This window comes from Flavobacterium luteolum (assembly GCF_027111275.1).
GTDB lineage: Bacteria > Bacteroidota > Bacteroidia > Flavobacteriales > Flavobacteriaceae > Flavobacterium > Flavobacterium luteolum.
In genome coordinates, this window is the sequence record NZ_CP114286.1 from 5,233,141 (window position 1) to 5,348,483 (window position 115,343).

A 115,343-nucleotide genomic window follows, 5' to 3' on the forward strand; every position below is an offset into this window, starting at 1 on the left:
TTTGTTTTTATTGCTATAAATGTTAACACCTGCATCCCAAGTCCATCCATTATAATTGTCTAGAATTACGCCATTAAGACTTAACTCCCAACCTTTATTCTGAGTTGATCCTACATTACCTACATACGAACTAACTCCAGAAGTTACAGGAAGATTAACGCTCAACAAAAGATCTTTTGTATCTGTAGTATAATACTCAGCTGTTCCCGAAAGCCTATTATTGAAAAGAGAAAAATCTAGTCCGAAATTTGAAGTGATAGAATATTCCCATCCTAAATTAGGATTAGGAAGAGTCGAAACATAATAACCAGTTGCATTGCTTGCTCCAAAATTGTAAGGCCTTGTACTTAAATAACCTAATGTTGCATAAGGTGCCACGGATTGATTTGAAGTCTGACCATATCCTCCTCTAAGTTTTAAAGCATTTACCCACTTTACATTCTTCATAAAAGACTCTTTACTAATATTCCAACCTGCTGAAAATGCTGGATAAGTATGCCACTGATTAGAAGGCGCAAGACGAGAAGAAGCATCAGAACGTACTGTTGCGCTAATCATGTAGCGATCTGCATACGAATACATTGCACGAGCCATATACGAAATAAGACCACTTTGAGTATAAGTCTGATTGCCATTATTTATAGTAATATCATCATTATCACCTGTAGAAGTTTGACCCAAATTAAAATACTGAAAACTATCTCCTGCTATATTTCTTCTTGAAATTAAAGAACTGTTGTACGTATCTTGTGCTGACGAATACATCGCCAATGCATTTATTTTATGTTTTTCAGAAAATGTACGATCATACGTCAGCATTGTTTCAACTGTCCAGCTTGTAGACTGCGAGTTTCCAATAGATGCCACATTTGGATTGTCTGGATTAGCATTAAAAACTCCGATTCCTGTATAAGTACCAGAATTGCTGGTTCTGTAGTTTCCTCCTAGATTCACTCGAGCTTTCAAACCTTCAACAGCTGGTATTTTAAGTTCACCGTAAATAGAATTGTAAGAACCGAAAGCTTTGTTTGTATCGGCCCACTTATCTCCTAGATTTCTCATACTTTCTTTGGTATAAACCCAGTTTTCGTCTTGAGGCATTTTTACGGTTCTTTTTAGCGAACCGTCTTCATTATAAGGATTTGCAATTGGCGACATACTTAAAACTCCGTACATTCCTAAACTAGCACCATCTGTTATACTATAATTATTATTAGAAGAAAAACCAATTTTGAAAATGCCAATTTCCTGATCTAAAGCTGCACGAATAGAATATCTGTTATATTCTGATCCTGGTATTACAGCTTGGTCTTTATAGTAATTAACCCCAACATTATAATTACCATTTTCTGTTCCTCCTGTAACTGCAATATCATGATTAGTTACAATTCCTGTTCTATAAAATAAATCTTGCCAGTCTGTGTTCACATCATCAGCTTCATCTATTCCGTTTACAAGATTTTTACCTGCCAATTTTCGAAATTCAACATATTTAGGTCCTTCCATCATAGGGTACTTAACAGCGGTTTTATATCCTGTATAAGTATTATAGGCAATAGATGTTCTTTGTCCTTTCGTTCCTCTGTTGCTGGTTACCAAAATAACTCCATTTGCTCCTCGAGAACCATAAATAGCAGTAGCAGATGCATCTTTTAATATATCTACACTTTTGATATCTTCAGGACTTATATCTGCCAGAGTTCCTGAAAACGGAATACCGTCAAGTACCACTAAAGGATCATTGCCTGCTGTTAATGAACGTGTACCTCGAATACGGATCTGCATCGCAGCTCCCGGTTTTGTAGAGGTTTGTGTAATTTGAACACCAGGAAGACGTCCCTGCATAGATTGAGTAATATTGGCAGAAGGAACCTCACGTATTTCACTTCCTTTAATTGAGGCGACCGATCCTGTAACTGCTTCTTTACGCTGGGCTCCATACCCAATAACAACTACTTCTTTTAGATTATTGGAATCCTCCTGCAACTTTACATTAATAGTTTTCTGTCCATTAACACCGACTTCACGACTTGTGAAACCTAAAAAACTAAAGACAAGCACTCCGTTAGAAGGTACTGCAATAGAATAAGTACCGTCAAAACCTGTACTGACACCAGTCTTTGTCCCTTTTACATTTACATTGGCACCTGGAATAGGTCCTTTATCATCTGAGACTGTTCCTGTGACTGTTGTCTGTGCATTCGAGTGAATCGAAAAGACAGACATTAAGATCAAAAAACCAAAGCATTTGAGAAGCTTTGATCGACTTGCAACAAAAAAGTTAGTCATAATAATTGATTTAAATAATTAAAATATGGTTTATGGTTTAGTTAGAGATCTGAACTTATTATTTAGAAATAAATAGTAAGTTTTTGAACAAATATATATCTTTTTTCAAAAAAACAATCGGTTGTGTAATTATTTTTTTGTTTAATATTCAAAAATTATACAATAAAAAAACATAATACCTATTTTATACTTAAATTATTTAATGATAAATCAATAAAAAGTTGCGTAATGTTTTAAAAAACAAATAAACATTCATAGAAAATTAAAGAAAAAACAAAATGCATTATTATAAAAATTTATTTAAATCTCAGTTTTAAAGTAACATAATCTTCTAAAAACCAATAAAAAGTATGCAACAATGAATTTTAATTCTAAAAATACATAATCAAACCCTCTTAACATTCCTTTATCAGCAATCGGTTGCTTATTTACAACAATCAAGGAATAATTCCCAGTTTTTTAAATTTTGTAAAACAAAATGTCAAAGAGTTTCTTTAATAAAATAAAAAAGCAACTCATTTTTTTACCTTGCTCAATATCATTATCTTAGAAGTCTCCTTTTCCTAAATATAAAAACTATGAAAAAAACAATATTAGCGCTTAGTATTTCTACGTCTCTCCTCGCAGCGTGCTATCTTCTTTCTTCTAATACCCAACCAGCCAAAGAATCTAACGCATATAAAGTGCAGAAAATTCCAGGAAAAATAGAATGTGAATTCTATGACCTAGGCGGACAGGGAGTCGCTTACTTTGATTTGGATAGTGTCAATAATGGAAGCGGAAAACTCAATCCTGTAAATGGAAATCCCCTTAACGAATTTAGAATTAAAGAAGGTGTTGATATTTCATATACTAAATCGGACAGTATTGACGATACTCCATATAGTAAAGTTCCCGTGAAACTAAAACAACTTTATGTTGGTTGGACTCAGCCTAAAGAATGGATTAACTACACTGTTGAGGTAAAGAAAACTGGCAGATATAAAATAGGTCTTCAATATACCGCAAATGGAGACGGCGTAGTATCTTTTGATGTAAATGGAAAAGATGCTACAGGAAATTTGAAAATTACTTCAACTCACGATGATAAAGATCCTGTAGCATGGAGACAATGGCACCATTGGAACTTTTCGGAAAATATTGGAAACATAACGCTAAAAAAAGGCAAACAGCTTCTGACCTTGCATATTGTTGAAAACGGCAATATGAACTTAGATTATCTCATTTTTACGCCTTATTGAAAATTTGCAGCTATAGATGATAAAAGATTGCAAAAAGCTATTTCAAGACTAACTTAAAAAAGCAAGAAAAAGGCCGTAAATACAAGGATTATATGGCATAAATTCAAATATTATAAGATTAAAAACTAAAAAAAAGCTTATCTTAGTACCTTGATTTTAACTGCATAAACAGTTTTAAAATTTAATTTTTAATTCCGTATCGCAATCTCTACATTTTACATTCGGAGCTATATTATAAAATGAGGTTTCTATGAAAAATAGCCCTAAATTAATTAGTAATTATGAGTACAAGAAGTTCTTTCTTCCCGATATAACCACTCACAATCTCTTTAATAATTCTAATGTACAACTGTACCGAATTGAAAACTATTTAAGGAAAATTGTAATACCAGTTAATCCTTACCAAACCACTTTCAACTTTCTAATTTTTGTTACAAAAGGATTTTTAAAACAACAGCTCGAAACATCTGTTTTTGAAATTAATGCTAACCAAGCGCTTAGCATTAAACAAGGAAATTTTACGGCAACCTTAGAATTATCAGATGATGTTGAAGGTTTTTTTGTTATTTATGAAAACGAGGTCATCACTGAAATTGCGTTGACTACAAGCGATCTAAACTTTTTTTATACTTCACCTTTTTCTATTTTAAACCCTAACCAAATCAATTGGCTTATCCGTTTATTTGAATTACTGGAAGAGGAATTGAACCAAACCGAACATATTAATGCAATTACTACAGCTCTTCTTCAATCTGCATTATTAAAAATTATACGAACAGAAAATACAGACAATAAATCACTTAGCCGTGCAAGTTTTATCTCTTTTCAATTTAGGGAACTGGTTCAGAAAAACCATATTCAACATAAAAACATCGATTATTACTCCAATCTATTAAAAATATCAGATAATTATTTGAACAAATGCGTTAAAGAAACTACTGGAAAGGCACCAAAACAATGGATAAACGAAATTACGATTCAACACAGCCAAATTCTTTTGCAAGATAATTCTAAAGAAATAGCAGAAATAGCATTTGAGCTGCATTTTCAATCGCCTTCTTATTTTTCACGTATGTTTAAAAAAGTGACAGGAGAGTCTCCTTCTGATTATCGAACACAGTTTTTAAAACATTAAAATTTAAAACTCATTCATAAAAAAAGAAAACGCTTAAACAGGATGTTTAAAAATCCTGTTATAAGCGTTTTTTGTCTAAAAAAGACTCTACTTAAAAAATATAAATTTTAGCTCATAAATTAAGCTGGTGTACCTTCACTGTTAGAAACAACAGCATCAATTTGAACTAAAGCATCCACAGGAATTGCCGAAACTCCAATTACTGTTCTTGCAGGCAAATCTCCGCTGAAAAATGAAGTATAGATTTCATTTACATCTGTAATATCTGCAACATTTCTAAGCTGAATATTTACCTTAACAATGTCATCCATTTTATGGTCGATACTTTCTACAATTGCTTTGATATTATTTAAACATTGTGCAGCCTGTTCTTTAATTCCGCTTCCAACTATTTGATTGTTTTCTGGAACCAAAGGCAATTGACCTGCAATATGATTGTAATGTGAATAAGCAACTGTGTGCGAATACGGAACTTTTGGTGCGTTTTCTGTGTTATTTGCTTCAATCACTAAAAAACGTGCATCTTCTGGAAGTTGTGGAGGGGTTCCGTCACCATGTGATACAGCAGTATCAATTTGAATCAAAGCCCCAAGTGGTAAAGCACAAGCACTAACAATTGTTCTAGCTGGAACATAGCTTGGGAAGAATTTTGCTAAAACTTCGTTTACAACTTCAGCATCTGAAATGTCTTTAAGAAAAACGGTAGTTTTAACTACATCATTCATAACGTGTCCAATGCTTTCTAAAATAGCTTTAATATTTTCTAAACATTGTTCAGTCTGTTCTTTTACGCCACCTGCAACAATTTTACCAGATTGTGGATCGATAGGCAATTGAGCTGAAATATTACTATAGTGAGAAAACGCTACGTTATGTGCGTGTATGCTCTTTGGTGCATTTTCTGTATTTCTGGTTACTTTAACAAGATCTAAAGCTTTTTGCGGAGTTGTTCCCTCACCGTTTGAAATAAGAGTATCTATCTGAATTAAAGCGCCATCTAATGGCAGAGCTTCTACGGCAACTGTTGTGCGAGTTGGAAGATTGCTTTTGAAGAATGTTTTGTACACTTCATCTACTGCTTCTATATCAGAAATACTCTTTAAGAAAACAGTTAGTTTTACTGTATCATCCATAACATGACCAATGCTTTCTACAATTGCTTGGATATTTGTCAAACATTGTTTTGCCTGCTCTTTAATATCGCCACTAACAATTTCTCCCGTTTTAGGATCAATAGGCAATTGCGCCGAAAAATTGTTGTAATGAGAAAACGCTACTGTCTGCGTTGAAAATGGGCTTTTTGGCGCATTTTCTGTGTTTCTCGAGTTCTTTTTAATTTCGCTCATAAATTTGTTTGTTTTTGTGTTTTAGTTATTACTTTTTATGTACTTCTTATTATTAGCTTATCATGCCCCAAAAGGATTCTTCCAAATTATATCTAAAGCCAAATAATTCACATCTGAAATATCAGATCCTTTACCAATGAGGTTATACATATAGCCTACATCGAAAATAAATGGAATTTCATGTGGTGTAAGTGAGTAGTAAAGTGTGAACCTGCTTTCTTTATAATCAAATTTTGACCATTCTTTCTCGGGTTTATTTTCTTTGCTTATTGCAAAAAGAACTTCGGCACCTCCTATAATATGATGCGTTTTACTGTTGCCTAAGTCTAGGCTTAGCTGTGTTTTGAGGCGAGTACGCAACTGAAAATTCTCTTCGGCATTACTGAAATCTGGATTGAAAAATTTCCTAAACTCTTGTCTTATCGTATTTTTCCATTTCAGTCCGTTGCCTTCTGTGATATAAGAATAGCGTCCGTACAATCTAAATTCCTGTTCAATTGCAGGATTTAATTCCTCATAAGGCGCTTCAGAGTCATAATTATTAGATCTTCTGTAGCTAAGCGCATATGAGTATTCCCAATTCTTGCTATAACGGTTAGAAATTTCCTCGTTGATTACCAGAATTGCCATTTTAGAAAATGGATTATTCTCATCTGGACTGCTCTTTAGTCCATAGCCTACATAAGTTGTCGATTCTTTTTGTTTAAGTGAATCTAAAGACTGTCTAACTCCAAACGCGAACCAAGCTGCGTTTTTTCCTTCTCCTAAACCTGGTGGACTTAACTGTGCGTATGATTTATTACTAAATGTGACCACAAAAATGACCACTGCCAATAGCAATTTGCTTTTTGCAGACACGTTTTTCATATTTTCTAAATTTTAAAATTTGTAGCTTATTCCTGCTTTTACAGCGAACGGAGTTCCGGGAGTAAAACATAATTCTGATACTGAACTAGCCTCGTCTCTAAGTCTGGTTTCTGTTTCAAATTGCGCTTCATTCCATTTGGTATTAAAGATGTTTTGAAACTGCATATTTACTTCCCAGTTTCTTTTTCCATAAGCCAAGACAAGATCATTAACAAAATAGCCTCGTGTTCTTACTGAATTGTCTTCTATGGCAGGTCGCGAATCCATATAGCGGTATCTTAAATTTGCTGAAAAACCTGAAGGAAGTTTTACTGCAACACCTCCAGTACTGGTAAGAGTTGGTACTAACGGAATATAATCTTCTCCTTTTGGCTCATCAATAAAACGGGCATGGGCATAATTAAGATCTCCGTCTAAATAAAGCCAAGAAATGGGTTGGTATCTCAAACTCAAATCAAAACCTAAACGACGTGTTTTTCCTGATGGCTCTACCACTGCTTCGTCTCCAACATATACAAATTCCTGCTGCAAATACATGTGCCAGATCGCTGGCTGAATAATCATATTGGCTGTTGGGCGCAGAATAACACCAAAATCACTTCCAAAAGAATAAGGAAGAATGTCTTTTCCATCTTGTGCTACTACAACTCTTACGTCGTTTGAGTGAAATCCAAAACCAGATTTAATATACCATTGCACATTTTGGTTCTGTGTATACGAAATATTCAATTTTGGACTTACTCTAGCCGCCGAAGCTTCTTTCGCCGCAGGTAAACTAGCAAGACGATCGTGAAGACTAAAGGTAAAATAGTCTAGCCTCGCTGATGGATTGATTAGCCATTTCCCTATTCTATAATCAATTGAGGTATAACCGTGAACATTGACTTCTGTAGCAGATCCATCAGATAATCTATCTAATAATAAATCACGCTGAAAAACATGGCTTAATTGTAAATCCTTGATATCATCAAAACGGAATCCTGCTCCCGATGTCCAAGTCATGTTGCTATTTTCAAATGCAAATCTTCGGACATACTTATTTTCAAGACCATAAATAGAACGATTGTCAGTTTGCTGAATCTCATCTCCGTAAACAGGATCGTTTAGAAAAAAAGTAAAATTCGAAAACAGATTAAAATTATATTTAGAATAGAATAAATTGCTCGAAAACTCTTCATTCTCATTGGCTAAGTATTTATAATTTACAGCAAGGTTTGTTCTCGAAGTCCTTCCGCCTTCAGTTGGATCTATAGATCCCCATCTGCTTATAATTCCTTCTTCTACTGCCCTTTCAGGAATTTGTCCCGAAGCATTCCAGTTTGAAAAAAAGGTAGATCCTAAAATAGAGATATATTGTTTTTCATCAATCCATTGGCTGTACTTCGCTAAAAAATTAACGCGTGTAAAATCCTGTTTGACATCAAACGGTCCATCGGTATAATTGAATTCACCCGCTACATAGAAACTTTTGTCTTTATCATTTTTATTTATAAGATTAAGCATTGTAACTGCTCGCATCGTATTAAACGAACCTCCTTCAATCTTAAAAAGGTTATTTTCTAATTTGTCATACGTACTAAAATTTACATAACCCGAGGTATTAAAATCTCCTTTATCGGCATAATAAGATCCTTTACCAAAATCGATATCTTTGATTGTTTCTGGAATCAGAAAATGCAGATCGGCATATCCCTGTCCATGTGCATGTGAGACTATATTTACTGGCATTCCATCTGCCATAACACTGATATCTGTTCCATGATCATTATCAAAACCTCGCAAAAATATTTGTTCTGCTTTACCTCCTCCAGCATGCTGGGCAATAAAAAGTCCAGGAACTTTTCGCAATAGATCCTGCGCAGAATTTACGGGGGCCATTTTTAAATCGACTTTCATTATTTGTTTTCTGAAGTCGATATTACTAATTACTATTTTACTCAGATGCACTGTATCTGCTTCTGATTTGTTTACTTCTATTTTTTTTGCTTCTGGCTTATTTACTTCTTGAGCAAATCCATTCTGCGCCGCTAACAATACTATTACAATTGCTGTAAAAAGTTTGTTTCTCATTATTCTTAATTTTCTTCTACAATTGCCGTTTTATTTTCAAAACGACCTACTATTTTTTTTAGGAATACAATTACCCACATCGATAAAACAAATGGAAACGTAAGTGTAATCCATCCGTTATGCATCATAAAAATATCAAAGTATGTTGCTATTACTACTGATAGCAATACATATAATCCATCTCTTGGCTTTGTTCCGCTGCATGCAATTCCGCATAAGACAGCGTTGAAACTAAACATTCCATCTTCTATTAATTTTACAGAATCCTGATCAAAATGTGCAATTGCCGCTGCAATTACAGCTGCTAGAAATCCGTATAAAGCTGCTGTGGGATTATTGAGAAAAACCCCTATAAAAAACAGCAAACCTGCAGCAATAGTTCCCTGAAAAATCACCTCACTATAAGCATGCGCTGCTACTGCAAAATCTTCAAGTTCAGGCATCTCTCCTTTTACTACAGACACTCTTCCTGTTGCTAATCCAAAATGTTGGATACTCAAAACAGCAATTACTGTAATAACAATAAAAGGAAAGGTGAAAAAGGGAATCTTTTTACGAATGGAAAATTCCATTAGCAATGTGCTTAGTATAGATCCTAAAACAAGTAAAAACCATATTAACGGACTTGTTTCAAAGAAGAAAACTAATCCTACTCCGACTAACGTTGCATTAAATCCGTATAAACCTGCCTTTATATTTTCGTCACTGAAATTGCAAATTTTTGCTGTCGCAGTACCGATTATAGAACTTAGCAAAGCTGCAACTCCCATAAGGACAGAATCATAAGATATCGCAATTAAAAATAATAATCCTGTCCAAGCACTTTCTTGAAGCATGATTTGTCCAATGCCCTTAAGCACTGTTTCTACTATTGATTTTATTTTTTTCATTTGTATATACTTCTAGAAATAAAAATTATTTGAATTACCAGCCTAAAAAGACCATCCCGACACCACATGCTAAAACTACTGCTCCGCTAATTGCTGGGGTATAACGTTCGAGTTTTTCTGTTTTGAAAAAAGAATATCCATAAACTCCCAAAAGCACCATGCCAAGCATAGTTAAAACTGTGCTTAGCGTAAAAACACCAATGATGGTAGAAATTTCGCCAACAGAACGCTTTAACCCAGAATAGAATAATAAAGGAATTAGCGGTTCACTTGGCCCCATTACAAAAATGGCAAACAAAACTAAAGGCGTTACTTTAACTCGATTCGTAGGCATAACTACTTCTCCATGTTTATGCGAAAACACAAATACATCTTCTCCCATTACGTCAAAATGTTTGTGCGCTTTGTTCTTGTATGCAGCCCAAAGCCCGTAAATAAGATAAATTGCACCAAATAACAGCAGTGCCCAGCTTGCAACATTGCCTCTAAAATCTTGGAAAAAGGTTATTTTATTGATTTGCCATCCTAAGAAAACTCCAATAAATCCTAAAACTACCGAACTCAAAATATGTCCAAAACCGCAAACTATTGTAAGCATAATTGTCTTGGACATACTCCATTTGCGAGATCTTGATAAAACAATAAATGGCAAATAATGATCAGGTCCCGAAGCTGTATGAAAAAAGCTGATGCTGATCGCTGTAATTGATAATGCTATTAAATTTGAATCCATAATCTGCTTAAATTTGTATTACTGCTTTTTCTTCCCAAAGCACATCCTGCACTTTTCTAAAAAAATCAAACATTTGCTCTCCTCCATTTCCTAGAATTCTAATCACAAAACCATTTGCTTCTAGTTTACTGATTCCGAATGAAACATTTTCTAGTCCTTCTAGTTCTTTAAAAAAGTATTCTATACGATCTTCTAAGTCGTCATCTTTTGTATTGAGATATACAAAAGTTCCTTGATGGGTAAAGCCTTCGAGCAAACCCATCGCGGCTAAGGGCATAATATCTGGCCTTAAGAGAACATTGTCTTTTAAGACCAGTCTATCGTGATGAAAAACCTCTAGAAGATTTTGAAAATGAGCATACTTAAAAGTTTCTCCGTGATGTTTACGGCCGCAGGTAATAATTTCGCTTATCGTCAAATCACAATCATCTTCGATGTAAATCTTACTATGACTTTTAAATGTTGAATCTTCATGAGGCACCACAGGGTGAGGAACATACGAGAAAGAAGTTCCTTTTTCCATTTTGACATTCATGATTTGCGAAGCACTCCCATCCATGTTAAACAATCGCTGATAGGATTGTGACTGCAATTGTAAACGAGCATTTTCTTTTACATTCACCTGTATATCGTAAACATCACCGCTTAAAATTCCAGGTGATGAACTCATGATCATCAAATACGAAGCTCCATCAGATTTATACTGTCCAACAGGCATAATCCTGAAGGGCTGTGTCACGTATGCATCTCTTAAAAATGATTCCCCAGCCCTTTCTTCTACTTCTATTTTTAGGGTACTTACCATTTGATTAACGAACTAAATTTGGTTCTTCAATATCTTCTAGCAATGCATATTTCTTGATCCAGCCAATAACTTCATCAATTCCTTCTGTAGATCTAAGGTTTGAGAATACAAATGGTGCGCCTTTTCTCATTCTACGTGCATCGTTCTCCATCACTTCTAAACTTGCTCCAACGTAAGGCGCTAAGTCAATTTTATTAATCAAAAGCAAATCTGATCTTGTAATACCAGGTCCACCTTTACGAGGGATTTTCTCTCCTTCGGCCACATCAATTACGAAAATCGTCACATCGGCTAAATCTGGTGAAAAGGTTGCTGAAAGGTTATCTCCACCACTTTCAATTAGAATTAATTCGATATCGGGAAAGCGCGAAACCAATTCATCTACTGCTTCCAAATTCATACTCGCATCTTCACGAATCGCTGTGTGAGGACATCCTCCAGTTTCTACTCCAATGATTTTTTCTTTTGGCAACAAACTGTTTTTTACCATAAATTCGGCATCTTCTTTAGTGTAGATGTCATTAGTAATTACACCTAAATTATAGTCATTTAGCATTTTTCGGCTTAAACGTTCTAACAATGCAGTTTTTCCTGATCCTACAGGTCCTGCCACTCCTACTTTTACATATTTTCTAGTTTCCATTTCTTTGTTTTTTTATTCTTTCTTTCTTCTTTTCTCTTTCTTCTTTTCTCTATTCCTACGACATATATAATCTTGAATAAAGTCTCTCATGCTGCATACAGCGAATATCAAACGCGATGCTGCAGAGTCCTACAAGTTCTCTGTCTATTGTTAAAGTTTCTTTTGCTAATTTTTTAAGCAGTGGTTGCAATTCGAATAAAACATCTTGTCCATCTAATTGTCCTAAAGGCACTAGCTTAACCGAATTAGTAATCATTCCGATCGCGGCATTGTAATAGAATGCAAACAAAGCTTCGTCTAATGGAATTTCCAGTAACTGCGCGTACAATCCAAAAGTGATGCAATAATGCGCTGTTGCTTCTTTATTGGCAATTGCTTGTTCATAATCGTTAATAAGATCAAAAGCTTTTTGTCTTCTAAAAATCTTAATTAATCGAATTCCTAATTTCTGACTTGCCTCTCGTATTTCGCGTGGACTCTTTAATGCACTGCATTCTTGATCTAATTTTATTATCGTCTCTAAATCATTTTCTGCAGCAGCAACATAAGCTAGCTTTAAGAAAGAGGCATCATTATATTTAATGTTATACATTAACATGTTTGTTACAAACTCTTTTGCCGAAGCCACAGAATTTACTGCTTCATCCTGAACGTAAGTCTCCAATCCGTTTGAGTGCGTATATCCTCCAATTGGCAAAGTTGGATCCGCTAAATGCAGAAGACTTCCTAAATAAGTGTTTTCTATATTAGTCATTTGAAGAAGCCATATTTAGGATTTTTGTAAAAAGGGACGAATTTCCGTGACCATGAGGCGCTACATTTGATTTTAGCAAATGCAAGAGCTGTATCTCCTGTTTTTTTGGTTTGTAACCACTCGCTTCAAGCCATCTAAACATTGGCATTTCAAAAGGCATCATAATCTGATCATTCTGAATGAATAATGGAAGATGTTTGTTTCCAATTTCATAACAAATGGTTCCCATTTCTAATAAAGATGAAGGTGTCATTACGATCGCGTCACAAGGTTTAATATTTACAACAATCACTTTTTTGTCATCCTGATAAAGAATATCATCTTGGTTCAATCGCTGTCCTTCCTGAATAAACTTAATCGCAATTTCTATCCCTGAATTTGTTCGCTTGCGCTGAATTCTCTTAGTCGTTTCAAACCACTCAATTTCAAGAAGATCAATTTCAAGACCTTCAATTGAATGTGTTTTTGTATTACCTATTATCTGTTGTATAATCATTATTTCGATTTTTTAAGGGAAATGTTTTTTGAAACTCCTAATCCGAATGTTGATCCATTTATTCCGGCAACAAATGTTCGATTACTCGTTTTATTTGCATCATTTCCTGTAGTATTTTCATATGATAATTCACAGAACTTCGCTTTTAGTGCCCATCCATGACCAAGAAGTACGGCAACAATTGGGTATATTCTTCCCAGATAACCGTTATAGCTATAAGATCCTGGCGTATTCATAAGCGTATTTCCCCATACATAATGCGCGTCAGCCTGAGCGATAATGGCAAAATGATCTCCAATATTCCAAGAGTCACTGTAAAAAGGACCGATTTCGTGTTTAGAGTCGGTAAGATTTCCTCCTGCGTTTTTCTCTTGATCAAAAGCAAAATTCATCCCTGCAACAACGTGATCATTAAAAAAATATCCTACTCCAATTGGGTTTGCACCAAAACTACTTCCTGTATTATTATTGTCTTTATAAGTTAAAGAACCATAAAGCATTAAAGATCCTTTCTGTGCATGAACCGTTGTTAAAGACGTGCATACTAAGAGAAGAATTAAACCCAAATTAATTTTCCAACTATTCATAAATTCTTTTTTTGTTTTTATCTAATCTTACTGCAACAAGATAAATTGCCGCAGTAAGAAGTAGAATAACAGTTATTAATTAAAACAAGTAGTATAATTGTGCTAATGGAAGTTTATCCACAGGTTCGCAAGTGATTTTTTCTCCATCGATTGTCACGGTATAGTTTTCAGCATTTACCATGATTTCTGGAGTTGCGTTGTTATGAATCATATCAGCCTTGCCAATGTTTCTGCAATTTGAAACTGCTAGTAATTTCTTTTCCAAACCATATTCTTCGGCAATATTATTGTCGATACCAGCTTGAGATACAAAGGTGAAAACCGTTTTAGTCAATGCTTTTCCATACGTTCCAAACATATTACGCATAATAATAGGCTGCGGTGTTGGAATAGAAGCATTAGCATCCCCCATTTTGCTTGCGGCAATAAAACCTCCTTTTACGATAATTTCTGGCTTCACTCCAAATAATGAAGGTTTCCAAATTACCAAGTCAGCAATTTTACCTGCTTCTATTGACCCAACATAATTAGAAATTCCGTGCGCGATTGCAGGATTAATTGTGTATTTAGACACATATCTTTTTGCGCGATAGTTGTCGTTTTTGTTTGCTGCATCTTCGGCTAAATGACCTTTCTGTTTCTTCATTTTATCTGCCGTCTGCCAAGTACGAGTAATTACTTCGCCTACACGCCCCATAGCTTGCGAGTCTGAACTCATAATACTGAACACTCCCATATCCTGAAGCACGTCTTCTGCTGCAATAGTTTCTGGGCGAATACGTGAATCGGCAAAAGCCACATCTTCTGGAATTTTTGGACTCAGGTGATGACAAACCATCAACATATCCAAATGCTCATCTATAGTATTTGTTGTATAAGGTCTCGTTGGATTTGTAGATGCTGGCAATACATTTGGATACATTGCAGCTTTGATAATATCTGGCGCGTGACCACCACCCGCTCCTTCAGTATGGAATGTATGGATAACACGTCCCGCAATAGCATTCATAGTATCTTCAAGAAATCCTGCTTCGTTAAGCGTATCGGTGTGTATGGCAACTTGAACATCATATTTATCCGCTGCTTTTAAAGAAGCATCAATTACAGCTGGAGTTGCTCCCCAATCTTCATGGATTTTTACTCCCAATGCTCCTGCTTCAATTTGTTCTTCAATTGGAGCTTCTGTAGCCACATTCCCTTTTCCGAAGAAACCAACATTTACAGGAAATGCTTCTGCAGCCTGCAACATTCTCTTAATGTTATGTTTTCCTGGCGTAACTGTTGTAGCATTTGTACCATCAGCAGGTCCAGTTCCACCACCTATCATCGTAGTAACTCCACTATACAAAGCCGTTTCTATTTGAGTAGGACTAATAAAGTGAATGTGCGTATCAATTCCTCCAGCTGTAACAATATAACCATGACCTCCATGAACTTCTGTTGAGGCTCCGATGATCATGCCTGGTGTGATATTGTCCATAGTATCAGGATTTCCTGCTCTACCAACTCCAACAATTTTCCCATCTTTAATACCAATATCTCCTTTTACAATTCCCCAGTGGTCAATAATTGTCGCACCAGTAATTACAAAATCTAGAACACCTTCATCACGCAAAGCAGTCGAAGATTGACACATCCCGTCTCTAACTGTTTTTCCTCCTCCAAATTTTGCTTCGTCTCCATAAGAGCAGAAATCTTTTTCAATTTCTATAATAAGCTCTGTATCTCCTAAACGTATTTGATCTCCAACAGTTGGACCAAAAATACTTGTATAATTTTTTCTAGTTACCTCTAAACTCATGATTTCACATTTTTAAATTCGCCTTCTTTTAAACGCTCTAATGCAACAGCTTTGTTATGCGGAGATAAGTCTCCATCTACTAAGTTGTTGTGTCCAAAAAGTCGCTGGTTTCCGCCAAACTCCGTCAGTTCAACTTCTTTCTCTTCTCCTGGCTCAAATCTCACTGCTGTACTGGCAATAATGTTTAATCGCATTCCGAATGCTTTTTCTCTGTCAAATGACATCATTCTATTCACTTCAAAAAAGTGAAAATGTGAACCTACCTGGATTGGTCTGTCTCCTGTATTGGTAACTTTTATAGTTAACGTTTCACGGCTATCATTGCAAATAATAGCACTATCTTTTAATATAATTTCTCCTGGAATCATTGCTAATATTTTAAGTTTATCGCACAGGATTGTGCACTGTTACTAATTTGGTTCCATCAGGAAATGTTGCTTCAATTTGTATATCATGAATCATTTCCGCAACGCCATCCATTACATCTTCTTTACGAAGCAGCGTTGCACCATATTGCATTAACTCGGCTACTGTTTTACCATCTCTCGCACATTCCATCAATTCACTGCTAATAAGAGCAATGGTTTCAGGATAATTTAGTTTTAAGCCACGGGCTTTTCTTTTTTGAGCCAATTCTCCAGCTGTATGCAGCATTAGCTTCTCAATTTCTCTTGGTGTTAAATGCATAATAAAATATTTTGGGTTATGAATGTAGAGATCCGCATAACTGATCTCTTTTTTTGTAGATCAATAATGATTTCTTTAAATAATAAAAATGAATTGAGATTAGGGCAATGCCTGCCCTCTCCAAATAAGATTCTACTTGGACAAGCGTAATTGTGCATTTTTCACAAGAAGCGTCGCACCTTTCCTATTTACTGCAAAATGTAGTGTATCACTTAAGATAATAAGTCTTTATTAAAATTTGAGCATAAATCTCCTCTCAAGATAAAAATCTAAATTTTCACCATGAAGCAATATGCTAAACTTCTATTAAGCAGTCAAATAAGAATAAAAAAAAGAATTAAACGTGGATTTTCAAGCTATGAAATAGGATATTTCGTGACATGTTTCTAAAAGGAATTATGTTTCGTTCCCATAATCCTTGACTGTTTAATTTTATATTTTCAATATAAACAAAACAATCATCCTTAAAGCTTGTGAAATGTAAATTAAGCGGAGATACAGGCAAAGAACTGCTGCATTTTTCCGTTTCAGAAGTATTCTCTAGTAAAACAAATTTTAACTCATCAGAATCTGAAAACGCTTTATTAATAAAAGCTTTATTAGTAGTTAGCGTCTCAAGAACTGATTCAGTTCCTGTCTGAGTATTTAGTCTCTTCACAATGCAGTTGCTATAACTATTTGGAATAGTTAAAAGGCAAATTTGTAAGAATAAGATGTAGGCTAACTTCATCGAGAAGATTTCAATTATTAGAGAATTGTTCTTTTATACTCGCAAAATTAATGGGGTTACAATACAATTGAGTAGCACAAATCTTGACTTTTCTTTTCCAAATTTACAAATAACAGAAATTTAACACTCTTTTCTTGGGTTTACAAATTAGCAAAAACTGACGTTTATTCTTCCATTACAAAACTTAGATATGAAAAATTGTCACAATCAATTCAATTCCATGTCAAATATTTTTTGCTCTTTCGTTTCTACAAAACCAATTTTATCATAAAATAAATGGGCTTCTTTGCGAAGAGCATTGCATCTTACTCGTATTTTCTTACTTCTTTTTGATTGAGCCCATTCTATTAGTTTTTTAACCAAAATTTCGCCAATTCCATTTCTTCGATATTTTTCATCTACTATAAGTCCTCCAATTTCTACAAAAGCATCAGACTCAACTCTAAGAGAGTAAAAACCATGAATCCAACCAATAATATTTTCATTATCGAGAATTACAAAAACACAATTATCATCATTATTTAAAATCTGGCTAAGACGATTCTCTGTTTTCTCCATTGCAGATTTATAACCTAGCTGACTAGATAGTTCGTCAATAAATTTAGCATCATTTAATTCTGCTTGCCTTAAAAACAATTTTATATTTCTTTTATCTTCCATTACTGTTAAGTTATAAGTGTTACTTAATTACAAAGTAATAATAAAAAAAATATTATTGTCATTTCTTCAAATTGACACAAACGTCTTTTAAGTATTTAAAACTTCTTGTTTTAATCTTATGTGATTAGTCTATTGCTAATCACATAAGATTACTACGAGCTATTTTATCAAAACATTTTATTCATATTTTTTTAATACTTTTTTACATAAAATATTTTTTACTGCTAAAAAAGTCAATAAAATATATTTTCAGGACATTATTACACCTAAAAATGTATTTTATTTCTCCCTCCAAAAATCATTATTAGTCAATTTTGCACACGAAATTACTGAAGACCTCCATATGAAACCATGTCATAGGTAATTTCCAAAACTAACTATTCAATTAACCAAATTACCAACCGAAATGACAAATTTTAACAGGATTAAAATGGGTCCTAACGGTGTATCTGGATTTAGTTTGAAAACAAAATTGATACTATTCTGTGTCTTGTTTTCTTTATCCCAAATCCACGGATATGCTCTTAGTTCCAAAGGCGTGGCGAAATCGCAAAATGTACAACAACAAAAAAGCATTACCGGACAGGTCAATGATGAAACTGGTATGCCGTTACCAGGTGTGACTATTTTAGAAAAAGGAAGTAAAAATGCTGTCTTAACAGATTTTGACGGAAAATTTTCTTTAAAAGTAGAAAATGAAAATGCTGTATTAGTATTCTCTTTCATGGGTTATACAAATACTGAAGTTTCCGTAAAAGGAAAAACTACCGTAAATGTAAAAATGCAAAGAGCAACAGCTTCACTAGAAGAAGTTGTGGTTGTAGGATACGGTAAAATGAAGAAAAAGGATTTAACTGGGGCAATTACTCAGGTTTCTCCTGATAGATTAGTTAACCAAAATCCACAGACCGTTCAGGATATCTTAAGAGGAACTCCAGGTGTACGAGTAGGTTATGATCCTTCGGCAAAAGGAGGCGGAAAAATACAAATTCGCGGACAGACTTCTATATATACTGCCAGTACGAATAAGGATGATAAAAGTGGTCCTCACAACGCTCCACTAATTATTCTTGACGGAATGCAGTTTTATGGTGAATTATCAGAAATTAATCCCGACGATATTGCACAGCTTGACATTCTAAAAGATGCTTCGGCATCATCTGTTTACGGATCGAGAGCGGCGGCAGGGGTTATTCTTATTTCAACCAAAAAAGGTAAAACAGGTAAACCTATGGTTAATTTTACTACGAACACAACCATTAGCAACAAGAGCGCTTATCGTACCGTATATTCTCCCGAAGGTTACTTAAAATACCGCGAAGATTGGGAAACTGCTCAAACCTACGGCGTTAATCCTGCTACAGGACAATACGAAGCTTTTATATCAGGAACAGTAGCTAATGGCAGACCTGGGTATTTTTCGAATCCAAATGATTTAGCAAAATGGGGCATTACAGAAGCACAATGGCTAGCGTATCAGCCAGCTTCTCAAACAAATGGAAAAAGCAGCAAAGAAGTATGGGGAAATCGTTTAGGATTAAATTTTGATCCTTCATTGATGGCAAATTTCTTAGCAGACAAAACACACGATTGGAGGGATAGTTCTTTTAGAACAGGAATTAATCATGATAATAATTTGAGCATTTCCGGCGCAAGCGATAGAGTAAATTATTATATGTCTTTTGGCTATTTGACTTCAGAAGGAGCGATTGTTGGAAATGACTATAAATCTGCTCGCTCTAACATGAAAGTGGATGCTAAAGTTACAGACTGGCTTGACCTTGGATTAAACGTAAATTTCCAAGATCGATCAGACGGAGATGTTACGCCTTCTCTGGACACTCGTTCTGGATTCAATAATATGATGAGAACCAGTCCGTTTGGAACCTTTATAGATGCAAATGGCAAATACGAGAGACAGCCAATGGGAAAAAATGTTTCTGGACAAAATTATAACTATTACTACGAGCGCCAATTTATTGATAAAGAGACAGGATATGTAACCTTGAATACCATTTTTAATGCAAAGGTAACTTTACCATTAGGTATTACCTATACATTTAATATTGCACCTCGTTACCAATTTTTTCACGATCGCTATTTCAGATCTACGCAAAATCCAAACTGGCCTGCAGCTACTACAGGGGTAAACAGAAATAATTCTACCAGATTTGATTATAACCTGAATAATACCATAACATGGGATTATACAATTGCTGAAAAACACCATTTTATCGCCACTTTTGTTCAAGAAGCTGAAGAACGACGTTATTGGTCAGATGAAACAGATGCATATAATATTCAGCCTTCAGATGCTTTAGGATTTCACTACGTGAATACGGCAACAATGGCCAATAGTGCTATTAGATCAAATGACACACATGAAACAGCAGATGCATTAATGGCTAGACTTTTCTATTCGTTTGATAACCGTTATATGCTTACAGCTACCATACGTCGTGATGGATATTCGGCATTTGGTGCTGCAAAACCTTATGCAGTTTTCCCATCTTTTGGAGTTTCATGGAGTTTTAAAAATGAAAAATGGTTTAACTGGGATGCAATGAGTACTGGTAAATTGCGTATATCTTGGGGAAAGAATGGAAACAGAGCGCTTGAGAATCCATACATATCATTGGCAAACTTGGTTAATACGGGAACAATGGGATATCTAGATGCTTCAGGAAAAGCGCTAGAAATTAAGTATTTATCTCTTGATCGTATGGCAAATCCACATCTTGAATGGGAAAAAACAGCCGCAACAAATATTGGTCTTGACATAGGCTTCTTACATGATCGCATTACTGCTACTTTAGACGTATACAGGTCATCTACTCGTGATATGATTATGAACCAATCTTTACCAGGATTTACTGGTTTTTCATCGATTGCTACTAATCTTGGAGAGGTACAAAACCGCGGTGTTGAATTGAGCCTTAACACTCTTAACATGAAAAAGCCAAACTTTGAGTGGCGTACTACATTTGGAATTTCTTATAACGAGAATAAAATTGTGTCATTGTATGGCAACATGGTAGATACTAAAGATGCTAACGGCAATGTCATCGGGAAAAAAGAGGGAGATGATTCTGCTAATGGATGGTTTATAGGTAAACCAATCTCTCTAATTTGGGATTACAGAGTAACTGGAATCTGGCAGAAAGATGAATGGAAGGAAGCTCAAAAGTACGGACAGCGTCCTGGAGATCCAAAAGTAGCAAACAGCTATACAGCAGATGATGTAGATGCGGTTGATGCAGATGGACAGCCTTATAAAAAAGCAGTTTACAATGAAAAAGACAAACAGTTTTTAGGAAATTCAAATCCTCCAGTACAATGGATGCTACGTAATGATTTTAAAATTTATAAAAATTGGGATTTGGGTATCAGCATGTATTCTAATATGGGTGGCAAATCACTTGATTCAAATTATATGAACACTTTCAATGATTCAAGTTTGTATAAATTCAACTTCAATCCATATTTAAATCCATATTGGACACTTGATAACCCAACAAATGAGTGGGCACGTCTTGATGCCAAAGGACCTGCTGGAACTCCAGCTGCTCCAGGAAGACTATACGACCGTAGTTTTATTCGTCTAGACAATATTTCTTTAGCCTATACTCTTCCAAGAGATCTTATGGACAAAGTGCATATTAAAAGTATAAAAATCTATGCTTCAGTTCAAAACGTAGCAACTTGGGCAGCATCTAAAGAATGGAAATATTATGGAGATCCAGAAACAGGAGGATTAGCTACGAGACAGTTTAATTTAGGTTTTAATTTCCAACTTTAACATTATTCAACAATGAAAAAATATATAAAAAATAGCATTTCAAGACTAGTGCCATTTGTATTATTGGCAGCGTTTTCTAGTTCTTGTTCAAAAGATTTTCTCGAAGCAGATCCGCTTTCATTCTACGAACCAGAAACTACATTTTCTACAGAAGCTGGGTTACAGGCAACTTTAGCATTGTGCGATAAACAATTGCGCAATAACTATATTCACTTTGGTTATTCTGGTGTTAGTGTGCCAATTGGAACGGAATACCTCTTCTCTGATATGGCGCAATATGGAAAAACAGATACAGGAAGTAATATTGCCGATTATGCTAATACTATTGTTCCTACAGGAGATTATAGAAGAGATGCGGGTGGAGAACATATTTATCTTGGGTTCCTTTGGACTGAAGCTTATACAGGAATTAAGAATGCTAATACTGTATTAACCTATATTGACAAAGTGACAACTTTAACAGAAGATGTTAAACGTAAATATATCGGGCAAGCTTATTTTCATAGAGCATACCGTTATCTTAACTTAGTATACCAATTTGGAGACATTCCTTTGATTACTAAAATTTTAGAAGTTCCAAAACAGAGCTATTATTCTACTAAAAAAGAAGCCATCATAGAAATGATTACAGCAGATATGGAGAAAGCTGTAGAATGGGTACCTGAACAATCAAAAATAGGTTATGTAGGTATGATTAGTAAAGGTGCTTGCCGTCAGTTATTAATTAAATGCTATTTGGCATCTGGAAGATTTGCTGATGCTGAAGCACAAGCAAACATTTTGATTAATCAATCTGGTTATACTTTGGTACAAGGCAATTTAGGAATTTTTGATCCAGGAGGAAATCCTACTGCATGGCCTATTACAAGAAATGTAATCTGGGACTTGCACAGACCAGAAAATAAAGTAATTGCAGCAAACACTGAAGCTATTTTGGTAGCACCAAATGGAGGAGCACAATCATTTTTAGCATTTTCTTCAATGAGAATTTTTGGGCCAAACTGGAATGATGCCAACTTAATTACTCCAGATGGTAAAACAGCAGCGCCTCGTTTTCCATCGAATGATAAAACAAACTATAATGTAAAATATGATTACCAAAGAGCAATCGGACGTGGTATTGGTACCATCAGCGGCTCATATTATTCACAGCATCCAATGTGGGTTGTTAATGGTGTTGAAGACAAAGTAGATCTTAGACATAATAGTACAGTTGGCAACTGGGTAAATATGGAAGACCTTAAATATGCTCCTGGGGCTGGTGGAAGTGCAACATGGGCTGGGCAAAACTTCAGAATGAAGGATGCTACAGGTAAATTATTAGCACAAGATTCTATCCGTGATTGGTATGATTTCCCTCATTACAAAATCTTCTATCACGACGTTGTAGCCGAAGCAAATCCGGCAGCAAATGATTTTCAGGGAGCTACTGCAGGTGCAAGTGCTCATATGTATATTTATCGCTTAGCCGAAACGTATTTATTGCGCGCCGAAGCACGTTTTTATCAAGGTAATGTTTCTGGAGCCGCTCAAGATGTGAATGTAGTGAGAGCAAGAGCTAAAGCTTCTCGAATGTACACGACAGTAACTATTGGTGATATTTGTGCCGAAAGAGGAAGAGAACTTTATATGGAAGAATGGAGAAATGTAGAGTTAAAACGTATCTCGCACTGTCTGGCTCTGAGTGGAAAAGCAGATGAATGGGGAAATACTTATAATAAGGACACTTGGGATAAACAATCAGGAAAAGATGCAACTGGCGGAAGCTACTGGTGGCAACGTATTGTTCATTATACTCTTTACAATAAATATCCAGCAGGTATTGCTATTAAACCAGGAGTAAAATTTTATTCTATGGATAAGCGAAATAATTATTGGCCAATTCCTTATAAACTTGCTATAGAACCTAATATCAAAGGTCAATTAAGTCAAAATTTTGGTTATGACGGATATGATGCAGGAGTAAAAGTTTGGGATAAATGGCAAGATGCTGTTGCTGACGAAAGCAAAATTTAATCTTTTTGATTTTTATTTACTATCGAAAAGAATCAAAGAGAATGACTCTGAACTTTTAATGGTAAAACAAATTTAAAAGTACCCAATGAAAAAGGGCTAAAATGTTAATCAATAACATTTTAGCCCTTTTCTTTTATTCCATACTTCCTTACTATTTACTTCAAGATTTATAAATGAACTCTCCACTATTCATTCAAACTATAATACAATAATTAGGAACTAAAAAATAAGTTCAGTTCGTCATACAAATCATAGTGCTTTTCCGATACCATTAAAAAAAACTACTTTCCAATAGCTCACTATAACCGCCAACAATTGACTATAATTTAACACTTATGGACTTTATAATTCAAATCCTATGGCGTTTCCCTCCGGGCCGCGCTGTCCGCTGTATCTTTTGCGGGGGAAGGATAATGGCGAAAGAGCTTTTGAGTGTCCCGCAAAAGGATGCCGCTTCCATCGCTAACGCGGCACATCGCCAATGCGGAGCCATCATTTAATCGGAACCCATTTTTCCAGAAGATCTATAAAACAGAAAACCCTATCCGTTTTGGATAGGGTTTTCAAAAGAAAGGCGACGACATACTCTCCCACAATGATGCAGTACCATCTGCGCAGGCGGGCTTAACTTCTCTGTTCGGGATGGGAAGAGGTGAGCCCCGCCGCAATAACCACCTTAAGAAGTTACAATTGCTTTGGGCAATCTTTTAATTGTTAATTATGAATTGTTAATTATCAATTAAATAATATTTTAACATATTGAGATAAAGAAAAGAAGAATATTTTAGAAAGTTTCCTCCCCCGATTTTCATCGGGGGAAAAGGGTGTACATAAGCTTACGGATTATTAGTACTACTCGACTATGACATTACTGCCTTTACATCTGTAGCCTATCAACGTGGTCATCTTCCACGATCCTTAAAAGAAATCTCATCTTGTGGTGGGTTTCGCGCTTATATGCTTTCAGCGCTTATCCCTTCCCAACGTAGCTACTCTGCGGTGCCCCTGGCGGGACAACAGATACACTAGAGGTTAGTCCAATTCGGTCCTCTCGTACTAGAATCAGATCCACTCAAATTTCTAACGCCCGCAGTAGATAGAGACCGAACTGTCTCACGACGTTCTGAACCCAGCTCGCGTGCCACTTTAATGGGCGAACAGCCCAACCCTTGGGACCTTCTCCAGCCCCAGGATGTGACGAGCCGACATCGAGGTGCCAAACCCCCCCGTCGATATGAGCTCTTGGGGGAGATCAGCCTGTTATCCCCGGCGTACCTTTTATCCTTTGAGCGATGGCCCTTCCATGCGGAACCACCGGATCACTATGCTCTACTTTCGTACCTGATCGACCTGTATGTCTCTCAGTCAAGCTCCCTTATGCCATTGCACTCTACGCACGGTTACCAAGCGTACTGAGGGAACCTTTAGAAGCCTCCGTTACTCTTTTGGAGGCGACCACCCCAGTCAAACTACCCACCAAGCACTGTCCCCCGCAGCACGGGGTTAGGCCTCAGATAAACAAAGGGTTGTATTTCAACAATGACTCCACAGCGCCTGGCGACGCCACTTCACAGTCTCCAACCTATCCTACACATCATTTATCCAAGGTCAATACTAAGCTATAGTAAAGGTGCACAGGGTCTTTTCGTCCCACTGCGGGTAAACGGCATCTTCACCGTTACTACAATTTCACCGAGCTCATGGCTGAGACAGTGTCCAGATCGTTACACCATTCGTGCAGGTCGGAACTTACCCGACAAGGAATTTCGCTACCTTAGGACCGTTATAGTTACGGCCGCCGTTTACTGGGGCTTCAATTCAATGCTTCTCCGAAGATAACATCTCCTCTTAACCTTCCAGCACCGGGCAGGTGTCAGGCCCTATACTTCATCTTACGATTTTGCAGAGCCCTGTGTTTTTGATAAACAGTCGCCTGGACCTCTTCACTGCGGCCCCGATTGCTCGGGGCGACCTTTCTCCCGAAGTTACAGGTCTATTTTGCCTAATTCCTTAGCCATGAATCTCTCGAGCACCTTAGGATTCTCTCCTCAACTACCTGTGTCGGTTTACGGTACTGGTTCTTACTGCCTGAAGTTTAGAGGTTTTTCTTGGAAGCCCTTAGGCGCACTATCTCTTTGTCCGAAGACTCCGAGTACTATCGCATTTCACCAAGATCTCCGGATTTGCCTAGAGACCCTATAGCTAGGTGCTTTAACGAACTATTCCGTCAGTTCGCGGCGCTTTCATCACTCCGTCACCCCATCACAGCAATAAGAAGTACGGGAATATTAACCCGTTGGCCATCGACTGTCCCTTTCGGGTTCGCCTTAGGTCCAGACTAACCCACAGCTGATTAGCATAGCTGTGGAAACCTTAGTTTTTCGGTGTGCGGGTTTCTCGCCCGCATTATCGTTACTTATGCCTACATTTTCTTTTCTGACCGGTCCAGCACCCCTTACGAGATACCTTCAGCCCTGTCAGAATGCTCCCCTACCACTTGCACATACATGCAAATCCATAGCTTCGGTAATATGCTTATGCCCGATTATTATCCATGCTCGTCCGCTCGACTAGTGAGCTGTTACGCACTCTTTAAATGAATGGCTGCTTCCAAGCCAACATCCTAGCTGTCTGGGCAGACAAACCTCGTTCTTTCAACTTAGCATATATTTGGGGACCTTAGCTGATGGTCTGGGTTCTTTCCCTCTCGGACTTGGACCTTAGCACCCAAGCCCTCACTGCTATCAATCATTATACAGCATTCGGAGTTTGTCAGGAATTGGTAGGCGGTGAAGCCCCCGCATCCAATCAGTAGCTCTACCTCTGTATAACTAAAATAACGCTGCACCTAAATGCATTTCGGGGAGTACGAGCTATTTCCGAGTTTGATTGGCCTTTCACCCCTACCCACAGGTCATCCGAAGACTTTTCAACGTCAACCGGTTCGGTCCTCCACTGTGTGTTACCACAGCTTCAACCTGCCCATGGGTAGATCACACGGTTTCGCGTCTAACACTACTGACTAAAGCGCCCTATTCAGACTCGCTTTCGCTGCGGATCCATGGCTTAACCACTTATCCTTGCCAGCAGCGTTAACTCGTAGGCTCATTATGCAAAAGGCACGCCGTCACCCCACGAAAGGGCTCCGACCGCTTGTAGGCGTATGGTTTCAGGATCTATTTCACTCCGTTATTCACGGTTCTTTTCACCTTTCCCTCACGGTACTGGTTCACTATCGGTCTCTCAGGAGTATTTAGCCTTAGCGGATGGTCCCGCCAAATTCAGACAGGGTTTCACGTGCCCCGCCCTACTCAGGATACCGCTATCCATTACGCTTGTTGCCCGTACGGGGCTATCACCCTCTATGGCGCTCCTTTCCAGAAGCTTCCGGTTCCTTGCGCATGAAATGTCGCGGTCCTACAACCCCAGCAATGCCGTAACAATACTGGTTTGGGCTAATCCGCGTTCGCTCGCCACTACTTACGGAATCACTTTTGTTTTCTTCTCCTCCGCCTACTTAGATGTTTCAGTTCAGCGGGTTTGCCCACCTATCGGTGTGCTATATCTTCAATATAGCGGGTTGCCCCATTCGGATATCTGCGGATCAATCTGTGTGTGCCAGTCCCCGCAGCTTTTCGCAGCTTATCACGTCCTTCATCGCCTCTGAGAGCCTAGGCATTCCCCATACGCCCTTATTTTGCTTATTGTACCAATCATAAAATTAATTATGACCGTTTTTTTTTGTTTTTTACAATAGAATTGTAAAAAACGCTTTCTACTTTCTTATTATTTTCTTATCTCAATATGTCAATGAACTTTTATCCTTTCGGACCAGTGGAGAATAACGGAGTCGAACCGTTGACCTCCTGCGTGCAAGGCAGGCGCTCTAGCCAGCTGAGCTAATCCCCCATTTTTTAGTGATGAGTTATTAGTTATGAGTTATGAATTATTTCTCATAAGGCCTCAACCTCTAAAATTTCCTTTTTTAAGTCAAATAGTAGTCCCGGGCAGACTCGAACTGCCGACCCCTACATTATCAGTGTAGTACTCTAACCAGCTGAGCTACGAGACTCTGTTTTACTTAAGTTTTATCATTTTTTTAAATTAACAGCAAGAGCAATACAATCTTCAATCCCAAACCTTTAGTCAGGCATCTTATTTCCCAAGCGTGCTTTTCAGCTAACGCTTTGGGCTCTAGAAAGGAGGTGTTCCAGCCGCACCTTCCGGTACGGCTACCTTGTTACGACTTAGCCCTAGTTACCAGTTTTACCCTAGGCAGCTCCTTGCGGTCACCGACTTCAGGCACCCCCAGCTTCCATGGCTTGACGGGCGGTGTGTACAAGGCCCGGGAACGTATTCACCGGATCATGGCTGATATCCGATTACTAGCGATTCCAGCTTCACGGAGTCGAGTTGCAGACTCCGATCCGAACTGTGACCGGCTTTATAGATTCGCTCCCCCTCGCGAGGTGGCTGCTCTCTGTACCGGCCATTGTAGCACGTGTGTAGCCCAAGGCGTAAGGGCCGTGATGATTTGACGTCATCCCCACCTTCCTCACAGTTTGCACTGGCAGTCTTGTTAGAGTTCCCGACACTACTCGCTGGCAACTAACAACAGGGGTTGCGCTCGTTATAGGACTTAACCTGACACCTCACGGCACGAGCTGACGACAACCATGCAGCACCTTGTAAACTGTCTTGCGAAAGATCTGTTTCCAAATCGGTCAGTCTGCATTTAAGCCTTGGTAAGGTTCCTCGCGTATCATCGAATTAAACCACATGCTCCACCGCTTGTGCGGGCCCCCGTCAATTCCTTTGAGTTTCATTCTTGCGAACGTACTCCCCAGGTGGGATACTTATCACTTTCGCTTAGCCACTGAGATTGCTCCCAACAGCTAGTATCCATCGTTTACGGCGTGGACTACCAGGGTATCTAATCCTGTTCGCTACCCACGCTTTCGTCCATCAGCGTCAATCCACTGGTAGCAACCTGCCTTCGCAATTGGTATTCCATGTAATCTCTAAGCATTTCACCGCTACACTACATATTCTAGTTGCTTCCCAGTAATTCAAGTCCAGCAGTATCAATGGCCGTTCCACCGTTGAGCGATGGGCTTTCACCACTGACTTACCAGACCGCCTACGGACCCTTTAAACCCAATGATTCCGGATAACGCTTGGATCCTCCGTATTACCGCGGCTGCTGGCACGGAGTTAGCCGATCCTTATTCTTACGGTACCGTCAAGCTCCTTCACGAAGGAGTGTTTCTTCCCGTACAAAAGCAGTTTACAATCCATAGGACCGTCATCCTGCACGCGGCATGGCTGGTTCAGGCTTGCGCCCATTGACCAATATTCCTCACTGCTGCCTCCCGTAGGAGTCTGGTCCGTGTCTCAGTACCAGTGTGGGGGATCTCCCTCTCAGGACCCCTACCCATCGTTGCCTTGGTAAGCCGTTACCTTACCAACTAGCTAATGGGACGCATGCTCATCTTTCACCGTTGTGACTTTAATTACAGGATGATGCCATCCCGTAATGCTATGAGGTATTAATCCAAATTTCTCTGGGCTATCCCTCTGTGAAAGGCAGATTGCATACGCGTTACGCACCCGTGCGCCGGTCTCAAGCACCGAAGTGCCCTACCCCTCGACTTGCATGTGTTAAGCCTGCCGCTAGCGTTCATCCTGAGCCAGGATCAAACTCTTCATCGTATATTTTAATATTATTATTCGATGCTATTCCTATCGGTTCTTTTTCGAATCTCACGATCCTACTGCTCTTATTCTTCTGTCTCGTTTTAAACGAGACGGCTGTCAATTCAATATGTCTACGAACGTAATTTCTCTGTCTTTCGCTTATCTCTCAAAGCGGGTGCAAAACTAAAACTTCTTTTTGTTTCCTGCAAGAAAAACTTGAAAAATTTTTGAAGCTTTTTTTTTCGCCTCATTTTCCCAATTCTTCTTCCAATCTTTCAAAGAGCTTTCCGTGTTTTGCGGGGTGCAAATGTAAAAAGCATTTCCGAATCTCGCAAGCTTTTCCGGATCTTTTTTTCTGGAAATTTCTTTCCCTTAAATCCTTCTTTCCTGCCAGTATTTCGAAGAGCGCCTTTCGCTGTTGCGGGTGCAAAAGTAGAACCTTTTTCCGCTTTTCCAACACTTTTATGCGTCTTTTTTCCATCTTTTTTTGCCTTTTTTCTTAACACTCTGATAACGGATGCTTTACAGACCGACTTTTTTTAAAACATTGAAATATTTTCCTTCGAAATAGTTTTAAATCGAAAAATGATAATCCAAAAAGACATATTGTATCAAACTAGGTGAGTTTTAATTCCATTATAAAAGCCTTAATATCAAAATTGAATTCTTGAACAGAATTGACCATTTATATTAAACATCTCAAACAACTACCTAACAAAAAGAGCCAAAGCACTATTAATAAGCATTTTGACTCTTTTTTACTATTTTCCTATGCATTTTTCTTTGTGTATTCTACTTCCTGATTCACTATAACATTATATTATAGTCTTCAAAACCCTTTATTACACAGATATCTGTCTCAGAAAATAATTTATACTTATATAAGTCAATAAGGTCTGATTTTTTCCGACTTTCCGATATTAACTTATATAAAATGTTTATGCAATCAATTAAAAATAACCGAATGATCTTTTACAATTAAATTTGAATTGGCATTTTTAGCCGTAGAAGTAAATGTGTTTCCTACCGATTTCTTTACATCACCATCATAATTCATGCTAAAAGCAACATCATTCTGGGTTGAAATGATTACACCGTCTTTATAAACGCTTGCTGTACCTTTTCCTGTAAAACTCACTTTGTATTTTTCTCCATTCTCTACAACCTTAAAAGTTCCCGCAGTAGGTCGAATACTAATTCCATTTGTAACCGATAAAGCTCCTTTTCCTGTATTGATATTTGTACCTAATAAAGATTGTCCCCATTTTGTAAAAGTATAAGCTGTAGCTTCAGAAAAACCTCCATAATTATAATCTCCTTTCGCTAAATTATTTTGAAGAGAAGAAAACAATTCGAAGTAAACTACTGCTCCATCCTCGGTTGCAGAAATAGATTTAGATCGTAACGAAAAATCAATGTTATACGCATTTCCGCGAATGCCATAATTCTCCAGATAACCTTGCGATAATTCCACCGTTTGGCTTCCAATTTTTAAGAATCCTTTATTTGTATTGCTTTGATGGCTTTCATCATCACTTGAACAAGATGATAGTAATGCAATGAAAATCAACACTAATACTTTTATACTATTATTCATATCTATGATAATTTATTTTAAAAAATCAGTTTTAGATTATTCGGGACAGGCATTAAAGCTCCATCCCGAATTCTTAACCTTACTTAACAATAATTCTAGCAGTCTGTCCTGTCTTAAGACTTTTAATAAAATAACTTCCGGAAGCCAAATCAGAAACTGACATCTCAGTTTCATAGCCAATTACATCAACTTGTTTAACCAAAAGTCCGTTCATACTGAAAATAACCAATTGATCAAATTCTGCACTTGATTTCAAGGTCACTTTTCCCGTAGCTACTGTTGGGAAAACTAAAAACTCTCCAAGTTTTTTCCAGCGTCCATAAAGCGTAAAATTATCTTTCTGCGTAGTGCTAAAGCCTGTTATTTCTTTTCCGTACAAAGCATCTGCATACCATCCTAAAAAGCGGTATCCTGAGCATTGTGCTTCCTCTAAAGTAAAAGCAATCCCTGTTTGCATAGTCGTTTTATTTGGATTAACCGCTCCTGCAGGTAGATTCAAGTACGAAATGCTATAAAAAGTTGGAGGTTCATCTTGTTTATTGTTTCCTCCCACTCCCCAAAAAGCATAAAAGGTTTGATTTCCTGTTGTAGCGCTGGCAATTTCTTTTATAGTATTAGGAATTGTTGGTGAAACCGACCATCCGTAAAAAGTATAATCTTTTAAGGTTGGGACTGGCAATGCTAATGCTGTACCTTCTGTATATTCTACCGGATTTAAACCAGAAATAGCATGGCCATCAATTGAATTTAGATAAGAAACACTCGATTTAATAATGGGTTTTGGATCTGGCTTATTATTCCCTCCTTCTCCCCAAAAGGCATAAAACACTTGATTTCCTGTAGCAGTTGCTGGAATCGTTTTTAATAATCCAGGCGTTGTTGCTGTTGCTGACCATCCGAAGAAAGTATAACCTTCTAGTTTTGGCGTTTTTAAGTTCGTAATCGTACCTTCCATATATTCAGCAGGATCAAGTATAATGGCTTTTCCGTCAAAAGAATTAATATAACTTATTTTGGAAAACTTAGCATCTGCTTTTAGCCATCTTGGATCTCCCAAAACATTTCCTTCTAACGAAGCCTTAGCCAAGGGAGAATTTTTAGAAAAGCTAAAATTACCTTGCGCTGGATTTGGGTACACTAGTGCCACCATGCCTAAACCTAATAACGTCTTAACATTTGACTCTCCCACAGTAACCGCTCCTTTCACTATCTGAGAGGAAACTCCGACAAGAAGATTATTGTCTAAAACCACTTTTCCTGCTCCAGCAACATTATTAGAATTAAACAAATAAAGCGGTTTTGCATTTTCTCGCTCGTCCTGCATAATGTTATTTTTGAAAGAGTAAACAGAAGCATTATTGTACTGATTGTCTACAAACACAAATCCGTTTCCAGTTTGATTACCTGAATTGTAAATCGTATTGCTTTCAAACGTAATATTAACTGTTTGTGTTGCTTCATTTTTGTTTTGAAGAATCAAGAAATTATTTCCTTTTTCGTAATTGAAAATAGTCGAATTTTTAACCGAAATAGAATTTACAATATGCGAATCTGGCTGAATAAAACTTCCTCCTGTTGCCGCACTTCCATCAATAATACAATTTTCTATAACAATTTTAGAAATCTCATTCTCTGAAACTCCTTCCGTCACTAATAAACTTTGTTTAATTCCTTTGATAGTCGAATTTTTAATTTCAAAACTTGACACACTTGCCCCTTTTTTCAATTGAAGCAAACTTGCACCAGCATTGGTTAAATCAAAATCAACACCATCAAAACTGAAGCTTCCAGAAACAATTTCTGGGTTTTCTGAAACGAAAGATGCTGCGAAAACAGGTTTTGCATTGGCATCTGGAATAAATGTATATTTATGGTTTTTAACAGTAAGATCAGCTGAGGCTGTATAAGTACCGCTTGCCATTATGAATTTTGATCCGTTTTCAGCAGCATTGTATTTTTCAACAAAATTCTGAGGGTTTACATAAACATCTAAACTCCCGTTTTGGTTCTCTGTAATATGATTTACAAGACTGTTAATGTAAACCTCAACATTAGTGTACTTGCCGTCAATCGTTTTTAAATTGCCATCTGCTGAACTGGCAGGATTTAATCCTTTTTCCGTTTCCCATTTATCAGGCATACCGTCACCGTCTGTATCTGTCGGAGCTTCTCCAGAAGGCAATACTGGCCATCCTCCAGTTGCTGAAGGCGTATCGATATAACCGTTTGTGCTTCCATTCCCACCATTCATAATACTTGCCGTACCAGAACGAGTATCATCTACCGCTCTTTTATCTACCGCATCTCTGTATAAATTGGCACCTGCATTTTCTAGAACCAATTCATACGCTTTTGTGGCGCTATGAGTCGTGATTTCTCCAAAAGTATGAGGTGCGTTAATTTTGATTGAAGCTTTATCTGCATCGCTCACAGGAAGCTGGCTGCCATGAAATTGGCTATAAACTCCGTATGTCCAGTTATCTTGAGTAGCTCTTTCTGATCCAACAACATAATTTCCGTCAACAAAATATTTTCCCCAAATTCCGTATAAAGGCGAAGTAGTGTCCAAACTTCTTCCTGTCGACAGAATACGTTCTTTGGTCGAATTTGAAGTCCCAGGTCCTGGTTTCCAATAATTATTTACTAAATTCACATTCATGGCATCTCCGCCATAACAGCTGTTTCCGCCCCAATTATAAATAACGTTGTTACGAATGTCAACCAAATCTGTTTTTGCAAAAATATCATTTGCATATTCTCCCAACCTTGGATTACGACTATCATGATGCGCTAACAGATTATGATGGAAAGAAGCGTTTCTACCACCCCAAACACCACCATATCCGTGAGCTCCTTTTGCGTGAACAGAATTCCTAAGGCTTTCAGAAATAATACACCATTGCAGCGTAAAGTTCTCATTTTGATAAAAAGAAACACATTCGTCTGTTGACCAGCTCATAGAGCAGTGATCTACAATGATATTCTTTTGAAAACGTCCTCCTAAAGCATCATTCTCTACATCATGAGTATCTCCCATTCTAAAGCGCAAATAACGTAGAATAATATTATTGCCTCTTACTTTAACATTATAATCTTTTAAAGTAATACCGCCTCCTGGAGCTGTTTGTCCTGCAATTGTAATATTATCAGTAATACTCAATTCGCTTTTTAATTCAATATTTCCCGAAACTTTAAAAACAACAATTCTAGGACCAGCCTGACCAATCGCATCACGAAGCGAACCCGCTCCAGAATCATTTAGATTTGTAACATAAATCACTTTTCCGCCACGGCCTCCTGTTACATATTTTCCATAACCTTCGGCTCCTGGAAATGCAGGAATGCTTTCAGTTCCTCCACCTGTTACTTCTTTTTTAACTTCAATCTTTCCTTCTCCGTTAAAAAATTCAGGATTTGTTATTTTATCGTAAGTTCCTTCTTTAAAATCTATTCCATTAATAGTAAGTTTTTGAACATTTAAAACAATGTTCAATGACGCTTTACCATTTTCTGTGATATTTAAATTTAAAGTGGAACCAGCTGCACGTTCATGGCTGAAAATAACATAATTATCCTGACCTATTTTAATAGTCCCAGAACCAAAAGCATTTGCAGAAGCGCCTTCAATTACCGTTGGATAATTTAATGCTGGAAATTTTGTGCTTTTCTGTGTAAGATTCCAAGTACCGATAAATTCGCTGTTATCACCTTTAAGAAGCAGAGTTCCTGTATTGGCATTAACACCTTGACCAATATTTAAAGGCGAAATGGTTCCGTTTCCTGATACGGGGCCGCTTAAAGTCATTATGGTTTGATTGGCAATCCCCGAAATCATTTCGAATTTCACATTTCCAGAAATGACCATCGGTGCTTCTAAAGCCATGCCTGCACCACTTGTATTATAATATACTCGCGTTCCTTCTTTAAAAGTCAATACACCTGTAGCTTTGTGAGCACCTCTCAAGCGAAGAGTTCCTGAGTCAGACAAAGTCATATCAGCAGGAAAAACTGTCGCGGTTGTTTCGATTTCTTTGGTGCAAGAAACGGTTTTACCTGCAACTGGCATTATAGCTGGATTATAATTTCCTGCATTGTCCCAGCTTTTATTTACTGCCGCAGTAAATTCATAATCAAAATTAGAAGGTGGTATAACTTCATTTGGCTTATTATTTCCTCCAGCTCCCCAGAAAGCATATAAAGTTTGATTTCCTGTTGCTGTAGCAGCAATTACATTTAATGTATTTGCTGTGGTGGCAGAAGACGACCATCCATAAAACGTATATCCTGTTAAAGTTGGAGTTGGCAATTTTGCTATTGTACCCTCAGTGTATTCTGTCGGAGTTAAACCTGATAAAGAAGTTCCATCAATTGAATTTAAATAAGTAATTGAAGATTTAGTCGCTCCTCCGTTAATAGCCATAATAATACTACTCAAATCGCTTAATCCGCCGTATTCATTTGCTGCTTGAACAGTGTATGTGTAAGTTCCTGCAACCGCTGAAGAATCTGCAAAAGTAGCTTCTGTTGTAATGCCTAAAACTTTACCTTCTTTGCTAATCACATAACATATTGCATACGGATTTTGATCCCATTTTAAAGTGTTAGCAGTAGATACTACAAGATTTGAAGGTTTTGTAATTTGCTCAACCACTCTGCGCGGATCCCATTTGTCTGTTCCGCTTAATACATTTTCTATCGTAAATTCATCAGCTTGTGCTTTGGTCAAAACTGGATTATAATTTCCTGTTTGGGCAACGCCGTTTACTGTAAATATATTAGTTCTGTTATCCGTATTTACTAATACGCCATTTCCGTTTACGCTATTGTATTCTGCAAAAAGGGCAGGTACCGTTCCCATACTTGCCCAACCGGCTGTATTAGGTTCCGTCATCATTTTTGTATTGAGATAAACGGCTCTTGGTGCATTTTGCCAAGGACGTCCTAAATAATAGCTTGTAGCGGCCGAAATAGTATTGTTGTTGAAAATATAACCATATTGAGTAGCCGTATCATGATTTGGAGCTACGATATACCCCGAAGCAACCGAAACCAAATTACACTCTTCAAACCAATGCGTTCCACCACCACAAATAAAATCAACATCTCCTTCGATCGTAGATTTATAGTAAAAACTTCTTTTTCCTCCTGTTACTTGCGTGTCTTGCTTGCTTCTAAGACGAACCCCATTATAAACATTTCGATCTCCCGCAGGATTTAATGCAGGTCTTTGTCCAGAAGTTGTAATTCCGTCTTTGTGCTCTATTGTTACATTTTCCATATACAAATCATTTGCTTCAATAGAGAGAACAGCATTTTTAATTCCCCATCCTGGATTTCCCTGTAGAATGACTTTGTCTTTAGATTGTGCAACTAGCGAAACGTTATTTTTTCCTGATGGAAGCTTTAAAACCACATCCTGAGGGTTTGTTCCGTCTCCACCCAAATTATAAGTCCCGTTGGCAATCAGTACCAAAAATCTTGATGCCGAATTATTAGGTGCAGCATTAAAAGCTTCTGCAATTGTCTTTACATATTTTCCTGAGGCAATTTGATCTGCTGTAGCATCTGCATCTACAATTAGATCAAATTTACGTTTGACAGGAATTGGCTTTTCCATTGTTTTAAACGACAAAGTAAGAGCTGAACCATCATTTCCAGAAAGGTCTTTTACAAATCCAGCTGGGATCGTAAAAGTATATTGCTTGTTATATTCCAATCCGAAATAGCTAAACTTTACTGTTTTGTTTACAAATTCGGCATTTAAATTTTTACCATTTAAAACAGCATTTCCTGTTCCTGATTGAACCTGTTCGTTATAGTTTAAAATAATGCTTCCATTTGCCGCCACAGAACCTGCCGCTTCTGTTGGAAATGAAGATTCTAAAACTGGCGCAACAGTATCACTAACTAAAACCTCATCGGCTTTAATCATTAAATTGGATAAGATTGTAGCTGTAACATCAATTGCAGATCCGTGTTTTGGTCCGTTTATATTTGGAATCCATCTTAAATAGATCTTTTCCTTTCCTTCGGCTTCAATAGGAAGAACTCCGCCAATATTGGTTATTGTTCCTGTATTGATTGTCGTTAAAGCCGAAACATTCACAAAATTTACTCCGTCTAATGAATATTGAAATGTCCACTCATCACACCCATAATAGTAGCCCAATAAACCCGAAGCAACATTTATGTTTTTATAACCCACCGTTGAAAGTGTTGTCATAAAATAATAAAAATTCCCTCTGTCATTATTCCAGACGCAAAATCCGTTCTTTCCTCCTCTATTTTGAAGTCTAACATTGGGTGCAAAAACATTGTCTGCTATATTATAGGCAAATAGTTGTGGTCTATTTTCTACTTTAGAATACAATTCGGCCACTCTCGGATTTGCGTATTGATCATTTTTAAATGTCCATCCCGCAATAAAAGTCTGATTGGCGTACGTTCCTGTAACTGTTCTATTTTCATTCATCACTACAGAAGTGCTTAATGAAGTGGAGCCATCAGCCCAATTGCTGAATTTTATAATATCGTTTTCCACTGCCGTAATCGTAACATTGGTTCCAGTTTCATAAACCGAAAATGCACCGTCTTTTCCTGCGGGAGAAACCGTATAGTCTCCTAAACCAAAAGCTCCGTTTGTGTTTACGCTTAAAGTATAAGTTGGTACAGCATCATACTGAGCGACTAAGGTCATGTCTGCATTTAGAGTATATGTTAACGGATTGGTTGTTGAAATAACAGCTCCTTTATCATCTACCCATTGCTTAAAACTGTAGCCGAAATTTTTATTGGCAGTCAATTTTATTTCGGTTCCTTTTGCAAATGTAGTTCCAGCAGGATTAAGTGTAACAGTTCCAGATGAGGCGGGATTGACATCTACAGTCAATTTGTGCGTCACAGCATTAGGGTTGTCGGTTACTTTTTCGAAATAATCTACGTTAAACAAATATCCTGTTCCAGGCCCAAGAAAAACGAGATACAGATCGAATGAACCATTCGTTGGCGTAATGGCTGCCGAGAACTTCTTGTAATCGGTAAAGCTTGTACTTCCTGATATCGTTGCAGAACCAATCAAAGTTCCTGTTGCAGAACCCAATCTAAATTCGATAGTTCCGCCAGTTGCTCCCGCCGCCGCAATATCAAAGCGAGTAACAAATTCGGTAAAATTAACTGCATTAAATTTAATCCAGGTATTGTTTTTAATATACCCTACGTTTCCGCCTCCCGAACGAGCAGCATTGGTTTCTGCCCTTGCTCCCGAAGCTTGGTTAAATGTTTCAGCTTCAATCTTCTCAATGGTTTGAGAAAACCCCATTACTGTAAACAGTACGAGGAATAGATGAATAAAAAATTGTTTTTTCATTTGGTTTAAATATGGTTTTAGTTAGTAATAGTTTTCAAAAGAGTTTTTTCTGGTATCTCAAACCCTTCTGACGGTTTAAATAAAATATTAGTTTAATTCTTTCATTCCTTCAAAAACTAATCTTGCCACTTCTTCAGCTCCTTTAGTTTGAAAATGTGTGTTATCTTTTTGTCCTTCCGGATAAGCTTCGTATATACCTCCTTTGAAATTCATAAAATAATTTTCACTCACATACGGCTGTCCTTTTTTGGTGAAAAAATCGATCGATTTTTGATTTAAATCAATGCATGGCACATCCAATTCTTTGGCTATATCTTTTACTGCCTGCGGATATAAACCATGAATATTCTGCAGTTTTCCGTCTTTCCACGGAAAGTTTCTGGCTACCGGCGTAATCAAAATCGGTTTTGCCCCTTTTGCTCTTGTCTGTTCTACAAAAAGCCTTAGAAATTCCTTATAGCCTTCAATATTTACATATCGTTCAGGCTTATCTTCGGCGGCATCATTATGGCCAAACTGCATTAAAACTAAATCACCTTTTTTTAGATTTTCGTAAACCAGACGCCATCTCCCTTCCTGAAAGAAAGTCCTAGTGCTTCGTCCACCTCTGGCTCTATCATCTACAAAAGCACTGTCAGTTTTAATCAGTTTATCGATTTTCTTTAGGCTGTCTTTTACTAAAAACTGCTGAAAAACCTGTCCCCAGCCTGTAACAGGATATCGTGTTTTCTTATAATCTTTCCCTTCTTCATAATTATTAGCATAATCAGCCACAGTAGAATCTCCTATCAAGTAAACCGTAGTTTTGGATTTTGGTTTTATAAAAGACATTACTGCAAATGCTAAAGCCATACAGAGAATTGAAATAGTGAATCTTGATTTCATAATTCTTTATTTTTTAAAAACATTAGTTAAAAATTGATCTATATATTGAATTGTTGGTTCAAACCAAGGGTTGAAAAGACAAAAAACATGAGGTGAGTTTTCAAATTCGTGAACCTCCGAATAGATTCCGTTTTCTGTCAAAACTTTTCTAAAATCATCTCTTCCAGCATGCATTCTAGAAATCGAACTATTAATAAATAAAGTGGGCGGAGTTGAAGAATTTACATAAGACAACGGAGAAGCGGCTTCCCATAGTTTCGAATTGTCTTTTCTAGAATAGCCAAACCAATAAGTTCCTGCCGAAATATTTTTAGTATCATTTCCTTCGCTGCTTTCAGGATGGGTAAAAGATAGTGTTCCGTCAATATCAATTATGGCGTTGACTTGAGCTTTTGAGCTTGAATTTGTCACTTCTCCCTCAAACAGAGGCATATTGCCTGTTACTCCCATAAAAGCTGCCAGTTCTCCACCAGCAGAAAATCCAAGCGAAACAATTTGATTTGGATTAACATTATACGTATCTGCATTTTCTCTTACCCAGCGAATCGAAGCTTTAATATCGTAAACTGCTGCCGGAAAAAGTGCTTCTGTAGAAAGTCTGTACTCGGGCGTAAAACAAACATAACCTAGGCTTGCCAATTTCTGTGCCATCTGATGATGTTGTTCTCGGCTTCCAGATCGCCATCCTCCTCCATGAATAAGTATAATGGCAGTCTGTTGTTTTTCTTTTTTATTTTTATCGAAGAAAACATCCAGTTTCATTTTCCGTTTTCCATAAGTGCAATATACAATGTCGTTCTTCTGCACAAGAGCGTCAAAATGCATTTCGGAAACAAGAGAAATATTAGGAAAGTATTTCAATGTTTTTTTGAATGCGCTTCTATTATTGAAAGAAGTGTCTTTAACCTGAGTCAATCCTTCCAAATATTGCGCGTTCATCTTTTGAAGAAATAAGATCCAGACCCAAATAAATACTGCTTTTAATTTTCTGTTTTGAAACTTCATTCTTTATTTATTTTATCGATTATAACTTCTGAAAGATGCTTTTAAAAACTTCAATTCGGTTTCCAATCTTTAAAAATGGCTTTCATCGAATATTCCTTTTTAAATTGTGCTGCTGAAAGCTGATGTGACCAATTGGCTCTTGATGCAGCATTTGCTCCTGCCCCTGTAGATTGATATTCGGCATAAAAAACCGTTTTTTCGGCTTCTGGTTTTCCCCAATTATGCCACCCTAATGGTTTAATGTGTGAATCCATTTCACACATTATAAAAACAGTTTTGGCATAATTTCTCCACGGTCTTCCTAAGAAATAAGAGTTATCTCCTGAATTTGAAGTCAGTTTGCAGTTTAGAAATACAAATCCGTATGCGCTGGATTCTGGCGTATTGGCAGCAGTAATATAAGAGCCTCCTTTTTTAGAGAAGATTTCACATTGATCAAAAATCACGGTCGAACCTCCAAAAATGAAATCAGTTGTTCCTTCGATATAACAGTTTTTATAATACTGTCTACTGCCACTTTCTCTTGGATATAAAGTGTCTTGAAATCCTAAAAATCTGCAATTCTCGAATATGATTCGGTCTCCGTCAATTCTAACTGCCACCGCCTGCCCAACTGGGCCAGACGAATTCTCGAACGTAATATTCTGCGCTTTAAAACCATTACCTGCAACAATAAAACTCGCAGATCCAGAAGTTCCGACTGTTCCTCCTGCACCATTCGATTTGGATGCATAGTCATCATAAGTCAGGATTACATTTTCTCTGCTTTCCCCAATCAGCGTAATGTTATTTTTATTTAAGGCTAATTCTAGTTTTTCTTTGTAGATTCCATTCTTTACAAAAATTCTAGTTTCTGATGTTTTTAATAATGGCACCGAATTAAACGCTTCTTGAACAGTTTTAAAATCTCCTTTTCCATCTGCATCCACAACAATATCATAAGGCTTGATTACTGTTGTAGAATCATTTTCAAACGAAAGATTCATAAAGAAAATGGAAACGGCCACAAATTTGAATAGTATCATTTTTTTCTATTTTAGTCCACCACTTTTACTTCTCTTTTAATCGATTCTAGCACTTTTAGATCTTTATCCATAACCATTTTTTTACCGTTGGTTTTTAGTGAAATATCTTTTGTTTCTAAACCTCCAACCCAAAACATCTGATTTTCTCCTGTAGATTTCAAACCATCTAAACTCACATTCTGACTGTTTGAAAAACTTACCGCGATTCCAGGTTTGTCTAATCTTAAATCAAGATTTTTAAAAGTGATTTTGCTCGTATAGTTCAACTGAACTCCAATATCTGAACGGATAATCATGTTATCAAATTCGATGTTAGTAACTGGCATTTCTGGAATTCCCATAATTTTTAAAGCCTGAGCCGCACCATTTACATAAATGTTTTTGAAATACATATTTTTAAAAGCAGGCGTATCATCAGAAATAGCTTCTTTTGCGACTGTTATTTCGCCTGTTGTTTTATCTTCTGATAAAGATTTTCCGAAATAATACAAATTAAAATTGATGGCGTCTGTTGGAATATTATTCATGCGAATGTCTTCCATCCAAATATTCTCCACTACTCCACCACGTCCTCGAACAGATTTAAAACGAAGTCCGCAATCTGTTCCATTAAATGTTAGGTTTTTGGCAAATATATTTTTAACGCCTCCAGACATTTCGCTTCCAATTGTAAAACCTCCATGTGCGTGATAAACCACACAATCTGTAATCACAAAAAATTCGGTTGGTTTTGCACGGTCTCTTCCTTCTTTATCTTTTCCAGATTTAATGCAGATCGCATCATCGCCAACATCAAAACGACAATTGGTTACCGTTCCGATTCGGCAGGATTCTAAATCTAAACCATCTCCATTTTGAGAATACCATGGATTGCGAATTGTTAAGTTTCGTAGAGTAAGATGCTCGCACATTAACGGATTCACATTCCAAGCAGGAGAATTTTGAAAAGTGACACCGTCTAAAAGCAGTTTTTTACAATTAACCAAACTCACCATAACCGGACGAAGTGCTTCTTTATAAGGCTCCATGTTTTCTACAGTTTCCTTTTTAGGCAATTTATTTCTTTCTTCATTCCCTTCATAAGCTCCTTTAGAAGGATACCAGATTTTTCCGTCTTTAGACAGAACACCGCCAGATTTTACCAATTCGTCCCATTGCCCAGCAGTCATTTTTCCGATTTTAACAGGTCTCCATACAGCACCATTTCCATCAAAAATTCCTTGACCCGTAATGGCAATGTTTTCTAAGTCAACTCCCATAATTGGCGATTCACAGCGAATGACTTTATTACCTTCAAAATAGGATTCTATTAGTTTGTACTGCTTTAAATCGCTTGTAAAAGAAACAAAAGCGCCATTTTGCGTATGCAGATTTACATTGCTTTTCAGTTTTATTGGTCCTGTTGTCCAAAGTCCAGCAGGAATTACCACAACTCCTCCGCCCGACTTAGAACATTTTTCAATTGCCGAATTAATAGCATTTGTACAAAGCTGTTCTGTATTTGGTATTGCCCCAAAATCGAGAATATTTAAAGTGTCTCTTTTAAACTCTGGAATTTGCACTTCTGGCATTTTGAAAGGGATTTTCAAACTTGATTTAGCTTTTATATCCGACGCATTTACAGTTCCTTTCTTTTGTCCAATACATGAAAAAGCCAGAAAAAGAAATGCTGTTATAAAAAGTGTGCTTTTAGTTTTTATCATAACCAATTGTAATTTTGATATATTATTTTTTGTCTAAAGATTTTTGCAATTCGATTCCAGCTAGAATATAAGGACCAACTGCTTTTGCATCATCATCTCTAATAGGTTCAGAAATATAGTATTCAAATGAACCGTTTCTATCTTCAGGATTCTTACCTCCTAATCCCGCAACGGCACAGCATTTTGAAATAGAAATAGTTCCGTCTTCATTGTTTTTTATAAATTCTTTTTGAATTCCGTTAAAGCCTTTTTTTGCCGATTTCAGAAACTTTTCGTTTACATAACCTTTGTTGTAAGCTTTAGCAAAAGAATACACAAACATTGCAGAGCAAGTCGATTCCAGATAATTGCCCTTTCTTCCTGGCTGATCCATTACTTGCCACCAGACTCCTGTTTTAGAATCTTGCGCTTTTAGAACACCATCAAAAACCTGTTGAACAATTTTGATTAAGTCTTTTCGTTTAGAATGATTTTCAGGAACAAAGTCTAAAATATCAACTAAAGCCATACAATACCACCCTTGTGCTCGTCCCCATACATGTGTAGAAGTTCCGGTTGTTTTGTTTGCCCAGAATTGCGCACGCTTTTCATCATAACCATGAAAATTCAAACCTGTTTTAGCATCAAAAGTGTGTTTCTGAATCAATTCTGCTTGAAGGATAGCATCATCAATCGCTTTTGGATCACTGAAAACTTCTCCGTATTGCGCTGAAAAAGGATCTGCCATATAAACGCCATCCAGCCACATTTGCCACGGATAGCTCTTTTTATGCCAATAACCGCCATCAGAATTCCTTGGATGTCCTTCTAATTGTTTGTGCAATAAATCCATGGCTTTTTTATAGCGCGAATCATTTGTTTTTTTATAAATTTCAAAAAGTATTTTCCCAGAATTTATCAGATCCAAGCTGTATTTATCGAGTTCATAGCCTCCTAATATGTTTCCATCTTTGTCAATTAATTGTTCCGCATAAGAAAGTCCGTAATCCCAATATTTCTGATTTTTAGTATAATCGTACAATTTCTGATTGGCCAGAGCCACCAAACCATTGGTATAATTCCATTTGGGATATTTAACTCCATCCAGAAATACTGGATTTGGAACACGTTTTTGATCTGAATCGGCCATTTTAATTGCCCATTCTATTGGAGATAATTCTTTTTTATGTGCAGATCTTGATTGCCCGAAAGAAATGATGCCAACGAACAGAGCAAGAAAACAATATTTCATTTTATGCTTCATATTATTTCTAATTTTCTTCAACTCTAAACCAATCGTAATCGGCATAACTGCTGTCATTTATAGTTTTCGATCCTGTTGCAAAAAGTCCGATTTTAGCGCCAACCCATCTTCCCGCGCTTGGCTTGAATGATTCTCCCAGTTTTTTAAAATTCTTTCCATCAATGCTGTAGTAAAAAGTGACTTTAGCATCAAAAGGTTCTTTGTTCTGAATCATTTCTACTTTGGCACGCAGACTCACTTCTTTTTTATTGACAGGAATCGATGCCATTTCTTTCTCCAATTCTTTAGAAGTTCTGGCGCTTTTCATAATGCGTTGCACCAAATTTAAATTGCCAGCTTTATCCTGTTCAATTGCGATATAAGCGTAATCTTCGCCAAATACAATCAAACCTGAACCGCTTACTCCTGCATCTGGATTATTTTCGAAAGTCAATTTTGTTGTTGCCGTAAAATTGGCACCGGGAAATTTTTGCAATAAAAGGTTCGGCATCATCCACATGGTTTTTATTCCTTCTTTTTTCGGAATACAATTTAGACGCATAAAACCAAGATTTGCAGAAGACCATCCCCAATGCTCTGCAGGATTCTGATTGGCTTGCCATTGCCATTGCAGTCCCAATTGATGGCTATTAAATTCATCTGAAGAAACTAATGGCGTTGCTGGATAATTTTTCCCTACGTTTGGTTTTGTCCATTCCATAACAGGCTCTCCAATTCCGTCTTTATTGGAATCTTTCCCCATAATAGGCCAACCGTCTTTCCAAGTCACAGGCTGCAAATGAACCACGCGTCCATAAGCCCAACGGTCTTGAAAATGCAAAAACCATCCGTCTCCGTTTGGAGTTTCTACATAACCGCCTTGATGAGGCCCGTTAACTGGTGAATCTCCTTGATGAAGAACCACTTTATATTCATAAGGTCCCCAAACATTTTTTGAACGCATTGCCAATTGCCATCCTGGCTTTACGCCACCTGCAGGAGCCATAATCCAATAGTATCCTTCACGTTTGTACATTTTTGAACCTTCAACGGTAGTGTGACCATTATGCCCGTCAAAAACCAAAGCTGGATTTCCTATTATTTTAGTTCCGTCTGGTGCCATTTCAGACAGCATTAAAACTGTTTTCACATTAGCGCGGCTTCCTGCAAAAGCATACGATAAATACGCTTTTCCGTCTTCATCCCAAAATGGACACGTATCTATAATTCCTTTTGCTTCTTTTACTAAAATAGGCTCATCCCAAACACCAGCAGGATTCTTAGTTTTTACCATAAATATCCCAAAATCAGGATCTCCCCAGTAAATAAAATACTCGCCATTGTGGTAACGAATAGACGGCGCCCAAACGCCATCGCCATGACGAACAGTTTGATAATGTTCTATCGGAAATAGATTTTGCAATGCATATCCAATCAATTCCCAATTTACAAGGTCTTTAGAATGAAGTATAGGAAGTCCTGGAACACTGTTAAAGCTAGAGGCTGTCATGTAATAACCATCTTCTCCAGCACAAACATCGGGATCAGAATAATCTACATGTAAGATTGGGTTTTTATATTTTCCATTTCCTAAGTCGGCGTTCCAGCCCTGTGCATTTGCTCCTAAATACCAAAATAATCCTAAGGCGAATAGTAATTGTTTGAATTTCATTGTATTATTTTTTATTATATAATTCGCTTCATTAAAACATCAACAAAAAAGTCTTGATGTTTTAAAGTCTAATTTTCTTATATTAATCTAAGGAAGACAGTACAATGAAGTATCCTCAACCACAAGGATACTTCATGAAAGTACTGAAACCACTTAATTAACAAAACTTAAGGCAACCATCTTGTATCTCCTACTCTATTGGTTACAATTGGAGAATTTGGATCTTTAATCATCAAATTGCCATTTGCAGGATCAACAAATAAATTTTGTGCACTTATACCCAGATCGGTTCCCTGAATTGCAGCAGCACCTAGTAGATAATCTGTCGTTGTATAATTGTTTCCGTAAGTTACAGGTGTATTGGCTGCAATTGCCTGAATTACTTTACCGCAAGAAGATGCCAATAACACATTCTTAAAGATTAAAGTAGATCCGACAGCATTCGGAATATTGATTAATGACCTATTATACGCATAATCATAAATCGTAATATTTTGGTATTCTAATTGGATCGGATAAGCCGATGTACCATAATCAAACAGGTTTTTAAAGTTTCGGTTCTTGTCTGTTGTCTGATAGTAATCTCTCATGAAAGTACAGTTTGAGAATTTAGCTTTCTTCACATTATCAGCTCCAGCAGAACCAAATACAAATGTTCCGTATGGTCCTGAGTGTCCTCCAACCTGATCAAATGTACAGTAGCTCATATCAAATTCACCAATTTCTTTGTATTTTCCGTTTCCTTGATGTCTCCAGAATCCACGTTTGAAATAATTGAAAACACAATTGTAGAAAGTAATTTTATCTAATTTCCAAGCTGTTCCGCTATTAAAGAAATAACTTGCATCAATAGTCTGATAAAAACGAATGTTTTCAAAAGCCAATTCTGATAAATAAGAGCCTTCTGCAATATTCCAGTTTCCGTTCATTTCGATCTGAGGGCGTTCTCCTTCAGTTCCTCCTGTAAGTTTAAATCCTTTTGAAATGGTAAAAGGCGTAATTTTAAACAATGAACCTGCTTCAAGGAAATATTCTGTTCCTTCTGGAATCGTCGGATCATCATTGTTTGTTCTCAATAAAGCATCTAAGTCCATTCCTTTTGTTACAATAATAGTGGATGTTGATGGACCTGCCGAACGGAAAGAAACCTGATTATAAGGCTTATCGTAGCGTCTTGGTTTGTTGTTGTCGAAAATATTAACATTGTATAATGTGTTTTTTTCTAAGCCAACTACTGTTGCTTCTCCTTTAGCAATTTCCGCAGAAGTTAACTTACGGCCAATTGCAGGAATTTCAGCAGATTGTGCAGGCGAAACGGAAATACTGTCTACTGGATTCTGAGAAGAAATGTCCCAGTTTACTGTAACTTCAGTTTCTGTAATATTAACCTTTTCTACTGTATGCAAAATTGGATCAAACGGCGGACGCTCTTCTGTTAAAGCATTGGTATAAGACCATTGTGAATTATGTCCATCAATTACATGGTTAGATCTCACCCTAATATAAAACTGGGTTTTATATGGAATATCATCCATCAAAAGCTGCGTTTCTGTCGTTGTATACGATTTGTACAAACTTTTATAATAATTGTCTAAATGCAACTCTACGGTATAAGATTTTGCATCGTTGACTTTATACCATACAATAGCTATTGAGTTGCCTTTTACTAAAGGAGCTGTAAGTACAAATTTTGGCTGAAACAGATCTTGTTCTTGCGGATATTTAAACTCATCGTTTTCACAAGATATCAGCATTTCTCCACAGGCAATGATACCAAGAAGAGATAATATATAAAGTATTTTTCTAAATTTTTTCATGCTTGGCTCGATTTAAAAATTAAATCCATAATAATTTTGAATAGCTCCTCTATGGTCTGTAATTACCTTAGAAGGATACGGACATAAATAACGTAATGGATCTGTTGGAGATACCGATGAAGCGTTGTTGTAATTGATGAATCCTCTAAAACTCCATTTAATATCGTTTCTTGGTTCGTAACTTGCAGTTTCGTTGTTTAATGAATACCAGCTTACTGCAAACGGAAGTTCTGTATAACCTGCAGGACGAGCCTGTAAAATTTCATCTATTCCTTTTATATCTAAGATTGTTCTACCAGAGTTAACAGGATCTGGAATGTTTTTGTAATAGATACTTCCCGGAACTTGATCAATGCCAGCCACATAAGCTCCATTGGCTACACGTCCCCAATTGTATAGCTTAAAATATTGATTGTAAATCACTTCGCTGAATTTATTCCAACGGGCCAAATCGAATTTGCGTTTGCTTTCTCCACCAAATTCCCATTTACGCTCGTCCATAATAGCTTTAAAGAACAAATCTGGCGATGACTTAGACATTACATAATTATCTACTTTAGTTGCCCAATCTGCTTGAGCAAAAGCTCTTCTTCTCACACGTCTCAAACATTCACGTGCATCTTCGCGAGGGCCAAAACGTTCATTCACCGCTTCTGCGTACATTAATAATACATCTGCAAAACGCATCCAAGAATAGTTGATTCCCGTACCTTTCTGGCTTGTGCTTCCCAGCGGATCATTCATCCATAATTTAGACCATTTTCCCACTGCCAAACGTGCCAAATCCAGACGAATTACCTGATTTAAGTTTTGATCGTAAGAAAGCGGTGCACAGGTAATATCTCTTCTTAAATCTTTATTATCAAATGAATAAAGATATTCTCCGCATAAACTAAGAGTTCCAGAAGCACTTCCGTAAGGATGATTTCCTTCAGCAATCGGAATTCCAGCAAGATATCCATACTCACCTGTAGAGTTTTTCAGCATCGGAATTGAGAAAATAACGTCATCATTAACTGGTGTTTCCCAATTGTTCTGTTTCATCCAGAAATCTCTATAACTCAATTTTAAATCATGCTGTCTGCCTAAAATTACTTTTTCTAGATATTGGATTGCGATATCATAATACTCCTCGTAATTTTTTCCTCTTTCCATATGCCCAATACTTGCTGGATTGTTTTCGTCTGGACGAAGCGTCCATCCTCCTCTTGTAAGAGCCAATAATCCGATCAAACCTTGATTGAAACTTCTAGAAGCACGTTCTACTCCATAATCCAATTCGTTTGCATTTTTCATATAAGGCTCAACTGACTTTAAATCGTCAATTAAAAATTCAAGAATCACATTTCGATCCGTAGTTCCTACAGCAAAATTCTCATCTCCAGTTGAAGATTTGGTACGAAAGACAACGTCTCCCCAAATACGGATAATGTCTAAATACACCATTGCACGAATTGTTTTCACTTCTCCATACATCTGCATAATAGTAGAAGGAGCATTTTTTGGATCTGCTTTATACAAATCAGAACTTTCGATTCCTTCAATTACATCATTAGCGGTATTGATTATTTTGTACATCGCACTCCAAGTGCCATTTAAAGTAGTCCAATATGGTTTTGGATCGTAACACGCAATATCAGAACCGTTTCCGTTTACAGTATTGGTCGAAACGCCAGACATTTCTACATCCGTATTCATATTAAAAACAAAAGCAAGACGGTTAGCATAAGCATCATCAGTCAGCATAAGCGTATAAACACCCGCAACAGCAGACTGAATGTCTTTCTCTGATTTAAAAACTTCTGCTTGGGTAAAGCCAGATCCAGGCTGTACATCTAGATATTCATCGCAGGCTGTAAAAGACAGCGCAACAACTAGCAGCAAACTAAATATTATCTTTTTATTCATCTTTATGAGATTTAATATTGTTTAATTAAAATGACAATTGCACTCCAAAAGCATAATTGCGCGTTCTTGGATAAGCATTGTAATCAATATTTGGTGTTAATCCTGTTTCCAGATTGATGTCTGGATCGTACCCTGAATAGTTCGTCCAAACAAATAAGTTGCTTCCTGTAGCATATAGTCTAATTCTGCTGAATCCCACTTTTGAACTGTTTTGTTTTGGAATGGTATAACCAATGCTCAAAGTGTTTAATCTCAAGAAAGAACCATCTTCAACAGCATAAGACATAGCAATAGGACGTCCAATAGAAACAGGATTCCACATCGTAGCATTTTCGTTTTGTTTTGCCAGCTGTTCAGGCGAATAGCGAAGATCGTTACCCATGTCATCATAATTTCTCCAACGATTGTTCAATCCTACATCCATACTGAAATTGTTTTGGTTGTTCTGGAAGAAAGAAGTCGTCATAATCTTATTGGCGTTATAAACATCAAACCCTGACATGAAATTGAAAAATGCGGTTAAGTCGAAATTTTTCCAAATCGCATTTACACCAAAACCTCCAGAAAAATCAGGATTTGTGTCTCCGATAACCTTTCTGTCCTTATCTCCAATTACATAGCTATTTGGGTCTGAAGGATCAACAGGAGTCAGTTTTTTAAATTTAGCATTTCCTGGAACTGGATCTCCCGAAAGATTTTTTGAATTGGCCACACCCTCTTTTAATTTCCAAGTTTTAGTTACTGCATCAAAAGATTCAAAGTCATCCATTGTGTAGAAACCATCGTTTACGAAACCATAAATCAAACCTTTTGTTCCGCCTACGTAAGCACGATAATCATCATCATTTAACAATTGTGTTCCTGCCCAGCCCGAACTTAAAATCCATTCTTGTTCGCCGCTCGCCAGTTTATCAATTTTATTTTTGTTATAACCAATATTAAAAGTCAAATCAACTTGAAAGTCTTTTTTCTTAATTACACTTCCGTTAATTGCAAATTCGACACCTCTATTAGAAGTCTGCCCAACATTGGTCATCATTTTGGTAAAACCAGAAACCGAAGCAATATCAGATGGCACTAATAAATCTTTTACTTTATTATGATAGAAATCTAAAGTTCCTGTAAGCCTTTCTTTGAAAAACCCAAAATCTAGACCTACGTTTGCCGTATAAGTTGTTTCCCATTTTACGTTTGGATTGTTCAGATATTTGTCGTTATAAAAATTATAATAGTAATGGTTTTCTTCTCCCCAACCTACAGAACGATCTCTAGATACACCGTAATATTTTGCATATAAATCGCCTTTAATTCTATCGTTACCCGAAGCTCCATAACTCAAACGAAGTTTTAAGTTCGAAACCGTCTCGCTATTTTTTAGGAAACTTTCATTCGAAACCCTCCAAGCAAAAGCTCCCGCTGGAAAAACTCCCCATCTGTTGTCTGGGCCAAATTTTGTAGAACCGTCCGTACGCACTGTAAACGTAAATAAATAACGATCGTCATAACCATAATTTGCTCTTCCAAAAAACGACGAAATTCTATTTGGAGATTCTGCATTTGAACCATTATCAAAAGGAGTTCCCAAAGCTAGATTGTCTAAAGCTTTCTCTCCAGTTATGTCATCAGGAAAATAACGGGTGCGGAAAAACTTAATTGAACTTTCCTGATCTTTTATCTCCTGTCCAACCATCAATTGAAAATCGTGGCGTTCTTTTAATTTAAATCCGTAGTTTAATACGTTATTCAGCTGCCAGCGTGGCGATTGGGTCATAGACCAATATGTTAGAGGCATATTGTTATTCTCTAATGCAGTTTTAGTATCTGTTCCCCAGAAACGTCCGTCTTCCTGATATTTATATTCGTAACCGAATGAAGAACGAAGGGTTAATCCTTTTTTGATTGTCCACGTTAAAGCTCCAGTAGTGTTAAATATTCTCGTAGTACGTTTACGATAGTTTTTCTCTGCTTCTTCGAATGGATTAAAACGAGGTTTAATTTCATAATCGTCTGGATCAAAATAAGTATTATCTTCAGGTAAAGTCATATAATCTTCTAAGCCTCCTGTTGGCGCCTCACGTAAAGCTCTAAGCAAGCTCACTCCATCTGTTCCAGAACCGTCTATGGTTTGATTGGTTAAACGGGTTTGATATTCGAACGTAAGATTGTCTGTTAATTTTGAATTTAAAATCAGATAAATATAATTCTGACGCATTCCAGTTCCAACCAAAACGCCAGGTTGATCCTGATTTACAAACGTAAATTTGAATTTCGTTTTCTCGCTTCCGCCATTTACATTAATATCTGTGTATCTCGCGATTGGATTGCTTCCGAAAATTTCATTTTGCCAATCTGTACCTTTATTTCCTTTGTAAATGTAAAATTCGCTTGGTTTGCCATACATATTATAAAATGCAGTTGGGTTAGAAGTTCCCTTACGCGCAAACTCGTACTGCATCATCACAAATTCATAAGGATCCATAACATCCAAATGATTGGCAAGCGTTTTAATTTGTGTATAGTTATGAATGTTTACCGAAACTTTTCCAGCTTTTGGAACTTTAGTTGTAACAATGATAACTCCGTTTGCTCCTCTTGCACCATAAACGGCTGTAGACGCAGCATCTTTCAAAACTTCTACCGATTCGATATCTGTTGGCGGAATATCATTTAAGTTGGCAACCTCAAAACCATCAACCAAGATTAATGGCGAATTGTCTTCTGTAATAGATCCTCCTCCACGAATTCTAATTTTCACTTCAGACCCTGGCGAACCATCAACTGTTGTAACCTGCACTCCAGGAAGTCTTCCCGTCAAGGCTTCAGCTACGTTTGATGTTGGTACTTTTGCTAATTCGGTACCTTTTATACTGGCAACCGCTCCAGTTAAGTTTTTACGTTTTTGCGTACCGTAACCAATTACAACAACTTCATTTAACTCGCTATTCGATTCTTTCATTGTTACTGTAATTCCAGATACGCGTCCTTTTAATGGCACTACTTCATCATTCATTCCAACAAATTTGATAATCAAAACCGCTGTTTCTGGATCTGCTACTGTGATACTGAATTTCCCATCAAAATCGGTAACTCCATTGGTTTTTTCATTCTTTACCATAATTGTTGCGCCAGGAATACCTCCCATGTTATCTCTAACCGAACCGCTCACGGTTACACGCTTCTGAGCATAAGCACCTCCTGCCAAAAATAGGACGGCTAAAATGCTCCAGATATATTTTTTTATAGTCATAACTAGAATATTTTTTTATTTGATTAAAAGCCTTTGTTTGAATTTTACGATAAAACACAGCCTAGTTTAGATTATAACTTTCTGTGGCTATCATATTACTATTTCAGTAAATTCAATGGCGGCTAATAGTATTTGGTTTTAGTTTATTTTGACAAGAAGTTTATCAAGGTTCATTTATAAGGAAGTCGACACTTGTTACTTTACTGCCTTCAATAGCAAAAGTTCCTTGCAATTCTTTTGTTTTCACAACTTCCATATTCTGGTTGAGGCATTCTATTTTAACACGAACGTTATTTGCCTCTTCTCCTGTTTGAAATAAAACAAAATCATCTGTGTAGTTTATCCCTCCACTTGTTGTTGCTTTGCTTCTAGTTACAAACATGTCTTCTTTTATGTAAGTTCCGTCGACCACTTTGTAGCCACTTCTCTTCACCAAAACTGTAGTTTTAATTGTGGTATAACTTTTATCGGCCACAATGTCTAAAGTCTTCAAACGAAGAATTCCCGTTCGCGTAACAATATTCAGCGTCAATGGTTCTTCAAATGGTGAAGCATAAGGCATCGCATCTGATAAATTTACTGGCTGGTTTGCCAATGCAGGCTGTGGAACAATTAATTCGTTAAGGTTCGTTGGAGATGGAACCATTTGCTCGGGATAATCTGTTGCTATCAATTTGTATTTTCCATCGTCTAACGAAAAAGGATAAAGCGAACTGTAGTTAGCAAAATATCCTCCGTTTTCCTTATACACAAAAACAGGTCTAGTTGAAATGCCTACATTTAAATTCCAAGGTTCTCCGTTTAATTGAAAATCTAGCTTTTTAACTGTATGGCTTTCATATTTAAGGTCGTCACTAGAGCAAGAATTAAGAAGAAAAAAAATCCCCGCTCCAAGAATCATATTTTTGATCATTTTCATATCTCTAAAAATTTAAAAACGATGAAAATTTTCTGTTTGATTCATATTTAGGACTACAGTCCAAAATAGGCAGTTGAATGTTAAATTTAGTTTGGTTCATAATTTTGGTTTTAAGGTTAGTTAGTTAAAAATCAATTAAGATTATGAAGCAAAACTAGAAATCGCATATCTGATAATGGGGTATTTTTTGCTTTTCGAAACGGTACAAATCGCTATTTAAGCACTCAGAAACAGTTATTCAATAAATTTTCTTACTTTTTTTTATACAATGCAAAAAAAACAACATCAATAAAAAGAGATATCGCAATAGCTTATTTAAAGACTTATTTTTGATTATTTTATTTTCTTTAAAAAAGAAGCCTCATTAAAATAATGAGGCTCCTATATAAATAGTCTTTATTTAAATAACTGAATCAATTAAACTGTCGACGATATTCTGCTGGAGTATGATCATACTTTGCTCTGAAACATTTTCCGAAGTATTTTAGATCATTAAAACCTACTTCAAAACAGATTTCCTTTATCAATAAATCATCTTCTTTCAAAAGTCTTGCAGCTTCACTTAATCGCATGTCTCGAATGAAAACAACGGGAGAAGCGCCTGTAATGCTTTTGAGCTTATTGAAAAAACTAGCGCGTGACATGCACATTAATTTCCCCAATTCGTCAACAGAAAAATCAGAATTTGACATGTTTTCTTTAACGAATTCAATAACCTGAAACATAAATTTCTGGTCTTTATTGGATATTTGAAGTGGTTCTTCTTTGAAAATTTCGATTGTGCTTCCGCTAGAAAACAATTGCTGCAAACGGGCACGCTGATCTAGAACATTTTTTACCCTTGCTTTTAACAGACTAACATTAAACGGTTTGGTCACATAATCGTCTGCTCCATATTCTAAACCTTCCAATTTGCTTTCAATCGATGATTTCGCGCTAAGCAAAATAACAGGAATATGGCTGGTTGCTAAATTATCTCGAATGGATTTCAGCATTTCGATTCCGTCTTTTTCTGGCATCATGATATCGCTAATAACAAAATCTGGCAAAATCTCTTCTGCTTTTATGTAACCTTCATCGCCATTTTCGGCAGTATAAATCGTGTAATCGCTTTCTAAAATAGAAACAATAAAAGCGCGCAATTCTGGATCATCTTCTACAACAAGTCCAATCGGATGCTCTCTAGCAGATTCTTCTATAATTATTGCTTCTTGTTCCGTTTCGAAATCTTGATTTATTTCATCAGAAAAATGCTCTTCCGTTTCTTCCAATAAAATATCAACATCGTCTTTAAAGTGCTGATAACCTTTTAAAAATGCAATTTGAAAACTGCTTCCTTTTCCTTGAGTACTGTCAATTAAAATTTCAGCTCCATGTTTATCGGCAATATCTTTAATAATAGAAAGTCCAAGACCTGTACTCGGATTAGAAAAGTTTTCGTTGTAATTTGAAAAACGCACAAATAACCTTTTTTGAAGTGTCGGACTAATTCCTGGTCCATTATCGCTTACGGTTAAAAAGACATGTTTCTCAGATTCTTCGACTTTTACCTCTATAGAATCTCCTTTGTTGCAATATTTAAAAGCATTAGAAAGTAAGTTGATTAAAATTTTATCCAAACTGTCTGGATCTACCCAAATTTTTGATTCTGACGAATTAATATCAACTTTCAAATTTATATTGCTCTGCGTACTCATCTCACTAAAATCTTCACACATTTGAGATACAAATTCTCCCAGATTGATTTCGCGAATAGCCAGTTTTTTATCTTGCACTCTTCTCAAATCCAAAATCTGATTGACTAGGTTCAATAATTTATTACTGCTTTTTTCAATAATACGAAGCTGCCCTTTTGCCGAATCTTTCAAATCATCATCTGCAAGCATCACTTCCAAAGGCGCTGCAATCATAGTAAGCGGCGTGCGAATTTCATGGGAAATATCAGTAAAGAATTTCAGTTTCAATTCGCTCATTTGTTTTTCCAGCTTCACATCATTTCGAAGTTTCAAAATAGTAATAATGGCTCTTCTTGTTAGAAAAAACAAACCTCCCGCTACTATCAAATAGCAGAAATAAGCAAAATTAGTTCCCCAGATTGAAGGTCGAATCGTGATCTTAATTCGCCTTTCGTTGTTCATCCATAAATTATGTCCGTTAGTGGAAGAAACCAAAAGCGTATAACTTCCTCTGCCCAAATTGGTATAGTTAATAGACTGTCCGCCTTTAATGTAGTTCCATTGTTTATCAATACCTTCCAATTTGTAGCGGTACACAATATTTTCGCTTTTTAAATAATCCAGAGCCGAAATTTGAACTCTGAAAAAATTCTGATTGTGTTCCAGCGTAACTTCTTCCAGCAAATCAGGATTTTTTGGAGTTTCAGGATTTATTTCGTGTAATTCTTTATTATTCACCAAAAATCCAGAAATCGCTAAATAAGGTTTAAAATGGAAAGGTTTTATATTTTCTGGTTTGAAATAAATAACGCCATTAGAATAACCTACCGCTATTTCTCCATTTAAAAGTTCGCATTTTGTTGCCTCAGAAAATATCTCGGTTCCAATAATTGATTTTAATTCTGGAAACGTTTCGGCGCTGTTTTTTTTATGGTCAAAACGAACAATCTGATTGTCGCTCATCAGCCAGATTTTACCCGCTTTATCTTCCTGAATGGCTACAACTCCTTCAACTGGAAAAGAAACCATTTCATTCCAAATAGATTTAACGTTCAATTGTCCTTTTTTATCTAAATCTGCCATTATCAATCCCATGCCGTTGGTTGCCAATGCCATCTGATTGTCATGGGTGATTAGAATATCCAAAATATCATTTCCTGAAACTTGAGAATATTCATTAAATTTTATTTTGTTTGTCGATTTAGTGTCTTCCGAAAAAGAAAACAATTTATAGGATGAAATAAAAAATATCTTATGGTTTTTGTTTTCTACAATCGAACGGACTTTGTCTGCTGTTTTTATTGGATAGTTTCTTAATTCATTTTTAAAATTAATGAATTGAATTCTGCCGTTTGATTCACGAATAATATTGACCCCGCCACCCCAAGTTGCAATATAAATCTGTCCGTTTGAAGCTTGAAAGATTTTAAAAACATCATCTGAGTTTAAACCGTAATTGTCATTTTCATTGTATTTATAATGAACAACTTTATATTTAAAAGGCTGATCAGTTGGAGATAGGCAAAATAATCCATTTCCTCTAGTTCCTACCCAAATTCTGCCTTTGTTATCCTGAAGCATACTGTAAATATCGGCTCCCCAACCCGGTCCTGAAGAAGATAATGTTCCGTCAGAAGCCAAAAATCCGATTTTCTTTTTTTGACTGTCAAACAAAGCAATTTTTTCTTTACGGCTTGCAACCCAAAGATTTCCACTATTATCTTTCATCAAACTTCGCACGTTGTGTTTATGATGATCATTTGAAGAATCGAGATTTAGAGTCGAAAAATTACTGTTGCTAAAAGTCACCAAATCTAGTCCTTGTTTAAAAGAGCAAAACCAAAGATTTCCTAATCGGTCAAACATTGCCGTATGCATTAAATCTGAAACCGACTCTTTTGATTCGTTAATGCATCTAATGATAGAAGAAAGTTTATTATTTTTTTCATCCCAATAAGAAAATGGAGCATTTCCAGATTGTATCCAAACCGTTCCATTTGGAGACGTAATCATAAAACTTTTCCTTTGTCCTCCAGCTGTTGCAGAGTCACTGTAATCAACAGGCATGCGCGTGATCTTTTTGGTCAGCAGATCGAACTGAAACACACCTTCTCCTTGAGCTTCAAACCAAAATTGTCTGGAACGTGTTGAGCCTAAATAATTGATTTTTTTGTTTGGAAATCCCGCTAAAGTTTTGTTGTTATAGGCATCTAACTTTCCTGTTTTCAGATCGTAAAAATAAAAAATCTGCCCTGCTGTTATTATAAGCATTTTAGTATTGGCAACAAGTTCGGTATAAATGATATCTTCTTTAATATCAAGCAGAAAGTCAAAAAATGTACTTGCTTTTTTATTATAACGTGCCAGTTCTCCATTGTTTCCTCCAAAGATGATATCTTCTTTGGTCTCTAAAAATGAATTGTACAAACAAGGTTTTCCATTAAAAAAGAAATATTGAGGCTCTCTGCCAGACTTGTCTAATCTGCAAGTGCCTGCTTCAGTAAAAAACCAGGTTGTTCCCTGTTTATCCTCATAAATATCACGGATTTTTCCACAGCGCTTTGTCGGATCAAAGGCAATTTTCCTAACTTCTTTATTTTTTTCAAAAGCAATCACATAATTTTTCTCTTCGGGAAAAAGCCAAACTCTTCCCGAAGGCATTACCTTAAAATCTACAAATGCAATATTTGCAGTCTTTAAGGGCGCGACTTCAATTGGATAATGAAAACTTAGCTCGCGAGTGTCAAAATAATAAATATCATTTTTCTCAGACTGAATCCAAATTCGGTCGCTATTATCAAACTTAAACTTGAAAACGCGATTGGAAATTAAATTCAGAGAACTGTTCTGTTTTACTCTAAATTTCTGAAATGTGCTTCCATCGTAACGAATCAATCCGTTAAAAGTAGAGAGCCAAATAAATCCCTTTTTGTCTTGCTGAATATCAAGAATACGAGATTGCCTTAACTTTAAATCGTTTGCAAAATGAGTCAGTGTACCAGAAGGCTGCGCATTGCACAGAACACTTATCCAGCAAAAAAAAAATACGAGTAGATTTCTTTTCATTTAAAACTTTATAAAATTAAGTAGATCACAAAAATATCAAAATTCTTTTCCTAACCTAGGAGAAGTGACTATTGCAGCAAAATACCACCATAAAAATAGCAATTTGTCTCCCTTCTTCATTTTCAGCAAAAATCATAAATTATTAATGTAAAGCTTTATAGCATACTTTAATTAGTAATTTATCCCAACTTTAGAGGGATAAAAATCTAATTTTGTAAGTCAGCAGAAAACAAAATAGCTTTTTGCTTTACTATTGATGTTTGCTCATTCGCATTCCTGTTGTAAAAACAGCGAATCAAAAAATAATAAACCTAATACTATCCAAAACCTATGAAAAGAAAATCCATAGTTATTGCGTTACATTTTTTTGCTTTAACCACCTTTGCGCAAGAAAGTTTTCCGTACAAAAATCCAAATCTGCCAACAGAACAGCGTGTCAATGACTTGGTATCGAGAATGTCATTAGACGAAAAAATAAATCAGTTAATGGATTCTGCTCCTGCAATTGACCGTTTAGGAGTTCCAGAATACAACTGGTGGAACGAATCGCTGCATGGCGTTGCTCGCGCAGGATTTGCCACTGTTTTTCCGCAATCCATTTCAATTGCTTCCTCTTGGGACCGCCAGCTGATATTGGATGTTGCAAGCGCAATTTCTGATGAAGCTCGTGCCAAACATCATGAATATCTACGAAGAGGACAGCACGGAATGTATCAGGGATTGACTTTTTGGTCACCTAATGTGAACATCTTTCGCGATCCGCGCTGGGGACGCGGACATGAAACGTATGGGGAAGATCCGTTTTTAACAAGCCAGTTAGGTCTTAATTATGTAAATGGCCTTCAAGGCAATAACGAAAAATATTTAAAAGTAGTTGCTACAGCCAAACATTATGCTGTGCATTCTGGCCCAGAACCGTCCCGTCATTTTTTTGATGCGAATACAAGCGATATTGATCTTTATGAAACCTATCTTCCTGCCTTTAGAACTTTGGTAAAAGAGGGACATGTTTATTCTGTAATGGGTGCATACAACCGTTTTAGAGGGGAGTCGGCCAGTGCAAGCCCTTTTCTTTTTAATATTTTGAGAAATGTCTGGGGATTTAAGGGCTATATCGTATCAGATTGTGGCGCTGTCACGGATATTTGGAAATATCATAAAATAACAAATGATGCCGCAAGTGCTTCTGCATTGGCGGTAAAAAATGGTTTAGATTTGGAATGTGGAAGCAGTTTTCAATCTCTGAAAGAAGCCGTTGACCGTAAATTAATTGCTGAAGCAGACATTGATACTGCCGTGAAGCGTTTATTTACTGCTCGCTTTAAGTTAGGAATGTTTGATCCAGATGAGATTGTTCCTTTTGCGCAGATTCCGTATTCAGTCAACAATAATGCGGCTAACGATTTTCTTGCCAGAACGGCTTCGCAAAAAAGCATTGTTCTTTTGAAAAATCAAAATAACGCTCTGCCGCTTTCTAAAGATATCAAAACGATTGCCGTTATTGGACCGAATGCTGATGACATTCAATCTTTATGGGGAAATTACAGCGGAGTTCCAAGTAATCCTGTTACCGTTTTAAAAGGAATTCAGAATAAATTGGAGCCAAATGCTAAAGTTTTATATGCTAAAGGAACTGATTTAGCAAAAGGAGTTCCTGAAATGAAAATTATACCATCAATATATTTCCAGAATGAAAACGGAACTCAAGGTTTAATTGGAGAATACTATGACAACCGCGAATGGAACGGAAAACCTCTTTTTACTCGTATAGACGACAATGTTGATTTTCATTGGGATATCAACACACCAGATCCTCGTTTGAAAATGGGCAACTATAGCGTGAAATGGACTGGTTATCTAACGGTTCCTAAAACGGGAACTTACAATATTTCAGAATGGTCGAAACCTTTTATGACTGTTGAAATTGAAGGCGGAAAAACTACTGGAGGAAAAAATAATCATCATCCGCGTTTTCGTCCACAGAAAATCGATTTAGAGGCGGGCAAAAAATATAAAATAGAAGTTAAATACCAAAACTTCTATGGAGATGCCATTGCACAGCTATTATGGGCAGAATCTGAAGAAGGCTTATTACAAAAGGCAGTCCAGACAGCAGAGCAAGCAGATGCCGTAGTTCTTGTTTTAGGACTGAATGAGCGTCTGGAAGGCGAAGAAATGAAAGTGGAAGCGGATGGTTTTAATGGTGGTGACCGAACCAGTTTGGATCTTCCTGCTAATCAAGAAGAACTTATGAAAGCGGTTAAAGCTACGGGAAAACCTGTGGTATTAGTTTTAATTAATGGAAGTGCACTTTCTGTAAATTGGGCCAATGATAATCTGCCTGCTATTTTAACGGCGGGATATCCAGGGCAGCAAGGCGGTAATGCGATTGCAGATGTTCTTTTTGGAGATTACAATCCAGCTGGAAGGCTTCCTGTAACGTATTACAAATCTGTAGATCAGCTTCCTAAATTTGAAAATTATGATATGGAAGGCAGAACTTATAGATATTTTCATAAAACACCTCTTTATCCTTTCGGATTTGGTTTAAGTTACACGACTTTTAAATATTCTAATTTACAGCTTCCTAAAGATTTCAATTCTGATGTAGATTTTAATGTCTCTGTTGATATAACCAATACAGGGGAACGTGATGGAGATGAAGTGGCTGAATTGTACATTAAAGACGAAAAAGCCTCAACTCCACGTCCGATATGCCAGTTAGAAGGTTTTGAGCGAATTCATCTTAAAAAAGGAGAAACAAAGACCGTTACTTTTACCATTACTCCAAGACAGCTTTCTATGATAAATAAGAAAAAACAGAGAGTTGTAGAACCTGGCTGGTTTACCATTTTCGTTGGAGGAAAACAACCAGATGGATCTAGTGATATTCAAAGTAGAAGAATAAATTTTAACGGAAAAACCATAACCCTTGAAAATTAGGTTTTTACAAACTATAAAACTAGCTATTAACTATTGTTAGTATTTACAATAAACCCAAACCTCGCTTTCGCGGATTATGCGGTTTTTATTATTTATTTTATTGTGGTTTCGGTCTACGGTTGTACCGTAGACCGTAGACCGCAAACGTAAGCAAGATGTTAAAGCTTACTTTTTTGCTGAAGGAAATTTAACATGGTGCGCAATTGGAGCTTCTCAAATTGCTTCTAACATGCGTAAATGTGCCAATAATCTGCGCAGGAAATATCGTTACCTCATCGAGTATACTTATGATTTTATGATAGCCACGATTTCCTTAAACCCTTTTGATTCCGCATGCTGTAATGGGGTTACGCCATCGTGGTCAGGGATATCCATTTTCGCTCCTGCATCTTTCAAAATTCGAACAATCTGCTGGTATTTCAAGCTTCCATCTCCTAATACAATAGCCTCCATTAAAGCGGTCCATCCTAAGCGGTTAATATGATCAATCGGATAGTACTTAGTATTTGCAAGCAATCTCACTGTTTCAATATGACCACGTTCACAGGCAGGTATAAGTGCAGATCCATTATAGCGGTTGAAAATATCAAAACGTGCACCATTGTTCAAAAATAACTGTACCAATTCAGTCTGACCACTTGCACCAGCATACAGAAAAGCGCTGTCCTTATTCTCAGCTTGCTGGTTCACATCTGCTTTATGCTTTACTAAGATCTTCGCCATTTCAACTTGCTTACCCATTGTAGCAATAAGCAGCAGAGAACGTTTATTACTATCCGTGGTATTTACATCTGCTCCATTCTCTAAAGCTTTCACAACTCCTAAGGTATCATTCTGATACACCAAATGCAGGATATCTTTTTGCATAATTTCATTTTTTTTTAAAGCTCTGGCTAGCTGGCAGGAACCAACAGAGATTATTAGTGTTATTAAAAGGACTATACTATTTTTCATGGACAGGTAAATTAGAAAAAATATTTACATTTTAAGTCAGATATTTTATTGGCAATATACATAAAACTCCTTCTGTGCAACAACTGGTATCAATAAGAATCAAATCGGCATAATTGTTCTAAGAAGCGTCACTGCGCAAATGCAAACAATTGAACTAACCTCATCTTATTATTTCTTGGATTGCCAAAATCTATCTTTCCCCTCTGCAATCCATTCTAGAGATTGCACAATTCTTTTATTTCTGGTTTCATCTGTTTTTGCGTCTGCAATCCAGATAATATAATTTTTACGGAATGATGGTGATTTACTTTCAAAAATTTCAGTTGCTTTGCCATCCTTCTTCAATGCATCTATAAATTCTTGAGGAGCGACAACTTCGGCAGCTGATTTTTCTTTTACTGGTTTGGGTTTAGGAGTGCCGTTCTCATTTAAAACCATTGCTTCTTTAATATATGCAGTTAGTTTTTCTTTGTTTGGCAGTTCAGATAAGTCTTTTATCTTGTCTAAATATCCAAATTTCTTGCCTGCCTGCACGCTTGCCTGAATCTCTTTGTCTTTCATTAATTCAGCTTTATACAGACTAAATGAACAATGCTGTTTAAAACCGCCCATCATAACTAGATGATCGCCTTTATAAGAATAATGTGGTGTTCCCCATTTAATATTTTCCTCTGCCTCGGGACAGGCGCTAAAAATTATCTCTCGTAAATGGCTTAAAATAGGCTTTGCAAAGTCAGCCATTTTTGCAATGTAAGCTGTAACGTCTTTGTTATAATTTTCCATTGATTGAACTATTTATTTTGTGATGAAATTTCACAACATTTAAACTCTAATAAACTATAATACAAAATAGTACCCTTTTTTTCTCTTAAATTATGACAACCCAAATTGCTCTAATTTATAACAAATCTACTAAAACGAAAATATATTTTTATCCTTAAATATAACATTAAATATAAACATTCTTTCTTAGTGTAAAAGCTTCATCTGAGATAAGAATTTAAACTGCAAAAACATTATTAAATAAAAAAAACAACCCGAAAGTTGTTTTAATTTTATTCTATTATTTCTTAATTATCTGCAAATGTTTGACAGAATAATAATCGCCTAAACCTTTGATATATTATCATTTAAAATTCCATTCCAATGTCAAACCAAATGCTGCTGGAGTGATTTTAGCATTTTGTTCTGTACTGTACAAACCATTAGCTTTTCTGTCGGCGGTTGATGCTGGATTGTATCCAACATAAGACTGATTCTTGTTTTGATCAAGTATGGTTCCATATCCGTTTTCGAGAAACATCGCAGCATATAAAGCATTCTTTTTACCAATATCAAATGTAAATCCGAACTCAAAAGAGCTCATAAAAATACCTTTTGTTTCGTATTCTCCTGATCCAGAATAACTGCTTCCCTGCCCTATTCCATATTCTGGCAAATCATTAATTGTCAAATTAAAATCAGGGTAATAAGCACTACCATTTACATTCTCTGCAGTCGCTTTTATTTTATAACTAACCGGTAAAAAATACTTTACTCCTCCTCTAAAATTAAAATCAATCCCTTTGTTAATGTTCATTTTAAATTGCAAAAAAAGTGGGATTTGAAGGGCCTGCAATGTTTGTTTTTCTTTATAATTACTGGTAGTAACACTATAAATAAATGCCGAACCAGAAGCATCTACTTCATAATTTGTCAGTGTAGTAGAAGAAGAAACCAAAGATACATTTTGCTTGTATTGTGAGAATTCTAATCCTGATCCAATTCCGATGTTTTTTGTAAAGGAATAAATATATCCAGCTTTTACAGCTCCTCCCATTTTAGTTTCGGCTACTGTTCCTGCTACGTTACTTTCAAGACTAGCTGCTCCTGTTTGTACCCCTACGTAAAATTGAGCATTCGCAATTGTAGAAAAAAGCGCTAATATAATTCCTAATATGTGTTTACGATTAAATTTCATGTCTGTTATTTTTTACCAGAATAATCCATCCCCATTTATAAATAATGGGGATTTCAAACTCATTCATTTATTTAGTTTTTCACTAAAAGGTTTTTTGTAAACGTTTTACCATTTGTTAAAGTGAGCCTTACAATATAGACACCTTCAACAGCTGGAGCCAGTAAAGTAGTCTCATTTTCATTGGTCACTTTTTGATCTACCAACGATCCACTTATACTAAACACATCAACACGAGAATTTATCATTTTAGCTGGATCAAAATTGGTAACCAATTGATAAGTCTCATTACTTTTAACTGGATTCGGAATAATTTTAATCACCTCATTTGTTGCAGTTGAAGACAACTTTAATGGACAAGAAGTGATTAATGTTCCGTCTAATTTTTTAGCAACTGCGTAATATGTTCCGTTTAAACCTCCAGCTTCTTTGTAATATTGCAAAGTTTGATCTGCAACAAGAATTCCGTCTTTGTACCACGCATACGATGTAAATTCTTTTGAACTATTATCAAAGAAAATAACATTGTCAAACTGTTGCCTGATTAAATTTGGCTGGCTATTTAAAACTGGTAATGTTATACTTTCAGCTGCATAATAATTGTTATTACCAGCTTGTGAAGCAGTAATAGTACCTGAACCAGAATTTTTAAAGATTAATTCATTATTGAAAATCGTTACCACATCTATATTCGAAGAAACATAACTTATTGGTAAACCACTATTTGAACTAGCAGTTAATACAGTTGAAGTTGCTCCATCACAATTCGAAACTAAAGTTTGATTCCAAGTGATTACCTGATTTGCTCTGGTAATTTCAAAGTCTTTGCCTATATACGTAATGGCATAATTGTTACCCGCAGTCAAAGTTCCTTGTCCTATTTCATAAGTTCCAACATTCTCTCCAATTGCTCTTTTTAATGTACCTGAGAAAATATCATTTCTAACTAAAGCTGGTGAAACCGAATAGGTAAGAGTTGAATCTGTTTCTCCGTACACTTTTGTTTGAAAATCATCTGCCGTTACAGTTATTGGTTTAGCAGTAACTATAAGATTGCTTTCTGTGTAACTAATCGCATAATTTGAACCAGCGCTTAAGGTTCCTTGTCCGATAGCATAAGATCCTACATTCTCGCCTGCTGTTCTTGATAAAGCTCCTGTAAAGGCATCACTTCCAACTAAACCCGGTGAAAATGTATAAGTCAAAACAGGATCAGCAGAGCCGTAGATTTTGGTTTTACTATCTGCTGTCACTGCAATTGGTTTAGCAGTAACTGCAAGATCGCTTTCTGTGAAACTAATCGCATAATTAGAACCAGCGCTTAAGGTTCCTTGTCCGATAGCATAAGATCCTACATTCTCGCCTGCTGTTCTTGATAAAGCTCCCGTAAAGACATCACTTCCAACTAAACCCGGTGAAAATGTATAAGTCAAAACAGGATCAGCAGAACCGTAGATTTTGGTTTGACTATCTGCTGTGACTGCAATTGGTTTAGCAGTAACTGCAAGATTGCTTTCTGTGTAACTAATCGCATAATTTGAACCAGCACTTAAGGTTCCTTGTCCGATAGCATAAGATCCTACATTCTCGCCTGCTGTTCTTGATAAAGCTCCCGTAAAGGAATCACTTCCAACTAAACCTGGTGAAAATGTATAAGTCAAAACAGGATCAGCAGAACCATAGATTTTGGTTTGACTATCTGCTGTGACTGCAATTGGTTTAACGGTAACTGCAAGATTGCTTTCTGTGTAACTAATCGCATAATTTGAACCAGCACTTAAGGTTCCTTGTCCGATAGCATAAGATCCTACATTCTCGCCCGCTGTTCTTGATAAAGCTCCTGTAAAGGAATCGCTTCCAACTAAACCTGGTGAAAATGTATAAGTCAAAACAGGATCAGCAGAACCGTAGATTTTGGTTTGACTATCTGCGGTCACTGCAATTGGTTTAGCGGTAACTGCAAGATCGCTTTCTGTGAAACTAATCGCATAATTTGAACCAGCACTTAAGGTTCCTTGTCCGATAGCATAAGATCCTACATTCTCGCCTGCAGTTCTTGATAAAGCTCCTGTAAAGGAATCGCTTCCAACTAGACCAGGTGAAAATGTATAAGTCAAAACAGGATCTGCAGAACCGTAGATTTTGGTTTGACTATCTGCTGTGACTGAAATTGGTTTAGCGGTAACTGCAAGATTGCTTTCTGTGTAACTAATCGCATAATTTGAACCAGCGCTTAAGGTTCCTTGTCCGATAGCATAAGATCCTACATTCTCGCCTGCTGTTCTTGATAAAGCTCCCGTAAAGACATCACTTCCAACTAAACCCGTTGAAAATGTATAAGTCAAAACAGGATCTGCAGAACCGTAGATTTTGGTTTGACTATCTGCTGTCACTGCAATTGGTTTAGCAGTAACTGCAAGATCGCTTTCTGTAAAACTAATCGCATAATTTGAACCGGCGCTTAAGGTTCCTTGTCTTATAGCATAAGATCCTACATTCTCGCCTGCAGTTCTTGATAAAGCTCCTGTAAAGGAATCGCTTCCAACTAGACCCGGTAAAGACGTATAACTCAAAGCAGGATCGGTTGAGCCGTAAGTTTTTGTTTGACTATCTGCCGTGACTGAAATTGATTTTTTTTCAATAGTAAGAGTAATATCTCTTAATCCTGATCTATAATTCCTATCAGCAACCTGAGTCGCTCGTATTGCTACAGTACCAGCATTGACTAATGTAACTTTTTTATTATTTGTTCCGGACAAAATTACCGAACCTGTTCCCCCTGCAATTATAGAATAACTGATGTTTCCTGGAGAATCAGAAATTGCAGTTAAATCAAAATCAGCATCGCCATAGATTTTGCTAATATCTGCAAAAGTAATCGTAGGGCTAATAGTTGCATCAACTAAAACAGCCGTAGTCACACCTACATTATTCAACAGTAAATTTGCATCGTTTGTTGCAAAGTCTCTTAAAGCTCCTCCATTAAGCGTTATAGTGCCAATCTCAATACCATCAGTATCTAATTCTCCAGCTTGAACGATGTATCTAAAGGTTAAACTACTCGAACCTGAGCCGCTAAAATAATCAACTTGGTGAGTTGTAGCCCCAATAGTTATTGCTAATTGCGGTGTACCACTAACAAATACACTTTCAGGAAAATTAACCGTAAAATCTAGAGTATTTCCAGTTGTATATGTTCCATTTACAGGTACAGTCAAATTTATAATTTCTGGTGCAGCTGTATCTATGGCATAGTTATTAGAATCGGTAGTTCCGATTCCTGTATTACCTGCTGCATCTGTTACACCAGTATTGAACAATGTTATAATATTAGTCGCGTCTGCAACATTTGGTGTCGGTGTAAGATAGGCTGTCCAAGTAACACCGCCATCTAATGAACGTACTGCGCCTAATGTTCCGCCTTCTACTATAAAACCAGCATTGGTAAGACCTGTCACTGCTTCTGAAAAAGTAAAAGTTACCAAACTCGTTTCACCAATCTTCAAATTTGTATCTGCAACCTCTATAGATGCGGTTGGTGCAGCTGTATCTACGGCATAGTTATTAGAATAGGTCCTAGCGTTCCCTGCATTACCTGCTAGATCTGTTATGCCAGCATTGTTCAATGTTATAATATTACTTGCATCTGTAATATTTGGCGTTGGTGTAAGATAGGCTGTCCAAGTAACACCGCCATCTGATGAACTTACTGCGCTTAATGTTCCGCTTTCTACTGTAAAATCAGCATTGGTAAAACCTGTCACTGCTTCTGAAAAAGTAAAAGTTACCAAACTCGTTTTACCAATCGTCAAGTTTATATCTGCAACCACTATAGATGCGGTTGGTCCGACAGCATCAACTAAAACAGCTGTAGTCTCACCTACATTATTTAATAGTAAGTCAGCATCGTTTATTCCAGAGTCTTTTAAAGTGCCTCCGTTAAGAACTAAAGTGCCGACAGTAATACCATCATCATCTAATTCACCAGATTGAACAATGTATCTAAACAATAAACCACTCGTCCCCGAACCACTCATATAAATAGCTTGGCGCGTTGTTGCTCCAATGGCTATTTCCAATTGAGGTGTTCCGGTAACCGTAATATTTCCATTGAAATTAACTAAAAAATCCTGGCTATTCCCAACAGTGTATATTTTATTTGCAGGGACATCTACACTTGTTACAATTGGCACAGAGATAGCAAACGTGATTTTTGTATTATTTACTCCACCAGCATTTTGTGTAGTAATAGTATAAGTATTTGAGGCAGTTGGAGCCGTTGGTGTACCCGAAATAACACCCGATGTAGTATCAAAATACAAACCGACAGGTAAAGCCGGACTAATTGTATAAGTTTTTGTAGGGTTTGGTTCCGGTGTACCTCCTGTATTGGTAGGAGTCAAAGATGCTATAGCAGTTCCCGTAATATATGTTGTCTTAACTCCCGCATATGAAATATTTGGTACGGCTGGATTTACCGTAACATTAATTTTCGCCCTTGTACTTTCGCAACCGTTTACAGTTTGCGAAACCCAATAAGAAGTTGTTCCCAAAGCACTAGTTAAAGGCGTAATTGTCGAAACGCTTGTGCTTGTTGTAGCATCTGTATACCATTTCAAATTTGTACCGTTTGTCGCAGTTAAGGCAGACGCCGTTGCTCCAAGAGTATAAACTACCGGAGTAGACACAGTAGGTGCGGCAGGTACAGGATTTACAGCAACATTCACTGCATTTCTGGTAACAACAATTTTTTTTACGAGACTATTGTTGGTATCTGCTACAAAAATATTTCCCGAACCATCTATAAAAACACCGTACGGACGGTTAAAATCATTTCTTACAGTTGAAATAGTAAGCCCATCAGGAGATATTTTATTAATGCTGTTTGTTCCGTAATCTGCTTCATATATATTTCCAAAAGCATCTATTGCAAGTCCAATTGGATTATTAATTCCAATAGTCCTTAAACTTTTAACACTCCCATCAGGAGCTATTTTTTTAATAGCATTATTGTTGGTATCTGATACATAAATGTTTCCGGCAGCATCTAAAGCAATTCCTTGCGGACGATTAAATCCAATTGCTAATGTTGTTGTAGTAACGCCATCAGGAGAGATTTTTTTTATAGCATTATTAAATTGATCTGCTACATATATGTATCCAGCAGCATCTACAGCCACATTACAAGGTCTGTTAAAACCGCCTCCTAAAGTTGTAACAGTACTTCCGTCGGCAGATATTTTTTTAACTGCATTATTAGTACTTTCTGCTACATAAACATTTCCGGCGGCATCTAAAGCAATACCAAATGGACCACTGAGTCCACTTTTTAAAGTTGTAATAGTAAGCCCGTCAGGAGACATTTTTTTAATTGCGTTATTAAGCTGATCTGACACATAAATAGTTCCTGCTGCATCTACGGCAACTGAAGTTTCTTTATTGAAGCCACTTCCTAATGTTATGGGAGCAAATATTTCTTCTAAATAATAATTACCAGTAGCGAGTGCTGTAGTTGAGTTCAATGCTGTTGGGCTGATGTCGGAGCTGTACCATTTATAACTACTGCCGACAGTAGTTCCTGTACTCAAGTTAGTAACAGTTGCAGAACCGCAAAATGATTGAGATGTCTGTGCTATCCCGCTGGCAAAACTCAGCAAAATAAAAACCATCAGTATCGATAATCTTGAAAGCAGCCGATCGCGTGTTTTTTTTAAGACCACTCTCAGCGAATAAGTAGTTTTTGTCATAGTCTATTTTTTTTGCAGACAAAAGTAAAATAGAGGCTATGGTAAGAGATGCTCCAAAAAGTTTTATTCAAAAAAATCTATAGCCCAAAAAGTCATTGTGACTATATAATCAAAGCAAAAAAGAAGTTTATAGAACTACTTCTAATTCTTGTTTTTGAAGTTCAGACGGCAGAACACCATGATGTTTTTTAAAAGCGGTACTAAATTTACTGGTGTTTTCGTAACCAAACTTATATGAAATTTCCTTTATGAGAAGTTTGTTTTCTATAATAAGTTCTTTGGCTAAGATCATCTGTTTTTCCTGAAAATATTTATAAATGGGTTTTCCAAAAAACTGCTTAAAATCTGATTTGAGTTTGCTTTCAGAAATCTTAAATTTTTCAGCCAAAAAATCAATTCCAGGAAATTTGTCAAATAAATTACCTATTAAATAGTTTTCGACTTTATTGATACTAAATTTATCATTATAGTCAATGACAGAATGTCTTTTAATCACTTCTTGTTTCTTGCAAATTTTCAAGAAATCAAAAATAAGATTCAAAGTATAAAGTTTAAACTGGAGAAAATCGATATGAGTTGATTCATTATTCATATTCATAACTTCATCAAACAAGCCAAAATTTTTCAATACCTCTTCCTCTTCATCAAGCGGCCAAGCAATATAAGGTGTATCAGATGCTATAAAATCATTTAATCCGGCTTCAGAGAACAAACTATTTTGAACAAGATTTTTTTGCAGCCATTCTTCACTAAAATACAGAGTGATGTATTTATTATTTGCACCTTTAAAATTAACATCACAATTGCGTTCTTTTGGCTTAAAGAATGTCCAACTGTAATTTGCAAAACATAATTGTTTTTCACAGATTTTCATATCAGCTACTACACGAGTTGTAACATTATTAAGACTAAGCATATAATAGCCTTCATCCTCAATTTTCAATTCCTGAGGATTATCATAAATAAGATCAAAGGCAACATTAGTTTTATATCTCATTTTAGAATAAATAACCCAAAGGCCTTCTTCTAATTTTTGATAGTTAAAACCTCCTGAACAAAATGGCGTATTAGCATAAACACTCTGCTTTACTCGATTATGTTTCATAAACGGGTAGTTGGCAAGACTCTCGACCAGATCCTGCGGAGATTTACTGCTATAAGGAAGATGATAGAAACCATTGCTGTACGTAAAAAAGTACTGCTTAAATTGGTTTAGCCAATTCTGTAATTTTTGTTGAAGCATTTTATGCGTAAAAAAGTTTACTTAAAACCATTTATTAGAATTCCGATTTTTTATTCTTCTAAAAAACAGGTTTTGACGTTGTCAAATATAGTCCTAAATGATCTTCCTTTGCAAATTGCACTATTAAAATTATTTAAAAATGGATTTGATACTTTTTTGTGACTAAAAATTTAAGATTATAGCATGAAGAAATCAATTATTATAAATTTTGACATGAATTAGAACTACTTTTCTACTTCATCTAGCTTAGACAGCACTTCAGCGATAAGGTTCGAATCCTGATCTCATCTTAAATAATATTTTCTTCTTTATCAATGTGAAATAGTTCCAGAAATTAACTTTTCAGAATTTAAAAGAGTTGCATTAACAAAAGATACAAATGGGGTACAAATAAAAAGACTGCAAAAAATATGCACTTCTTCATTTCATATAGTAAAAAAAGAACTTAGACTACCCAAAGCTATTTTAATCAACTCACTAACAAGTTATTAACACAGTATAGTATATATCATTTTTTTGTTAACTTTAACATCCCTTTTCTTTATTCGGAATTTATATTTCCAAAAAATCAACCTCATAAATATTAAAAATTATGAAATGGTTTCTCAATTTAGGTCTGCCATTTAAGAGCAAAGCTTTGGAGACAAGTATCAAACAGGACTCTATTGATTTAGAAAAAGGAACACAACTGTTTTTATCCAATCAGTTTGATGAAGCTTTGTTTCATTTGGATAATGCCTTAAATAAGGGATTTGACAGTGGACTATATCAATTAAGGGCAAAATGTTTTCAAAAACTAAACTTTCATTATAAGGCAATAGAAGATTTTGATAAGGTTATTGAAGACAATCCTTTAGAGTTTTCCAATTACTACAGTCGTGCAATTTCTAAAAATGCGATTTCTGATATCAGTGGCCAGGTTGAAGATCTTCAAAGCTGCATCTATTATTATAAAAAACATAAAAATATAGAAAACAACATTTTAAAGAATCTAGAAACAGAGTTAATAACCACCCGAAAATATGTCGAAAGTGTAAAAAGCACGATAGCTTCTCTCCACAATATTTCTTACTCCGAAATAAAAAATCTGATTAATGAATCTTTACTTCAGATAAAAAAAATCAGACCACGAACCCGAAGATTAAAAACCACAAAAAACAGCAAAATTCTATTAGGAAGCTAATGCTTCAGAATTAAGCGAGTTGATATATTCTCTTGGCGCAATAGCTGTTATCTCTTTAAAATATCTTTATTGCTGTTTAAAAAATTTTAAAGAAGAATCTACAAAAACAATTCTTTAAAAGTGATAATCATTTTAATTATTAATAAAATGAAAAATTAAACACATCTTAGCGATATCTCTTACAGCATTCTGATATATTAATTTAATATTGGATGATTTTGACAAGATCATCACAAAAAAGTATGATCATTGAGATCAGAATTTTCAAAATAATTTAGGATGTTCTATTGGTTTCTTCAAGCCAATCGTAAATTTCAGTCTGCGCACGTCTTGGATTTTCATGATCATCAATTTCTAATTCATTCAATCCTTCGCTGTTTATTATTCTTCTTTTGGTATTATCTTCCAACTGCAGTTGAATTATTTTATTTATTTCTTCAATATATTTTTCATCGTATATTGGAAATGCCACTTCTATCCTTCTGTTTAAATTTCGACTTAACATGTCTGCAGACGATAAATAGACTTTTTCTTGTCCGTTATTGGCGAATTTATAGATTCTGGAATGCTCTAAAAACATATCGACAATGCGGTAGATTTTTATATTTTCAGAGACTTTTTTAATTCCTGGCAAAAGCGTACATATTCCGCGGACTATTAATGTAACTTCAACACCAGCTTTATCGGCTTCAATAAGTTTATCAATAATATCCTTTTCATCTAGTCCGTTAACTTTTAAAAATACCGACGCCGGTTTATCTGCTTTTTTATTTTTTATTTCGATATCAATTAATTCCAATAATTTTTCCTTCATATTAAAACCAGCGGCTAAAATATGCTTTGGTTCAGTTCCTTTTTTCTTGGTTTTTAAAAAAGTAAAAATCTTTTTCAAATCATTGGTATAGGCTGTTTCTGCCGTAAAAAAACCAAAATCTGAATAAATATTTGCTGTACTTTCATTAAAATTTCCTGTTGACAAATAGGCATAATTCTTTTTATTGCCATATTTGTCTTTCATCGTAATCATAGCTGCTTTAGCATGCACTTTTAAATTAGGAAGACTTTGAATGATTTTAATACCGGCATTTTTCATTTCTTTAGACCAGTATAAATTATTATGTTCATCAAAACGCGCTTTTACCTCAACAAAAACAGTTACTTTTTTTCCATTCTTCGCAGCACTGATTAAAGCATTTGCAATTAAAGATTGAGAAGAAATACGATAGAGCGTAATTTTAATTTCCGTAACATTTTTATTTATCGCTGCCTGATTAAAAAACTGAAGCACATAATAATACGATTGATAAGGAAAATGAAGTAATTGGTTTTGTTTTTTTATAACATCAAAAATTGAAGTGTTATTTTCAAAAGGCAAATGCGGAAGATTTGGGTAATACTTTCCCTGAAGCTTTGGTTTAAGAGGATTCGGAAATTTGAATAAATCGAAAAAATTATGATGACTCCCTCCTTTTATCATTTCACTTTTATAAAGTTTAAAGGCTTTTTTACAGATCGAAAAAGAATCTGCATCCATATTGGAATCATATAAAAATCTTGTGGCAGAACCTTTCTTGCGTTCTTCCACTTTTGCTTCAATTTTAGCTATTAAATCACCTGAAGTTTCATCTTCAATTAAATAATTTTCATCTCGATTTAATTTTATGGCATTACACGAAATAATTTTATCCGCAGGAAATATCAACGATAAACAATTTCTGATTATCGTATCGATTGAAATAACATAATGTCTGTTTTCTATACTTTCTAACTGCTTAAAACGATCCAGCTTATCTGAAGGAATATTCAAATAAGCAAAATTGTAATTGCCTTTGCTGTCTTTTAATTTTACCAAAAAATATAAACTTCGGTTATTTAGAAAATATGTTTTGGGATGATTTAAAGTGATATAAACAACCTGAATATAGGACAGAATAATACTTTTAAAGTAATACTCAATCTCCGTTAAATGCACAGGCAGCAATTCCTGATACTCGTAATATATGATATCATTTAAAGCCAATTCAGTCAAAATGGAATAGCTCCATATTTTTCCAAATCTATTTTGCTGTCGATTTACTTCCTTTAAAACATCTTCTAAAAGATCACTGTTTTTCTTAGTCTTCTTTTTCTGCAGTTTATTTATTTTGACCCTGAAAAACTCATCCAGATTAGAAGAATGGATGGCCAAAAATTTGATTCGGTCATATACTGCATTATTTAAGTCTTCAGCTTCATCCAAAATACAGTTATTGAAAGAAAGCCAAGAGATTTCTGAAGGAGTTAGATGATTATGCACGCTTTATATTTTGAGGATTAAAACTGAATTACTACTACTAACTTCGTGAATTTATGTCATTATTATAGCTCTATTTTACTACAAAACCAGGCAATTAACCAAAAAATAATCTATTGCTAACATCATCTTTTATTACTTGGGTTATTTCTGATATTATTTATATTAAACATTAAGTGTTGCTTAAGAAATCTAAAAAAATGCAACGACAAAACCCTTCAAGTTTACACTTGAAGGGTTTGCAGCTATAATGAGCATGAATAATCAGAACTAAAAATTCAATAAAGGCGGATTTTTTTGCAGTTCAGAAAGCAATTTTCGGTTCCCTTTGTTTATGACCGTTCGGACTCTTTTTTTCTTTCCTTCATATTCTTTAATACATTTTTCGAGTTCGCTGTAAAGCTTATTATATTTATCATACAACTCTTGCAGCGATTCCATTTCTTCCCGGATTTCAGATTCCTGTGATTCTCCTAACGCATAAGAAAATACAGCAGACATAACTTCAAATTTATCGAAAGCCATTGCAATAATCCGGTGCTCTCTGGAACTTATTCCATTCATTCTTAAATTTCCTTTATTAAATTAATTATTCAAAAAATAGTGTTTTTACAAAGTTAATTTCTGCAATACTTTTTCAGGATAGTCTGTAATAATTCCATCTACCTTAAGCTGTATCATATTGTCAATTGCTTTGTCATCATTAACAGTCCACGGAATGATTTTAATCTTCATCAATCGAAGTGAATCAACCGCAGTTTGGTTCAGTAATTTATAATGCGGACTGTAAATTTCTGGTTTAAAATCAAGCAAAGAGAGATTTTTAGCTACGCTGCCTTCTCCAACCAAATAGGCTATTTTTGTTTTTGGATATCTTTTGTGCATCACATTTAAAACAGTTGGATCAAAAGATTGAATGTTGATCTTTCGTTCAATACCTTTTTCTTTAATGATTTTCATTACCAAATCTGTAAAAGCTTCTGGTTCTGGCTGTCTTTTGCCATAATCTGATTTTTCAGATTTGATTTCGATATTGTATCGGACTGGTTTTAAATTACTTTTGGCAATAAATCCTTCAACACTATCTATTACTTCTGACAATAAAGGCTTATACGTTTTTTGTTTCTGCTGCATCGGAAAAGAACTATTTCCTCTTGAACCGCCGTCAAATTTTCTAATGCTGTCATACGTCATTTCGTATAGGTTAAAACTCTTTTCTTTGTCCTTTGCAATTGGCTTCCCTTCGCTATCAAGCATATATTGCGAAGACATAAAAGGCTCATGAGAAACGACCACTTTTTGGTCTTTAGAAATTACAACATCCAATTCTACCACATCTGCACCTTTTTTTACAGCACTTAAAAAAGCAGAAATAGAATTCTCAGGAAAATTGCCTCGATCACCTCGATGCCCTTGAACTTCTATTGTTCTTTTTGCTGTAACTGTCTTTTGGCTTCCACAGGAATATATTGCTGCTACACCAATTAAGACACAAATTATCCTTTTGAATTTTGTCATTTTATTTCACTTTATCAATTCTGTAAGTGGTATTTGCCGAATGTGTTTTACCAAACATATCCGTAGCTTTAATTTCAATAGCATGTTCTCCAATAGCAAGATCAGAAGGAATATTTCCTCTCCAAACATGCGTACTTTTTTCAGGATCTGAAGAACGTTTTCCTGGCATAAGCACCTCAGACAATTCCCACTCGTAAACCAATTCTACATAAGATGGATCTTGAACTTCTACATATTCCATTTCTTTCCATTCTCCCTGATCTACGCGGTACATCACTTTGTCTTTTTTGCTTCCCATGAAAAAATTGGCAAATACTCCAGATTTTGTGCGTTTTGCTTTAGCAACCACTTTTGGAGCGAAAACTTTCATCTGATAATTTTCTGGTTTTCCTGCTACTTTATAATCAACAGTATATTTATTTCCGTTAAAATGAATGAAAGCATATCCTTTTGGAGTTCCGTCTCTCATAACCGAAATCGGAATTCCTTTCTCATCCAGTTTACCGGAATACCAATCACCCGATGTGGTTCCGATATTGTAATGATGATGTGGAGTTTCCTGCAGCCAGCCATCTTTCTTTTCCAAAAAATCCTGTCTCTGCATATGTGTATGAGCAGAAAGTGAAAGCGTATTTGGGAAATCTTTCAACAGTTCAAATAGCTTTTGACGGTCTTCATCTCTAAAAGAATCGTCTTTGCTGTCTGGTTCACTTATCGGAATATGAAAAGCCAATACAATCAAATTTTCCTTTGGAACCGTTTTAAGATCATTTTCTATAAACTGCATTTGCTCTTCTGTAAATCCGCCCCAATAGCCTTCATGGTCTCTTGGATCTGGATACAAAACATCATCCAAAACAATAAAATGCACTTTTCCGTAATTAAAAGCATAATTGGCTGGACCAAAATGAGCTTCGTATGTTTCATCTGACAGATTATCTTCTTTGGCATCAAAATTCAAATCATGATTTCCTAAAAGATTGTACCACGGAATTCCAACTTTCTTTACTGCCTGAATGTATGGGTTGAATAAACTAAGGTCATTTCCAACCAAATCTCCCATGCTTAATCCAAAGGGAATGTTTTTAATGCCTTCAACCTCGGCAACAATTCCTCTTGCGAAAAAATCAACTTCTTCCAGATTATACGGCTGGGGATCTCCGAAAACAAGTGCTGTAAAATCATTTGTTTCCTTTTGTGGAAGCAATCCAAAATCTACAGATTCCGGTAATTTTCCTGTTGGGGCAACTCCTTCAAACTTACCTTTAGGAGAACCCGAAGGTTTATGGTTATAGAAAAACTGAGGCAGGTTATCCTTATTAACCTGAATTTTATAACCAGAAGGTTTGATTACGGCAATTATAGCATCACTTTGCAATGGCAATTCGTAGTTTCCTTTTTTATCAGTTAAGACTACTTCACGGCCGTTGGTTACAGCAACATTTGCAATTCCTTTTTCTTTTTTTTCCTTTTTACCGTTTTGATTCAAATCTTCAAATACGACTCCTTTTACGCTTGTCTGTGCTGTTAAAACTCCGCAAAACAACATTGCGCTGTATATAAATGTCTTTTTCATTTTTTAAAATTTTATTTATCCCACCAAACTTTCGTATTGATATTATCGCCTCCAACCATTTCAACTGCTTTGTGATAGTTTTCGGTATTTTTAATCTGTTGATTGTCTGGATAAGTGAATCTAGAAGGCATAATCCCATTATTTAACATTGCTGATGTTGTTGGCAAAACTGGCAATCCTGTTCTACGGTATTCAAACCATTGCTGATAATCTGTAAAGTATAAAGCGTAATATTTCTGCAGCATGATTCTCTCTAAAGTTCCATTGTACTGCGCTTCCGGTTTGCTAAAGTAAGTAGTTGGAGTTGTTGCTTTTAATTGTTCGATTCCTGCTCTTACTCCTTTTTCATAATGTCCTGCGGCATCAGTGATAAGACCTCTTTGCGCTAATTCTGCTTTAATAAATTCAACCTCGGCATACGTTAAAAGAAAAATCTGCATTGGATTTTGTACCTGCGTATTCAAAAGTGTTGAAGCATTATATTTGAACTGAGAATCTGAACCTGCATAAGCACTTGTAATTCCTTTAAATCCGATTGGCGCATTGGTAACCAAAGCTGTCGCACCAGTTGCAATTATCGCTCTTCTTGGGTCTTCAAGCGTGTTCAAATTATCGATAAAGAAAGAAGCCATTTTGATGTTAAGATTGAAATCCTGCGGTCTTCCCCACGGAGAAACATTTGGAGATACGCCCGTTATTTTCAAAATTGCACTTTCGGAAGTATTAGTAAAAACTGGATACACTTCAGGATGATCAGCCATATAAGCCAGTTTTGCAAAAGCTCCCGTTTCTGTTCTGTTTGAAACTCTTAGCAATAATCTCATTTTAAGAGAATTGGTGAATTTCTTCCATTTCAGGACATTGTTTTGAAACAAAATATCTTCTGTATAAATCATGGCTTTGCTTGTATCATACAAAGTATTAGCTCTTTCTAAATCAGCTAAAATCGTTTCATAGATAAACTCCTGCGTATCATACTTTGGATATAAAATTCCATCTTCTCCACGCGCAGCATCAATCATCGGAACTGGCCCAAAAAGATCGGTAAGATTAGCATACACTAACGCATTTAATGTTAACGCCACTGCTTCATAATTGCCGTCTCCTGCTTTTACAGAAGCCATTCGCATTTCTCTAATATTGTTAAGCCATTTGTAATAATTATTCCATGCGGAGTTTCCAATATTATTGCTTACATCATAACGATGCAAACCTCCCGAGATACTCGGAAAAGGAAGTGAAACCTGCATTAGATTGAAAGTGACATCTACGCTCTGAGTTGCGTTTTGAGAAGCAATTCCGTAAATAATTGGGTTGATTAAAGTACCCGGACTTATTTCGGTAATAAGATTAGGATTCTCATTTAGTTCTTCATAACCTCCTGTGCAGGAAATAGCAAGTCCTGTAAGCAGTAATAGTATTGCTGTAATTTTTATCTTTTTCATTGTCTTATTATAAAGTCAAACTTAAATTGAAACCGTAAGTGGCTGGAGACGGCATCTGTCCCATTTCGATACCTGGTAAAATGGTATCTCCGTTTAATGCTGCTGTCTCAGGATCATAAATTGGAAAATCTGAAACGGTTGCTAAATCTCTTCCGAAAAGTGAAAACTGAACCGACTGAAGTCCTGTATTTTTAAGCCATCTTTTTGGCATGTTATATTGAAGGCTGATTTCGCGAAGTTTTCCAAAAGAGGCATCAAAAGAGTTGGATTCGATGTTGGCTCTTCTGTAATAACGAGTATACCAATCTGCCGTTTTTACTTCTTTTGTATTTGGAGAATAAGAACCATCTGCATTCTGAACCACACCTTCACCAATGATAAAGCCAGTTTCTCTACCCATACTATTTGAATTTAGTTTTCCCTGTTCAGAAAGCTTGTGATGCGTCTGTGAATAAATAATTCCTCCGTACTGACCGTCTAACGTTACATTCATAGTAAAGTTTCCGATTGAAAAACTATTAACCCAACCTGCTTTCCATTTTGGACTTGCATCTCCGATATATTGAATCTCCTCAGGATATGCTGGAAGACCTGCATTATCGTAAACGATCTGGCCATCAGGAGAGCGTACAAATCCGAAACCGTAAATCGCGCTTGTTGTTCCACCAACTTTTGCAATGATTGAAGCTGTTCCTCCTGTACCAATAATTTGCTGGCCATCGATTCCTTCAGGAAGTTCCATTACTTTATTCCAGTTGCGTGACCAGTTTACAGTTGAATTCCATTTGAATTTTTCACCGTCAATAATTTTTCCGCCAAACGTAAGTTCAATTCCTCGATTTCTCACTTTTCCTCCATTCAAAACCGCTCCGCTATAACCTGTTGAGAAGTCCATCGGAATATCGATAATTTGGTTTTTGGTCACACTTTCATAAACCGTAGCGTCTGCTGTAAGTCGGTTTTTAAACATTCTGATTTCGAAACCTGTTTCAAAACTTGTCGTGATTTCAGGTTTAAAATGATCGTTATATAAAACGGTTAAAGTTTGCGCAGAACTTGGAAAAGCACTTTGTCCGTAATATTTCTGAGTTTTATATGGCTCTGTATCATTTCCTACCTGAGCAAATGAAAGTCTGTACTTTAAGAAATCTATTGATTTAGGAAGTGAAACCATTTCAGAAATAACGGCACTTGTATTAATCGATGGATAAAAGAATGAATTGTTTTCAACCGGAAGCGTACTTGTCCAGTCATTTCTTCCTGTAATATCAACAAAAAGCATATCTGCATAAGACATAGATACCAAACCATACAAACTGCTCATTTTTTTGTAAGCATCGCCTAAGGTTAAAATTGGTGCGCTCGACCCATTTGAAAGTTTGTAAACTCCCGGTACAACTAAACCTGTTACTTCGGCTTCTGTCCTTCTGTATTTATAACTCATGGCATTTCCTCCGGCTGAAGCGGCAAGAGAGAATTTATTGCCAAAGTCTTTTTTATACGAAAGAAGAAAATCTGAGTTGATTTCTTGTTTGAAAACATCTTGTCTTTCGTAGAATCCTTTTGCATATCTGTTGATGCTGTAAGGCCTTTTTTGCTCTCTTGTCTGATTGTAAGTATTCATAGAAGAACGAAGCATTAATTCCAGATTAGACGACAAAGTAATGTTAGCAAAAATATTACCTACAATCTGGTCGCTGTCTAATGTATTCGTAGCCTCATAAGCAATCAAATACGGATTATCTATAAAAGAACTAAATGGATGCAACTGCTCAATTTGCTCTTTGCCTTTTACCCAAATTGGACGATACCAGTCCAAATCGATATTTGGCTGCTGAAAAATCATAAAATACGCGATAGAACCATTGTTATAACCTGTAGAAGGTAAATTATCACTATTTCTTGTATTGTAATTAATCGCAGTTCCTAATTTAATTCTGTCGGATACCTGATAATTGGCATTCACAGCTGCTGTTACTCTATCAAAACCAGTGTTTGGCATTATCCATTCATTCTTCTGGTTTCCAACAGAAAGACGCATCGATCCTTTGTTATCTCCACCCTGAATAGAAATATTATTATTTAAAGTCACACCTGTTCTCCAGAAATCTTTTCGATTGTCTCTGTAAGACTGCCAAGGCAATCTCTGTGCTGATTGTCCTTGAACAGCAGGATCATATTGGTAAAAATTCTGCCCTGTAAAAGCGGGTCCCCAAGCACTGCTGGTTCCGCTGGTTGAAGTTCCGTCTGCAGAATTTCCATAAGAGTAATATTGGTTGCCTGAAGCATCTGGCGAATTTCCTGTTCCCTGTCCGTAACTATATTGATAATCGGGCCATCTTTGGATCACATCAAATGTTGCTCCTGTGTTTAAAGAAATTCCTAAACCTTTATTTTTCTTTCCAGATTTTGTCGTAATAATTAAGGCTCCATTTGCCGCACGGCTTCCATAAAGTGCAGTTGCACCTGCACCTTTTAAAACTGTAACTTCATCGATATCATCTAGATTAAGATCAGAAATTCCGTTTCCGTAATCAATTGGAGAATCTTCCCCCATATAAGCACTGCTTGAACCAGAAGTTGTCATCTCTGCATTTACTGGAACTCCATCTACAACAATCAACGCATAATTCCCTTTTGGACTTAAAGATCTGTTTCCTCTCAGCGTAATCTGCTGTGAGTTTAACGGGCCAGAACCTGTAGAAGTAATGCTCAAACCTGCCACTTTTCCTTTTAATCCAGACGACCAGTTGTTTGGTCTTCCCTGCGATAAATTATCAGATTTGATAGTCTGCTGTGAGAATCCTAAACGTTTTTCTTCTCTTTTAATTCCCAAAGCGGTTACCACAACTTCATTCAATTCACTTGTACTTGGTTTCATTATTATGGTAAGCGGGTTAGCATTTGCAGCAACTTCCTGAGTTACATATCCCATATAGGAAATAACCAAAACAGCCGAAGAGTTTACAGCAAAGCTGAAATTTCCCTCCATATCTGTCATTGTATTGGTTTTTGTACCTTTTTCGAGAATAGTAACTCCCGGCATTGGCATACCGCTTTCGTCCAGAACTTTCCCTCGTACATTCATTTGAGCACGGAAATTTTTGGTAACTGTAATAGTGTTATTCAGTTTTTTAAAAAAAAGTCCCGTTTTTGCGGATACTTTTGCAAGCACTCCGTCAAGACTTTCTTTTTCTGCATAGATTGAAATGCGCTGAGATGTTCCGGTTATTTTTTCGTCGAAAACAAAAGTAAAAGAGGTTTTTTGTTCGACCGCGTTGAAAAACTCAGTAATTGCGGCATCTTTTAGGTTAAGGCTTATCTGCACATCTTTGCCCTGTCCTAAGGCAAATCCTTTAAAGGAAAAAATTAATAAAATCATTAAGTAAAGATTTTTCATCTTTATATACTTATTGAAAAAAAATTGTAGTTTCGTATTCATTACTATTAGGCTATAAATTTTATTTTTAGTCTTTTAAAATCGCCCGTTTCCGTTGCACCGGAGGCGGGTTTGTTTTTTTGTTTTTTTTTAAGGTGTCTTTTTTCTTATAGTGATATGGTTTTTAGTTGTGTAATTTATTTTCAGCTGTTTTAAATAGGCAATACTTTCCAATACATTCTCCAATTTTTCATCCTTAAACTTACCAGAAATGGTAAGATTGTTTAATTCTGGATCTTCAATTGCAATATCAACATTGTACCAATTCTCAATAATTTTAACGGTTTCAGAAAGCTTGGTGTTTTTAAGCATTATGGTATTACTAATCCAGGCGATTTTATCTTCGCTGTTTTCTGTAGAAATCTGTAAATCTGAATTCTTTATCAAATCGGCCTGCTGATTTTTGGTAATCTGCACTTTTTTTCCAGTAGGTGAGCTGACTTCCACTTTCCCGCTGATAACGCTTACTTTGGTGTCTTGATGGTTATAAGAATTAATATCGAATGAAGTTCCGAGCACTCTCACTTTTACGTCGTGTGTTTGTACAATAAAAGGGCGTTTTACATCTCGAAAAACTTTAAAATAAGCCTGCCCAACCAATTTAATATTTCTCGTGGTTTCAAATTCTTCGGGATAAGTAATGCTACTGTTTGAATTAAGTACAATGACACTTCCGTCTTCAAGGAAAATCTCTTTCTTTTCTCCTTTAGCCGTAATTTGAGTAATTGCTGCAGGCTGGAAAATGAACTTAGCCGCAGAAAATGCAATCGAAAGTCCGATAACGAAAACCGCTGCGATTTTCAACATTTTTCGTATAGTATATTTTTTTGGTTTTACCTGTAATTCTAAAAAGATCTTATTTAAAATTACATCACCTTTTGCATCAGATAATTCTATGTCTGACGATTGTTCCTGCATCTTATCAAAAAATGATTCAACTACTATTTTTTCTTCAGGCGTGCAGGTACCTTCTTCGTATTTTTTTGCTAATTGCAAAAAGATTTCTTTTTTCAAAATATGTGCTTTTATAGACAAGTCACATTTTTTGAATCGAACAAGTAGTCAAAAATGCAGGCTTAACGTTTTCTTAAAACCAGTGTTTTTTTAGTTAACATAAAAGAACGCTGCCCAGTAAAAAAGAAGATAATTATAAGATGTGCTATTAAGACGAAGCTGCTTAAGAGCATTGCTGATATGTTTCTCTACAGTGTGAATTGATAAATTGAGTTTTGCCGCAATTTCAGCATTTGTAAAATGATCCATCCGGCTGAGGAGAAAAACCTCTCTGCATTTTGGGGTTAACTTATTGATCTGATCATTGATGTTTTTCTCTAAATCAATATATTCCAAATCGTTTATAGTTAGATTTGGATCTGGAATACTCTCTAATATTTCGATATGCTGCTGGTCAAATTTCAGATTTCTAATTTGATTCGCAATCTTATATTTGACAGCTCTAAAAAGGTAAGCTTCAAGATTTAAGATTACAGAACTCGAGGCATTTTTCCATAAACTTATAAAGATTTCTTGAACGATATCTTCGCAGATTGCTTCATCTTTATAGATTTTAAATGCATAAGAATAAAGCTTTTTCCAATATCGGTTAAAAATAATTGAAAACGCAGCATCGCTTCCTTCAAAAATTAATTTCTGAAGCTCATCGTCGGACATTTTCAAAAGATCTTTTTCCATGAGAGATTAAAAAAGCAAATGAAAAGGAACTGATAAAAAATACCTAAGAAACTAATTTAACTTTGTGTTAAATCAACTTCATAAAAAAACGGAACAAGATCACTCCATTTCCGTTTTATTTTAATCTATTATTTTGTATTTTAAAAAAAGTGCCTTTACCACTCAAAAAACTTACTATGCAATAATGTATTTTTTTTCAGTAATGGTATTGGTCGTTTCAGTTGTTACACTGTCTACAAATCGCCATTCCACTTCAGAACCAGACGCTGTAAATTTTAAATAGGTATATCCTCGTTTATATAAATTAGCATATTCCAAATCATCTATCAATACTGAAAAGGCCTGCGCCAATTCAATCGCTTTTGAAGGGTCGGATGTAATTCCAAGATAAGCTTCCAATCCTGGAGAAGAAACAGAACTGCATGCTATTTCAGTTCCTATAAATTTCCCCTGCATATCGGTCAATTTTCCCATCCAGGCATTATGAGTATCTCCCGCCAACACTACAACATTTTTCCCTGAAAGCATGGCGTAAAGCTGTTCTCTTTCTGCAAAATAACCATCCCAAGCATCTAGATTATAAGGTAAAGTAGTTGTAATTCTTGCTATTTCCTGTGCTGTTAATGAAGGATCATTTTGCTGATGTCTCATTTTAAGAGCAACGAGTGCAGAAATTGCATTAATTAGTGCCTGCATAGTAGCTGGCTGTGCGCTTCCTAACTTATCCACTTCTGCCAGAATCTGATTAAGCAACATTAATAATTCTGCTGGGATCATCATTTTCGTCATTAAAATCTGCTGACCTAACACTTTCCATTTTGCAGTATCTGTATTAATTTGTGACCCCAGCCATACCATCTGCTCATTTCCAATTAATTTTCTGCTTGTGCTTAAAAGATCTGTTCTGAATTTTGTCTGGTCGAAATTACCTCCATTATCAATATAATCAGCATAGCTCATCTGTTTATCTCTTGCAATAACTCTTGTATCCATCATATAAAGCGAAAGAATATTTCCAAAATTAAAACTTCTATAGATTCTAAGATCTTTTCCTGTTTTAAGAGGGATATATTCACTGTAGGCTTGAAATGCTGCCATTTTTCTCATTTGAAAATCTCCCTCAGAAGACTGGTGGTTTTCTGCACCCGATTTGTAGGCATCATTCGCAAACTCATGATCATCCCAAACACAGATAAAAGGCTTTTTCTGATGAAGAAGCTGCAAGTTTTTATCTCCTCTGTATTGTCTGTAACGTTCTCTATAATCGGTAAGACTTGTAATTTCTCTAGCTGGTTTGTGTTCTCTGCCAAGCGGATTCGTAAAAGGATTTGTCCCGTACTGTCCCGGAGCATATTCGTAGATATAATCTCCAAGGTGAACAACAACATCTGCGTCAGAAGAAGCAATTGCGCCATATACATTAAAAAGTCCTGCTGGAAAATTAGAACAGGAGACAACAGCCATTTTCACATCATTAACTAAATCTGTTTTCGATGGCAGAGTGCGCGTTTCTCCTGTAACGGTTACCTGTTTGGTTTTAGCATTGTAAAATCTGTAATAGTATTTTGTATTAGAGGTAATATTCTGAACATCTACAGCTATTGTAAAATCATTTGCAGACGAAGCATTTGCCTGACCTTTTCTGGTTACTTCAGAAAATGTGACATCTTTGCTAATCTCCCAAGTAATTTCAGCATCTGAACCTGCGGAATATCTTGTCCAGATAATCACACCTGTCTCTGTTGGATCAAAACTAGCTACTCCTGTTTCGAACCCTTCATTTTTCATTCCGACTGGCGCACCGCTATTATCGGTTTTATCATCATCACTGCAGCTTTCAATAAGAGGTGCGATGAAAATCCCACCAGCTGCCAATAAAGAATTTCTAAGAAACCTTCTTCTGCTAAAATCATTGTTGTTTTCCATAAAAAAAATTTTATATCAAAAAAACAATCTATTATCAGAATTGAAGTTACGGTACTTTTAAAATTATATTAACAATACATTTACTATATAAATATTGCTTTGCGAAGCTCTTAAAAGTATATATTTAATATATTTACATTACTACAAAAATGAAATATAATCAAAATCATATATGATAATCTTACACCTAGAGAAAAGCATTAAAAATAATAACTTATGAAGGATATGGTACAAATTAAGAACAAAACATCACCTAAATATTCCAAAAAACAATTGAATAAAAAAATAGCTAAAATATTATAAAATATTAATAATTAACATTTTAGCCCTTTTATTTATTTTTATTTTGTGTTTCTTTGCGCCCTCTATTTCCCGATGCAGAAATTCGCAAAAATATTCCCCAATAATTCATCATTAGAAACTTGTCCTGTAATCAGTCCAAATTGGTATAAAGCTTCGCGAATATCAAGCGCCATTAGATCACTTGAAAGGCCAGATTCTAAACCAAATTTTACTTTCTGAATTTCATCTAAAGCTTTTAATAACGAATCATAATGTCTTGTATTGGTGACAATCGTTTCATTATTACGAAGCGCTCCGGTATTTACAAAAGATAATAATTCATTTTTTAAATCCTCTACTCCTATTTTTTCTTTCGCAGAAATCAATAATAGTTTTGCATTTAAATTCTCTAACTGATTGGTAATATTAGCTACTTCATCAGCAGATAGAATATCTTTTTTGTTTACTACAATAAGCAGCGGTTTTAATGGATATTTATTTTTGATCTGTTCAATTTCATTTACAAATTCAGAGCTTGATGTCTGGAACTTTAATCCGTCAAACAAATAAATTACAACTTGAGCCTGTTCTATTTTTTCGAAGGTTTTCTTGATTCCGATACTTTCTACAACGTCTTTTGTATCACGAATTCCTGCAGTATCAATAAATCTAAATCCAATACCACCAATTACTAATTCGTCTTCAATGGTATCGCGTGTAGTTCCAGCAATATCAGAAACAATTGCACGTTCTTCGTTCAATAAAGCATTCAATAAAGTCGATTTCCCTACATTTGGTTCACCTACGATCGCAACTGGAATTCCATTTTTAATTACATTTCCAACGGCAAACGAATCAATTAAACGTTTTAAAACAAATTCAATTCTATTTAATAATTCATGAAATTGTGTTCGGTCTGCAAATTCAACATCTTCTTCTGCAAAATCCAATTCCAATTCAATTAAAGAAGCAAAATTTAAAAGCTCTTCTCTTAGTTTCGCAATTTCATTACTGAATCCGCCACGCATTTGCTGCATCGCGATTTGGTGAGAAGCTTCGTTGTCTGACGAAATCAAATCTGCTACTGCTTCTGCCTGCGATAAATCCAGTTTTCCATTTAAGAAAGCTCTTAATGTAAATTCACCGGCATCGGCCATTCTACAGCCATTTCGAAGCAATAATTGAATAATCTGCTGCTGAATATACGTTGATCCGTGACAAGAAATTTCAATCGTATCTTCTCCTGTATAAGAGTTCGGACCTTTAAATACCGAAACCAAAACTTCATCTAATGTTTTACTCCCGTCTACAATATGCCCTAAATGAAGTGTATGCGTTTTTTGTTTCGTTAAATCTTTGTTCTTAATAGATTTAAATACCGAATTGCCAATTGTAATGGCTTCGGCTCCAGAAATACGAATTATGGCGATAGCTCCAGCTCCCGAAGGCGTAGCCAAAGCAACTATAGAATCTTGATTTATCATGCTGCAAAGGTATAAAAAAACGCTCAAATTCTTTTCTGCGTTAATGCAACTCCATTCAAACAAGAAATCTTCAAATTAATTGAGATTAATAAATCATTAATTGTTAAAATACTGATAAATATCAGGTTGTTTTCTTCGCAGAATGAGTAAATTTGAGAGACAAACCTTAATCTTAAGTACTATGAAAAAGATATTATTTCCAACCGATTTCTCTGATGCTGCTACCAATGCATTTGTCCATGCTTTAGAATTTGCTAAAGTGGTAAACGCCGAATTAATCTTACTTCATACATTCGAGATTCCCGTTTACGATAGCCAATTCTTTCCAGAGAATTATGCTTCTATATACAGTTCTATCGAATTGGCAAAATTTGAAATGTTTAAAGATGAAATTCCGAAACTGCGTCAAATTGCGGCCGAACGTAAATTAGAAGATATTGTAATCAAACACCGTTTAATGGATGGTGATCTTATCTACAACCTAAAAAATGCCGTAGAAGAAGATCAAGTCGATTTTGTAATTATGGGAACCAACAGCGCTTCTGACTGGACTAAATTCTTTACAGGTTCTAATACCGAATCTGTCATTTCTGGAGTTGAAGTTCCTGTTCTGTGTATTCCTATCGATGCAAAATACAGAAAAGTAAAAACTATTGGCTTTACGACGCGCTACCGTGAAAAAGATAAAAAAGAACTGAAAAAAATTCTGAAAATCGCTAAAAAAACCGGTGCTAAAGTAAAAAGCTTATACGTTAAAACTTCTAATTCTGATGTTTCAGAAGAAACTCGAAAAGAATGGGAAAAAGAATTCTCTGAAGAAAATGTAGAATTTTTAGTTTTACCAAGTGATGACGTCAAAGAAACCATTCTTGACTTTATTCTTTACAAAGACATTGATGTTTTAACCACAATTACACATAAACGCTCATTCTTTGAAAGTCTATTTGATTCAAGTTTTTCAAAAAAGATTGCCAAAGAAGTAACCATTCCAATTTTGGTTATGCATGAAGATTAAATAGCAATAGTGATGATTTTGTGACTTAAAAGCTATATTTGTATTTCAACCAAAATAATAGAATGAAAGCATATCCAGACAACGTTACAAAATACTCAGAACTCTATAATAAAACCAACAAAAAATACAACAGCATAAGTCTTTTGAGACTATTAAGTATTTTCCTTTTCTTGTTTTTTATGTTTTATTACATCAAGACAGATCAAATACTTTATGTTACTCTAGCTGTTTTATCTTTTGCTGGTTTTATTTTTTTTATGAGAATACACTCGAGAGTGTCATTTCAAAGATTGCTTGCAGAAACACTTTTAAAAATTAATCAGAACGAAATTGCTTTTCTAAAAAGAGAAAAAACACCTTTTGAAAATGGAGCTGAATTTATCGATTTTCAACATCCGTATGCTTACGATTTGGATATTTTTGGAGATCATTCTTTATTTCAAAACCTAAACAGAACAGCTTCTTTTATCGGAAAAAAAACACTTGCGGAGTTATTGCTGCACACGCTGCCTGAAACTGAAATTTTAGAAAATCAGCAAGCAATAAACGAATTGAAAACTAAAATTGATTGGAGACAGGAATTTCAGGCTTTAGCAATCTTAAGTCAAGATTCCAAACAATCTTATGAAGCGATAAAACATTGGACTTCTTTTACAAACAACTCATTACCTAAAGTTTTAGTAGCATTATCATTTATTCTTCCAGTAACATTTTTTGGATTTCTGGCTACGTACTTTATTACATCTAAAACCATTATACTTTCTTATTTAACGTATGTTTTTATTGCCAATTTAATTGTTTTAGGAAGAGCCGTAAAGAGAATTCAATCGGAAATAGCAAAAGCTGATAATGTCGCCAACATCATAAAGCAATACAGTTTATTGATTGAAAAAATTGAACATGAATCTTTCCAATCTAAGAAACTAATTCGCTTACAAGAACAGCTTAACTTTAAGAATGCAAAAGCGAGTCAACATTTAAAACAGCTTTCTGAGTTATTTTCAAGAATGGATACGATAAATAACTTTGTAACAGCTACTTTATTTAACGGAACATTCTTATTTAATCTGCATGTTTTAAAGGCACTTTTAAAATGGAAAGAAGATTATGCGTCAGAAATGAATCATTGGGTTTCTATAATTGGCGAAATTGAAGCGTTAAATAGTCTAGCTAATCTAGCTTACAACAATGAAGATTTCGTTTTTCCTGAAATCAATTCTGATTATAAAATCGAGTTTAAAAATCTAAGCCATCCGTTATTGAACCCCGCGACAAGAGTTGGAAATGACACTCAATTTCATCCACAATCTTTTGTGATTTTGACCGGATCTAATATGTCTGGGAAAAGTACATTTTTAAGAAGTTTAGGAATCAATATGGTATTGAGCGGAATTGGTTCAGTTATTTGTGCATCAGAAGCTAAAGTTCATCCACTTCCAGTATTAGTTTCAATGCGATTATCCGATTCTTTATCAGATTCTGAGTCATATTTCTTTGCTGAAATCAAACGTTTAAAACAGATCATGGATGCGCTTGAAAATCAGCCTGCTTTTGTTTTATTAGATGAGATTTTAAGAGGAACAAATTCAGACGATAAAAGAAACGGAACAATTGAAGTAGTGAAGAAAATAATTTCTAAAAAAGCAATTGGTGCAATCGCAACTCACGACATAGAAGTTTGTCTAACTACAAATGAATATCCTGAAATTTTAACCAATCAATGTTTCGAAGTTGAGATCCAAAACAACGATTTACATTTTGATTACAAACTCCGAAACGGAATCTGTAAAAACAAAAGCGCAACATTCTTAATGCAGAAAATGGGGGTTATTTAATTGTTAATTGTAAATGGTGAATTATTAATTATTTTCTGTACGCAAAGAAGACATTCACAATTCACCATTTACAATTAACAATTAATTTTCCTCGTACATTTCCATCCACAAACGGGTTTCTTCCAAATCGAGTTCTTTTTCTATTTTGCGGAAGATTTCTTCATTGACAGAACCAAATTTATGCATCGATTCTAATTTTGCTCGTTCTACATTCAATAGATCAATTTGGATTTTAGTGAAATCATTGAAAATTTCACCGCCAAGAAGTTTTCCATTTCCGAAGAAATTAGCTGGAAGTTCTGTCTTTTGCAAACGGTTGAATTTTACTTCGTATTTGCTTTTAATATTATGAAGCAACTCATCATTCAGTAAAGAAAAATTATCTTCTATATGTGCGATCGTTTCTGAAACAATAACATTTCGAATGTTATATTCTTCGGCAAGTATCGAATAACGTTCAATTTTTAGTTTCTTAATCAACCATGGAAGCGTAAGACCTTGTATAACCAAAGTCGACAGAATAACACAGAAAACTAAGTATATAATTAGATTTCGAAGCGGAAATTCTTCTGTTTTATTCAACATTAACGGAAGTGCCAAAGCCGCAGCCATAGAAACCACACCTCGCATTCCCGACCATCCGAAAATGATCATGTTTCGATAATCAAATTGTTCTTTTTCTCGAATCTTTTTACTAATTACCCGAGGAAGAATTGTAGCGGGAATAACCCATAAAAAACGAACTAAAATCACTACAATACTTATAACTGCTCCCCAAATGAACAACGAACTGCCAGAATAATTACTTATTCCTGCAATGATTTGCCTTAACTGAAGTCCAATTAAAATAAAGATTAAACCGTTCAGAATGTTATTTAAAACATCCCAAATTGTATTCGTCATAATTCGGCTTTCATGCGAAAAAATAGTTCCTGATCTTGCTGCCAAAAAAAGACCTGTTGTTACCACAGCCAAAACTCCAGAACCTTCAAAATGTTCGGCCAGAAGATACGATGCAAATGGCGTCAATAATGTAAGTGTTACTTCGATAATATCATCACAAACAAATCTTTTATGGATATAATACATAATATAACCAACAGCCAAACCTATTGCTATACCCAGAACCGACATTAATACAAAATTCAATCCTGCCTGCCACAAAACAAAATTTCCTGCTGTGATTGCCGTAAGCGCATATTTATAGGCAACCAGACCACTTGCATCGTTTACTAAACTTTCTCCTTCTAGGATCGCAATTAACCTCGGATTAAGCCCTAACCCTTTTGTAATGGCCGTTGCCGAAACAGCATCGGGAGGAGAAACAATAGCACCAAGCAAAAAAGCTAACGGCCAAGACATATCATCAATAAGCCAATGTGCTGAAACAGCAACAAGTCCTGTTGTAAAAAAAACCAAACCCACAGCTGCAAAAGTTATCGGACGTATGGACTGCTTAAAATCTGACCAGCTTGTATGCCATGCTGCATGATACAAAAGAGGCGGCAAAAATATAATAAATACAATTTCTGGACTCAAAGCAATTACAGGAAGTCCAGGAACAACACTAATAACAACGCCACATAAAACCAAAACAATAGGAATCGGAAAATTATATCTTTTACTAACAAGGCTAAGAAAAGCCACACCGAAAAGCAGCATTATGATTACGGTAATATTATCCATTTGAGATGGTTTTGATTAGATTTTGATTTATGGAATTTGGGTACTAAATTAAGATTTTATGACAACTAAATTAAAAAAATAGAATACCAATTTATTGACTTATGTCAAACTTTTTGGCTTTAAACAACTTTAGATTTGCTTCTTATTATTTCTAAAAAGGTTTTATGACAAGTACAGAATTAAGTCCGTTAATACAATTTGGAATTTCGAGTAAAGAACGTGTAGAAAATGCTTTGCAACAGCTTAAAAACGGAAAAGGCGTTTTGGTAACCGATGATGAAAACCGAGAAAATGAGGGTGATCTTATATTTTCTGCACAACACATAACTGTTCAGGATATGGCACTAATGATTCGCGAATGCAGCGGCATTGTCTGCCTTTGCCTTACGAATGAAAAAGCTGATGAATTGGAACTTCCATACATGGTAAAAGAAAACACAAGCAGTTTTCAGACTCCTTTCACGATAACAATTGAAGCCAGAAACGGAGTTACAACTGGAGTTTCTGCACAAGATCGCGTTACAACTATCAAAACAGCTATTGCAGCAAACGCAAAACCAGAAGATTTAGCAAAACCTGGGCATATTTTTCCTCTTAGAGCAAACAACAAAGGCGTCCTAGGAAGAAACGGTCACACCGAAGGAAGTGTCGATTTAATGAAATTGGCTGGCTTACAACCAGAAGCTGTTCTTTGCGAATTGATGAACGAAGACGGAAGCATGGCAAAACTAGACAAAATTGTTAGCTTTGCACAAGAACACGACTTAGTGGTTTTATCAATCGAAGATATTATTTACTACCGCAAATTCGTTAGAGATTATAACTAAATGATATACGAACAGCTTGGCAATTCTATTCGAAAAAGCATTAACGTTTCTGATGAAGATTTAGAAACCATTCTTTCCTATTTTAAACTCATCAAAAAAGGAAAAAATGAGATTTTGCTGGCTCAAGGTCAAATAAGTCAAGAAACATTTTTTGTTGCAAAAGGCTGTTTGAGAATCTTTTTTATTAATGAAGAAGGAAAAGATGCTACGAGATATATTGCTTTCGAAAATCAATTTGCAACAGCTTTAGTTAGTTTTATCACCAAAATGCCAGCGTTAGAAAATATTCAGGTTGTGGAGAAATCGGAATTGCTTTCTATTTCTCACGAAGATTTTAATCATTTAATGAAAATTATTCCGCAATGGCGTGAGTTCTACAGTAATTATCTTGAGAAAGCGTATGTAAATAATGCCAATCGTTTAATGTCATTTACCACAATGGATGCTTTGGAAAGATACAATCAACTTTTGAAAATAAATCCTGCGATTGTAAAAAGATTACCGAATAAAATTGTGGCTTCTTATATTAATATTTCTCAAGAAACTTTGAGTAGATTGAAGTCTAAGGTTTAAGTTTAGTTTGATTGCGGAGTTACTTGCGGAAATGTGCTTCGCCAATTCGCTATTGCTCGGGTCTCCTTCGTCGACATGACAAAACTATATGGAAAATCTTTGTGGATTTTCGCGTGTGATTCCTCGTTCCTCGGAATGACAAGTAGTACAAATAAAAAAAGCCGAATCTAAATTTAGATTCGGCTTTATGATTTTTATGATTCACAACTACTGCAAGAAACAAGACTAGTTACCAATTCTTTCGAAACACTTTGGCTTCTTTGGTAATATAAACTTTTCACTCCTTGTTGCCAAGCTTCAATCATCAAACGGTTTACATCTTTGATTGCCAATTCTGCTGGAATATTAAGATTTAAACTTTGTCCTTGATCAACAAATTTCTGACGAATTCCTGCTTGCTGTACAATTTCTAACTGGCTAATTTCTTTAAACGTTTTAAAAACATCTTTTTCAGTTTGTGTCAGCTGTTCCATGTGCTGCACACTTCCTCCGTTTAGCATTATTCCTCTCCAAACTTCTTCGTTGTCTAGCCCTTTTTCTTCAAGCAATTTTTTAAGGTATTTGTTTTTACGCATAAAGTTACCTTTACTCAATCCTGCTTTATAATAGTTACTGCTAAAAGGTTCGATTCCTGGTGAAGTTTGCCCTAAAATTGCAGAAGATGAAGTTGTTGGCGCAATTGCCATTGTGGTTGTATTACGTCTTCCGTAACCTTTTAGCAATTCTGGTTCACCATAAATTCTAGCCAATTCTTGACTAGCTTTATCTGCTTTATCGCTAATATGTTTGAAAATCTCCGTTGTTTTCATTTTAGCTTCCATTCCTTCAAACGGAATCATATTTTTCTGCAAATAAGAATGCCATCCTAAAACTCCTAAACCAAGTGCACGGTGTCTTTTAGCAAATTTATTCGCTGCAGAAAGATAATAGTTACCTTCAGTTTTTTCAATAAATTCCTGTAAAACAGCATCTAAGAAAAAGATCGCCAATTTTACCGCTTCAGTATCTTTCCATTCTTCATATAATTCTAAGTTCATAGAAGATAAACAGCAGATAAATGATTCATCATGCGTAGACGGAAGCATAATCTCACTGCATAAATTACTTGCGTTGATTCTTAGATTCTGATCTTTATAAACTTGCGGCTTATTTTTATTTACGTTATCACTAAAGAAAATATAAGGCAAACCTTTTTGCTGACGGCTTTCTAATACTTTTGCCCAAATCTGTCTTTTCTCGCCATCACCATCAATCATTTCCTGCATCCAATAATCTGGCACACAGATTCCGGTAAACAAATTCTGAATCGGATTTCCAATGCTTTTAATTTTCAAAAACTCTTCAATATCTGGATGGTCAATATCTAAATAAGCTGCAAATGCACCACGACGAACTCCACCTTGAGAAATCGTGTCCATTGCCGTATCAAAAAGCTTCATGAAACTTACTGCTCCACTACTCTTTCCGTTATCAGTTACAGCACTTCCGCGTTCGCGTAATTCACCAAAATAACCAGAAGTTCCTCCACCAATTTTAGTCTGCATAATTACTTCACCCAGTTTATGTGTAATTCCTTCAATCTTGTCTGGAACATGAACATTAAAACAAGAAATCGGCAAACCTCTTTCTGTTCCCATATTGGCCCAAACTGGCGAACTTATGCTCATCCAACCTCTTTCGATCATTTCCATGAAAGATTCTTTCAATTCTGGTTTGTACAGCCTTTTCGCTGCAGCGGTACAAATTCTATCGATTGCCCCTTCTACAGTTTCTCCTTTTAAAAGATAGCCACGATTTAAAATCTGTTCACTTTCAGAATTTTTCCACCACATTTTACTATCGTTTTGCGGTTCAAAATTAGTATTTGCTGAGTTTGTGTCTGTCGTATTCATAAGTATTCTGGGCTTGTATTAAAAAAGATCGTTTGCTGTAATGCTTTTATCGTGTTTTGTATATTCTACTGGACGTTTTGCAAAGAAATCGTCTAAACTGTTTGCAAAAACCTCTTCTTCAAACCAAGTCATTTTTGAATATTCTTCTGGAGCCACATTAAAAATAGTTTCAATATTAATTTGTTTTAAGCTCTCGTCAATTCTAAATTTCATGAAGTTTACTAAATCTTCTTTATTTATGGTTTCTATCGCTCCATCCTCAAAAATCCAGTCCAAAATAGCAGCTTCAACACTAATAGATTCTTTTACTGTTTCTCTAATTAACTCTAAAGTTTCTGCATCAAAATATTCTGGAAACTCTTCACGAATTTTATTAATGATATAGATTCCGCCATTGGCATGAATCTGCTCATCTATTGAAGTCCAAGCAATAATATTGCTCACATTTTTCATATAACCTTTGAATCTTGTGAAAGACAGCAAAATGGCAAACTGACTAAACAAAGACACATTCTCAATCAAGATACTGAACAAAATCAGCGAAACCATATATTTTCTGTTATCCTGAGATTTGGTGTCTTTAAGCACATTCGAAAGATAATCTACACGTCTGCGAATTACAGGAACATCCAATAGTTTTTCGAATTCGTCATTATATCCTAAAACTTCCAGCAAACGAGAATATGCTTCTGAATGTCTAAATTCACATTCCGCAAAAGTAGTTCCCAAACCGTTAAATTCAGGTTTCGGAAAATGCTCATATATATTACCCCAAAAACTTTTTACAGCTACCTCAATCTGTGCAATTGCCAACAAACTATTTTTAATTGCTGTTTTTTCTGCCAGATTTAAATGTGCATGAAAATCTTGCGTGTCGGCAGTAAAGTCTACTTCGGTGTGTACCCAGTACGCTTTATTGATCGCTTCGGTAAATTGCAGAACCTCAGGATACTCAAAAGGTTTGTAATTGATTCTTTTATCAAAAATTGACATATATATAGAGTTTTAAGTGACTATTTTAGAGACAGAAATATGAGCGCTTAAATTGGGGAGGGATTAGCGTGATTTCTATAATTACAAATTTAACCTACAGTTATTCTTTTGTTCCATTTTAGATGTTAAAAATCCATCCAATTATCAACAGTTTTAAAACTTCAAAAATTCGGTATGACTCAAATTTTATCAACATGAAAATAATGTTCTGTAATTCACATTGAACTAGCATTTTCCCTAAAATTAATATCAAGTTATCAACATCAAAAAATGGGCTTTTTGAAGGCAGAAATATAAACAGTTATCAACATTATGCTTTTGAAATTAGAAATTTGAAGAGGAATCTAGCGCGAAAAAAACGCTAGTTATTAATAATTATTCTAAATAATGTTTTGCACTTCAAAAATATAACCACCTTTATTACAACAAATTAACACATAAGCATTATTAAAAAACTTTAAAATCGAAAGGAAAACAACAGAACAGGGCTGAAGAATCTACCAAAATTTCATTTCCAAAAGTTTTAACATCAAAAAAGAGGAAGAAGCAAAAATTCCTTCTTGAAAAGACAACTTTTTCTCTTGGAAAAGAGACTTTCATTATGGTTCAAAAACGAACAAGATTAAAACAAAATTAAAATTTACTTAGGCAATTCTTAATTTTAAGAAAAACTAAAGCCGAAATGCCTTTTTACAGCAAATTATTCTTGCTTTAAGAATATTAATTTTTACATTTGCTTTTATTTTTATTTATTCTAAATAGATTAAAAATATTTCCCAAAATAAAATCAATCTTGAACAATTCTATAACCATAAATTATCGAAATATGAAAAAGAACCTTTTTGTTTCTTTTGCATTTGCTGCTACTTTATTTGTAAGTGCCCAACAAAAAAACTCCTTGTTAGATGCCGCTTTCTGGAAAACTTCTCCAACTGTTGAAACGGTTCAATCAGAAATCTCTAAAGGAAATAATCCAGCTGAAGCCAATGCCAATGCATTTGACGTTACTACTTTGGCTATTAATAATGACGCGCCTTTTGCAACTATCAAATTTTTGGTAGAACAGCCTGGAAATTCCGTTACAAAATTAACTCACGATAATCGTATCTATCTGCACTGGGCAGCTTATAGAGGAAATACAGAATTAGTACAATATTTAATTTCTAAAGGTTCTGATGTAAATTATGAAGACAGCCACGGAACTGCTCCTGCAGATTTTGCTGCTTCAAACGGACAGTCAGCTCCAGCAATGTACGATGCTTTCTTTAAAGCTGGACTTAATCCGACAAAAAAATATGCTAATGGGTCAAACCTTTTACTTTTAGCTATTGCTTCTGATAAAGATTTAAAAGCTGCCGAATATTTTTCGACTAAAGGAATGTCTTTAAAAGATGTGGATAATGATGGAAATACTGCTTTTACATATGCAGCGAGATCAGGAAATATTCCGCTTTTAAAGAAACTTCTAGAAAAAGGAATTAAACCAACAGATGATGCACTTTTATTTGCCGCACAAGGAAGCAGAAGAGATGCAAATACTCTTGAAACTTACAAATATTTGGTTGAAGAAGTAAAAATTAAAGCAACTGCTCAAAACAAAGCCGGACAAAATGTATTCCATTTCTTGGCAGGAAAACCAAATCAGACAGAAATTATTCAATATTTCTTAGCAAAAGGTGTTGATGTTAATAAAGCAGATAAAGAAGGAAATACACCATTAATGACTGCAGCTGCGGCAAGAGATGTGGCAGCTTTGGAACTTTTTCTTCCAAAAGCTAAAAACATAAATGTACAAAATCTAAAAGGAGAATCTGCTTTGACATTTGCTGTAAAAAACGGATCTCCAGAAGCGGTAAATTTACTTTTATCAAAAGGCGCTGATGTAAACGTAAAAGATAAAGACGGAAACAATTTAGGTGTTTATTTGGTACAATCTTATCGTCCGGCAGGAAGAGAGAAAGCGGCAACAGATCCTTTTGATGCAAAAGCAAAACTACTTCAAGATAAAGGTTTAAACTTAGCGGTTCCTCAAAAAGATGGAAATACTTTATATCATTTAGCGATCACTAAAAATGATGTTTCTCTTCTTAAAAAAATTACCGATTTAAAAGTAGACATCAATGCTAAAAACAAAGACGGTTTAACAGCTTTACACAGAGCGGCAATGACTTCTAAAGATGATGCTATCTTGAAATATCTAGTTTCAGCTGGCGCTAAAAAAGACATCAGCACAGAATTTGACGAAACTGCTTATGCTTTAGCAAAAGAAAATGAACTGCTTACAAAAAATAATATCTCAGTTGAGTTTTTAAAATAACTTTCAATAATTATGAGTTTTGAGTTATGAATTATGAGTTGAAAATTCAAGCCGTAATTAATAACTTAAAACTCTTAATTCAAAATTCATAACTTATAATTCATAATTTAATTTCATGAAATCAATATTAAAAATTGCTCTTACAAGCGCTTTTATCTTTTTAGTTTCTTTCCAATCTCAGGCACAATCGAGCAAGTATAAAATCATGCTTCAAATGAACAACTATATGGGAGAAGGTGCTTATATCGTTGTTTCTCTTGTTAATTCAGCTGGTGAGTACGAAAAAACGCTTTATGTAATGGGCGATGACAAAAAATGGTACAAATCACTAAAAGAATGGAACAAATTCCATACCCAGAAAAATGATGATATCAGCGCTAAAACTGGAGCTTCTGTAACTGGTGGAGACCGCAGTGTAACAACAATCGAAATCGAAAATTCTAAAATCAATAAAGGATATAAACTTCGTTTTGAGTCGGCTGTTGAAGATCAGAAATATTATGTGAGCGATCTTGAAGTTCCGCTTACAACTGAAGGTCTAGCTGAAAAAACAGACGGTAAAGGTTACATCAAATATGTAAGGTTAAACAAAATATAATCTTAAGCACATTATTTTTTAACCTTATAATGAGTACAAATTTTATTTTTGTGCTTAGAATTAAAATATGAGCTTTGTCATTGTTTTAAACTTTGACAAAGCTTTAAACGTTTTATAATAGAATACACTCAATGACTCTTTCTTTCTGGCGTTACGCACACTTGGCTTTGGCCCTGTTTTCTTCTATTTTTTTGCTTTTGGCTTCGGTAACCGGAATTATTCTGGCAGTCGATGCAGTTCAGGAAAAAACACTTCCGTACAAAGCTGAAAATTTTAATGAAATAACTTTGGGAGAAACCCTTCCTGTTCTAAAGAAAGCGTACCCAGAAATTACCGAATTAAGTGTCGATTACAATCAGTTTGTAACGCTTCAGGCTATTGATGCCGATGGAAATGATGTTAAGGCATACATTGATCCAAAAACAGGAAAAGCATTAGGAACTCCTGCAAAGAAAACCGAATTCATAAATTGGATTACGAGTTTACACCGTTCGCTGTTTCTTCATGAAGTAGGGCGCTTTTTTGTGGGCGTCATTTCTTTTTGTTTGTTATTAATCGCTATTTCAGGTTTTGTGCTAGTTCTAAAAAGACAGCGCGGCATCAGAAATTTCTTTTCTAAAATAATCAAAGAATATTTTGCTCAATATTACCATGTTCTTTTAGGAAGATTGGCTCTTATTCCTATTTTGATTATTGCACTTACAGGTACCTATTTATCGCTCGAAAGATTCAACTTTTTTATGGGTGAAGAAAAAGCAAAACCTGTAAAAACAGCACTTTCAGAAAACGCCAAAACAGTTTCGGTTTTCAATACCACTTTATTATCTGAAGTAAAAAAAATCGAATTCCCTTTTACAGATGATCCCGAAGAATATTATATCATTGAAACAAAAGACCGCGAGATTGAAGTCAATCAGGTTACAGGCGCTATAATTTCTGAAAAACGTTCTCCAATGACAGTTCAATTTGCCGCATTAAGTCTTGATCTTCATACGGGAAGAATTAACGGAATCTGGGCTGTAATCTTAGCAATTGCGTGTATCAACATTCTATTCTTTATTTATTCTGGTTTTGCGATTACTCTGAAAAGAAGATCTAGCCGAATTAAAAATAAATTTAAAGCAAGCGAGAGTAATTTTATCTTTTTAATCGGTTCCGAAAACGGAAGCACTTTCCGATTTGCCAATGCGATTCAGAAGCAATTAATTGAGAATGGACAAAAAGTCTTTGTAAGCGAACTGAATAAATTTACAGCTTATCCAAAGGCTGAACATATTGTTGTTTTCACTTCAACTCATGGTTTGGGTGATGCGCCTTCTAACGGAACACAATTCAAAACATTAATAGAAAAACAAAATCAAGATCAGAACATTAATTTCTCTGTGGTTGGTTTTGGCTCAAAATCGTATCCAGATTTTTGCCAATTTGCAATTGAAATAGATCAGCTTCTAGGAAAACAAAATTGGGCAGATCGTTATTTAGATTTGAAAACTGTCAATGATAAATCGGCTGTTGAATTTGTAGAATGGGTGAAATTATGGAGCGAAAAAACGGGAATTCCGCTGGCAACAACTCCATCGCTATATAATCATATTCCAAAAGGTTTACAGAAATTAATGGTTTTAGACAAAACGCCAATTTCTGATACCGAACATACTTTCATTCTGACTTTAAGAGCAAGTGCAAGAGTTAAATTCAGTTCTGGCGATTTATTGGCTATTTATCCTGCCAACGATTCTAGAGAACGCCTCTACTCTATCGGAAATCATTCTGGAAATATTCAATTGGTTGTAAAATTGCATCCAAACGGATTAGGTTCTGGTTTTTTAAATTCGTTAGAACCAGGAAATGTCATAAAAGCTCAGATTGTAAAAAATCCTGCTTTTCATCTTCCTAAAAAAGCTTCAAAAGTTGCTTTTATTTCTAACGGAACAGGAATTGCTCCTTTCTTAGGAATGATCGAACAGAATAAAGCTAAACAAGAACTTCATTTGTACAGCGGATTTAGAATGGAAACGCCAACATTAATGGCGTATAAAAAGTTCGCTGGAATCATGATTCAAAAAGAACATCTGGATGATTTTCATGTGGCGCTATCTCGTGAAGCTGAACATATTTATGTAATGGATTTGATTAAAAGAGATTCTATTTTCTTTGTGAATTTATTAAACAAAGGCGGTGTCATTATGATTTGTGGTTCGCTTGCCATGCAGAAAGATGTTGAAGCTATTTTGAGTGAAATGTGTTTGGCAAAAGGATTAAAAACGCTCTCTGAATATAAAGCCAATAAACAATTTTTAACGGATTGCTATTAGTGGCTAATTGTTAATTGTTAATTGTTAATTGTTAATTGTTGATTTAGATGACGTACAAATCCCAGAGGGATGACATATTTATAGATTTAATTTTATCCGCATATAGCCAAAGCCCCAGAGGGGCGACATACATAATCTAAAGATATCGCTCCTCTGGAGCTTTATTTTCCGTTATCAATCTATTATCTATAAATATTTTGCTCCTCTGGAGCTTTATTCATAGGTGTCAAATCTATTTCTATAAATATTACGCTCCTACGGAGCCTTTTTAAAACGCTATAAAAAGATTTTCATGCATAAATTATTTTCCTATAAAACTTCATTGTTTTTTGTAATTGTTTGCTGTGTATCTGCACATTCGCAAGTATTACGAAAAAGAACAACGCTTTTGATGGGCGGACGTTTTGATATTTCTATTGTAGACAAAGATTCTCTTTCGGCAGAAAAAAATATAGATGAAGTTATTGCCGAAATTACCCGAATTGAATATTTAATCTCCGATTGGAAACCGACTTCTCAAGTTTCTGAAGTCAATCAGAATGCTGGAATAAAACCTGTAAAAGTCGATCGCGAAGTTTTTGAATTGACTAAAAGAGCCATCAAATTTTCTGAAATCACAAACGGCGGTTTTGACATCAGTTTTGCGGCAATGGATAGGATTTGGAAATTTGACGGTTCGATGACGGAAATGCCTTCGGCGGAAGCCATAAAAAAATCGGTAGAAAAAGTTGGCTATAAAAATATTATCCTAGACAGCACAGAATCGACTATTTTCTTAAAATTAAAAGGAATGAAAATTGGATTCGGCGCTTTAGGTGAAGGTTATGCAACCGATAAATGCCGTGCGATAATGATTGCAAAAGGCGTTCAGGCAGGAATTATAAATGGTTCTGGAGATATGAGCACTTGGGGAAAACAACCCAACGGAAAAGATTGGAAAATCGGAATCACAAATCCGTTTAAGCCTGAAAAGATTTTGGCAGCTGTTCCTTTAATCGACGGTGCTGTTACGACTTCGGGCAGTTATGAAAAATTTGTAGTTTTTAACGGAAAACGTTATTCGCATATTATAAATCCTGCAACAGGTTATCCTGCCACTGGTTTATGCAGTGTAACAGTTTTTGGTCCAAACGCTGAAACCGCCAACGGATTAAGTACTTCTATGATGATTTTAGGTCAGAAAGAAGGCTTGCTTTTACTTCAAAAATTCCCAGATTATAGTTGTGTAATGATTACGGATAAAGGGAAAATTATTAGGTCTAAAAACTTCTCTTATAAACTGTGATTTAATTGTTAATTATCAATTGTTAATTATGAATTCTTTTGTCTTTCTGAGCGAAGTCGAAGAATATACGCAAAGTATAGTATTGATAATTGGGACGAAATAATCTCGCAAAGTCGCTAAGACGCAAAGTTTAGTTTTCTGTCATTTCATTAGTAATAACTGACTTTGAGATAAAAAACTTTAATAGAACTTAAAACAAAACTCTCCGCCTTCGCGCCTTTGCGAGATTAAAACATTCACTTTGTGTTTATCCTTCGACTTCGCTCAGGAGGACAAAACACGAATTCCTATTCACATCTTACATTTCACATTTTACAACTCATAACTCAAAAACAACATTAAAATAACATTAGAATCTCACTTTAAATTCTAATAATCTTCTAATTGCTTTATTTAGATTAAATTTAAATTATCATATAAGTTTGCAGTCCTATAAATAGTAAACTTACATGAGAATTCTTTACGCTCTCTTTTTTATGATGACTTTTTCCGGGTGGTCTCAAACCGGAAAAATTACAGGAAAAGTCTATTTTGCCAATAATGAAACTGCTTTTGGAGCATCGGTTCAAATAACAGGAACCAAGAAGTTTGTTGTCGTTGACAATGATGGTCAATTTGAAATAAAAGGTTTGGCTTACGGAAGTTACGATTTGGAAATTTCTTCGATGGAAGCTAAACCAAAAAAAGTAAACATATCTGTAAATCGTCCATCTCATCAAATCAATATTGCATTAGAAAAAATAACAGATCCCAAAGCGCTTAAAGAAGTTAAAATTGAAAAGAAAACGTTCAAAAAAGACATTATAGAAAAAGGATTTGCGGTAAATGTTATCGAAACGCAAGAAGCGGCAAAAAGAAATCTGCAAACCAACGATTTATTGGATCGTTCTGGAGGTGTGAGAATCAGGCAAAATGGAGGATTGGGTTCTGCTGTAACGTACAATATTAACGGAATGTCTGGAAATGCTATTCGAATTTTCATTGACGGAGTTCCGATTCAGACTTACGGCGCTTCTTTCAGTTTAAATAGTATTCCGCCCGCTTTAATTGAAAGAATTGAGGTTTTTAAAGGAGTTGTTCCCGCTTATTTAGCTGATGATTCACTTGGAGGCGCAATCAATGTGGTTTTAAAGAAAGGAGCAAAAAATAGTCTAAACGCTTCTGTTTCTTACGGATCATTCAATACCGTGCAATCGAATGTGAATGCTTCTTACAGAGACAAAAACGGATTCACTGTAAAAGCAAATGCATTTCAGAATTACTCGGATAATGATTATGAAGTTTGGGGAAAATGGGTTTACAATATCGCTCCAAATGGACGTTACGAATACATTCGTGCGAAGAGATTTGAGAGTATGTATCGTTCTTTTGGGGGACGATTAGAAGCTGGTTTTACCAATGTCGATTGGGCAGATAATCTACTTATCAGCTACAATGGTTCGCAAGATTTTAATCAGATTCAGCACGGACAATACATGACCAAACCTTATAAAGGACGTTTTAGTGAATCGGCTGCCAATGTTTTTAGCTTGAATTATAGCAAAAAAGACTTTCTAATTAAAAACCTAGATTTTTCTCTTATTTCTGTTTACAGTCACAGAAACGATGTGATAAATGATACAGTAAAATGGAACTACAACTGGAATGGCGAAAAAGCGTTGGGTCTCTATGGCCAGCCAATTTTAACCAATACTGGAGCCCAACAGGGCGCGCCAACCATCAATCATATGAGATCGGATATTTTTAATACTCGAGCTGGTTTAAGTTATGCAATTACTGAAAATCATAAGGTTTTGGTAAATGTTATGACTTACATTCTTGATCGAAATGATTATGATGAAATGCAGCCAGAAATTACTAGAAACTTTATAATTACAAGAGATTTAGCTAAAACCATTTCTTCATTTGCTTATGAAATGACGGCGTTTCAATCTCGATTGAGAGCGAATCTTTTTGTAAAAAATTACAATCTGAAAAATGAACAAAGAGATCCGCAAGTTGTAACTCAAAACGGGCAAAATGTAGTAAACGAAGTCATTACCTCTAAAAAAACCAATTATACAGGTTATGGAATGGCAACTTCGTACTCTATTCTGCCAAAAGTTATGGTTATGGCTTCTGCTGAGAAGGCAATCAGACTTCCTTCTGAAAATGAAATATTTGGTAATCCTGGAGAAAACATCATCAGCAATTCTAACCTAAAACCAGAACAGAGCAATAATTTTAATGCTGGTCTTCGTTTTGGTCCATACGAAATTAACCATCACAAATTTACTGTTTCAGGAAATGCTTTCTGGAGAAATACTGAAGACAAAATTGTACGTCAGATTAGCGATCGTGTAAACGAAGCGATTCAAGCTTCACCTTTCGTAAACTTAGGAAAAGCGCAATCTGTGGGTTTTGAAGCTTCTTTTCAATACTCTTTCAACAATCGTTTTTTTGCGGGAATGAATCTTTCAAAATTCAATTCGCTGTTTAAAGATAAATATGATAAAAACGGAAACGTTCTTCCGAACTATAATAAACAGCTTCCAAATGAGCCTTTCTTTAATTTAAACGGAAATCTTCAATACAATTTTAGAAATGTAATTCAGAGCAAATCAGAGCTTAATTTATATTACTACTGCGGTTATGTTGCGCCATTTTATACTTCATGGCTAGAAACCGACAGAACCACTGCACAGTTTCCACAGGATTTAGGTTTGAGTTATGTTTTTCCAAACAAGCAGATCACAGTAAGTTTTGATGCAAGAAATGTTTTTGACGAACAGGTTTATGACAATTTTGCGGCTCAAAAGCCTGGAAGAGCCTTTTATGTAAAACTCAATTATACTTTAAATAAATTTTAATCATTCAATACATAACTAATTTTTAAATGCAATAAAAATGAAAAAAAACACATTTAAATTATTTACCTCTAGCTTGCTAGTTGGTGCATTTGCATTGACTACAGCTTGCAGCAGCGACGATAACATAAATACTGAACCTGTTAACCCAGAAACAGACGGACGTTGGATTACAGTAGCTGGAGCAGTAATGCAGACAGATCCAGGAGACGGAAATGGTGGTACAAAAGTGTACGCTATTAGTAAAGCGAATGCTATAGATCCTAATTTTTCTGTAAATGTTTACGATCAAGGTGTACCGGTTCAATCTAGCAGAACGGCGCGTTTACAATCTTCTGTTGACGGAACTACGCTTTTCAACATTACTTATACGGGTGCAAATGGTGGAGAATTTATGACCTACAAAGTAAATGGAGGAAACAATTTTGCACAATCTGATGCTAAAGTAAATATTTCTCAATATGCGGGCACTTCTCCAAGATGGGTAAAACTTTTTGACGGAGATAAAACAGGTGTTGCAGTAAACATTGCTACTCCAATTGTTAGTGTAAACGAAGACAAATCATATAAAAATACAAGAGGAAAAGCGACTGTTTTATCTCTAGACATGAAACAGACTTTAATCTCTGCTTACAAACAATATGATATTCCATTGACTGCTGAAGAAGAAGCGCAAGGACACCATATTTTCCGTTTAGATGCTCCAACATTAAACAAAGCGGGCAACAAATTGATCATTGGAACTTGGATGCGTAAAACAAACATAACTAACCCAAAAGAAAACGAAAGTTCATTTACTCGTTTAGGTTCAAAATCTGTTGTGGTAGATTATCCTTCTTTAGAAAATCCAGTGGTAATTACTTCAAAAGTTGCTTTTGGTGATACTAGCGGATACAGAAGTTTTAACAGCTTTGTAGCTACTGACGGAAACATTTACCAAGCAACACAAAGAGATACTCAAAAAGGTTCTTATATCTTAAAAATCAACCAAAACAATCAATACGATGACAATTATGTATTTAGTTTAGATACTGCTTTAGGAGTAAAAGGAAGCTATATTGACGCTTGGAGATATGTTGGAAACGGAATTGCTTATGCGGTTTATACTTTTGAAGGTACGAATCAAGGTTATGTAGCAAGACTTGATTTGAATGCTAGAACAGCACAAAAAGTTGAAGGTATTGATTATGATGCTGACTTAGATTTTGGACAATACCAAGGTTTTGTTGTTGATGGAAACAGCTTCTACATTGCTGTTACTCCAGTTGGAAAAGACGGTAACATTTATGTAATTGATATTCCTTCTGGAAAAGTTACTAAGGGTGCCAAATTATTGAACAAACCAGGAAACCACTACATTGGTGTATTCTAAAAATATACGACTGTAAAAACAGTCCGTAAAAATTCATCACTTGAGTTTTTTTTTAATCGAACATTCCGCTTCTATTTATAGCAAGCGGAATGTTTTTTTATGATTAAAATTTTGAAGCAATTATTATTTAGACTTTAAATAAAAGACGGCGTCTATACCACTTAATAGACACCGTCTTTTCTAACAAACAAAAACTAATTAACTTAACTCATTTTGTGAAATTGAACAGGCTTTAATTTCACTAGTCGACTTAATTTATTGTATGGAATAGTGCTTTGTTTAGTTCTGTTTAATGAAAACCAAAGCTTCTTCGTAATTGGCAATTTGTATGAGTGCGTTATAAATATATTTAGCAACTAATTCGCCTCCATCTGAATTAATCAAATCAATATCATCTTCTGGCGTATGATATTGGGGATGTCCGCCTGTATGGAAACCAACTGCCGAAATGGATTCTTTGTAAAAAGAAACATGATCTGAACCGCCTACATCACCAGCATGAATAACAGGGTTTAATCCTGAGTTTTCTTGCAGCTTTTTCATTAATTCTACTCCGTTCGGAAAAGTTCCTGCGCCACCCATATAAAGTTCTTTTTTATCGTTCAATCTTCCGACCATATCCATATTGAGCATTACTTTTACAGCTTCTTTTGGAACTGGAAGATGATTGACAAAATATTTTGAACCCAGTAATCCTTCTTCTTCTCCGCTAAACGAAATAAAAATGATACTTCGTTTTGGTTTTACTTTTTGTTTTGAGATTTCTTCTAAAATGCACAGCAAAGCCGAAACTCCAGACGCATTATCATCTGCTCCGTTATGAATAGCAAAGGCTTCTTTCTTTTTACTTCCAGAACCTTGTCCGCCCCAGCCCCAGTGATCGTAATGCGCACCAATTACTATGTATTCGTTTTTCAAACTAGAATCTGAACCTTCAATGTAACCCACAACATTTTGCGTTGACACACTATCCGATTTCATTTTATTGATTCCTTCTTTAACAAATACTTTGAAAGGCTGATAATAACTATCATTGAATTGCTTTAAACCATATTTTTTAAAATACTTGAGAATATAAGCTGCTGCTTCATTGTTTCCTTTTGTTCCAACAAAACGTCCTTCTAATTTATCTGATGAAAGAAATTTGTCATGTTTGTAAAAGGTCTTAGACATGTCATTACTTTGCGCATTCAATTGAATACTCAAAAATAAAATTGCTGGAAGAAAGTGTTTTAAAGTTTGCATATTTTGTTTTACAGAATATTATAGACTAAGCTCAAAAGAAGTATGTTTAATATATTTTCGATCATAAGTATACAAAATGTGTATTCTCTTGTCTGTGGTTTGGATTATGGCTGGATAACTGAATTCTCCTTTTTCCTGTTTTTCGAGATCGAATAATTTCGTCCATTTTAAACCATCTTTAGAATATTCTACGTCCAGAAGATTTCGTCCGTTAAACCAGTCTTTTCCAATTGGCAGCGGATTATTTACTAATAAAAACAGATTTTTGTTTACTGTTAAAGCATCGATACCCGAATTGGAATTAATGACATTTATGGTATTGGTTCTAATCCAGCTTTTACCATTATCTCCAGACCAGCTCGAAACCACTTTATTGTGTTTGCTTCGAGACAGCATCTGAATATCACTCTTGCTATGAATTAAAAATGTGGGCTGAATGATATCGAAATTCTGAGTGTTTTCTACCGCTATTTTCTTCCAAGAATCTGTAGCTTCTGTATATTCTTCAACATGCACACGCCATTCGTCGGTACCTACACTTTCTGTACTGCTTCCACATAAAATTACGCCTGGAGTAGTTTCGATTGGTTTGTTTCGAATTGGACCTAAAATTCCTTCTGGAAGATATTTTGGTTCTCCCCATGTTGTTCCGTTATCTTTTGAAACCATCATAGCGCCAAACCATTCTCTCGGATTTTTTCCGATTTTATAAAACAAATACAAATTCTGGCTTTTGCTTTTAAACAAAACCGGATTCCAGCATGGCAAGGTATCTCCGTTTTTAATTAAAGGCTGAATCAGTTCTTTTGGTGCAGACCATTTTTTGTCTTTATAAGCTGAAATATAAATTCCGACATCTTTTGCTCCTTCATATTTTCCGCCAAACCAAGCTGCTAAAATTTCGTTTGGTTTGTATTCGACCAAAGTTGAGGCGTGACTATTGGTTGTAACAGGCGGATCTGCAATATAACTGCTTTCGATATTTACCGCTTTTACCTGTGCGTTTATTTCATTCGAAAAAAGAAATAAAGCCAATAGCGCTGCAACAGTATATTTTGTCTTTAAAATCATTTTATTTTGATGAAAATTAATATTGTATGTTATGAATTAAAGTTGGGGCAAAAATTCACTGGCCTTCATATAAAACAAAAGGAGAGTTACCTCTCCTTCTGCTCAAGTAACAAATCGATTGATCTATTACTTTACCAAATTAATTATTTTGTGTCCCACCAAAGTCTTGTTCCACCAGAGTCTGGACCTCCTAATTTAGAAACTCCATCTTCTACAGCCGCTTTGTTTGATGAGTACTCGTTTGTCGTGTAAATAATTCTTTTCATCAAAGATTTTCCAACTCCAGCATCTGGATTATCAGTGTTTAAAACTGGATAGATTACTTTAGCATCGCTTCTTCTTAAATCTGCCCAAGCTTCCCAAGATTCTGGGAAAATTGCTAAGTATTTCTGTACTGCAATTTGAGTTCTTTGATCAGCAGTAGATGCAGACCATGCAACTGGCAATTTAACTGGAATATCTTGTAAATCTAAAGTTGGATATACGGTCAAAATGTTTGGCAATGTTGGCAATGATGTTCCTGCAATGTAAGCGTTAACGTCAGCTGCTTCTGTAATTCCCCATTGTGCAAGCGATAATCTAATACCTGTTTCATACAAAGTTTTAGCATCTGCTCCCATATTCCATCCATTTAAAGCTCCTTCTGCTCTACTTAAATAGTTTTCTGAAGCCATGAAGATTTCAATGTTTTTAGTTTCGCTAAGTGTGTTATTAGGACCATTTCCTAAAACATTATTGTTGAATTTAGAGAATTCAGTAGTTCCGAATTGATCTTCTAAACCTCCAACTGGATTTCCTCTGTACACTCCTGAAGCAATTGGCGCAAACCATTTAGCTAAACGTGGATCGTTGTAACCAACTAAGATACTTTCCATAGAAGATGTCATTACATAACCCCAGCTGTTTACAATCATATTTAAATTGTTTGGCGTAATGTTACTTGCCTTAAAGAATGCACTTTGATCATTTGTCTGCATAACTCCAGCAGCAACCGCAGCTTCAGCCTGAGTTTTTGCATTTGCAGGATCTTTATCAGAAATTCTTAAAGCCAAACGTAATCTCATACTGTTTCCAAAGATTCTCCATTTGTCAACACTTCCTGCATAAACTCTATCATTTGGGGCAAGAGAAGCAACTGAAGTTGCAGAAGTAGAAGTTAATGTTGCATTTGCTTCGTCCAATAATTTAAAGAAATCTGCATAAATAAATTCTACGCTATCGTAAGGAACTTTATCTTTTCCGTTACCAGCTTCAGTATAAGGAATTGGTCCGTAAGCATCAACCATTTGGTTGTACATGAAAACCTTCCAGATTTTAAGAACAGCTGTAGCTTCTGCATTTCCTTGAGATGCTTTAAAAGCATTTGATAAGGCTGGAGCCGCAACAGTATAAAATCTTGTCCATCCTCTACCTTCATATCCATTTACGAAAGCATTTCTTTCTGTTCCGTATCCACAGTTTAAGTAATGGATAAAAGTTGAAGATAAAATACCTGTAGCAATACCCCAAGTACCTTGATCATCTATACCTGATGGTGATGAATAAGAACCATTGTGGATACCTGCGTACAATGCAGATGCAAATGCAGGGCCTGCCAATGTAGCATCTAACTGATCTTCAGTCAACGAATTAGGGTCTTTGTTTATTTCATCAAAATCGCCAGTACAGCTTGATAAAATCGAAACTGCCATTAATGCAACTCCTAATGTTTTTATTTTAAAACTATATTTCATGATATCTCTTTTTTAATTAAAATCCGAATTTAACATTCACTCCATAATCTCTCGTCGATGGAATGTTGAAAGATTCTATCCCTTGTAAGTTACCTGTACCTGCTCCTGCTTCTGGATCAAAGTATTTCGCTTTGTTTAAGAAGAAGAATAAATTTCTACCTACTAATGAGAAATCAACGCTTGTAAATCCTGAATTGCCCAATAAGCGTTTTGGCATTGAGTAACCAAAAACAAGCTCTCTTAATCTGATGTTTGTTGCATCATAAATAAATGGCTCTGCAATTGGAGTTCTTTGACCGATAGCTGTCCAGTATTGTTCAGCATTGATGCTTGTTGTGTTTGGAGAGTAAGTTCCGTTTCCGTTAGCTACAACACCATCTACAATGATTCCGCCATTTCTTCCTGCTAAAGTAATATCGCTAACCCCTAAACCAGCTTGTCTAGCTTGAGTGTATGAAATAACTTCACCACCAATTCTAAAGTCAACCAAGAAGCTTAAAGAGAAATCTTTGTATTTAAAGTTGTTTTTGAAACCTGCAGTCCAATCTGGATTAAAGTTACCAGCACGAACATCAAAACCATTTGTCGCTAATGGAATACCAGCACTGTTTACAATGATGTTTCCGTTTGGATCTCTTTGGAAACCTTTGATGTATAAATCACCATATTCACCACCAACAACCACTTTGCTTCTCACTAAACGTCCTTCACCAAGAACTAATTCATCTCTTCCTTCAAAGATAGATTTTACTTTAGATTTATAAGAAGCGTAGTTTGCTGTAATATCCCAAGTAAAGTTTTCTGTTTGGATTGGAGTTGCAGTAAGCGTAAGCTCGATACCTTTATTTTCAATATCTCCACCATTTACGATCGCTCTAGAATATCCAGAAGGTTCTGGTGTATTGATGTAGAAAATTTGGTTATTGGTTAAAGTATTGAAATATGTGAAATCTAAACCTAAACGATTGTTGAAAAATCTAACATCGGCACCAAACTCTGTAGAAGAAGAAATCTCTGGTTTTAAGTTTGGATTTGCTTTTGTGCTTTGTCCGTATAGCATACCACCGTTTCCTCCAATGTATGAGAATCTTTGCTGTGTTTGATAAGGATCTGTATCGTTACCCACTTGTGCATAAGAAGCTCTTAATTTAGCAAAGCTAATTACTTCAGGTAATGTAACCATATCTGAAATTACAGCAGAAAGTCCGAAAGATGGATAGAAATAATCTTGAGGCAAAGTAGAAGACCAGTCATTTCTAGCTGTTAAGTCTAAGAATAAATAGTTTCTGAAACCAATTTGACCAAATCCGTAAACAGAATTGATTCTTTTTTCTGAAGCTGTAGACGTAGATTGAACTGTTTGAACGTTTGATAACGCAAAGAAGTTTCTTTTACTTAAAACACCGCCAGAATTTAAAGCTGAACTATTTTGCTGCAATGAACTCGCACCTGCATTAAGGCCAACAGAGAAATCTCCGAATTTTTCGTTGTAAGAAAGTAAAGCATCAATGTTTAATTCGCTTACTGTCTCATAAGATTCGCTATAAGAACCCATGTTACTGTTGAAAGCTGCTGTAGCATATCTGTTTCTTACGTTTTTGTTTGTCATTTGATCTAAACCAGCTCTACCTTGCAAGCTTAACGTTTTTGTAAACTCATATTTAAGAGAAGCTAAACCAATAAATCTATTTCTTTTATCTGTACGAGCATCATCTCTCAAAGCAGACCAGAATGGGTTTCCGCCAGGAGCTCCAGTTTCATCTAGGAAATAGTTTACTTGTCTTTGTCCTGCAGCGTCAAAATATTCGAAATCTTTGTAATCGTTGTAAGCAATACTACGAGGCAATAAATAAGCAGATGTTCCAATAGACTCTTCACCCGTTCTCAATAAGTTATCGATATCTTGAACGATGTAGTTTGTTTTAGCATCTAAAGTTAATTTATCTGTAATCTTGCTTGTCAATCTTAAGTTAAGATTGTGTCTGTCCATTTGGTTTCCACCCACAATACCTTCAGCACGTGTGTTAGTATAAGAGAAATAACCTTGTGCTTTTTCGTTACCAGCTGTAACTGTCAAAGTGTTTGCTAAGTTATATCCTGTTTTGTAGAAATCAATAACGTTGTTTTTCTGTGGAGAATAGCTTTGTGTAGCTGGTCCAGCATAATTTGGATTACGAACCAACTGCCATGCAGATACCTGACGTCCGTCTAAAGGTGCACCCCAGCTTGAGCTTGAGTTAGAAACATAATTTCCGTTTGTTCCTTGACCGTATTCGTTTTGCAAGTTCATCAAATTATAAGCAGAAGAAGCCATAAAGTTAGATGATAACGAAACCGAAGTTTTTCCAGCTTTACCCGATTTAGTTGTAATTACGATTACACCATTTGATGCTCTAGAACCATAAAGAGCAGCTGCAGATGGTCCTTTAAGAACAGTCATCGAAGCAATGTCTTCTGGGTTAATGTTAGAAATACCATCAGGTTGTGTAGTTCCTCCTGTATCAATATCAGGATTTGTATTTGTTGTTCCGTTAGAAATTGGCACACCATCTACTACGTAAAGAGGCTGGTTGTTTCCATTTAACGATCTGTTACCTCTTAAAGTAATTCTAGAAGAAGAACCAACACCATTTGAAGTAGTTGAGAAGTTAAGACCTGCAACTTTACCAGAAAGTGAGTTGGCAACGTTTAATGATCTTGCTTCAGATAACTCGTCTACAGAAACGTTTTGTGCAGAATACGTAATGGCTTTTTTCTCTCTTTTAATACCAAGAGCGGTAACCACTACTTCTCCTAACTGCTGCGTATCTGGGCCAAGAGTTACATTAATTGTAGATTGTGATCCCACAGCAACTTCTTTTGTAGCAGATCCTACATAAGTAAAAACTAAAACTGCTGATTGATTTGGAACACTAATACTGTACTTACCATCAAAATCTGTTGAAGCACTTGTTTTAGTTCCTTTAACAATAATATTTGCTCCAGGAATCGGAATCCCGCTTTGAGCATCTGTTATCGTTCCTTTTACTGTTGTCTGCGCTTCTAGGGCTTGAAACCCAAAAAGGCATATGACAAACAGTAATTTTAGTACGTTTTTAATCATATTAGTTGTTTTTTTAGAGTTAATAACATGTTAAACTTAAGAATACATTCTGTTAACAAAATATAATTTCGACAAATGACAATTTTGAAAAGGTGTTGGTAAATCTTAAGCGTTTTATTGAAAGAAAACGTTTTCATTTGTAATCTTACTCTGCCTTAAATTAAAAGGCCAAATTCTATTATTGAATAGAATTTGGTCTTTTATAATTGTATTCATTTTTTTAAAGTAAAAACGCCGAAAAATCTTCGGCGTTTTTTAGTTTTTAGTTCAAAACCTTGAATTTAGTTTTAAGTAAATCGGTCGAATTTCCACCAACCATCACTTCAAAATCTCCAGGCTCTACAACGCGCTTCATTTCTCTGTTCCAAAGAGATAGCTCATCTGGTGTAAGTGTAAACTCAACAGTTGTAGTTTCACCTTTTTTGATATTTAATCTTTTGAATCCTTTTAATGTTTTTTCAGGAGTTGTTACTGAACTGTAAACATCATTAATGTACAACTGAACTACTTCGTCTCCGTCTCTGTCTCCGACGTTTTTAACATCAACAGAAACTTTTACTTCTCCGTTTGGTTTAATTTCAGTAGTATTTAGTTTTAAATT

Annotated in this window: 68 protein-coding genes, 2 tRNA genes and 3 rRNA genes (2 of these 73 only partly in view); 16 read left to right on the forward strand and 57 right to left on the reverse strand. The window is 35.6% G+C overall.

What is annotated here, in order from left to right:
• A protein-coding gene (locus OZP10_RS22295; protein WP_281632855.1) for a SusC/RagA family TonB-linked outer membrane protein crosses the window boundary here: on the reverse strand, window positions 1-2,289 show its 5' portion. Its footprint begins 798 nt before the window's first position; only the first 2,289 of its 3,087 coding nucleotides appear in the window; the start codon lies at window positions 2,287-2,289; its stop codon lies off the left edge, out of view.
• Window positions 2,290-2,867: 578 nt separating this feature from the next.
• Between OZP10_RS22295 and OZP10_RS22300 the strand changes: the two genes are divergently transcribed.
• Together OZP10_RS22300 and OZP10_RS22305 are read left to right on the forward strand one after the other, a co-directional pair.
• Window positions 2,868-3,530 carry a carbohydrate-binding protein gene (locus OZP10_RS22300; protein WP_281632856.1) on the forward strand — a complete coding sequence of 221 codons (663 nt, stop codon included), beginning with the start codon at window positions 2,868-2,870 and terminating at the stop codon, window positions 3,528-3,530.
• 250 nt (window positions 3,531-3,780) lie between these two features.
• Window positions 3,781-4,665 (forward strand): helix-turn-helix domain-containing protein, encoded by an 885-nt coding sequence (locus tag OZP10_RS22305; protein WP_281632857.1) that lies wholly within the window; start codon window positions 3,781-3,783, stop codon window positions 4,663-4,665.
• 119 nt (window positions 4,666-4,784) lie between these two features.
• Here OZP10_RS22305 and OZP10_RS22310 read toward each other — a convergent pair whose 3' ends face one another.
• From OZP10_RS22310 to OZP10_RS22375, 14 genes are all read right to left on the reverse strand, one after another.
• Window positions 4,785-6,011 (reverse strand): RidA family protein, encoded by a 1,227-nt coding sequence (locus tag OZP10_RS22310; protein WP_281632858.1) that lies wholly within the window; start codon window positions 6,009-6,011, stop codon window positions 4,785-4,787.
• 60 nt (window positions 6,012-6,071) lie between these two features.
• On the reverse strand, window positions 6,072-6,878 hold the full coding sequence (locus OZP10_RS22315; protein ID WP_281632859.1) for a DUF2490 domain-containing protein: 807 nt from the start codon (window positions 6,876-6,878) through the stop codon (window positions 6,072-6,074).
• Window positions 6,879-6,890: 12 nt separating this feature from the next.
• Window positions 6,891-8,948, reverse strand: coding sequence for a TonB-dependent receptor (locus OZP10_RS22320; protein WP_281632860.1), 2,058 nt, complete (start codon window positions 8,946-8,948; stop codon window positions 6,891-6,893).
• 5 nt (window positions 8,949-8,953) lie between these two features.
• Window positions 8,954-9,838 carry an urea transporter gene (locus OZP10_RS22325; protein ID WP_281632861.1) on the reverse strand — a complete coding sequence of 295 codons (885 nt, stop codon included), beginning with the start codon at window positions 9,836-9,838 and terminating at the stop codon, window positions 8,954-8,956.
• A 34-nt stretch (window positions 9,839-9,872) separates the two neighbouring features.
• On the reverse strand, window positions 9,873-10,571 hold the full coding sequence (locus OZP10_RS22330; protein ID WP_111424813.1) for a hypothetical protein: 699 nt from the start codon (window positions 10,569-10,571) through the stop codon (window positions 9,873-9,875).
• A gap of 7 nt (window positions 10,572-10,578) precedes the next feature.
• Window positions 10,579-11,376: an urease accessory protein UreD gene (locus OZP10_RS22335; protein WP_281632862.1), complete on the reverse strand. Its 798-nt coding sequence runs from the start codon at window positions 11,374-11,376 to the stop codon at window positions 10,579-10,581.
• A gap of 4 nt (window positions 11,377-11,380) precedes the next feature.
• Entirely contained in the window at window positions 11,381-12,019 is a 639-nt protein-coding gene (ureG, locus tag OZP10_RS22340; protein WP_144213159.1) for an urease accessory protein UreG, read from the reverse strand.
• Window positions 12,020-12,074: 55 nt separating this feature from the next.
• Window positions 12,075-12,764 carry an urease accessory protein UreF gene (locus tag OZP10_RS22345; RefSeq protein WP_281634780.1) on the reverse strand — a complete coding sequence of 230 codons (690 nt, stop codon included), beginning with the start codon at window positions 12,762-12,764 and terminating at the stop codon, window positions 12,075-12,077.
• Window position 12,765: 1 nt separating this feature from the next.
• The gene (gene ureE / locus OZP10_RS22350) at window positions 12,766-13,269 is read right to left on the reverse strand and encodes an urease accessory protein UreE (RefSeq protein ID WP_281632863.1); all 504 of its coding nucleotides are present in this window, start codon (window positions 13,267-13,269) and stop codon (window positions 12,766-12,768) included.
• Window positions 13,269-13,856 carry a hypothetical protein gene (locus OZP10_RS22355; RefSeq protein WP_281632864.1) on the reverse strand — a complete coding sequence of 196 codons (588 nt, stop codon included), beginning with the start codon at window positions 13,854-13,856 and terminating at the stop codon, window positions 13,269-13,271. Before OZP10_RS22355 ends, ureE begins: the two co-directional genes overlap by 1 nt.
• A 79-nt stretch (window positions 13,857-13,935) precedes the next feature.
• The gene (gene ureC / locus OZP10_RS22360) at window positions 13,936-15,657 is read right to left on the reverse strand and encodes an urease subunit alpha (RefSeq protein ID WP_281632865.1); all 1,722 of its coding nucleotides are present in this window, start codon (window positions 15,655-15,657) and stop codon (window positions 13,936-13,938) included.
• Entirely contained in the window at window positions 15,654-16,025 is a 372-nt protein-coding gene (ureB, locus tag OZP10_RS22365; RefSeq protein WP_281632866.1) for an urease subunit beta, read from the reverse strand. Before ureB ends, ureC begins: the two co-directional genes overlap by 4 nt.
• 16 nt (window positions 16,026-16,041) lie before the next feature.
• A complete protein-coding gene (gene ureA, locus OZP10_RS22370) occupies window positions 16,042-16,344 on the reverse strand; it encodes an urease subunit gamma (RefSeq protein WP_281632867.1) in 303 nt (100 codons plus the stop codon).
• 937 nt (window positions 16,345-17,281) lie between these two features.
• A complete protein-coding gene (locus OZP10_RS22375) occupies window positions 17,282-17,734 on the reverse strand; it encodes a GNAT family N-acetyltransferase (protein WP_281632868.1) in 453 nt (150 codons plus the stop codon).
• Window positions 17,735-18,140: 406 nt separating this feature from the next.
• Here OZP10_RS22375 and OZP10_RS22380 point away from each other — a divergent pair, with 406 nt between their 5' ends.
• Window positions 18,141-21,533 carry a SusC/RagA family TonB-linked outer membrane protein gene (locus tag OZP10_RS22380; protein ID WP_281632869.1) on the forward strand — a complete coding sequence of 1,131 codons (3,393 nt, stop codon included), beginning with the start codon at window positions 18,141-18,143 and terminating at the stop codon, window positions 21,531-21,533.
• Window positions 21,534-21,545: 12 nt separating this feature from the next.
• Window positions 21,546-23,549 carry a RagB/SusD family nutrient uptake outer membrane protein gene (locus OZP10_RS22385; protein WP_281632870.1) on the forward strand — a complete coding sequence of 668 codons (2,004 nt, stop codon included), beginning with the start codon at window positions 21,546-21,548 and terminating at the stop codon, window positions 23,547-23,549.
• A 569-nt stretch (window positions 23,550-24,118) separates the two neighbouring features.
• Here the strand turns inward: OZP10_RS22385 and rrf are convergent.
• The 19 genes from rrf to OZP10_RS22480 all read right to left on the reverse strand — a co-directional run bounded on the left by rrf (window position 24,119) and on the right by OZP10_RS22480 (window position 58,354).
• A 5S ribosomal RNA gene (gene rrf, locus OZP10_RS22390) occupies window positions 24,119-24,228 on the reverse strand.
• 147 nt (window positions 24,229-24,375) lie between these two features.
• Window positions 24,376-27,256: ribosomal RNA gene (locus OZP10_RS22395) — 23S ribosomal RNA — on the reverse strand.
• Between the two features lie 128 nt (window positions 27,257-27,384).
• Window positions 27,385-27,458, reverse strand: a tRNA-Ala gene (locus OZP10_RS22400).
• Between the two features lie 89 nt (window positions 27,459-27,547).
• Window positions 27,548-27,621: transfer RNA gene (locus OZP10_RS22405), tRNA-Ile, on the reverse strand.
• Between the two features lie 126 nt (window positions 27,622-27,747).
• Window positions 27,748-29,261 (reverse strand): 16S ribosomal RNA (locus tag OZP10_RS22410).
• The 16S, 23S and 5S rRNA genes sit together here with 2 tRNA genes alongside, the layout of an rRNA operon.
• A 232-nt stretch (window positions 29,262-29,493) precedes the next feature.
• Window positions 29,494-29,727, reverse strand: coding sequence for a hypothetical protein (locus tag OZP10_RS22415; protein WP_281631418.1), 234 nt, complete (start codon window positions 29,725-29,727; stop codon window positions 29,494-29,496).
• Between the two features lie 465 nt (window positions 29,728-30,192).
• Window positions 30,193-30,843 carry a hypothetical protein gene (locus tag OZP10_RS22420; RefSeq protein WP_281632871.1) on the reverse strand — a complete coding sequence of 217 codons (651 nt, stop codon included), beginning with the start codon at window positions 30,841-30,843 and terminating at the stop codon, window positions 30,193-30,195.
• Window positions 30,844-30,922: 79 nt separating this feature from the next.
• Window positions 30,923-38,209 carry a pectinesterase family protein gene (locus tag OZP10_RS22425; protein ID WP_281632872.1) on the reverse strand — a complete coding sequence of 2,429 codons (7,287 nt, stop codon included), beginning with the start codon at window positions 38,207-38,209 and terminating at the stop codon, window positions 30,923-30,925.
• Window positions 38,210-38,296: 87 nt separating this feature from the next.
• Window positions 38,297-39,094, reverse strand: a complete 798-nt coding sequence (locus tag OZP10_RS22430) for a rhamnogalacturonan acetylesterase (RefSeq protein WP_281632873.1) — start codon at window positions 39,092-39,094, stop codon at window positions 38,297-38,299.
• Window positions 39,095-39,100: 6 nt separating this feature from the next.
• Window positions 39,101-40,099, reverse strand: a complete 999-nt coding sequence (locus OZP10_RS22435) for an alpha/beta hydrolase (RefSeq protein WP_281632874.1) — start codon at window positions 40,097-40,099, stop codon at window positions 39,101-39,103.
• A 50-nt stretch (window positions 40,100-40,149) separates the two neighbouring features.
• Entirely contained in the window at window positions 40,150-41,124 is a 975-nt protein-coding gene (locus OZP10_RS22440) for a pectinesterase family protein (RefSeq protein ID WP_281632875.1), read from the reverse strand.
• Window positions 41,125-41,135: 11 nt separating this feature from the next.
• Window positions 41,136-42,827, reverse strand: a complete 1,692-nt coding sequence (locus OZP10_RS22445; protein WP_281632876.1) for a glycoside hydrolase family 28 protein — start codon at window positions 42,825-42,827, stop codon at window positions 41,136-41,138.
• 22 nt (window positions 42,828-42,849) lie between these two features.
• The gene (locus OZP10_RS22450; protein ID WP_281632877.1) at window positions 42,850-44,127 is read right to left on the reverse strand and encodes a glycoside hydrolase family 88/105 protein; all 1,278 of its coding nucleotides are present in this window, start codon (window positions 44,125-44,127) and stop codon (window positions 42,850-42,852) included.
• Entirely contained in the window at window positions 44,078-45,721 is a 1,644-nt protein-coding gene (locus tag OZP10_RS22455; protein WP_281632878.1) for a glycoside hydrolase family 43 protein, read from the reverse strand. The genes OZP10_RS22450 and OZP10_RS22455 overlap by 50 nt, the downstream gene beginning before the upstream one ends.
• Before the next feature lie 167 nt (window positions 45,722-45,888).
• Window positions 45,889-47,538, reverse strand: a complete 1,650-nt coding sequence (locus OZP10_RS22460) for a DUF5123 domain-containing protein (protein ID WP_281632879.1) — start codon at window positions 47,536-47,538, stop codon at window positions 45,889-45,891.
• 12 nt (window positions 47,539-47,550) lie between these two features.
• Window positions 47,551-49,446 (reverse strand): RagB/SusD family nutrient uptake outer membrane protein, encoded by a 1,896-nt coding sequence (locus tag OZP10_RS22465; protein ID WP_281632880.1) that lies wholly within the window; start codon window positions 49,444-49,446, stop codon window positions 47,551-47,553.
• 25 nt (window positions 49,447-49,471) lie between these two features.
• Window positions 49,472-52,693, reverse strand: coding sequence for a SusC/RagA family TonB-linked outer membrane protein (locus OZP10_RS22470; protein WP_281632881.1), 3,222 nt, complete (start codon window positions 52,691-52,693; stop codon window positions 49,472-49,474).
• A gap of 163 nt (window positions 52,694-52,856) precedes the next feature.
• Entirely contained in the window at window positions 52,857-53,612 is a 756-nt protein-coding gene (locus OZP10_RS22475; RefSeq protein WP_281632882.1) for a hypothetical protein, read from the reverse strand.
• A 413-nt stretch (window positions 53,613-54,025) separates the two neighbouring features.
• A complete protein-coding gene (locus OZP10_RS22480) occupies window positions 54,026-58,354 on the reverse strand; it encodes a hybrid sensor histidine kinase/response regulator transcription factor (RefSeq protein ID WP_281632883.1) in 4,329 nt (1,442 codons plus the stop codon).
• 330 nt (window positions 58,355-58,684) lie between these two features.
• On the opposite strand from OZP10_RS22480, the gene OZP10_RS22485 reads away from it, so the two are divergent.
• Window positions 58,685-61,297, forward strand: coding sequence for a beta-glucosidase (locus tag OZP10_RS22485; RefSeq protein WP_281632884.1), 2,613 nt, complete (start codon window positions 58,685-58,687; stop codon window positions 61,295-61,297).
• Between the two features lie 285 nt (window positions 61,298-61,582).
• Here OZP10_RS22485 and OZP10_RS22490 read toward each other — a convergent pair whose 3' ends face one another.
• The 5 genes from OZP10_RS22490 to OZP10_RS22510 all read right to left on the reverse strand — a co-directional run bounded on the left by OZP10_RS22490 (window position 61,583) and on the right by OZP10_RS22510 (window position 71,198).
• Complete coding sequence (locus tag OZP10_RS22490) at window positions 61,583-62,251, reverse strand: ankyrin repeat domain-containing protein (protein WP_281632885.1); 669 nt, start codon at window positions 62,249-62,251, stop codon at window positions 61,583-61,585.
• Between the two features lie 168 nt (window positions 62,252-62,419).
• Window positions 62,420-63,034 carry a YdeI/OmpD-associated family protein gene (locus OZP10_RS22495; RefSeq protein WP_281632886.1) on the reverse strand — a complete coding sequence of 205 codons (615 nt, stop codon included), beginning with the start codon at window positions 63,032-63,034 and terminating at the stop codon, window positions 62,420-62,422.
• Window positions 63,035-63,377: 343 nt separating this feature from the next.
• Window positions 63,378-64,211, reverse strand: a complete 834-nt coding sequence (locus OZP10_RS22500; RefSeq protein WP_281632887.1) for a hypothetical protein — start codon at window positions 64,209-64,211, stop codon at window positions 63,378-63,380.
• A 71-nt stretch (window positions 64,212-64,282) separates the two neighbouring features.
• Entirely contained in the window at window positions 64,283-69,955 is a 5,673-nt protein-coding gene (locus OZP10_RS22505; protein ID WP_281632888.1) for an MBG domain-containing protein, read from the reverse strand.
• A gap of 127 nt (window positions 69,956-70,082) precedes the next feature.
• Window positions 70,083-71,198 (reverse strand): helix-turn-helix domain-containing protein, encoded by a 1,116-nt coding sequence (locus tag OZP10_RS22510; RefSeq protein WP_281632889.1) that lies wholly within the window; start codon window positions 71,196-71,198, stop codon window positions 70,083-70,085.
• A gap of 592 nt (window positions 71,199-71,790) precedes the next feature.
• Here OZP10_RS22510 and OZP10_RS22515 point away from each other — a divergent pair.
• On the forward strand, window positions 71,791-72,381 hold the full coding sequence (locus OZP10_RS22515; protein WP_281632890.1) for a tetratricopeptide repeat protein: 591 nt from the start codon (window positions 71,791-71,793) through the stop codon (window positions 72,379-72,381).
• A gap of 274 nt (window positions 72,382-72,655) precedes the next feature.
• Here the strand turns inward: OZP10_RS22515 and ppk1 are convergent, their stop codons facing one another.
• The 10 genes from ppk1 to mnmE form a co-directional block, all read right to left on the reverse strand.
• On the reverse strand, window positions 72,656-74,677 hold the full coding sequence (gene ppk1, locus OZP10_RS22520) for a polyphosphate kinase 1 (protein ID WP_281632891.1): 2,022 nt from the start codon (window positions 74,675-74,677) through the stop codon (window positions 72,656-72,658).
• A gap of 267 nt (window positions 74,678-74,944) precedes the next feature.
• A complete protein-coding gene (locus tag OZP10_RS22525) occupies window positions 74,945-75,238 on the reverse strand; it encodes a hypothetical protein (protein WP_281632892.1) in 294 nt (97 codons plus the stop codon).
• A gap of 45 nt (window positions 75,239-75,283) precedes the next feature.
• Window positions 75,284-76,192: a glycerophosphodiester phosphodiesterase family protein gene (locus OZP10_RS22530; RefSeq protein WP_281632893.1), complete on the reverse strand. Its 909-nt coding sequence runs from the start codon at window positions 76,190-76,192 to the stop codon at window positions 75,284-75,286.
• A gap of 1 nt (window position 76,193) precedes the next feature.
• Window positions 76,194-77,768 carry a calcineurin-like phosphoesterase family protein gene (locus OZP10_RS22535; protein ID WP_281632894.1) on the reverse strand — a complete coding sequence of 525 codons (1,575 nt, stop codon included), beginning with the start codon at window positions 77,766-77,768 and terminating at the stop codon, window positions 76,194-76,196.
• A gap of 11 nt (window positions 77,769-77,779) precedes the next feature.
• Complete coding sequence (locus OZP10_RS22540; protein WP_281632895.1) at window positions 77,780-79,213, reverse strand: SusD/RagB family nutrient-binding outer membrane lipoprotein; 1,434 nt, start codon at window positions 79,211-79,213, stop codon at window positions 77,780-77,782.
• A 7-nt stretch (window positions 79,214-79,220) separates the two neighbouring features.
• Window positions 79,221-82,595 (reverse strand): SusC/RagA family TonB-linked outer membrane protein, encoded by a 3,375-nt coding sequence (locus OZP10_RS22545; RefSeq protein WP_281632896.1) that lies wholly within the window; start codon window positions 82,593-82,595, stop codon window positions 79,221-79,223.
• Window positions 82,596-82,742: 147 nt separating this feature from the next.
• Entirely contained in the window at window positions 82,743-83,666 is a 924-nt protein-coding gene (locus OZP10_RS22550) for a FecR family protein (RefSeq protein ID WP_281632897.1), read from the reverse strand.
• 90 nt (window positions 83,667-83,756) lie between these two features.
• Window positions 83,757-84,344 carry an RNA polymerase sigma factor gene (locus OZP10_RS22555; RefSeq protein ID WP_281632898.1) on the reverse strand — a complete coding sequence of 196 codons (588 nt, stop codon included), beginning with the start codon at window positions 84,342-84,344 and terminating at the stop codon, window positions 83,757-83,759.
• 174 nt (window positions 84,345-84,518) lie between these two features.
• The gene (locus tag OZP10_RS22560) at window positions 84,519-86,270 is read right to left on the reverse strand and encodes an alkaline phosphatase D family protein (protein ID WP_281632899.1); all 1,752 of its coding nucleotides are present in this window, start codon (window positions 86,268-86,270) and stop codon (window positions 84,519-84,521) included.
• Between the two features lie 365 nt (window positions 86,271-86,635).
• Window positions 86,636-88,036, reverse strand: a complete 1,401-nt coding sequence (gene mnmE / locus OZP10_RS22565) for a tRNA uridine-5-carboxymethylaminomethyl(34) synthesis GTPase MnmE (protein ID WP_281632900.1) — start codon at window positions 88,034-88,036, stop codon at window positions 86,636-86,638.
• Window positions 88,037-88,217: 181 nt separating this feature from the next.
• Here mnmE and OZP10_RS22570 point away from each other — a divergent pair, with 181 nt between their 5' ends.
• Window positions 88,218-89,051, forward strand: a complete 834-nt coding sequence (locus tag OZP10_RS22570) for a universal stress protein (RefSeq protein ID WP_281632901.1) — start codon at window positions 88,218-88,220, stop codon at window positions 89,049-89,051.
• A gap of 62 nt (window positions 89,052-89,113) precedes the next feature.
• On the forward strand, window positions 89,114-90,886 hold the full coding sequence (locus OZP10_RS22575) for a MutS-related protein (RefSeq protein WP_281632902.1): 1,773 nt from the start codon (window positions 89,114-89,116) through the stop codon (window positions 90,884-90,886).
• 81 nt (window positions 90,887-90,967) lie between these two features.
• Here the strand turns inward: OZP10_RS22575 and OZP10_RS22580 are convergent, their stop codons facing one another.
• Window positions 90,968-92,572, reverse strand: a complete 1,605-nt coding sequence (locus tag OZP10_RS22580) for a Na+/H+ antiporter (RefSeq protein WP_281632903.1) — start codon at window positions 92,570-92,572, stop codon at window positions 90,968-90,970.
• Window positions 92,573-92,736: 164 nt separating this feature from the next.
• Between OZP10_RS22580 and ribB the strand changes: the two genes are divergently transcribed.
• Both ribB and OZP10_RS22590 read left to right on the forward strand, forming a co-directional pair.
• On the forward strand, window positions 92,737-93,399 hold the full coding sequence (gene ribB / locus OZP10_RS22585; protein ID WP_281632904.1) for a 3,4-dihydroxy-2-butanone-4-phosphate synthase: 663 nt from the start codon (window positions 92,737-92,739) through the stop codon (window positions 93,397-93,399).
• Entirely contained in the window at window positions 93,400-93,972 is a 573-nt protein-coding gene (locus OZP10_RS22590) for a Crp/Fnr family transcriptional regulator (RefSeq protein ID WP_281632905.1), read from the forward strand.
• 194 nt (window positions 93,973-94,166) lie between these two features.
• Here the strand turns inward: OZP10_RS22590 and OZP10_RS22595 are convergent, their stop codons facing one another.
• Together OZP10_RS22595 and OZP10_RS22600 are read right to left on the reverse strand one after the other, a co-directional pair.
• On the reverse strand, window positions 94,167-95,804 hold the full coding sequence (locus tag OZP10_RS22595; protein ID WP_432419410.1) for a ribonucleoside-diphosphate reductase subunit alpha: 1,638 nt from the start codon (window positions 95,802-95,804) through the stop codon (window positions 94,167-94,169).
• A gap of 78 nt (window positions 95,805-95,882) precedes the next feature.
• On the reverse strand, window positions 95,883-96,857 hold the full coding sequence (locus tag OZP10_RS22600; RefSeq protein ID WP_281632907.1) for a ribonucleotide-diphosphate reductase subunit beta: 975 nt from the start codon (window positions 96,855-96,857) through the stop codon (window positions 95,883-95,885).
• Window positions 96,858-97,683: 826 nt separating this feature from the next.
• Here OZP10_RS22600 and OZP10_RS22605 point away from each other — a divergent pair.
• From OZP10_RS22605 to OZP10_RS22630, 6 genes are all read left to right on the forward strand, one after another.
• On the forward strand, window positions 97,684-99,174 hold the full coding sequence (locus tag OZP10_RS22605) for an ankyrin repeat domain-containing protein (protein WP_281632908.1): 1,491 nt from the start codon (window positions 97,684-97,686) through the stop codon (window positions 99,172-99,174).
• A 115-nt stretch (window positions 99,175-99,289) separates the two neighbouring features.
• Window positions 99,290-99,772: a DUF2271 domain-containing protein gene (locus OZP10_RS22610; RefSeq protein ID WP_250836299.1), complete on the forward strand. Its 483-nt coding sequence runs from the start codon at window positions 99,290-99,292 to the stop codon at window positions 99,770-99,772.
• Between the two features lie 131 nt (window positions 99,773-99,903).
• Entirely contained in the window at window positions 99,904-102,087 is a 2,184-nt protein-coding gene (locus tag OZP10_RS22615) for a PepSY domain-containing protein (protein WP_281632909.1), read from the forward strand.
• A 292-nt stretch (window positions 102,088-102,379) separates the two neighbouring features.
• Window positions 102,380-103,372, forward strand: coding sequence for an FAD:protein FMN transferase (locus OZP10_RS22620; protein WP_281632910.1), 993 nt, complete (start codon window positions 102,380-102,382; stop codon window positions 103,370-103,372).
• Window positions 103,373-103,821: 449 nt separating this feature from the next.
• Entirely contained in the window at window positions 103,822-106,221 is a 2,400-nt protein-coding gene (locus OZP10_RS22625) for a TonB-dependent receptor (RefSeq protein ID WP_281632911.1), read from the forward strand.
• 37 nt (window positions 106,222-106,258) lie between these two features.
• Window positions 106,259-107,590 carry a DUF4374 domain-containing protein gene (locus OZP10_RS22630; RefSeq protein ID WP_281632912.1) on the forward strand — a complete coding sequence of 444 codons (1,332 nt, stop codon included), beginning with the start codon at window positions 106,259-106,261 and terminating at the stop codon, window positions 107,588-107,590.
• Between the two features lie 279 nt (window positions 107,591-107,869).
• Here the strand turns inward: OZP10_RS22630 and OZP10_RS22635 are convergent, their stop codons facing one another.
• The 5 genes from OZP10_RS22635 to OZP10_RS22655 all read right to left on the reverse strand — a co-directional run.
• Entirely contained in the window at window positions 107,870-108,835 is a 966-nt protein-coding gene (locus OZP10_RS22635) for a M20/M25/M40 family metallo-hydrolase (protein ID WP_281632913.1), read from the reverse strand.
• An 18-nt stretch (window positions 108,836-108,853) separates the two neighbouring features.
• Window positions 108,854-109,906: a sialidase family protein gene (locus OZP10_RS22640; RefSeq protein ID WP_281632914.1), complete on the reverse strand. Its 1,053-nt coding sequence runs from the start codon at window positions 109,904-109,906 to the stop codon at window positions 108,854-108,856.
• A 143-nt stretch (window positions 109,907-110,049) separates the two neighbouring features.
• Window positions 110,050-111,639 (reverse strand): SusD/RagB family nutrient-binding outer membrane lipoprotein, encoded by a 1,590-nt coding sequence (locus OZP10_RS22645; protein ID WP_281632915.1) that lies wholly within the window; start codon window positions 111,637-111,639, stop codon window positions 110,050-110,052.
• A 16-nt stretch (window positions 111,640-111,655) separates the two neighbouring features.
• Window positions 111,656-114,742, reverse strand: coding sequence for a SusC/RagA family TonB-linked outer membrane protein (locus OZP10_RS22650; RefSeq protein WP_281632916.1), 3,087 nt, complete (start codon window positions 114,740-114,742; stop codon window positions 111,656-111,658).
• A 262-nt stretch (window positions 114,743-115,004) separates the two neighbouring features.
• Window positions 115,005-115,343, reverse strand: the final stretch of a protein-coding gene (locus tag OZP10_RS22655) for a glycoside hydrolase family 3 N-terminal domain-containing protein (protein ID WP_281632917.1). 2,322 nt of this gene lie beyond the right edge of the window; the window shows 339 of its 2,661 coding nt (coding positions 2,323-2,661); the start codon falls outside the window, past its right edge; its stop codon occupies window positions 115,005-115,007.

Excerpts from the sequence above, each read along its gene's own strand:
- OZP10_RS22300 (WP_281632856.1), top strand. The coding sequence starts at position 2,868 with ATGAAAAAAACAATATTAGCGCTTAGTATTTCTACGTCTCTCCTCGCA.
- OZP10_RS22305 (WP_281632857.1), top strand. The coding sequence starts at position 3,781 with ATGAAAAATAGCCCTAAATTAATTAGTAATTATGAGTACAAGAAGTTC.
- OZP10_RS22310 (WP_281632858.1), bottom strand. The coding sequence starts at position 6,011 with ATGAGCGAAATTAAAAAGAACTCGAGAAACACAGAAAATGCGCCAAAA.
- OZP10_RS22315 (WP_281632859.1), bottom strand. The coding sequence starts at position 6,878 with ATGAAAAACGTGTCTGCAAAAAGCAAATTGCTATTGGCAGTGGTCATT.
- OZP10_RS22320 (WP_281632860.1), bottom strand. The coding sequence starts at position 8,948 with ATGAGAAACAAACTTTTTACAGCAATTGTAATAGTATTGTTAGCGGCG.
- OZP10_RS22325 (WP_281632861.1), bottom strand. The coding sequence starts at position 9,838 with ATGAAAAAAATAAAATCAATAGTAGAAACAGTGCTTAAGGGCATTGGA.
- OZP10_RS22330 (WP_111424813.1), bottom strand. The coding sequence starts at position 10,571 with ATGGATTCAAATTTAATAGCATTATCAATTACAGCGATCAGCATCAGC.
- OZP10_RS22335 (WP_281632862.1), bottom strand. The coding sequence starts at position 11,376 with ATGGTAAGTACCCTAAAAATAGAAGTAGAAGAAAGGGCTGGGGAATCA.
- ureG (WP_144213159.1), bottom strand. The coding sequence starts at position 12,019 with ATGGAAACTAGAAAATATGTAAAAGTAGGAGTGGCAGGACCTGTAGGA.
- ureE (WP_281632863.1), bottom strand. The coding sequence starts at position 13,269 with ATGATTATACAACAGATAATAGGTAATACAAAAACACATTCAATTGAA.
- OZP10_RS22355 (WP_281632864.1), bottom strand. The coding sequence starts at position 13,856 with ATGAATAGTTGGAAAATTAATTTGGGTTTAATTCTTCTCTTAGTATGC.
- ureC (WP_281632865.1), bottom strand. The coding sequence starts at position 15,657 with ATGAGTTTAGAGGTAACTAGAAAAAATTATACAAGTATTTTTGGTCCA.
- ureB (WP_281632866.1), bottom strand. The coding sequence starts at position 16,025 with ATGATTCCAGGAGAAATTATATTAAAAGATAGTGCTATTATTTGCAAT.
- ureA (WP_281632867.1), bottom strand. The coding sequence starts at position 16,344 with ATGCATTTAACACCAAGAGAAATTGAGAAGCTAATGCTGCATACAGCT.
- OZP10_RS22375 (WP_281632868.1), bottom strand. The coding sequence starts at position 17,734 with ATGGAAGATAAAAGAAATATAAAATTGTTTTTAAGGCAAGCAGAATTA.
- OZP10_RS22380 (WP_281632869.1), top strand. The coding sequence starts at position 18,141 with ATGACAAATTTTAACAGGATTAAAATGGGTCCTAACGGTGTATCTGGA.
- OZP10_RS22385 (WP_281632870.1), top strand. The coding sequence starts at position 21,546 with ATGAAAAAATATATAAAAAATAGCATTTCAAGACTAGTGCCATTTGTA.
- OZP10_RS22415 (WP_281631418.1), bottom strand. The coding sequence starts at position 29,727 with ATGGAAAAAAGACGCATAAAAGTGTTGGAAAAGCGGAAAAAGGTTCTA.
- OZP10_RS22420 (WP_281632871.1), bottom strand. The coding sequence starts at position 30,843 with ATGAATAATAGTATAAAAGTATTAGTGTTGATTTTCATTGCATTACTA.
- OZP10_RS22425 (WP_281632872.1), bottom strand. The coding sequence starts at position 38,209 with ATGAAAAAACAATTTTTTATTCATCTATTCCTCGTACTGTTTACAGTA.
- OZP10_RS22430 (WP_281632873.1), bottom strand. The coding sequence starts at position 39,094 with ATGAAATCAAGATTCACTATTTCAATTCTCTGTATGGCTTTAGCATTT.
- OZP10_RS22435 (WP_281632874.1), bottom strand. The coding sequence starts at position 40,099 with ATGAAGTTTCAAAACAGAAAATTAAAAGCAGTATTTATTTGGGTCTGG.
- OZP10_RS22440 (WP_281632875.1), bottom strand. The coding sequence starts at position 41,124 with ATGATACTATTCAAATTTGTGGCCGTTTCCATTTTCTTTATGAATCTT.
- OZP10_RS22445 (WP_281632876.1), bottom strand. The coding sequence starts at position 42,827 with ATGATAAAAACTAAAAGCACACTTTTTATAACAGCATTTCTTTTTCTG.
- OZP10_RS22450 (WP_281632877.1), bottom strand. The coding sequence starts at position 44,127 with ATGACAGCAGTTATGCCGATTACGATTGGTTTAGAGTTGAAGAAAATT.
- OZP10_RS22455 (WP_281632878.1), bottom strand. The coding sequence starts at position 45,721 with ATGAAATTCAAACAATTACTATTCGCCTTAGGATTATTTTGGTATTTA.
- OZP10_RS22460 (WP_281632879.1), bottom strand. The coding sequence starts at position 47,538 with ATGAAAAAATTTAGAAAAATACTTTATATATTATCTCTTCTTGGTATC.
- OZP10_RS22465 (WP_281632880.1), bottom strand. The coding sequence starts at position 49,446 with ATGAATAAAAAGATAATATTTAGTTTGCTGCTAGTTGTTGCGCTGTCT.
- OZP10_RS22470 (WP_281632881.1), bottom strand. The coding sequence starts at position 52,693 with ATGACTATAAAAAAATATATCTGGAGCATTTTAGCCGTCCTATTTTTG.
- OZP10_RS22475 (WP_281632882.1), bottom strand. The coding sequence starts at position 53,612 with ATGAAAATGATCAAAAATATGATTCTTGGAGCGGGGATTTTTTTTCTT.
- OZP10_RS22480 (WP_281632883.1), bottom strand. The coding sequence starts at position 58,354 with ATGAAAAGAAATCTACTCGTATTTTTTTTTTGCTGGATAAGTGTTCTG.
- OZP10_RS22485 (WP_281632884.1), top strand. The coding sequence starts at position 58,685 with ATGAAAAGAAAATCCATAGTTATTGCGTTACATTTTTTTGCTTTAACC.
- OZP10_RS22490 (WP_281632885.1), bottom strand. The coding sequence starts at position 62,251 with ATGAAAAATAGTATAGTCCTTTTAATAACACTAATAATCTCTGTTGGT.
- OZP10_RS22495 (WP_281632886.1), bottom strand. The coding sequence starts at position 63,034 with ATGGAAAATTATAACAAAGACGTTACAGCTTACATTGCAAAAATGGCT.
- OZP10_RS22500 (WP_281632887.1), bottom strand. The coding sequence starts at position 64,211 with ATGAAATTTAATCGTAAACACATATTAGGAATTATATTAGCGCTTTTT.
- OZP10_RS22505 (WP_281632888.1), bottom strand. The coding sequence starts at position 69,955 with ATGACAAAAACTACTTATTCGCTGAGAGTGGTCTTAAAAAAAACACGC.
- OZP10_RS22510 (WP_281632889.1), bottom strand. The coding sequence starts at position 71,198 with ATGCTTCAACAAAAATTACAGAATTGGCTAAACCAATTTAAGCAGTAC.
- OZP10_RS22515 (WP_281632890.1), top strand. The coding sequence starts at position 71,791 with ATGAAATGGTTTCTCAATTTAGGTCTGCCATTTAAGAGCAAAGCTTTG.
- OZP10_RS22525 (WP_281632892.1), bottom strand. The coding sequence starts at position 75,238 with ATGAATGGAATAAGTTCCAGAGAGCACCGGATTATTGCAATGGCTTTC.
- OZP10_RS22530 (WP_281632893.1), bottom strand. The coding sequence starts at position 76,192 with ATGACAAAATTCAAAAGGATAATTTGTGTCTTAATTGGTGTAGCAGCA.
- OZP10_RS22535 (WP_281632894.1), bottom strand. The coding sequence starts at position 77,768 with ATGAAAAAGACATTTATATACAGCGCAATGTTGTTTTGCGGAGTTTTA.
- OZP10_RS22540 (WP_281632895.1), bottom strand. The coding sequence starts at position 79,213 with ATGAAAAAGATAAAAATTACAGCAATACTATTACTGCTTACAGGACTT.
- OZP10_RS22545 (WP_281632896.1), bottom strand. The coding sequence starts at position 82,595 with ATGATTTTATTAATTTTTTCCTTTAAAGGATTTGCCTTAGGACAGGGC.
- OZP10_RS22555 (WP_281632898.1), bottom strand. The coding sequence starts at position 84,344 with ATGGAAAAAGATCTTTTGAAAATGTCCGACGATGAGCTTCAGAAATTA.
- OZP10_RS22560 (WP_281632899.1), bottom strand. The coding sequence starts at position 86,270 with ATGGAAAACAACAATGATTTTAGCAGAAGAAGGTTTCTTAGAAATTCT.
- mnmE (WP_281632900.1), bottom strand. The coding sequence starts at position 88,036 with ATGATAAATCAAGATTCTATAGTTGCTTTGGCTACGCCTTCGGGAGCT.
- OZP10_RS22570 (WP_281632901.1), top strand. The coding sequence starts at position 88,218 with ATGAAAAAGATATTATTTCCAACCGATTTCTCTGATGCTGCTACCAAT.
- OZP10_RS22575 (WP_281632902.1), top strand. The coding sequence starts at position 89,114 with ATGAAAGCATATCCAGACAACGTTACAAAATACTCAGAACTCTATAAT.
- OZP10_RS22580 (WP_281632903.1), bottom strand. The coding sequence starts at position 92,572 with ATGGATAATATTACCGTAATCATAATGCTGCTTTTCGGTGTGGCTTTT.
- ribB (WP_281632904.1), top strand. The coding sequence starts at position 92,737 with ATGACAAGTACAGAATTAAGTCCGTTAATACAATTTGGAATTTCGAGT.
- OZP10_RS22590 (WP_281632905.1), top strand. The coding sequence starts at position 93,400 with ATGATATACGAACAGCTTGGCAATTCTATTCGAAAAAGCATTAACGTT.
- OZP10_RS22595 (WP_432419410.1), bottom strand. The coding sequence starts at position 95,804 with ATGTGGTGGAAAAATTCTGAAAGTGAACAGATTTTAAATCGTGGCTAT.
- OZP10_RS22600 (WP_281632907.1), bottom strand. The coding sequence starts at position 96,857 with ATGTCAATTTTTGATAAAAGAATCAATTACAAACCTTTTGAGTATCCT.
- OZP10_RS22605 (WP_281632908.1), top strand. The coding sequence starts at position 97,684 with ATGAAAAAGAACCTTTTTGTTTCTTTTGCATTTGCTGCTACTTTATTT.
- OZP10_RS22610 (WP_250836299.1), top strand. The coding sequence starts at position 99,290 with ATGAAATCAATATTAAAAATTGCTCTTACAAGCGCTTTTATCTTTTTA.
- OZP10_RS22615 (WP_281632909.1), top strand. The coding sequence starts at position 99,904 with ATGACTCTTTCTTTCTGGCGTTACGCACACTTGGCTTTGGCCCTGTTT.
- OZP10_RS22620 (WP_281632910.1), top strand. The coding sequence starts at position 102,380 with ATGCATAAATTATTTTCCTATAAAACTTCATTGTTTTTTGTAATTGTT.
- OZP10_RS22625 (WP_281632911.1), top strand. The coding sequence starts at position 103,822 with ATGAGAATTCTTTACGCTCTCTTTTTTATGATGACTTTTTCCGGGTGG.
- OZP10_RS22630 (WP_281632912.1), top strand. The coding sequence starts at position 106,259 with ATGAAAAAAAACACATTTAAATTATTTACCTCTAGCTTGCTAGTTGGT.
- OZP10_RS22635 (WP_281632913.1), bottom strand. The coding sequence starts at position 108,835 with ATGCAAACTTTAAAACACTTTCTTCCAGCAATTTTATTTTTGAGTATT.
- OZP10_RS22640 (WP_281632914.1), bottom strand. The coding sequence starts at position 109,906 with ATGATTTTAAAGACAAAATATACTGTTGCAGCGCTATTGGCTTTATTT.
- OZP10_RS22645 (WP_281632915.1), bottom strand. The coding sequence starts at position 111,639 with ATGAAATATAGTTTTAAAATAAAAACATTAGGAGTTGCATTAATGGCA.
- OZP10_RS22650 (WP_281632916.1), bottom strand. The coding sequence starts at position 114,742 with ATGATTAAAAACGTACTAAAATTACTGTTTGTCATATGCCTTTTTGGG.